This is a genomic window from Acidaminococcus hominis, from assembly GCF_022484025.1.
GTDB lineage: Bacteria > Bacillota > Negativicutes > Acidaminococcales > Acidaminococcaceae > Acidaminococcus > Acidaminococcus hominis.
Genome location: NZ_JAKVMG010000001.1, coordinates 744,661 through 860,003, shown reverse-complemented (window position 1 = coordinate 860,003; position 115,343 = coordinate 744,661). Strand labels below are relative to the sequence as shown.

The 115,343-nt window shown below is 54.1% G+C and carries 103 protein-coding genes, 1 tRNA gene and 1 riboswitch (2 of these 105 only partly in view); of the genes, 90 read left to right on the top strand and 14 right to left on the bottom strand.

Translation table 11 applies throughout. The annotated features are described in order from the left end of the window. A protein-coding gene (locus LKE88_RS03615; RefSeq protein ID WP_276802776.1) for a LysR family transcriptional regulator crosses the window boundary here: on the bottom strand, positions 1–378 show its 5' end (the start). Its footprint begins 528 nt before the window's first position; only the first 378 of its 906 coding nucleotides appear in the window; it begins with the start codon at positions 376–378; its stop codon lies beyond the left edge, outside the window. A 209-nt stretch (positions 379–587) separates the two neighbouring features. Here LKE88_RS03615 and LKE88_RS03610 point away from each other — a divergent pair, with 209 nt between their 5' ends. From LKE88_RS03610 to LKE88_RS03590, 5 genes are all read left to right on the top strand, one after another. Beyond that, positions 588–1,082, top strand: coding sequence for a flavodoxin family protein (locus LKE88_RS03610; protein WP_105325359.1), 495 nt, complete (start codon positions 588–590; stop codon positions 1,080–1,082). After that, a complete protein-coding gene (locus LKE88_RS03605) occupies positions 1,079–1,300 on the top strand; it encodes a hypothetical protein (protein ID WP_105325360.1) in 222 nt (73 codons plus the stop codon). The genes LKE88_RS03610 and LKE88_RS03605 overlap by 4 nt, the downstream gene beginning before the upstream one ends. Next, positions 1,297–1,719 carry a cupin domain-containing protein gene (locus LKE88_RS03600; RefSeq protein WP_105325361.1) on the top strand — a complete coding sequence of 141 codons (423 nt, stop codon included), beginning with the start codon at positions 1,297–1,299 and terminating at the stop codon, positions 1,717–1,719. Before LKE88_RS03605 ends, LKE88_RS03600 begins: the two co-directional genes overlap by 4 nt. Positions 1,720–1,913: 194 nt before the next feature. Continuing rightward, positions 1,914–2,747 (top strand): SDR family oxidoreductase, encoded by an 834-nt coding sequence (locus LKE88_RS03595; RefSeq protein ID WP_105325530.1) that lies wholly within the window; start codon positions 1,914–1,916, stop codon positions 2,745–2,747. A 15-nt stretch (positions 2,748–2,762) separates the two neighbouring features. Further along, complete coding sequence (locus LKE88_RS03590; RefSeq protein ID WP_105325362.1) at positions 2,763–3,923, top strand: iron-containing alcohol dehydrogenase; 1,161 nt, start codon at positions 2,763–2,765, stop codon at positions 3,921–3,923. Between the two features lie 166 nt (positions 3,924–4,089). Here LKE88_RS03590 and LKE88_RS03585 read toward each other — a convergent pair whose 3' ends face one another. After that, positions 4,090–4,980: an IS3 family transposase gene (locus tag LKE88_RS03585; RefSeq protein ID WP_276803900.1), complete on the bottom strand. Its 891-nt coding sequence runs from the start codon at positions 4,978–4,980 to the stop codon at positions 4,090–4,092. Between the two features lie 23 nt (positions 4,981–5,003). Further along, the gene (locus tag LKE88_RS03580; RefSeq protein ID WP_105325742.1) at positions 5,004–5,765 is read right to left on the bottom strand and encodes a helix-turn-helix domain-containing protein; all 762 of its coding nucleotides are present in this window, start codon (positions 5,763–5,765) and stop codon (positions 5,004–5,006) included. A gap of 1,533 nt (positions 5,766–7,298) precedes the next feature. Here LKE88_RS03580 and LKE88_RS03575 point away from each other — a divergent pair. The 6 genes from LKE88_RS03575 to LKE88_RS03550 all read left to right on the top strand — a co-directional run bounded on the left by LKE88_RS03575 (position 7,299) and on the right by LKE88_RS03550 (position 14,603). Further along, on the top strand, positions 7,299–7,652 hold the full coding sequence (locus LKE88_RS03575; RefSeq protein WP_118287252.1) for a hypothetical protein: 354 nt from the start codon (positions 7,299–7,301) through the stop codon (positions 7,650–7,652). After that, positions 7,652–10,141, top strand: coding sequence for an Hsp70 family protein (locus tag LKE88_RS03570; protein WP_276802773.1), 2,490 nt, complete (start codon positions 7,652–7,654; stop codon positions 10,139–10,141). Before LKE88_RS03575 ends, LKE88_RS03570 begins: the two co-directional genes overlap by 1 nt. A 4-nt stretch (positions 10,142–10,145) precedes the next feature. Then, entirely contained in the window at positions 10,146–11,504 is a 1,359-nt protein-coding gene (locus LKE88_RS03565) for an AAA family ATPase (RefSeq protein ID WP_118287254.1), read from the top strand. A 23-nt stretch (positions 11,505–11,527) separates the two neighbouring features. Next, positions 11,528–12,700: a hypothetical protein gene (locus LKE88_RS03560; protein WP_105325369.1), complete on the top strand. Its 1,173-nt coding sequence runs from the start codon at positions 11,528–11,530 to the stop codon at positions 12,698–12,700. A 26-nt stretch (positions 12,701–12,726) separates the two neighbouring features. Further along, a complete protein-coding gene (locus LKE88_RS03555) occupies positions 12,727–13,521 on the top strand; it encodes a hypothetical protein (RefSeq protein WP_105325370.1) in 795 nt (264 codons plus the stop codon). Between the two features lie 146 nt (positions 13,522–13,667). Beyond that, positions 13,668–14,603: a hypothetical protein gene (locus tag LKE88_RS03550; protein ID WP_105325371.1), complete on the top strand. Its 936-nt coding sequence runs from the start codon at positions 13,668–13,670 to the stop codon at positions 14,601–14,603. Positions 14,604–15,043: 440 nt separating this feature from the next. Here LKE88_RS03550 and LKE88_RS03545 read toward each other — a convergent pair whose 3' ends face one another. After that, positions 15,044–15,943 carry a radical SAM mobile pair protein B gene (locus LKE88_RS03545; RefSeq protein WP_105325372.1) on the bottom strand — a complete coding sequence of 300 codons (900 nt, stop codon included), beginning with the start codon at positions 15,941–15,943 and terminating at the stop codon, positions 15,044–15,046. A gap of 168 nt (positions 15,944–16,111) precedes the next feature. Between LKE88_RS03545 and LKE88_RS03540 the strand changes: the two genes are divergently transcribed. The 7 genes from LKE88_RS03540 (at position 16,112) to LKE88_RS03510 (ending at position 21,547) form a co-directional block, all read left to right on the top strand. Then, the gene (locus LKE88_RS03540; RefSeq protein WP_105325373.1) at positions 16,112–16,399 is read left to right on the top strand and encodes a putative quinol monooxygenase; all 288 of its coding nucleotides are present in this window, start codon (positions 16,112–16,114) and stop codon (positions 16,397–16,399) included. Positions 16,400–16,680: 281 nt separating this feature from the next. Further along, positions 16,681–17,634 carry an alpha/beta fold hydrolase gene (locus tag LKE88_RS03535; RefSeq protein WP_105325374.1) on the top strand — a complete coding sequence of 318 codons (954 nt, stop codon included), beginning with the start codon at positions 16,681–16,683 and terminating at the stop codon, positions 17,632–17,634. 58 nt (positions 17,635–17,692) lie between these two features. Next, positions 17,693–17,764, top strand: a riboswitch (Fluoride riboswitch). Between the two features lie 62 nt (positions 17,765–17,826). Continuing rightward, the gene (crcB, locus tag LKE88_RS03530; protein ID WP_105325375.1) at positions 17,827–18,222 is read left to right on the top strand and encodes a fluoride efflux transporter CrcB; all 396 of its coding nucleotides are present in this window, start codon (positions 17,827–17,829) and stop codon (positions 18,220–18,222) included. Between the two features lie 10 nt (positions 18,223–18,232). Further along, entirely contained in the window at positions 18,233–18,583 is a 351-nt protein-coding gene (crcB, locus tag LKE88_RS03525) for a fluoride efflux transporter CrcB (RefSeq protein ID WP_105325376.1), read from the top strand. Between the two features lie 14 nt (positions 18,584–18,597). Beyond that, a complete protein-coding gene (locus LKE88_RS03520; protein WP_105325377.1) occupies positions 18,598–18,942 on the top strand; it encodes a putative PII-like signaling protein in 345 nt (114 codons plus the stop codon). Positions 18,943–19,059: 117 nt separating this feature from the next. Beyond that, complete coding sequence (locus LKE88_RS03515; RefSeq protein ID WP_105325378.1) at positions 19,060–19,500, top strand: Rrf2 family transcriptional regulator; 441 nt, start codon at positions 19,060–19,062, stop codon at positions 19,498–19,500. 208 nt (positions 19,501–19,708) lie between these two features. Then, positions 19,709–21,547 carry a hypothetical protein gene (locus LKE88_RS03510; protein WP_105325379.1) on the top strand — a complete coding sequence of 613 codons (1,839 nt, stop codon included), beginning with the start codon at positions 19,709–19,711 and terminating at the stop codon, positions 21,545–21,547. Here LKE88_RS03510 and LKE88_RS03505 read toward each other — a convergent pair. Further along, on the bottom strand, positions 21,518–22,864 hold the full coding sequence (locus tag LKE88_RS03505; RefSeq protein ID WP_146109029.1) for an ISL3 family transposase: 1,347 nt from the start codon (positions 22,862–22,864) through the stop codon (positions 21,518–21,520). The genes LKE88_RS03510 and LKE88_RS03505 overlap by 30 nt on opposite strands. A 242-nt stretch (positions 22,865–23,106) precedes the next feature. Here LKE88_RS03505 and LKE88_RS03500 point away from each other — a divergent pair, with 242 nt between their 5' ends. The 24 genes from LKE88_RS03500 (at position 23,107) to LKE88_RS03385 (ending at position 54,393) form a co-directional block, all read left to right on the top strand. After that, positions 23,107–24,153 (top strand): hypothetical protein, encoded by a 1,047-nt coding sequence (locus LKE88_RS03500; RefSeq protein ID WP_276802771.1) that lies wholly within the window; start codon positions 23,107–23,109, stop codon positions 24,151–24,153. Positions 24,154–25,823: 1,670 nt separating this feature from the next. Further along, positions 25,824–27,173, top strand: a complete 1,350-nt coding sequence (locus LKE88_RS03495; RefSeq protein ID WP_105325382.1) for a Sapep family Mn(2+)-dependent dipeptidase — start codon at positions 25,824–25,826, stop codon at positions 27,171–27,173. A gap of 35 nt (positions 27,174–27,208) precedes the next feature. Continuing rightward, positions 27,209–28,762 carry a YfcC family protein gene (locus tag LKE88_RS03490; RefSeq protein WP_105325383.1) on the top strand — a complete coding sequence of 518 codons (1,554 nt, stop codon included), beginning with the start codon at positions 27,209–27,211 and terminating at the stop codon, positions 28,760–28,762. 1,050 nt (positions 28,763–29,812) lie between these two features. Then, entirely contained in the window at positions 29,813–30,010 is a 198-nt protein-coding gene (locus tag LKE88_RS03485; RefSeq protein WP_276802769.1) for a hypothetical protein, read from the top strand. 208 nt (positions 30,011–30,218) lie between these two features. After that, on the top strand, positions 30,219–31,406 hold the full coding sequence (locus tag LKE88_RS03480; protein WP_105325384.1) for a pyridoxal phosphate-dependent aminotransferase: 1,188 nt from the start codon (positions 30,219–30,221) through the stop codon (positions 31,404–31,406). A gap of 334 nt (positions 31,407–31,740) precedes the next feature. Next, entirely contained in the window at positions 31,741–34,368 is a 2,628-nt protein-coding gene (gene alaS / locus LKE88_RS03475) for an alanine--tRNA ligase (protein WP_276802768.1), read from the top strand. Between the two features lie 13 nt (positions 34,369–34,381). Then, complete coding sequence (locus LKE88_RS03470; protein WP_105325386.1) at positions 34,382–34,912, top strand: TetR-like C-terminal domain-containing protein; 531 nt, start codon at positions 34,382–34,384, stop codon at positions 34,910–34,912. A gap of 161 nt (positions 34,913–35,073) precedes the next feature. Further along, positions 35,074–35,337 (top strand): IreB family regulatory phosphoprotein, encoded by a 264-nt coding sequence (locus tag LKE88_RS03465; RefSeq protein WP_105325387.1) that lies wholly within the window; start codon positions 35,074–35,076, stop codon positions 35,335–35,337. Further along, entirely contained in the window at positions 35,334–35,753 is a 420-nt protein-coding gene (gene ruvX / locus LKE88_RS03460; protein ID WP_105325388.1) for a Holliday junction resolvase RuvX, read from the top strand. The genes LKE88_RS03465 and ruvX overlap by 4 nt, the downstream gene beginning before the upstream one ends. A gap of 1 nt (position 35,754) precedes the next feature. Beyond that, on the top strand, positions 35,755–36,069 hold the full coding sequence (locus tag LKE88_RS03455) for a DUF1292 domain-containing protein (protein ID WP_118286986.1): 315 nt from the start codon (positions 35,755–35,757) through the stop codon (positions 36,067–36,069). 16 nt (positions 36,070–36,085) lie between these two features. Beyond that, positions 36,086–37,102 (top strand): endolytic transglycosylase MltG, encoded by a 1,017-nt coding sequence (gene mltG, locus LKE88_RS03450; protein ID WP_105325390.1) that lies wholly within the window; start codon positions 36,086–36,088, stop codon positions 37,100–37,102. After that, positions 37,099–38,331 carry a peptidase U32 family protein gene (locus LKE88_RS03445; protein WP_105325391.1) on the top strand — a complete coding sequence of 411 codons (1,233 nt, stop codon included), beginning with the start codon at positions 37,099–37,101 and terminating at the stop codon, positions 38,329–38,331. Before mltG ends, LKE88_RS03445 begins: the two co-directional genes overlap by 4 nt. A 106-nt stretch (positions 38,332–38,437) precedes the next feature. Continuing rightward, positions 38,438–39,487 carry an aminopeptidase P family protein gene (locus LKE88_RS03440; RefSeq protein ID WP_270441007.1) on the top strand — a complete coding sequence of 350 codons (1,050 nt, stop codon included), beginning with the start codon at positions 38,438–38,440 and terminating at the stop codon, positions 39,485–39,487. A 35-nt stretch (positions 39,488–39,522) separates the two neighbouring features. After that, positions 39,523–40,080 carry an elongation factor P gene (gene efp / locus LKE88_RS03435; protein WP_105325393.1) on the top strand — a complete coding sequence of 186 codons (558 nt, stop codon included), beginning with the start codon at positions 39,523–39,525 and terminating at the stop codon, positions 40,078–40,080. A 58-nt stretch (positions 40,081–40,138) separates the two neighbouring features. After that, the gene (locus LKE88_RS03430) at positions 40,139–40,747 is read left to right on the top strand and encodes a histidine phosphatase family protein (protein ID WP_105325394.1); all 609 of its coding nucleotides are present in this window, start codon (positions 40,139–40,141) and stop codon (positions 40,745–40,747) included. Between the two features lie 88 nt (positions 40,748–40,835). Continuing rightward, positions 40,836–41,735, top strand: coding sequence for a DUF2156 domain-containing protein (locus LKE88_RS03425; protein ID WP_231086309.1), 900 nt, complete (start codon positions 40,836–40,838; stop codon positions 41,733–41,735). 22 nt (positions 41,736–41,757) lie between these two features. After that, positions 41,758–42,939: a GNAT family N-acetyltransferase gene (locus LKE88_RS03420; protein WP_105325395.1), complete on the top strand. Its 1,182-nt coding sequence runs from the start codon at positions 41,758–41,760 to the stop codon at positions 42,937–42,939. An 18-nt stretch (positions 42,940–42,957) separates the two neighbouring features. Continuing rightward, the gene (locus tag LKE88_RS03415) at positions 42,958–46,731 is read left to right on the top strand and encodes a phosphoribosylformylglycinamidine synthase (protein WP_105325396.1); all 3,774 of its coding nucleotides are present in this window, start codon (positions 42,958–42,960) and stop codon (positions 46,729–46,731) included. Between the two features lie 81 nt (positions 46,732–46,812). Next, positions 46,813–49,740, top strand: a complete 2,928-nt coding sequence (locus LKE88_RS03410) for an insulinase family protein (RefSeq protein WP_276802763.1) — start codon at positions 46,813–46,815, stop codon at positions 49,738–49,740. 170 nt (positions 49,741–49,910) lie between these two features. Beyond that, a complete protein-coding gene (locus LKE88_RS03405) occupies positions 49,911–50,825 on the top strand; it encodes a LysR family transcriptional regulator (RefSeq protein ID WP_199614657.1) in 915 nt (304 codons plus the stop codon). Between the two features lie 104 nt (positions 50,826–50,929). After that, positions 50,930–52,027 (top strand): alpha/beta hydrolase, encoded by a 1,098-nt coding sequence (locus LKE88_RS03400; protein ID WP_105325398.1) that lies wholly within the window; start codon positions 50,930–50,932, stop codon positions 52,025–52,027. Next, positions 52,024–52,659, top strand: coding sequence for a flavodoxin family protein (locus LKE88_RS03395; protein WP_105325399.1), 636 nt, complete (start codon positions 52,024–52,026; stop codon positions 52,657–52,659). Before LKE88_RS03400 ends, LKE88_RS03395 begins: the two co-directional genes overlap by 4 nt. 12 nt (positions 52,660–52,671) lie before the next feature. Continuing rightward, a complete protein-coding gene (locus LKE88_RS03390; RefSeq protein WP_105325400.1) occupies positions 52,672–53,292 on the top strand; it encodes a flavodoxin in 621 nt (206 codons plus the stop codon). A gap of 87 nt (positions 53,293–53,379) precedes the next feature. Continuing rightward, positions 53,380–54,393 (top strand): aldo/keto reductase, encoded by a 1,014-nt coding sequence (locus LKE88_RS03385; protein ID WP_118286984.1) that lies wholly within the window; start codon positions 53,380–53,382, stop codon positions 54,391–54,393. A gap of 83 nt (positions 54,394–54,476) precedes the next feature. Here the strand turns inward: LKE88_RS03385 and hydF are convergent, their stop codons facing one another. Continuing rightward, positions 54,477–55,694 carry a [FeFe] hydrogenase H-cluster maturation GTPase HydF gene (hydF, locus tag LKE88_RS03380; RefSeq protein WP_105325402.1) on the bottom strand — a complete coding sequence of 406 codons (1,218 nt, stop codon included), beginning with the start codon at positions 55,692–55,694 and terminating at the stop codon, positions 54,477–54,479. A gap of 571 nt (positions 55,695–56,265) precedes the next feature. Here hydF and dprA point away from each other — a divergent pair. The 34 genes from dprA to LKE88_RS03210 all read left to right on the top strand — a co-directional run bounded on the left by dprA (position 56,266) and on the right by LKE88_RS03210 (position 90,796). Next, entirely contained in the window at positions 56,266–57,372 is a 1,107-nt protein-coding gene (gene dprA / locus LKE88_RS03375; RefSeq protein WP_105325403.1) for a DNA-processing protein DprA, read from the top strand. A gap of 12 nt (positions 57,373–57,384) precedes the next feature. After that, entirely contained in the window at positions 57,385–59,724 is a 2,340-nt protein-coding gene (gene topA / locus LKE88_RS03370; RefSeq protein ID WP_105325404.1) for a type I DNA topoisomerase, read from the top strand. Between the two features lie 7 nt (positions 59,725–59,731). Then, a complete protein-coding gene (gene trmFO / locus LKE88_RS03365) occupies positions 59,732–61,045 on the top strand; it encodes a methylenetetrahydrofolate--tRNA-(uracil(54)-C(5))-methyltransferase (FADH(2)-oxidizing) TrmFO (RefSeq protein WP_105325405.1) in 1,314 nt (437 codons plus the stop codon). A 78-nt stretch (positions 61,046–61,123) separates the two neighbouring features. Beyond that, positions 61,124–62,041 (top strand): tyrosine recombinase XerC, encoded by a 918-nt coding sequence (gene xerC, locus LKE88_RS03360; protein WP_105325406.1) that lies wholly within the window; start codon positions 61,124–61,126, stop codon positions 62,039–62,041. 14 nt (positions 62,042–62,055) lie between these two features. Then, a complete protein-coding gene (gene codY / locus LKE88_RS03355) occupies positions 62,056–62,832 on the top strand; it encodes a GTP-sensing pleiotropic transcriptional regulator CodY (protein ID WP_105325407.1) in 777 nt (258 codons plus the stop codon). Positions 62,833–62,907: 75 nt separating this feature from the next. After that, complete coding sequence (locus LKE88_RS03350; protein WP_105325408.1) at positions 62,908–63,537, top strand: site-2 protease family protein; 630 nt, start codon at positions 62,908–62,910, stop codon at positions 63,535–63,537. A 30-nt stretch (positions 63,538–63,567) separates the two neighbouring features. After that, positions 63,568–64,290, top strand: coding sequence for a segregation and condensation protein A (locus tag LKE88_RS03345; RefSeq protein ID WP_105325409.1), 723 nt, complete (start codon positions 63,568–63,570; stop codon positions 64,288–64,290). Then, on the top strand, positions 64,277–64,900 hold the full coding sequence (gene scpB, locus LKE88_RS03340; RefSeq protein ID WP_105325410.1) for an SMC-Scp complex subunit ScpB: 624 nt from the start codon (positions 64,277–64,279) through the stop codon (positions 64,898–64,900). The genes LKE88_RS03345 and scpB overlap by 14 nt, the downstream gene beginning before the upstream one ends. Before the next feature lie 13 nt (positions 64,901–64,913). Next, positions 64,914–65,642 (top strand): pseudouridine synthase, encoded by a 729-nt coding sequence (locus tag LKE88_RS03335; RefSeq protein ID WP_276802755.1) that lies wholly within the window; start codon positions 64,914–64,916, stop codon positions 65,640–65,642. Then, complete coding sequence (locus LKE88_RS03330) at positions 65,642–66,901, top strand: BaiN/RdsA family NAD(P)/FAD-dependent oxidoreductase (RefSeq protein WP_105325412.1); 1,260 nt, start codon at positions 65,642–65,644, stop codon at positions 66,899–66,901. The genes LKE88_RS03335 and LKE88_RS03330 overlap by 1 nt, the downstream gene beginning before the upstream one ends. Next, on the top strand, positions 66,898–67,581 hold the full coding sequence (gene cmk / locus LKE88_RS03325; RefSeq protein ID WP_199614655.1) for a (d)CMP kinase: 684 nt from the start codon (positions 66,898–66,900) through the stop codon (positions 67,579–67,581). Before LKE88_RS03330 ends, cmk begins: the two co-directional genes overlap by 4 nt. Beyond that, positions 67,563–68,159 (top strand): lysophospholipid acyltransferase family protein, encoded by a 597-nt coding sequence (locus LKE88_RS03320; RefSeq protein WP_105325414.1) that lies wholly within the window; start codon positions 67,563–67,565, stop codon positions 68,157–68,159. Before cmk ends, LKE88_RS03320 begins: the two co-directional genes overlap by 19 nt. A 3-nt stretch (positions 68,160–68,162) precedes the next feature. Further along, positions 68,163–70,199 carry a bifunctional 4-hydroxy-3-methylbut-2-enyl diphosphate reductase/30S ribosomal protein S1 gene (locus tag LKE88_RS03315; protein WP_105325415.1) on the top strand — a complete coding sequence of 679 codons (2,037 nt, stop codon included), beginning with the start codon at positions 68,163–68,165 and terminating at the stop codon, positions 70,197–70,199. 16 nt (positions 70,200–70,215) lie between these two features. Next, on the top strand, positions 70,216–71,283 hold the full coding sequence (gene fni / locus LKE88_RS03310; protein WP_105325416.1) for a type 2 isopentenyl-diphosphate Delta-isomerase: 1,068 nt from the start codon (positions 70,216–70,218) through the stop codon (positions 71,281–71,283). Beyond that, the gene (gene der / locus LKE88_RS03305; RefSeq protein WP_105325417.1) at positions 71,284–72,615 is read left to right on the top strand and encodes a ribosome biogenesis GTPase Der; all 1,332 of its coding nucleotides are present in this window, start codon (positions 71,284–71,286) and stop codon (positions 72,613–72,615) included. Positions 72,616–72,628: 13 nt separating this feature from the next. Beyond that, entirely contained in the window at positions 72,629–73,252 is a 624-nt protein-coding gene (gene plsY / locus LKE88_RS03300; RefSeq protein ID WP_105325418.1) for a glycerol-3-phosphate 1-O-acyltransferase PlsY, read from the top strand. Positions 73,253–73,257: 5 nt separating this feature from the next. Continuing rightward, positions 73,258–74,250, top strand: coding sequence for an NAD(P)H-dependent glycerol-3-phosphate dehydrogenase (locus LKE88_RS03295; RefSeq protein WP_105325419.1), 993 nt, complete (start codon positions 73,258–73,260; stop codon positions 74,248–74,250). Positions 74,251–74,322: 72 nt separating this feature from the next. Continuing rightward, positions 74,323–74,775 carry an ACT domain-containing protein gene (locus tag LKE88_RS03290; RefSeq protein ID WP_105325420.1) on the top strand — a complete coding sequence of 151 codons (453 nt, stop codon included), beginning with the start codon at positions 74,323–74,325 and terminating at the stop codon, positions 74,773–74,775. 16 nt (positions 74,776–74,791) lie between these two features. After that, entirely contained in the window at positions 74,792–76,111 is a 1,320-nt protein-coding gene (locus LKE88_RS03285) for a homoserine dehydrogenase (RefSeq protein ID WP_105325421.1), read from the top strand. Between the two features lie 20 nt (positions 76,112–76,131). Then, a complete protein-coding gene (thrB, locus tag LKE88_RS03280; protein WP_105325422.1) occupies positions 76,132–77,046 on the top strand; it encodes a homoserine kinase in 915 nt (304 codons plus the stop codon). Between the two features lie 60 nt (positions 77,047–77,106). Further along, positions 77,107–77,183: transfer RNA gene (locus LKE88_RS03275), tRNA-Pro, on the top strand. A gap of 133 nt (positions 77,184–77,316) precedes the next feature. Then, a complete protein-coding gene (locus LKE88_RS03270; protein ID WP_158572337.1) occupies positions 77,317–78,927 on the top strand; it encodes a peptide chain release factor 3 in 1,611 nt (536 codons plus the stop codon). Positions 78,928–78,946: 19 nt separating this feature from the next. Next, positions 78,947–79,705, top strand: coding sequence for a WecB/TagA/CpsF family glycosyltransferase (locus tag LKE88_RS03265; protein WP_231086298.1), 759 nt, complete (start codon positions 78,947–78,949; stop codon positions 79,703–79,705). Between the two features lie 66 nt (positions 79,706–79,771). Next, positions 79,772–80,413, top strand: coding sequence for a phosphatidylserine decarboxylase (locus LKE88_RS03260; protein ID WP_105325425.1), 642 nt, complete (start codon positions 79,772–79,774; stop codon positions 80,411–80,413). Next, positions 80,410–81,096 (top strand): CDP-diacylglycerol--serine O-phosphatidyltransferase, encoded by a 687-nt coding sequence (gene pssA, locus LKE88_RS03255; RefSeq protein WP_105325426.1) that lies wholly within the window; start codon positions 80,410–80,412, stop codon positions 81,094–81,096. Before LKE88_RS03260 ends, pssA begins: the two co-directional genes overlap by 4 nt. Before the next feature lie 22 nt (positions 81,097–81,118). Next, positions 81,119–82,411, top strand: a complete 1,293-nt coding sequence (locus LKE88_RS03250) for a glycosyltransferase family 2 protein (RefSeq protein WP_105325533.1) — start codon at positions 81,119–81,121, stop codon at positions 82,409–82,411. A gap of 195 nt (positions 82,412–82,606) precedes the next feature. Next, positions 82,607–83,281 (top strand): HAD hydrolase-like protein, encoded by a 675-nt coding sequence (locus tag LKE88_RS03245; RefSeq protein WP_105325427.1) that lies wholly within the window; start codon positions 82,607–82,609, stop codon positions 83,279–83,281. Positions 83,282–83,286: 5 nt separating this feature from the next. After that, on the top strand, positions 83,287–84,096 hold the full coding sequence (locus tag LKE88_RS03240; protein ID WP_105325428.1) for an S-methyl-5'-thioinosine phosphorylase: 810 nt from the start codon (positions 83,287–83,289) through the stop codon (positions 84,094–84,096). Between the two features lie 14 nt (positions 84,097–84,110). Continuing rightward, positions 84,111–85,391, top strand: coding sequence for an amidohydrolase (locus LKE88_RS03235; protein ID WP_118286981.1), 1,281 nt, complete (start codon positions 84,111–84,113; stop codon positions 85,389–85,391). A gap of 16 nt (positions 85,392–85,407) precedes the next feature. Further along, entirely contained in the window at positions 85,408–86,250 is an 843-nt protein-coding gene (locus LKE88_RS03230) for a sulfide/dihydroorotate dehydrogenase-like FAD/NAD-binding protein (RefSeq protein WP_105325430.1), read from the top strand. After that, positions 86,235–87,635, top strand: a complete 1,401-nt coding sequence (gltA, locus tag LKE88_RS03225) for an NADPH-dependent glutamate synthase (protein WP_231086297.1) — start codon at positions 86,235–86,237, stop codon at positions 87,633–87,635. The genes LKE88_RS03230 and gltA overlap by 16 nt, the downstream gene beginning before the upstream one ends. Positions 87,636–87,653: 18 nt before the next feature. Beyond that, positions 87,654–88,814: a hypothetical protein gene (locus tag LKE88_RS03220; protein ID WP_105325431.1), complete on the top strand. Its 1,161-nt coding sequence runs from the start codon at positions 87,654–87,656 to the stop codon at positions 88,812–88,814. Between the two features lie 201 nt (positions 88,815–89,015). Beyond that, complete coding sequence (locus LKE88_RS03215) at positions 89,016–89,501, top strand: hypothetical protein (RefSeq protein ID WP_105325432.1); 486 nt, start codon at positions 89,016–89,018, stop codon at positions 89,499–89,501. Positions 89,502–89,599: 98 nt separating this feature from the next. Continuing rightward, positions 89,600–90,796, top strand: a complete 1,197-nt coding sequence (locus LKE88_RS03210; RefSeq protein ID WP_105325433.1) for a hypothetical protein — start codon at positions 89,600–89,602, stop codon at positions 90,794–90,796. 88 nt (positions 90,797–90,884) lie between these two features. On the opposite strand, the gene LKE88_RS03205 is transcribed toward LKE88_RS03210, so the two are convergent. The 5 genes from LKE88_RS03205 to LKE88_RS03185 all read right to left on the bottom strand — a co-directional run bounded on the left by LKE88_RS03205 (position 90,885) and on the right by LKE88_RS03185 (position 94,328). Beyond that, the gene (locus tag LKE88_RS03205) at positions 90,885–91,208 is read right to left on the bottom strand and encodes a hypothetical protein (protein WP_118286980.1); all 324 of its coding nucleotides are present in this window, start codon (positions 91,206–91,208) and stop codon (positions 90,885–90,887) included. Positions 91,209–91,249: 41 nt separating this feature from the next. Continuing rightward, a complete protein-coding gene (locus LKE88_RS03200; protein ID WP_158572336.1) occupies positions 91,250–91,675 on the bottom strand; it encodes a hypothetical protein in 426 nt (141 codons plus the stop codon). Positions 91,676–91,886: 211 nt separating this feature from the next. Continuing rightward, a complete protein-coding gene (locus LKE88_RS03195) occupies positions 91,887–93,296 on the bottom strand; it encodes an IS200/IS605 family accessory protein TnpB-related protein (protein ID WP_276802743.1) in 1,410 nt (469 codons plus the stop codon). 52 nt (positions 93,297–93,348) lie between these two features. Further along, positions 93,349–93,750 carry a hypothetical protein gene (locus tag LKE88_RS03190; protein WP_105325437.1) on the bottom strand — a complete coding sequence of 134 codons (402 nt, stop codon included), beginning with the start codon at positions 93,748–93,750 and terminating at the stop codon, positions 93,349–93,351. Positions 93,751–93,905: 155 nt separating this feature from the next. After that, positions 93,906–94,328: a hypothetical protein gene (locus LKE88_RS03185; protein WP_105325438.1), complete on the bottom strand. Its 423-nt coding sequence runs from the start codon at positions 94,326–94,328 to the stop codon at positions 93,906–93,908. A 317-nt stretch (positions 94,329–94,645) separates the two neighbouring features. On the opposite strand from LKE88_RS03185, the gene LKE88_RS03180 reads away from it, so the two are divergent. Together LKE88_RS03180 and LKE88_RS03175 are read left to right on the top strand one after the other, a co-directional pair. Beyond that, positions 94,646–95,089 carry a DUF805 domain-containing protein gene (locus tag LKE88_RS03180; protein WP_158572350.1) on the top strand — a complete coding sequence of 148 codons (444 nt, stop codon included), beginning with the start codon at positions 94,646–94,648 and terminating at the stop codon, positions 95,087–95,089. Positions 95,090–95,113: 24 nt separating this feature from the next. Continuing rightward, positions 95,114–97,531 (top strand): tetratricopeptide repeat protein, encoded by a 2,418-nt coding sequence (locus LKE88_RS03175; RefSeq protein ID WP_231086407.1) that lies wholly within the window; start codon positions 95,114–95,116, stop codon positions 97,529–97,531. A gap of 88 nt (positions 97,532–97,619) precedes the next feature. Here LKE88_RS03175 and LKE88_RS03170 read toward each other — a convergent pair whose 3' ends face one another. Beyond that, positions 97,620–98,501: a LysR family transcriptional regulator gene (locus LKE88_RS03170; RefSeq protein ID WP_231086409.1), complete on the bottom strand. Its 882-nt coding sequence runs from the start codon at positions 98,499–98,501 to the stop codon at positions 97,620–97,622. A gap of 86 nt (positions 98,502–98,587) precedes the next feature. Here LKE88_RS03170 and LKE88_RS03165 point away from each other — a divergent pair, with 86 nt between their 5' ends. The 10 genes from LKE88_RS03165 (at position 98,588) to pflB (ending at position 108,361) form a co-directional block, all read left to right on the top strand. After that, positions 98,588–98,902 carry an ArsR/SmtB family transcription factor gene (locus LKE88_RS03165; RefSeq protein ID WP_105325441.1) on the top strand — a complete coding sequence of 105 codons (315 nt, stop codon included), beginning with the start codon at positions 98,588–98,590 and terminating at the stop codon, positions 98,900–98,902. A gap of 133 nt (positions 98,903–99,035) precedes the next feature. Then, positions 99,036–99,920, top strand: a complete 885-nt coding sequence (locus LKE88_RS03160) for a radical SAM protein (protein WP_158572352.1) — start codon at positions 99,036–99,038, stop codon at positions 99,918–99,920. 87 nt (positions 99,921–100,007) lie between these two features. Then, positions 100,008–100,988 (top strand): NADH:flavin oxidoreductase, encoded by a 981-nt coding sequence (locus LKE88_RS03155; protein ID WP_231086413.1) that lies wholly within the window; start codon positions 100,008–100,010, stop codon positions 100,986–100,988. Between the two features lie 116 nt (positions 100,989–101,104). After that, positions 101,105–101,791: a hypothetical protein gene (locus tag LKE88_RS03150; protein WP_105325444.1), complete on the top strand. Its 687-nt coding sequence runs from the start codon at positions 101,105–101,107 to the stop codon at positions 101,789–101,791. Between the two features lie 107 nt (positions 101,792–101,898). Next, positions 101,899–102,708: a RibD family protein gene (locus LKE88_RS03145; protein WP_105325445.1), complete on the top strand. Its 810-nt coding sequence runs from the start codon at positions 101,899–101,901 to the stop codon at positions 102,706–102,708. A 191-nt stretch (positions 102,709–102,899) separates the two neighbouring features. Beyond that, positions 102,900–103,397 (top strand): NUDIX hydrolase, encoded by a 498-nt coding sequence (locus tag LKE88_RS03140; RefSeq protein ID WP_105325446.1) that lies wholly within the window; start codon positions 102,900–102,902, stop codon positions 103,395–103,397. A gap of 37 nt (positions 103,398–103,434) precedes the next feature. Continuing rightward, positions 103,435–104,331 carry a 3-hydroxyacyl-CoA dehydrogenase family protein gene (locus LKE88_RS03135; RefSeq protein WP_105325447.1) on the top strand — a complete coding sequence of 299 codons (897 nt, stop codon included), beginning with the start codon at positions 103,435–103,437 and terminating at the stop codon, positions 104,329–104,331. A gap of 91 nt (positions 104,332–104,422) precedes the next feature. Next, complete coding sequence (locus LKE88_RS03130) at positions 104,423–105,115, top strand: Crp/Fnr family transcriptional regulator (RefSeq protein WP_105325448.1); 693 nt, start codon at positions 104,423–104,425, stop codon at positions 105,113–105,115. A 122-nt stretch (positions 105,116–105,237) separates the two neighbouring features. Then, on the top strand, positions 105,238–105,969 hold the full coding sequence (gene pflA, locus LKE88_RS03125; protein ID WP_105325449.1) for a pyruvate formate-lyase-activating protein: 732 nt from the start codon (positions 105,238–105,240) through the stop codon (positions 105,967–105,969). Between the two features lie 112 nt (positions 105,970–106,081). After that, positions 106,082–108,361 carry a formate C-acetyltransferase gene (gene pflB, locus LKE88_RS03120; protein WP_231086415.1) on the top strand — a complete coding sequence of 760 codons (2,280 nt, stop codon included), beginning with the start codon at positions 106,082–106,084 and terminating at the stop codon, positions 108,359–108,361. A 318-nt stretch (positions 108,362–108,679) separates the two neighbouring features. Here the strand turns inward: pflB and LKE88_RS03115 are convergent, their stop codons facing one another. After that, positions 108,680–109,999, bottom strand: coding sequence for a dicarboxylate/amino acid:cation symporter (locus tag LKE88_RS03115; RefSeq protein ID WP_105325450.1), 1,320 nt, complete (start codon positions 109,997–109,999; stop codon positions 108,680–108,682). A 548-nt stretch (positions 110,000–110,547) separates the two neighbouring features. Here LKE88_RS03115 and LKE88_RS03110 point away from each other — a divergent pair. Beyond that, complete coding sequence (locus LKE88_RS03110) at positions 110,548–111,771, top strand: autotransporter outer membrane beta-barrel domain-containing protein (protein ID WP_146109024.1); 1,224 nt, start codon at positions 110,548–110,550, stop codon at positions 111,769–111,771. A 987-nt stretch (positions 111,772–112,758) separates the two neighbouring features. On the opposite strand, the gene LKE88_RS03105 is transcribed toward LKE88_RS03110, so the two are convergent. Continuing rightward, on the bottom strand, positions 112,759–113,157 hold the full coding sequence (locus LKE88_RS03105) for a pyridoxamine 5'-phosphate oxidase family protein (RefSeq protein WP_105325452.1): 399 nt from the start codon (positions 113,155–113,157) through the stop codon (positions 112,759–112,761). 829 nt (positions 113,158–113,986) lie between these two features. On the opposite strand from LKE88_RS03105, the gene LKE88_RS03100 reads away from it, so the two are divergent. Next, positions 113,987–115,343, top strand: partial view of an autotransporter outer membrane beta-barrel domain-containing protein gene (locus LKE88_RS03100; RefSeq protein WP_276802736.1) — the beginning only. 2,057 nt of this gene lie beyond the right edge of the window; only the first 1,357 of its 3,414 coding nucleotides appear in the window; the start codon lies at positions 113,987–113,989; the stop codon falls past the right edge of the window.

Genomic DNA, 115,343 nt, shown 5'->3' with positions numbered 1-115,343 from the left:
GGTGGAAAATTCACAGGTAATGGCCGGGTACTGCTGGTGGAGCTGGCTGAACAGCTGGGCAATCCAGTGCATCAGGTGGGTTTCTCCTGCTCCGATGCGGATGCAGCCGTTGATTTCTACTTCATCGTTTTTCAGTTCTTCTTCTGTCTGGGACACCAGGGACAGAATTTCTTCCGCTCGCTGGCGCAGGTGCATACCTTCCTCGGTGAGAATGGTGCTGCGGTTGCTGCGGATGAAGAGCTGTTTGCCCAGTTCCCGTTCCAGGTCGGCAATCTGCCGGGACAGGGTGGGCTGGGTTACGTGGAGCACATTGGCGGCTTCCGTTATATTTTCTTCCCGGGCAACGGCCAGGAAATAATATAGGGTACGTAGTTCCATATCTTCACCTTCTATAAAGAGTTCACTGTTTTCTTATATTGTACTTGTTTTAGGGCGGAAACACAATACGCAAATTGTATACTGAAAAGTGCAGAATAAGCATTTTACATCATTTTGCCCACTTGGTATCATGATAGGGAAGAAACGCTGCCTTTTGCAAAGCAGCAGTATCTGGCCCCCGGGGGCCAGCTTCAGGGAGAAGAAAATCTATGAAAAAGCTGTTGATTGTATATTATTCCTGGTCCTGCGGGAACACCAAGCGGATTGCAGAGCTGCTGCAAAAGGAAACGGGCGGAGCGCTGCAGCGGCTGGAAACAGTAGTGCCCTATGAGGGTTCTTATAATGACGTGGTGGCCCAGGGCCAAAGGGAAGTGAACCGGCATTACCAGCCGGCCTTGAAACCGCTGGAAAAGGATCCTAAGGACTATGATATTATTGTGCTGGGTACGCCTACCTGGTGGTATACCATGGCGCCGGCCATGAGCACGTTCCTGGCGGAGCATTCCCTGGCAGGAAAAACGGTGGTGCCCTTCAGTACCCACGGGGGCTGGCCGGGACACGCCATTAAAGACCTGGAAGGGGCGGCCAAGGGGGCCAAGTGCCTGCTGCCTAAGGAAGTGCAGTTTGACTCCACCGGCGGGGATCAATTGATCACCCCGGAGAAGGAACTGGAGGCCTGGTGCAGGGAGGTGGCGGCGCTGTGACGCAGGAATGGGATAAGGTCCGGCAGAATCTGGCGGACGCCGGGTGCCCGGACTCTTTTGTGGCCACCTATCAGGTGCTGGAAAACACGGAGGAAAAGATTTCCTCTCTGCGCCGGTACCGGCGGGAACTATTGGGAAAAATCCATGACGAACAGAAAAAACTGGACTGCCTGGATTATCTGATTTATACCTTACAGAAAGAAGGAAAAACAGAATGACAACTTTGGAAGACATCAAGAAGGAAAGCCCCTTTGCTATGGGGGGAGAGAATGTGGATTATGCCAAGTTTTTTGACGGCACCAGCTATTTGAATATGCTGTCCCTGAAGCAAGTGGTGGTGGGCAACGTGACTTTTGAACCGGGCTGCCGGAACCATTGGCACATCCATCACGCCACCAAGGGCGGCGGCCAGATTCTGCTGGTAACCGCTGGCCGGGGCTATTACCAGGAATGGGGCAAGCCGGCCCAGGAACTGAAACCGGGCGATGTGGTGAATATTCCTGCCGGGGTGAAGCATTGGCACGGGGCTGCTCCTGACTCTGCTTTCCAGCATCTGGCCATTGAAGTGCCGGGAGAAGGCACCAGCAATGAATGGTGCGAGGCTGTGGATGAAGAGGAATATAAGAAGTTGAAATAAGAATTGAATAAAATCCTGACTGGGGAAGTGGTCTCCAGTCAGGATTTTTTAAATCAGGATTTTTGGTTTAGGATTAAGCATTAGAAAAACTTATCAAATACGCCGGAAAGTCGAATTGCTCCTGGGAATTCTGCTTTATATAATTAAGGCAAGAATACAAAGGGAAGCAGGATTCCCAGAAGGAGTATAGAATGATGGATAAAGAAGTAATGCTTGTGACCGGCGCTGGACAGATTAGCATGGCCATTGCCCGGAGAGTGGGGTATGGCAAGAAAATCGTCATGGGCGACAAAAATATAGAAAATGCCAAGGCCATTGCCCAGATTATGAACGGGGCGGGGTATGACGTGGAGGTGCTGGAGATGGACCTGTCTTCCCGGGAGTCCATCCGGCGGCTGATTGCCAAGGGGCAGGAGTATGGGCCCATTACCCGGCTGGTGAATGGGGCGGGGGTATCGCCCTCCCAGGCACCTATTGAAGCCATCCTGAAAGTGGATTTGTACGGCACGGCGGTGCTTCTCGAGGAAGTGGGCAAGGTGATTGCTCCTGGGGGCTGCGGGGTGACCATTTCCAGCCAATCGGGCTGGCGGATGCCCCAGCTGACGCCGGAGGAGGACCGGGCTCTGGCCACGGCCCCCACGGAAGAACTGCTGCAGTTGGACCTGCTCCAGCCGGGCAATATCCGGGATACGCTGCACGCCTACCAGCTGGCCAAGCGCTGCAACGAAAAGCGGGTTATGGGACAGGCGGTGGAATGGGGGAAACGGGGCGCCCGGATTAACGCCATTGCTCCGGGGATTATTGTGACGCCTTTGGCCCTGGATGAATTTAACGGGCCCCGGGGAGATTTCTATAAGAATATGTTTGCCAAGTGCCCGGCAGGCCGCCCGGGGACTGCGGACGAAGTGGCCAATGTGGCCGAGCTGTTGCTGAGTGAACGGGCTGCCTTTATTACGGGGTCCACTTTTTTGATGGACGGGGGCGCTACGGCTTCCTATTATTACGGACCCTTGCAGCCGAAAGCTTAAAAAGGAGAGGATAGCATGAATGCTTTTACGTATCAATACAATACGAAAGTCCTGTTTGGAGAAGCTTCTGCGGTAAAGAACCTGCCGGCAGAACTGGCCAAGGTGGGGAAGACGGTGCTTTTGGCCTACGGCGGCGGTTCTATCAAACGGAACGGCATTTACCAGGAACTGCTGGGGCTGCTCCAGCAGGCGGGCAAGCAGGTGGTGGAATTTACGGGTATTATGTCCAACCCTACCTACGCCAAGGTGCAGGAAGGGGCGGCGCTGGCCAGAGACCGGAAGGTGGACTTTATTCTGGCCGTGGGCGGCGGCTCCGTGCTGGACTGCTGCAAGGTGGTATCGGCCCAGGCCAAGCTGGACGGGGACCTGTGGGACTACGAATACAGTGAGAAGAAGGTGCCCACGGAGTTCATTCCCATGGGGGCAGTGGTGACTTCCTTTGGCACTGGGGCAGAAATGAACAACGGGGCGGTCATCACCCACACGGACAAGAAGGTGAAGGGCGCTCTGTGGGGGGCTTTCTACAGCTTTGCAGTGCTGGATCCACTGTACACCAAGACCATGCCCTTTAGTCAGGTGGCTTCTGGGTCTTTTGATTCCCTGAGCCACTGCATGGAAACGTACATGGGTACGCCCCGGAGCACCAACCTGAGCGATGAAATCAACGAGGCCTGCCAGCGCAGCATTATCCGGAACCTGCGGGCCAGCGTGCAAAATCACGAGGATATGCAGGCCAGAAGTGAGCTGCTGTGGGCGGCGGCCATGGCGGAAAACGGTATGCTGAAACTGGGCAAAGTCACGGACTTTCAGGCTCATATGCTGGAACACCAGCTGGGAGCCTACACGGACTGCAACCACGGCCAGGGGCTGGCGGTAATCCACCCGGTGCTGTACCGGCATATGCTGGCAGAAGGGGCGGAGCAGTTTGCCCGGCTGGCGGTGAATGTGTGGGGTGTAGACCCGGCGGGGAAGACCCAGGCTGAATTGGCCCAGGCTTTTGTGGAGGCTCTAGGGGCTTTCATCAAAGAAGTGGGGCTGCCTACCAGTTTTGCCCAAATGGGCATTCCGGCGGACACCGACTGGAAGGCCATTGCGGACAGTACGGTGCTCACCGGCGGCTGCTGCAAGCGGTTTGGAAAGGAAGAGCTGCTGGCGGTGCTGGAGGAGTGTAAGTAAGGTAGTTTGTGCGGTCTGCGGACTTCCTGGCGATGGTGCGGGGAATCCCCGAGCGGTTCGCTGGCCAGAAATGATGGGGTTAAACCTCATCCGTCGCCTTGCGGCGCCACCTTCTCCACCCTGGTGTGCTCCCCGTCAAGTAGACAGTTCCTAATAATATAAACCTCTACGCCGCCATTTGGTAGCTATTATGTTTTTGCATAGGGGTCAAACGGCCCAAATTCCGCTGCAAACGGCCACTGTTGTAATACTCCATGTAGTTATTAATCATCGTTACCAAAGCTTTACGGCTGTCGAAGTCACGAGTATAGTACCGTTCTCTTTTCAGCATGCCCCAGAAGCCTTCCATCGGGCCATTATCAATGCATTTTCCTATCCGTGACATACTCTGCGTCATACCAGCATCTAGAATCATCTTGCGGAAATCCCTGCAGGTGTATTGGAATCCCCGGTCAGAGTGAAACAGGGGATGCGCGCCAGGGTTTTTCAACAATGCCTTATTGAAGGTATTGAATACCAAATTTTTATCGTTCCGGTTGCTTATCACATAGGAAACAATTCGTCTGTCATACAGGTCAATAATCGCGCTCAGATATACCTTATGCACAACTACCCCCTCATAGTAGTGAAATTCTGAGACGTCAGTACACCATTTCTGGTTAGGGGCATCGGCTTTAAATTCCCTATTCAAGATATTTTCTGCAATGTATGCAGGATCTATTGCACGCTGGGTGCAGCCCTTAGGGGCATATTTAATCGTAGACTTTATATTTATCACTCGACAAAGATGAAGAACGCGACCGTCACCAATTGCTATTGGTTTCGTGTCAGGATAGATCTTCTTATTTGGGGCTCGTAAGTCATTAGCTATTCGTCTGTACCCTTTAGCTGGGTCAGCCTTGTATATCTCTTCTATTCTTTTAGCAATTTCCTTGTCGTCAATTTCGCGTGCTGAAGGCTCTCTATGAAGCCATTTGTAGTAGCCGGCCCGGGACACTTTTCCCAATTTGCACAGGCCAAGAATAGGGTAATTCTTTTCAGCGTGCAGTTCTTTAATGGCTTCATAAATGGCTCCATATCTTATTTGTGTGAATCCCGCCTCCTTTCCACAATATCGAGTTTTTTTAGGAAATCAATCTCCATATCCTTGGCTTTGAGTTTTGCATTAGCCAGTTTGAGTTCAGCTTTCATACACTCATATTCTGTAGGGGCTTCTTCAGGGACTTCTACTGGCTTCCTGTGTCCGCGCCCATCTATGAGTCCTTCGGTATTGTACTTATTATATTTTAAGACGTAATTTCTGACTTGCTGGTAGGAAACCTTAAACTTTTCAGCGGTTTCATGGTAAGCATTCCCGTTTTCAATGCAGTATTTTACGATTTCAACGCGCTCGTCAAAGGTCGTTTGTCTAGCTTTAGTCATGATCTTGGCACCTCCAGTACCCGAACTTTTTAGTTCCTCATGACTATTATACTTCTTTAACCAGTCTCTGATTTGACGAGAACTTTTTAATCCGTATTTTTGTACCAGCTGGGACATAGTCGTTTCGCCCTTAAGATATTCCTCTACGCATTGGATCTTAAGATCAGCAGAATAACTTTTAACCTGTCTTTTGTTAAATACCTCAGGACCATTTCCTATATATTCATCTACCCAATACTGTACTGCTTTCCAGTGAACCCCTAACCTTTTTGCAGAAACCATTGGTGATTCTTCATGAGCAAGAACAGCTTTGACAGCCTTTAATTTATCCTCTGCACTGACTTTCGATATAGACATTTTACATACTCTCCTTTCAACGAATCCAGGAGGTTTAACTATATGCCAGTCTACTTTATTCATAGCATACCACCCTTGCAGAAGGCTTACTGAGCCACTACTGGTCAGCTGTCAACGAAAGGCTATTGCAGCGAATTTGGATGTGAGCGCAGCAGCTGCGTCCTACGGACTTGCTTTGCAGGCCGCTATCACAGGGGTCGTATATTCCATTTCTCAGCGGCACAGCCTTGAAAAATGGATACGATTCCCAAAGGGTTGGAGCTTTGGGCGCCCTTTGGGCGACTTGAGGTGAAAAGCGTAATGTGTGGTTTAAACTTCTATCGTCACCTTGCGGTGACACTTCCTGAGCGGTTCGCCGTACTCCAGTCAGTTTCGCCTACAGGGCTCACTTCCTGGACGGCTATCGCATGGACCTTATTAACCAAACAGCCACTTGCAGAATTTGTTGGGCTGTTTGGATGCGGCCGCAACGTTTGCAGGAAGCGTTCAGGGCCACCACTGGTCGTGTGCTTGCTAGGGCTAGTGCAGGAATGTAGGTAGTTGCCCCAACCCGGCATTGCTGGAGGCAATGCCGACCTTCCCCGCCTTGGAATGTTGTTGTGCGGAGAAGGCAGGCGGCCGGAGGCCGGAAATGATGGGGTTAAACCTCAGCCGTCGCCTGATTTCTGGAAAAACTTCTTCCGTCAGCCTATCGGCTGCCACCCCCTTCACGCTTGAAGGGGGCTTTAAAGGAAAATGCGACACCTTCTCAGTGGTTCGCTGCATTCCAATCAGCTGCGTCCTAACGGACTTGCTTCTTGGGCAGCTATCACATGGGTCGCGTATACCAAATATCTTTTGGGTAACTTGCGACGATATTTGGACGCGACCGCAACGCTTGCAGAAGGCTTACTAAGCCACTACTGGTCAGCTGCTAAAAAGGGGCTAGTGCTAAGAATTAGGTAGTGCATTAGCCCGCTGGGCATCTTGGTGGGGCCCATCCGAGGCGCTGTGCGCCCCACCTTCCCGCACTTCCGCGCCCCCTCTGCGCCTCTAATAGCTTTGGAATAGGCGCATCTCCCCCATTTCAGCCGTTTCCACGGCGAAATGGAGGAGACGAGTGTTGGTGCGGGAAGGCAGGCGGCCAGGAGGCCGCAAATGTTGGGGTGACCCGCTGGGTATGCCAATTTTGCTTTCTTGGAGGTATTTCTTCCAGCTGGCGACCATCACAAAGCTTTGGCACCCCGGTATTTTGACCTAATAGCAATTGCATATCGAATAGGAAACAAACCTGATTGAGGGTATTACCTCGGTCGGGTTTGTTTTTTTATGGGGTGGAAAGGGAAATTATATTAGGCTGGGAAAGTGGGAGTTTTATGGTACAGGGATTCTGCTATACTGAAAGTAATTGGAATTTTGCTGGGGCCAATGGAAAATTGTTGGTTTGAAGCGATTGTTGAAAGGAAATGGTGTAGGTAAGCACTGCGGGCAAGATATGCGAGTAAGAAATGCGAGTAAGAAATGCAACCAAGCAATGCAAACCAAGCGCTGCAAGCAGGGTTGTAAGTAAAAATGCAGGAAAGGTCTGCAAATTTAAAAGCAGGGGAAGGGATTTAAATGTCTGAGCTGGAAGGGGCGTTTATTCAGGTAATCTTGGAATCTTGGCGTTTTGCCAAGGGCTACTCAAAGTTGGTGGAGAAATTGGACCTGTTGGAGCGGCAGAAGTACCGGGGGCGGTATGACTGGTACCTGCGGAAGCTGCGGGAGCAGGCGGAAAGGGCGGGGTTTGTGCTGAAGGAATATGACGAGGGTACGGTCTATGACCCGGGTATGGCGGTAAAGGCGCTGAATGCGGACGAATTTCCGGAAGGAACGTCTCTTGTGGTGGAACAGATGGTGGAGCCTATTATTTTGCGAACAGATGGGCAACTTGTTAAGCTTGGAACTATTTTGGTGAGGGGGAAGGCATAATGGCTATTTATGTGGGAATTGATTTGGGGACGACCAACAGTGCAATTTGTACTTATGATGGGAAACATACGCAGGTGTGGAAGAGCCCGGAGCAAAATGATGTGACGCCGTCCGCCATTTATATTGACCGCCGGGGCAATACCCAATATGGGCAGCGGGCCTATAATGCGGCGCCGATGGCACCGGGGAACGCAGCTACGTTGTTCAAGCGATTCATGGGCACCAGCACCAAGATTGCTTTTCCTGCGGTGCATATCGAGAAGACACCGGAGGAATGCTCGGCGGAAATTCTGAAGGTGCTGTACGGGTATTTGTCCGGCAAGGTGGACGAGGCTGACATTCAGGGGATTGTGATTACGGTGCCGGCAGCGTTTAACCAGATGCAGAAAACGGCCACCATGAAGGCGGCGGAGTTGGCTGGCTTTAGCAAGGTTGCGCTGATGCAGGAACCGGTGGCGGCTGTCATGAACATCATGGAGCAGGAAAAATCCGATGGAACGTTCCTGGTCTACGACCTGGGCGGGGGAACGCTGGATATTGCCATTGCGGAAAGTGTGGCGGGGAAGGTAAACCTCATTGCCCACGGGGGCATTGCCATGTGCGGGGGACGGGATTTTGACCGGACACTGGTGGACAATGTGGTGAAGCCCTGGCTGCGGGAAAATTTCAAGCTGCCGGAGGAACTGCTGCAAAAACAGAACAACCGGCTGATGCGTATGGCGGCCTGGGCTGCGGAAAAGGCCAAGATGGAACTGTCCGCCAATGAAGAAGCCACTATTACTTTGTCGGAAATGGAGCTGAATGTCCGGGACCAGGAAGATGCGGAAGTCTATCTGGACATTCCCATTACCCGGAAGAGATATGATGCCTTGATCGATAAACGCATTAGGGAAACGGTGGAGGCGGCCCGGGAAGCCATTGGCAAGGCCGGTCTGCGGCCGGAAGATATTGCCAAAATTGTCTTTATTGGGGGCCCCACCAACTACAAGCCGCTGCGGGATAAGGTTTCCTTTGAGCTGGGCATTCCCGGCAGCACCGATGTGAACCCGATGACGGCGGTAGCGGAAGGGGCCAGCATTTTTGCGGAGTCCATTGACTGGAGCACAGCTGAGCACGCCAGAAAGGGGAACCGGGGCCAGGTGAATGTGGGTAGCGGCCTGGATTTGCAGTTTGTGTACATTGCCCGGACCTCCGATAATCGGACCAAGGTGGCGGCCAAGGTCCTGGGAGGCAATGTGCAGGGTATGCAGTTCCAGGTGGACAGCTTGGATACGGGCTGGTCCTCCGGCCGGGTGCCTCTGGAAAACGGCAAAATCGTGGAAGTGCCTCTGTCGGAAAGCGGGGACAATCATTTTAAGGTGTTCGTATTTGCTCCCAACGGGGGGCTGGTCCCCATTGAAAAAGACCAGATTACCATTACCAAGACGGCGGCTACCATTGTGGGCATTCCTGCTTCTCATTCCATTGCGGCCATTGTGCTGGACAAGGTGGGCGGGGAGCAGGTGCTGGACTTCCTGGTGAAGGCTGGGGAATCCCTGCCCAAGGAAGGGACGAAAATCTACCGGGCGGCAGAAACCCTGCGTTCCGGGGCCAATAAGTCCTTGAACTTCAACCTGGTGGAAGGGGAGATTGCCCACCCGGTAACGGACAACCGGCCCATTGGGTATTTGCAGATTACCGGGGACGATTTTGACGATGATGTGATTCCTGCTGGGGCGGAACTGGAATTTCACTATAAGGTACTGGATTCGGGGATGCTGGTGGCCTCGGTGGCGGTGCCCAGCATTGGAGCGTCCTTTGCGGCCAAGAATTTCTATACTACCGCAGGGAAGACGCCGGACTTTGGCAAGGCCTCGCCCAAGGTGGACGCAGATGCCAAGGAGCTGCTGCAGCGGATTGATACCTTGGAGCAGCAGGTGCAGGATCCCCTCTTGGAAGAAGCCCGGGAAAAGGCCGTGCAGGCCCGGGAACTGAACCACAGTACGGAAAGTGCGGAAGATGTGGGGGAAGCCTGGAACACCATTTATGAGGTGAAAAAGCTGCTGGCCCAGACCCGGGAACGGAATCTGACGAAAATCCGGGAAGGGGAACTGGCGGACAATGTCCGGGATTATGCCGACCAGATCCAGCGGTACGCCCAGCCCAGCGAACAGGCACGGTTTGAGGCGCTCAAGAAAAATGCCGAAAGCTGTCTGGAAAATCCCGATAATGAATTTGATTTGACCCTTCAGAAAATGAGCTCTCTGAAAGTGAATATCCTGTGGCGGCAGGATTGGTTCGTCGTAGGCATGTTTAATGAAATGGTAAAAAATCCGGGCCAGTTTACGGATCGGAGCAAATTCCAGGCCCTGCAAAAACAGGGTGAGCAGTTTAAGCAGCAGGACCGGATTGAACAGCTGCGCAATGTGGTGTTCGAGTTGTTCCGGCTGCTGCCCAGCCGGGGAGATAGCGGAGCTGTTTACCGGCTGGTGAATATTATTCGGGGGTGAGGAGATGCAAAACCCATGGCTTCCCAGGGGGTATCAGGTCCTGGGTACGGCTGCGGCTGAGCTCCTGATGGGCGGGCCCCAGTGGCAGCTGTACAGGACCGCTGCGGGGGACGTTCTGCTGCTGGCCCTGGAGGAGCTGGCCGGGCGCTGGCTGAAAAGCGGGCTGCTGCCCCAAAATCAGGGGGAAGCCGTTTCTCTGGGGCGCAGCAGGGCCTGGGCCTTTAGGGACAGCCGCATCGTTCCGTTGGAGAACTGTACGGAGGCCTGGGAACTGCCGGAAGTACTGGACCTATGCCGGGCCCTAAAGCGCAGCCGGCAGCTGGAAAAGGACGCTGGTTTTCAGGACGCCCTGTACCTGGAGCAGGCCGGAGTTCTGCTGCCCCTGTGGACGGGGCGCGTAGCGGTGCCCGATGCACAGGTGCTGGGGCGGGTTCTCACTGGGGGCGTGGACGTGGCGGTAACGGACTTTGCACGGCTGTCCGCCCTGTGCCCGGACCTGACCCAGGGGGCTTGGCAGGAACTGGTGCAGGCTGCGGGCCTTGCGGTGCCGCTGCCAGCCCAGCAGGCGGTGGAAGTCTCTCCGCAGGGGGCAGAAGGCTCCCCACAGGAAAGTAGAAAGTACCCGGAGGGGGACTTTGCGCTGCCTGGGCGGCCGCAGCTGGAGAAATTTTTTAACGAGCATATTATTGATCTTGTGAAGCATCCTGAAGCCTATAGAAGAATGGGCATCACGTTTCCTACGGCCGTACTTTTGTATGGCCCGCCGGGCTGTGGTAAGACCTATGCGGTGGACCGGCTGGTGGAATATCTGGGGTGGCCCCGCTATTCCATTGATTCCGCCAGTGTGGGAAGTCCCTACATCCACGAGACCAGCAAGCGGATTGGGGAGGTTTTTGCACTGGCTAAGGCCCACGCTCCTGCGGTGGTGGTCATTGACGAAATGGAAGCCTTTGTTTCCAGCCGGGACCGGGCGGGCAGCAATCTCCACCAGGTGGAAGAGGTGGACGAGTTCCTGCGGCAGCTGCCGGAAGCGGCGGCTCACCAGGTGCTGGTTCTGGCTATGACCAACCGGCTGGACCTGATTGATGCAGCGGTCCGGAGAACCGGGCGGTTTGACCATTTGGTGGAGGTGGGAATGCCCAGTGAGGCAGAGGTGGCGTCTCTGGTGCAGGCGCTCCTCAAAAAACGGCCGGTAAGCCCGGAGCTGGACACCCGGGAACTGGTACGCACGATGGCAGGGCGGCCCCTGTCGGATACGGACTATGTGATCCGGGAGGCGGCCCGCCTGGCTGCCAAAAACAAGAAGACGGAAATTGATCAGGCCTGCCTGAACGAAGCCCTGTTGGGGCGCCGGCAGGAATAAGCGATAAGAAAGCAGGGAAGAAAATGAGCTTATGGGAAAGTCCTTTTTACCTGCTCCAGGTAGCAACAGAGACCCGGAAGACGGCCATTCTCAGTGCAGCGGAGGAACGGGAGCTGCTCCAGGGGGATGGCACGGCCCGGGAACTGGCCAACCGACTGACCAATCCTGGCCTGCGGCTGGAAGAGGAAGTGGCCTGGCTGCCCGGGGTCAGTGCCCAGGAAACGGCGTCCATTTTGCAGCAGGTAAAAGCAGCCCCGCGGAAGGAGCCCCAAAGTGCAGCCCTCAGCAGAAGCAGTGACCTGTACTGCGCCAAGGCCAATGTGCTGGCGCAGCGGGTGGCAGAGGAAGGGCCGGGGGCAGAAAACCTGACGGATATGGGGCTTTTGATGCAGTATACGGAGCGTATTGTCCCGGAAAAATTAATGGAACAGATCAACCAGAACCGGCGGGCGGCGGGGCTTCCGGCCGTAGAGTCGGTGGCCAAAGTGAAGCAGGCCCTGGAAAAGCAGCAGCGGGAATGGGTGAGGCTGTGCAAACTGGCTTTGGACCGGTATCAGTCCGAACATATCGGACTGGGGCTGGGGATGCTGCTGGAGCTTTTGACCAAAAAACGGTCCCAGCGGGCACCCCAACTGGCCTACAGTCTGGTAGATGCCTACGAGGTGGAGGCCCAGGGCTTTTTTGCCGCGGCTACGCCGGCGCTGCGGGAGCTGGTGCGCTACACCAGCAAACGGGCAGGGGAAGACGTTTCCCAGGTGGAGCTGGCCTATTTGCTGGGGCATTTGCTGCGGCTGACCTATACCTGGGAAAAGCTTGCCCAGCCGTTGGAACTGGCCAAGGAAAGCCGGCTGCAGGATGACCGGCAAAGCCGGCAGGTGGCGGTGGACCTTTGCACAATCTCTGCCAAGCTGCTGATGGCGGCTGCCCGGGAACCGGGGACCAAACTGGTTTTCTGGGCGGATGCGCTGATTTTTTTGGCAGGGCTCAAGGTGATCGCCTTGGACGGGGATTTTCTCCAGAACCGGGCCCGGAATGAACTGGCGGCTTTACAGAAGCTGACGCTCTCCGGGGTCAGTTTGCCTAGCCGGAAGGCAGCGGTGGCGCAAACCCAAGGGGTAATTTTTCAATTTATGCAGCAGAAACAGCTGCAGGGGAATATGACCCAGGAAATCCAGGAAATTGTGAACACGCTCTAAAGGGCCGGCAAAGGAGAGAACGCAGTATGGCAACGGGATTTAAAGGCTTGAATGATCTGGGAAAAGTACTGGCGGCCCAGGAGAAGAGCATTATGCGTAACGCTCAAAAGCGAGCCTTGGAGGATCGGCAGACTGCCGGGAATACGCAGCAAACCCAACTGGCGGCGAGGGGGACGGCACCGGTGGCTTCCAACGCCGGAGCGGGTGCCCCAAGCAGGGGACTGGGGACCAAGCCTGCGGTGAGGGTCCAAAAGCGGGTGGATTACGATGATGATGAGCCCTTGTTGTTTCGGGTGGTGTGGAAATTTATTGCTTTCTTAGCTGGTGCACTTGTCCTACTATGTTGTTTGGGCCTGTTTTTTGGAGGTATAGCACATCATGCAACTGAGTCTCAGCAGCAGAACGTGCAGCAGCAGAAATCGGCGCCCAAAGCTGCACCAGCTCCTAAAAAAGATGAGTATGCAGCTTTCCACAAGATGGTTGGCAATATGCATTTTTATGATGCGCAGGCCGATAATTTGGCAGCAAAGGTAGATCATTATCAGGGTGACCTAGGAAGAGCAGAAAATCTTTATGATGAAGCGGTCAGAATCGCAGACTCAGTAAAGGCGTTACAGAAAGAACTGGATGGTATCAAATGCCCTTCGAAAAATGATAAGATTCGCTTGAACAATCTTTTGGTTCTTATCAATAATCGGGTTGTAGGAAGAGCCAATGCCATTGCAGCAGCCAGCAAGGGACAAAGCCCTGTTGGGGAATTTGCCAAAGGGAGACAGGCAAATGCGGATTTTCAGGCAGAATTGAAAAAATCCAAGTTTTGAAGCCGAAAGAAAATGTGCAGGAGCAAACTTATAGAAGCTGGTGGGGCTTCAGTTGTGCATAAGCAGCAGCCGACTGAGTATAGCAAACAGTAAAGCAAGGGGGTTTCAGACAAGTTCCGAAGGCCCGCAAAAGGGGGGAGAGCAGCATGGCAACGGGATTTAAAGGGTTGAACGACCTGGGAAAAGTACTGGCGGCGCAGGAAAAGAGCATTGTGCAGAGTGCCCAAAAGCGGGCCTCGGAGGAGCGGCAGGCTGACGGGAATACGCAGCAAACCCAGCTGGAGGCGAGGGGAACGGGATCTGCGGCAGTAAGCGCTGGAGCGGCTACCAGCAGGGGACTGGGGAACAAGCCTGGGGTGAGGGTCCAAAAGCGGGTGGCTTACGAGGAAGATGAGCCTTGGGCGTTTCGGCCCCTGAGGAACTTTACGATTTTTGTGGCTGCGTGTTTTGTACTGATGTATGGGGTTATCAGCTTTTATGGACCTGAGCAGGATTATGGCTCTGAACCCCAGCAGAAGACCGTGCAGCAGCAGAAACCGGCGTCAAAACCGGCTCCGGCACCAGAACCGAAACCGGAACCAGAGCCCACGCCAGAGCCGGATCCAGCGCCGCCCCCTAACCCGTTTCCGCCGCTGGAGCAAACCCTGCCCCAGAACGGGGTGGAGCTCCCACCGGCCGAGCCTGAACCGTCGTCGCCCCAAACGTATTTTGAGTTTGACGGGTATGTGGATACGCTGGAGTCGTTGAACCGGGAAGCAGAGGACCTGGCGTTTGAGATGGATTTCAACCAACCCTGGAAGTATGCCGATATAGAGCGCTGGTATGCCCAGGCAGAGGATATTGCGGACCGGGCGCTGCGCTGCCGGGATGATCTGGATTTTGTGGATTGCCCTTCCGAGGAGGCCCGGGCGGAATTGCAGAACCTGTTTGTGCTTGTGAACAATAAGGTGGTGAACCGGGCCAATGCCCTGGGCGCCTACAGCCAGCAGCAGTCGCCGAATCTGGACCTGTGGGACGCGGAAGATGCGGATAACCAGTACAGGAATCAGTATGATGATTTTAGTTTGGAGTATGAGTATTGAAGGGGTAGATAACAAGCCATTGGTGCGGTCAGCGAACTGTTGGTGTGGACGGGCCCATCCCCCTTCCTAGCGTCAGACACCTTCCCGCACTTCCGTGCCCCCTCTGCGCCTCTAGTAGCTTTGAAATAGGCGCATCTCCCCCATTTCAGCCGTTTCCACGGCGAAATGGAGGAGACGAGGGGTGCGGGAAGGCAAGCGGCCGGCGGCCGCAAAAACTGGAAAATACCTGATTAAACTTTTGCACTGCCTCTGCCAGTTCTTTTCTGAGAAAACTCTGCTATAGCTGAAAATGTTGCAATAAAAAACTTGCGAAATCTCGTTTGGGTTCGCAAGTTTTTTCGTTATGCAGGGTTAGTAAGTAGTGCATATTTGCAGGGGTTGTAAGTGGTGTTTGTATGCAATGTTTATGTGCAGTGTACGTAGGATGGTGTCTGCGGCTGTCAGGGGCGGGGTGGTTTATTGGGCTTTGGGGCGTTCTTTTTGATTTGTTCGTGGTAGAAGTAGTTGACCAAAAGGGGTGGGGCGTCAAAGGGGCGGGTGAGGCTGTCGTCATTTCTTACGTAGTCCAGGCCGGCTTTTGCGGCGTAGGCCCTGCATTCCTGGTCCAGGGCTTCCCAATAGCTTTTGACGCCTTTTTGGTAGATTTCCTGGTATAGGGGCAGGAGGTGGGGATATTGCTTCTCGATATAGCGGAGAATGGTGGTTTTGTAGCTTCCCCGGAGGTTCAGGTTTTCCAGCCAAATCAGCTGACAGTGGTCTCGGGCGCGTTCTATAATGGCTTTTACATCGGTGATGCCGGGGAAAATAGGGGAGATAAAGCAGGTGGTGCGGATGCCGGCCCGGTGGAAGGCTTCCATAGCGGCCAGACGGCGTTCTATGCTGGGGGCCCGGTCCATGGCCTTCTGGAAGGTTTCGTCCAGGGTGTTGATGGACCAGGAGACCCGAGCGTCCGGAAAGGTTTTAATCAGGTCCAGGTCCCGGAGAATCAGGTCGCTTTTGGTGGCAATGGAAAGGCGGGCGCCGCTGCCCTGGAGCTGGGTGAGCAGGGCCCGGGTACGGCCGTATTTTGCTTCTTCGGGCAGGTAGGGGTCGGTTACGGAGCCCAGGAAGATTTCTTTGCCGGCGTATTTTTCGGGGTGCTTGAGCTCAGACCAGTATTTCACGTCCAGGAAGGTGCCCCAGGGCTCGGGGTGGCCGGTGAAACGTTTCATGAAGGAGGCGTAGCAATACAGGCAGCCGTGGGTGCAGCCTACGTAGGGGTTGGCGGCGTATTCGCAGACGGGCAGGTTGGATTTGGAGAGGATGCTTTTGACGGGGATTTCCCGGAGAAGTAGGGTCATGGGGGAGGCTCCTTTCTGGAAAGCAATAAACGGTATTTCTCTCAGTATAGCATAGCTGCTGTGGGTTTCAGGGGAAAAGTCTTGACAGGAGGGAAAATTTGGAATACCATAACCCTAGAGAAGAAATGTAATAAATTACATGACAATAAAATTAAAGGAGGCAGCAGTATGCTTGCAGTATTTGCCAAATGTATTGTACAAAAAGGTCAGGAAGGGGAATTCTTGAAGCTGGCCCATGCGCTGGCGGAAAAAAGCCGGGAGGAAGCAAAGAATGTCAGCTATGATGTGCTGACGGATCCTCAAGGCACGGACAATGCCTATTATTTCCTGGAAAAATGGCAGGACAAGGCGGGGCTGGACCTGCATATGCAGCAGCAATATTTTGTGGATACCATTGCCGCTGTGGGCAAAATCTCCGAAGGGGACCTGGAAATTCACCTGTACGAAACGGTGTGAGGACCGTGACGGAAGAAAAGATCCGGAAATCACCAAGCTGCTGGGCAGCGAAACCTGGCTGCGCATTCTCCAGTGGCTGAAGGCGGCGAATCAGAATTTTCCGCCGCCCAGCTGCGAAGGGACGGGGTCTGCGGCCAGGGCTTTCAGGAGAAGGCGGACCGGGCTGTTAACCTTCCCGCGGTGGGGGAAGTGAACCTATTAGCGGCGCAATGAGGCTGGGATTCAGGCCTAGGTGGAGCATCTTGGAAAGCAACTGTAGAAATACTGAAAGAAGGCTTAGTATGGGACTTTTACGGAAAACGGCTCTTTTGCTGGGGCTGACGGTATGTTTGGCAGGGACGGGCATGGCCTCTGCGGCGCAGGCGGAAAAGGCACCTTCTGGTCTCCGGTATTTTATGCAAAAGCCGGGGGTAAAGGGCAGCAGTACGCCCTACGGCAATAATCTGAAGCAGGGCCATTATATCCAGGCCGGGGACGCCAAGCTGTACTACGAGGTGTACGGGACGCCCGAAACCGGGTCCCCAGTTTTCGTTTTTCATGGGGGCGGGGTGGGTACGCCCTACGAAATGGGCGGCCTGATTGATAAGCTGCGCCCCAACCATCAGGTGATTGTGGTTTCTACCCGGGGTCACGGCCGCTCGGAAATAGGCCACACGCCGCTTACCTATGAGCAGAAGGCCCAGGATATGCTGACGGTGATGCGCACCGTCACTAGGCGGCCGGCCACCCTGCTGGGGTTCAGCGATGGGGCCTATACGGCCTATGAAGTGGCGGTGCTGGCGCCCCAGGCGGTGGACCGGCTTGTGGCCATCGGGGCGGGGACGCTGAAAGCGGGGTACTTCAAACCGGGACTTACGGTGGAAGACCTGCGGAAAACCGACCCGGCTTTTGTGGAGCAGCAGCTGGGGCTGATGCCGGAGCCGGAGCGGTACCAGGAATTTCTCACCAACTATATGCAGTTCTGGAGCAAGCTGCACGTAGGGAAGGAGACCTTTGGGTCCATCCAGTGCCCGGTGCTGCTGATCGTAGGGGACGAGGACGACCATGCGCCGGTGGCGACGGTACTGGAAGCCCACCAGCTGCTTCCCAACTCCCGGCTGTGCGTAGTGCCCAAGGCCTGGCATACGGCCTTTTTGGACAACTTCCAGGTAACCTGGGACGCCATCCACCCCTTTGTGGAGGCGGAGCGCAGCAGTCTGGTGTCCAGCAAAAAGCTGCCTCAAAATAACCAGTAGAAGCCATAGGCCGAGGAACAGAAAGCGCTTGTCCCCCGGCCTTTTCTATGGTATGATACATCACATCGGGAATGAAGTTCTCCCACGGCAATTGCCGAAACCGCGTAAAGCTGACGACTTCTGCACAGGCAGAGGGGACGTCGGCTTATTTTTTTCTAAGGCGGGCAAGAAACGAAACTGAAGGAGGCTTTCATGCGCAAATATCTATTTGTCGGGTGCGGCGGGTTTCTGGGGGCCCTGCTGCGGTACTGGGTGAAGGGGCTTTCCCTTGGCCAGCTGCCGGAGGTGATTCCCCTGCACACCCTGGGCATCAACGTACTGGGGGCTTTTCTCATTGCCCTGATTTCCACGGTGGCCTACGAGGTCTGGGAGTTTGACGGGGATCTGCGGCTGGGGCTGACTACGGGCCTCTTGGGGGCGTTTACCACCTTTTCCACCTTGTGCAAGGAAACGGTGAACCTGTGGCGGGCCGGGCAGGAAAATCTGGCGCTGTCCTATGTAGGGCTGAGTATTTCCCTGGGGCTTCTGGCGGCTTTTGCCGGCGTGGTGCTGGCCCGGGGGCTGGGGCTCCTGCGGCAGCGGGACTAAGGAGGAAGCGATGGACTATTTATGGGTAGGAATAGGCGGCGTGCTGGGGGGACTGTGCCGGTTCCAGGCTGGGCGCTCCATTTCTCAGCGGGCGGACACGGATTTTCCCCTGGGGACGTTTTGCATCAATCTGGTGGGGGCACTGCTCCTGGGGCTGCTGTCCAGTTTGGAGGCGCCAAAAACGGCGTACCTGCTCTTGGGTGAGGGCTTCTGCGGGGCGTTTACCACTTTTTCCACGTTTATGTACGAGGGCTTTGGACTGCTGCAAAACCGGGATTCCCGGAATGCGGTGCTGTACCTGGGGGGTACGGTGGTGCTGGGGCTGGTGGGCTACTGTGCCGGCTATGCCCTGGGGAGCTAGAAGGAGGAGTAACTATGCAAACAGGCGAAGCTTGTGAAATGCTGAAAATCTACGTAGGGGACGATGCCCGCTGGGAAGGCCACAGCCTGCATACGGCCCTTTTGCGGAAGCTAAAGGAGCTGGGGGTGGCCGGGGTGACGGTTACCCGGGGCATTGCCGGCTATGGGGAGGGGAAGGCCATCCATACGGAACGGCTGCTGACCCTCAGCGACGACCTGCCCATTGTCCTGGAAGCGGTGGACCGCAAAGAGAAGATCCAGGAAGTGATTCCTGTGCTTCAGGAAATGGTCACGGAGGGGCTGATGCTGGTGACGGAGGTCACTGTGCTCCACTATGGGAAGAAGCGGGACACTTTGTAAAGCAGAAAATGTGTAAGTGCCGGAACTTCGGAAAAAATTTGCCGAAATTCCGGTACTTTTGTATAATGTAAGGAAAGAGGTTACGATAAGGTTAGAGAACAAAGTCGAGGTACAATTATGCAGATATCTACCAAATTTACCATTGCCATCCACGTGCTGACGGCGGTGGAATATTTTTCCAAGGATTATAAGGTGACCAGCGAATTCCTGGCGGGCAGCGTAGGCAGCAATCCGGTAATTATCCGGAACATCATGCTCCAGCTGAAGGACGCCGGGCTCATCGAAATCAAGCGGGGGCCGGGGGGCATCCACCTGTTAAAGCCCTTGAACGAAATTACATTCCTGGACGTGTACAAAGCCGTGGAAACCAGCAGCCACGAGGACCTGTTCCGCTTCCACGAAAATCCCAATCCCCAGTGTCCGGTAGGGCATAACATTCATGACAGCCTGGACAATATCCTGCACCAGATCCAGGCGGATTTTGAGGCGGATCTGGCCCGGCACAAGGTGGGGGAAGTGTACCGGAAGGTACTAAAGGATTTGGGTATGGAAAAGTAGAAAAGAAATGGGAAAAAGAAAAGGGAAAAAGAAAACTCTGCCGTTTGGGCCATAAGGAGGCCTGGACGGCGGAGTTTTTTTGTGGGGGTGCAATTTGTATACGTTCGTATAATTGTCAAGACGTGGTCTTGCTGTTATGCTAAAAATGGTATTTTATGCGTCTGGCAATGTGGCCAGTGATTTGCAGAAAAGAAAGTGGGGATGCAGGATGGGAAAACGGGATAAGGTTAAGGCTTTTGCGGTATTAGCGGCAGTATTGGGTACGGGGGCTGTGGCTATGCCTGTGTGTGGGGCGGCAGATATTATCGGGAAAAGGGTACTTGTTGAGGGTACGCTTCCCAGAGCGGCCTATGGGGGACAAGCGGTGGAGGCTGGGGCCAGTGCGCTGGGTAACACGCTGACCCTTTCTGAAACGGCGGAGGTGCTGGGGATTGCCTACGGGGGCTTTTCTCTCTCGGGCTCTGCCCAGCAAAATACCCTGGAAATTGCTCCCGGCAGTGTAGCGGCTGTAGAAGTCTACGGGGGGCACGTAAGCCGCGGCACGGGAACGGCCGCAGGGAATGCGGTGCGTATGAACGGCGGGCTGGTGAAGGGAGATTTATACGGTGGGTATACGGCTGCCGGAACGGCCCAGGGCAATCAGGTATTTCTCAGCGGCAGTGCCGTGGTAGGGGAGGAGTACGAAGAGGAAGGCAATGTGTACGGGGGCGTCAGTTACAGCGGAGCGGCGCTGGATAATCAGGTGACGCTGGAGGCTGGCAGCTATGTGTACAATTCTGTTTCCGGGGGTCAGGTCAATGGGGAGGAAAGCAGCGGCGCAGTTACGGGTAACCAGGTCCTGATGACCGGGGGAACGGTGGCTACCGACCTCCAAGGGGGCCTGTCCTTTGGCAGCGGCAGGGTTTCCCAGAACCGGGCAGTGCTTAGCGGCGGCACAGTAGAAGGCGGTGTGTACGGCGGTTATGCTGGGGCAGGCCAGGCGGAGGAAAACGTGGTGGAGCTCCAGCAAGCAGTGGCCGTGGGCAACGGTGTGTACGGGGCCTGGGTCAATGCCGGGGACGGTTGGGCCCGGAACAACCAGGTGCAGATGACCGGCGGCACGGTGGAAGGCAGTGCGTATGGCGCACTACTTGCGGGAACGGGGACGGCCCAGGGCAATCTGGTAAACCTTGGGGGCGGAATTGTAAAAAGCAGTGCCTACGGTGCTTACAGCCTGCAAGGGGCTGTAGTGGGCAATACCCTGACGCTGGGGGGTACGGCGGTGCTGGGAAACGCAGCTGGGCTCGAGCCCTTCGGGGTGGTGAATCCCGATGCCGGCGGCTATGGCGGCTATACCCTGAGCGGCGCAGCTGAGGGTAATGTGCTGCAGCTCCAGGACAATGCCCTGCTTTGGGGACATGGGGCAGGGGGCTTTGTTGGAGAGGACTCCTCGGAGGCAGTTACCGACAACAAGGTGCTGGTCACCGGCAGTGCAGTGGTAGGGGCCGCAGGCGGCAAAACCCTGGCCGGCGGCTGGTCCTGTGGGTCCGGCAAGGTTACGGGCAACCAGGTGGTGGTCGTGGTGGTCCAGGGCGGCACGGTGGCCGCAGCTATTTACGGGGGTCTGGCAGCCAGCGGGGACGCGCTGGACAACACGGTAGTAATCTCCGGCGGCACGCTGCAGGGGGACCTTTATGGAGGCTATTCTGTGTCGGGGTCGGCACTGAACAATCAGGTGAATATTTTCGGCGGAACTTTTGGTGCCGGCAGTGCGTTGTACGGCGGCGCCTTAGGCTCTGCCAATCAAGAAGGCACCAGCAGCGGCAATACCCTGAACTTCTTCACCAAGGGTGTCGCGGTAAAGCAGGTGGCGGGTTTTCAAAAGCTGAATTTCTACGTGCCGGCTGGCACCAAGGCCGGCGAAACGCTGCTGACGGTGACGGAGGCCGTGGATTTAAGGCTCTTCACGTTTTATTGTGGGATGGCAGATTTCTGCCATCCTTCTTTTATGTCTAGCAACATCCCACTGTCGCAATCTCTAGACAGTGCCGTTTCGTATAGATGGTAATGCTGAATATCGAATCAGAGTGAAAAAATATTCATCATTTTTGTATCCATACCCTATTCGTTTTGCAACCTTAATCTTGTTATTGAAGCCTTCAAGCTTTCCTGTGGTAATCGGATGGGCTGAGTGAGCAATCAAACCCTCTTTGCGTTTTCGCTTTAAGCGGGCAAACTTTTGCAGCTGCGGTATGTTGCTCTCCTCGGCTCCTTTAAACCATTTTTCCCATTCTACGGCAGCTAAATCGGGGTTTCTAAGCTCGAATAGATCACTTAGTTCCTCTTTCATTGTATGGCAAACTGTCAAATTTTCATGTTTTTTAAGGATTTCCTTGAGATTTTCTGCCTTTTTATCGCTTAGTGTTTCTTCCTTGCAAAGCAGCGTCCAGCGAGCTTGTTTTACTTCCTTGTAAAGCCGATTCTCCTCTTTAATTGAATCCTCTGCTTTTGTTGCCTGCTCTTCAGCAATATTCTCTGTAATCCCAAGCTTTAGGTTATCGGCTTTCTCTTTGTGCTGTCTTGCTTCCTCCAGCCTTACGGCTCCCAGCACATCTCGTCCATACTGGGCTTGCATATGGTAGCGGTCGTATACTATTGCCGCATGAGGCAGATACTTTTCTACCAGGGTGTTGAACGATGCGTTCATGTCCATTGCGACAGCTTCTACTTCAGACAAATACTCCAGGTCTGTCTCTTCAAAAAACTTTGTAAAGGCAGCTATAGAGCGTCCCGCACCAACCCAGAGGATGTCTCCCATATCAAGGTCCATAACACAGGTTGCGTAAGTATGGCCTTTGTGCATTGCAAACTCATCAACGGCAAGATGCTTAGGACGGTAGCCACTTTTGCGAAGTTCCTCGCTTCGCGTTTTGAGAGCCTCGTCCATAATTTCCTTATGGATTTTAGAAACTGTTCCCCAATGGATACCGGTCAAATCGCTGACTGCTTTAATCGTCATTTGATGCATAAGCAAAATCTTGATCCATAAAGCGGCACGAGAAGTGACTCTGGTTCCAGGATACTTAAAGGTTATGTTTTCATTGAAGGTATGCCCGCATTTTTGGCACCGGTAGCGGTGGAATCTCACACGAAGAATCCGTGGCTTTCCGGGTATCCAGGGCATGTCTTTAAGTGTAGTTACAGGGTTGTCATGGACATGGACCTTACCGCCGCAGCAAGGGCATACAACGTCGGCTGTAGGCCGGGTACTATTTACATCTATGATCTCTTCAAAAAGAGAAGCAATACTCGTAGGAATATTAAAATTGTCCTGTATGTTTTTGCATAAATTTGCTATACTTGAGGTTGAGAGCACGTGGATCATTCCTTTCGTAGTTTTGTCGCTATTACTTAGAATGGAGCATCCCGTGCTCTTTTTCAATACCTTTTTTCAGTTTTTAAATTCTGTCTTAGATTTCGTATCCCCCAATTTTCCGTGATGAGCCGGATTTAACGGGTGCCGCCATTACGGCAGGAACGGCAGAAAGCACACAGCTGCAGCCCGGGGAAACTATTACGCTGCTGTATAGCGGCAAAGGCATTACCACTGCGGGCGCTTCCCTATCTATGCTGGAGGGGAAAAATAAGGTCATTGATCCGGGCATGGTAACCCGTACAGTGGATATTAAAAAGGACGGGGAGAATGCCCTTTCCCTCTACATTCCAGAGGACAGTGTGGCCACCCTGTCTGAAGATACCAAGCTGTTGGCAGAAACCCGGGCGGCAGGGACGGCTCTATTGTGGAACGGCGGTGCTGCGGCCTCCACTACGGCCTATTCTGATGCAGTTTCCGCCTATGCCAGCGGCGGCGATGCCAGTTATGTACCCTACGTTTCCCTGGGCGGGTTTAGTCTCCGGAATGAGACAGGTTCCTACGTAGATACCAAGGGTCTTACGGCCAACCTGGGCTTTGTGAAGCGCTGGGAGGCAGAAAAGCATACGGATAACCTGATGCCCTTCTTTGAATACGGCGCCAGCAACTACACCAGCCACCTGGACGATGGCGCCCGGGCGGACGGGAAGCAGCATTACATCGGCGGCGGGGTGCTGCTGCGCCGGGATAATACCGATGGTCTGCACTACGAAGCTATGGTCCGGGCCGGCAGGCTGCACGGGGATTTTGCCGGGATTATGGAAGGCTATCATTCTTCCTACAACAGCAATGCACCGTACCTGGCGGCCCATGCTGGAATTGGAAAACTGTTTAAACAGAAAGACAACAGCGTAGATGTATACGGGAAGTTCTTCTGGACCCATCTGGGCAGCGATTCTGCCACTATCCATAACAGCCTTGGCCAGGCCCAATACGATTTTGCTGCTGTAAATTCCTACCGGACCCGGTTGGGCGTTCGGTACACCAAAAATCAGCCCTATCACTCTGCCTTCTACGCAGGGCTGGGCTGGGATTATGAGTTTGACGGAGAGGCCAAAGCAAGTTATCGGAATTTCAACACTCCTTCCCCCAGCACCAAGGGCTCCAGCGGCTTTGTGGAACTGGGCTGGCAGAGCAGGAGTACCAAGGAGAACCCCTGGGGCGCTGATGTGCACGTGACTGGTTGGGTCGGAAAGCAGAGAGGGATTGTGTATGGAGTGGGGGTGACGAGAGCTTTGTAGCGGTCAAGGGACTATTGGCGTAGGAGCCCTCCAGATAGCTTGGCTGAACCCCATCCCGGCATTGCCGCCGGCAATGCCACCCTTCCCCTTCTCCTGTTCGCACCAAGTGGCGAACAGGTAAGTGGAAGGCAGGCGGCCTGCGGCCGCAAATGCAATATCACTCCATTGATAATAATATAATAATTTTGCTATTTTATTTCGAATGATTGATGTAATATCTTTCCGTTGAAACTCTCATCGTCACCTTCCGGTGACACCTCTTTAGTGGTTCGCCGTGCTCCAATCAGCAGCGTCCTTACAATTAGAAACTTTCTCCGTCAGCCTAGCGGCTGCCACCTCCTTAGTGGTTCGCGGCTCGCTGCGCAGCTACGTCCTACGGACTTGCTTTGCAGGCCGCTATCACATGGCTCACATTAGCCAAGAGCCATTTGAAAATCTGTCTGGCTCTTGGATGTGAGCGCAACGCTTGAAGGAGGCATGCCAACCACGGCTATCACATGGCTCGCGTGTACCAAACAGCTTTAGAATATCTGTGGCGCTGTTTGGACGCGACCGCAACACTTGATGAAGGAAGCACCTTCCCACACTTGGACTACTGTTGGTGTGGGAAGGCAGGCGGCCGGGGGGCCGCAATACTTGGAAGAAAAAGACAAATATAGTTATATTGATGCTTATTTTTTGAACTCTCTTCGACGCCTACCGGCGCCACTTCCCTAGTGGTTCGCTGCTAGCCAGAGTGGTTCGCGGCTCGCTGCGCAGCTTCACCCTGCGAGTTCGCTTTGCAGGCCGCTATCACATGGCTCATATTATCCAATTCTCTGCGGCTTGCAGCCTTGATAATTGGATATGAGCGCATTATTTTCGCCCTACGGGCTCAATTCCTGGGCAGCTATCACATGGCTCGCGTGTGCCAAACGGCTTTAATAATACCTGTGGCGCCGTTTGAACGCGACCGCAACTCTTGATGGAAGTCAACAGATATGTACTACCACATTTCTAAAACAACATTCTTTCTGAGCACAACGTGGTGGTATATAAGCAGAATAAAGTATCTTATTATTGCGAATTGTATTTAGTACCTGACCTCGCGCGCAAGCGGGCGCAGGTGGCACCGGCCCTTCCCGTCGCACGTTGTGCGACACCCTCCCCGTGAACGTTGAGGGTTATAAGACGGAGAGTGTTCCTCTATCGGCACCTGTGGTGCCTCTTTCCCCGCAGGGGAAAGCTTGTCCCTAGCTGGGGCTAGTGCTGACCGTGGGGCTGCGGGACAACTTTGCTATTGGTGATGTTAAGCGACATTATAGACCTGGTGCCGGGTATCCCCGCTCAGTCAACGGGTGTAGTGCGGCTTGGCCCGCTGGGGCAGTTGGGCGGTGGTCCGGTATGCCGGGGTTAACGCAAATATCCATTTTGGGATGCTTAGGGGCATTGCTGGTGGTTTTGTGAAGGGATTGGTCTTGGAAGGGGAACTGGGGAGGTGCTGAGGGCTTTTCGGGCTGGGGGCTGTTTTTGGTCATCATATTGGCTGATTTATTTTTGCGGCGGAGGGGGGTATGGTTGTTGTTTTATGGACGGACATCCTGTAAAATAACAGGTGTAATGTACACCCGGGGTGGAAGGGCCACCGGATGGCTCCGCCGGGGATTCTGGTATTGCAAGGAGGGTAAGGTATGACGCCTGAACAAGAGAAAATCTACTATGACAAAATGGAACAGAATTTTCCGCATTTTTTGTCCGCCATGGAAAAATTGGTGGCTATTCCCAGTTATCTGGAGGAGGATACGTATCCCCAGGTAACCAGTCTGCATGAGGTGCTGGCGGCGACGCTGGAGCTGCTGCAGGAGATGGGGTACAAGACCTATGCGGATCCGGAAGGGTACTATGGCTATGCAGAAATTGGCCAGGGGGACAAGCTGATTGGGATTCTGGGTCACTTGGACGTGGTGCCGCCGGGTATGCTGGACGACTGGAAGTCGGATCCTTTTACGGTAACCTACCGGGACGGGAAGGCCTACGGCCGGGGCGTCCAGGACGACAAGGGGCCTACGCTGACGGCGATTTATGCGGTGAAGGCGCTGCTGGACTGCGGCTTTAAGCCCAACTACCGGCTGCGGTTTATTTTCGGCACGGACGAGGAAAATCTGTGGCGGGGCATCAAGCAGTATATGGCTAAGGAGGAGAAGCCGGACTTTGGGTTTACGCCGGATTCGGTTTTCCCGCTGATTTATGCGGAAAAAGGGGTACTGGAATGCTTCCTGAAGGCGCCCAATACCAGCGGGCTGACCTTTAAGGCCGGGGATGCCTTTAACGTGGTTCCTTCCTATGTGCAGGCGCCGGCTTCGGAAGCGCTCCGGGGGGCGCTGGACTGCCTGGGCTATGAGTACCGGGACGAAGGGGAAACCTTCGGCATTTTGGGCAAGAGCATCCACGCCAAGGATGCGGAGCAGGGCATCAACGCCATTCAGCGGTATCTGCTGGCCCTGGACAAGATGGGGCATCCTACCAAGGCGGGAAATTTTGTCAAGGACTGCCTGGACGGCCACAAGTTTGCGGAACCGATTTTTGGGGAAGTCAAAGATGAGGCTTCTGGGGAACTGAAATTCAACCTGGGCAAAATTGAACTGACGGACAAAGAGGAAATTCTGTCCATTGATATGCGGCTGCCGGTCACCTGCCCCAAGGAGCAGATTGTGGAGGCGCTGACCAAAAAGGCTGCGGAATTTGGCTTTGTCTATGAGGAATACGATTGGCTGAAGCCGGTGTATCTGCCCCTGGATTCGCCCATTATCCAAAAGCTCACGGCGTCCTACGTGGAAGCTACCGGGGATACGGTGAACCAGCCCATCAGCAGCGGCGGGGCTACCTACGCTCGGGCCATGGACAACTGTGTGGCCTACGGGGTGATTTTGCCCGGGGTGGAAAAGAGCGAACACCAGCCCAACGAGAACATGGTGGTGGACGAATTTAAGACGGCCATGAAAATCTATATCCACACCTTTGTGAACTTCAATAAGGACTAATCTTTTCCCAAAATGCACAGAAAGAAGGCGGTTGTATGGCTGAACCGAAGAAAGCAAGAAAAATGCTCAGTTCTTATTCCATTGTTTTTATTTTCCTGATTATCACGGCCATTTTGACCTGGTTCGTGCCCCAGTCCGTGGTGGTCAGCCATGACGGCACCAAGGAAATCATTTTTAACGCCATTATGGTCAAGGGCAAGGTGGTAACAGGGCAGGGGCTCCAGCCCATGGGCCTGTGGGATGTGATCATGGCTCCGGCCCGGGGCTTTGTGAAGGCGGCTCCGGTGGGCTTTGCCATTTTGATGGCCGGCGCCTTCCTGCATATTCTGAACTATGTGGGGGCTATGAACGCCGGGATTGGCTGGCTGCTGAAGCGGTTTACGGGCAAGGCTCTGATTGTGGTGCTGATGTTTGTTTCCGCTCTGTTTGGGGCAGTGTACGGGCTGTGGGAAGAGATTCCTGCCTACTCCATGGCGGTGGTGCCTCTGTTTGTGCTGGCAGGGTATGACGTGATTACCGGTATTGCGGTGCTGTTTGTAGGGGCTACCGCCGGGAACATGGCCAGCGTGGTGAACCCCTTCTCCCTGGGGGCTGCGGTAGGGGCCATCGGCAACGAAAGCCTGTCCCTGGGCAGTGGCATTGTGCTGCGGCTGGTGATTTTTGCGGTGCTGGATATTATTGGCACGGTGTATGTGCTGCGCTATGCGGCCCGGGTCAAGGCGGACCCCACCAAGTCCATTGTGTACGGGGTGCCGGTGCATACGCTGGTGGAGGAGGACCACAAGGAGGAAGAATTTACCAGCCAGAAGGCCTGGTCCATTGGGCTTTTGCTGGTCATTATCCTGGCTTTGGTCTGCGGGTATATTCCCTGGGATTCCATCAAATTTGCTGACGGCAGCAACATGAAGACGCTCATCAACCTGCCCTTTACTTCTCTGGCCAAGGTGCCGGTGCTGGGCAATCTGTTGGGGCTGGGCCATTATACCCATTTTGGGGATTGGTACTTTGAGGAATTTTCCTTTGTGTTCCTGTTTGGGGCGCTGCTGTTGGGCTTCATCAACAAGATTCCGGAAGAACGGTTTGTGAAGGAATTTGTGGCCGGCGCCAGCGACCTGCTGGGCGTGGTGCTGGTACTGACGGTGGCCAACGGGATTTCCGTCATCATGGGTACCAAGACGGCTGGCATGTCCGTGACCTTCGTGTACTGGATTCAGAACGCTCTGGCCGGAGTACCGTCCTGGGCGTTTGCCATTGCGGCTACTGCGGCTTATGTGGGCATCGGGTTCTTTATGCAGTCCACCAGCGGCGTGGCAGGGATTACCATGCCCATTCTGGGGGCTGTGGCCTATGCGCTGTTCCAGTCGGCGCCCATTGGGTCCATTGGCGGCCAGGTGCTGCTGATTGCCTGCTTTACCATTGGGCTGAACTTCACGTCTTCGTTCTATCCCAGTGCTACTAACATGGGGACCCTGGAACTGTACAAGATTCCCTATAACATCTGGTTGGGCTTTATTTTGAAGATTTCCCTTGTGATGCTGGTGGCCGGCGTGGCTATTGTGTCCGTGGCTCCTATGATTGGACTGCTGTAGGGGGAAGGAAATACAAAATTAAAGCACAACACACAAACTCCTGCCTGGACGGAATCTGGGCAGGAGTTTGTATGTTGTGCTGTTGGTGCGGTCAGCGGACCTGAAGTGATGTGGTGCCGGGTATCCACTCAGTGGTTCGCGGCAAACCGCTTAGTTGCGCCTTTCAGGCTTACTTCGCGGGCCGCTATCACAGGGGTCGTATATTCCATTTCTCTACGGCCAAGACCTTGAGAAATGGATACAACTCCCTCAGTCATCCTACGGTGACAGCTCTCCCAGCGGTTCGCGGCTCGCTGCGCAGCTGCGTCCTGACGGACTTGCTTTGCAGGCCGCTATCGCATGGGCCTTATTGACCAAACATCCCCTTGCAGAAGTTGTCGGGCTGTTTGGATGCGGCCGCATAGAGGCGAGGAGCCTTTAAGGGTTGGTGCGGTCGGCAGACTGTTAGTGGAGGTCAGTCCCATCCGCCTTCCTAACGTCAGGCACCTTCCCGCACTTGGATTGCTGTTGGTGCGGGAAGGCAGGCGGCCGGGAGGCCGCAAAACCGAGGATGAACTTCGGTTATACCCTTTTGTCGCCACTGCGGGCGACATTTTCCCAAGGGGAAAGTCCGTCCCCATTTGGGGCTAGTGCGGACCGTCAGGTAGTCCAACCAGGTCAAAGTTTCCAACGTAATTACTTTTAGCTGGAGAAAACTCGGTACCGGATTTTTGGTCGTGCGGTCGGCGGAGTGTAGTGCGGGGCCGAATTATAAACTTCCTCAGTCATCCCTGCGGGCTGACAGCCCCTTCACGTTTGAAGGGGCCGGTCTTAGGCCCATACTGGTCATGTGCGAAACGAGTATAGGAAAAGAAGTCATAGTACGTAGAGAAGTGCAATAACCCTCTTTGTCATTTGACCAGTAGATGAATGGAATGCTTTCTGAGTGGTTCGCCGTGCTCCATCCTCCTTCACCATGGGGGCTTGCTTCTTGGACTGCTATCACATGGCTCGCGTGTACCAAACAGCTTCTAGAATAGCTGTGACGCTGTTTGGACGCGAACGCAACGCTTGATGAAGGCAATTAAGAAAATAATTGCCGACCTTCCCCCACTTGGACTGCTGATGGTGGTGGAAGGCATGCGGCCGGGGGCCGCAAAAAAACGGGTGGCCCTCTGGGTAACTTTGATATTGGTGCGGTCAGCGAACTTCCTGGCGATGGTGCAGGGTATCCCCGCTCAGTCACCTACGGTGACAGCTCCCCCCTAAAGGTTGGAGCCTTTAAAGGGTCGTGCGGGCTGGTGGTTTTGTTTATCCATGCAAAAAATGCATCACTATATCTAGCGGGTACAATAGGATGACACAAATTTGTTAAGTCAGGGTGGGGGAGACGTGCTATAATAGAATGTAACGTGAAATTTTTGTCTAGGTAAAGTAATCTGCTTTGGGCAGGCTTTACTTTTAAGGGGGGATTATCATGGTTTCTGAGAAAATGTATGAATTGGGTACCAAAAAATCCACGATTCGCACGATTTTTGAATATGGCCGGAAACGGGCTGCGGAAGTGGGGGAAGAAAATATCTGCGACTTCAGCTTGGGCAATCCCAATGTACCGGCTCCTGAATACATCAAGCAGGCGGTGCTGGATATTATGACGGAACTGCCGCCTCAGGCCATTCACAGCTACACGGTGGCTGCCGGCAACCCGGAAGTGCGGGAAACGCTGGCCAAGGATATCAACAGACGGTTTGGCACGGATTTTACCGGGGCTAACCTGTTTATGGTAGGCGGCGCTGCGGCTGCTATTTCCATCTGTTTCAAGGCACTGGCAGAAGACGGGGACGAGTTCATTGCGCTGGCTCCTTTCTTCCCTGAATATCGCTGCTTTGTAGAGTCCACCGGTGCCAAGCTGGTGGTAGTCCCGGCACAAACCGAGGATTTCCAAATTGACTTCGACGCTTTTGAAAAGGCGGTAACGCCTCACACCAAAGGGGTCATTGTCAATTCCCCCAATAACCCCAGCGGGGTGGTGTATTCGGAAGCGACCATCAAGAAACTGGCCCAAATTCTCGCGGCCAAGGAAAAGGAATATGGCCATCCGATTTTCATCATTGCCGATGAACCGTACCGGGAAATCGTTTATGATGACGTGGTGGTTCCGTATATTCCCAACTACTACGACAACACGTTGGTGTGCTACTCCTACAGCAAATCCTTCTCCCTGCCGGGCGAACGGATTGGGTATGTGGTAGTGCCCAATAAGGTGGCGGATTTTGGCCGGGTGTACGGCGCTATTGCCGGGGCTGGCCGGGTGATGACCCACGTGAATGCGCCTTCTCTGTGGCAGCTGGTGGTGGCCCGCTGCGCTGGGAAACCGTCCAATGTGGAACCCTACAGAAGAAACGGCGAACTGCTGTACAAGGGCCTGAAAGAGGCTGGCTTTACGGTGTTAAAGCCACAGGGTGCCTTCTATCTGTTCCCCAAATGTCTGGAAAAAGACGACTATGCTTTCTGTGAACGGGCCAAGAAGTATGATCTGCTGCTGGTACCGGGCACGGACTTTGGCTGCCCTGGGTATTTCCGGGCCAGCTACTGCATTAACTACGATACCATCAAAAAGTCCCTGCCGCTGTTTAAGAAGCTGGCGGAGGAATATAAGAAGTAATCCGTTTGTTGTGAGGGGCAATAAACTATAGGCCTGGTGCCGAGTATCCCCGAGCGGTTTGCCGTATTCTGTAGTGGTTCGCAGCTGGCTGTTTAGCTGCACGTAAAGAGCTTGATTCACAGGCTGCTAACACAGGGCTCGCATTAGCCAAGAGTCCTTTGCTAAACTGTGTACTCCTGGCTGCAGCCGCATAAAAGGGAGAGCTTCAATGGTTCTGTTCGTTGACAGTATTCTGCAAATTTAATATAATTTACGAATGCTTAGCTGACATTCTCCAGCATTGTCTATTGCGGGCAAGCTGAAAAGTATTGACGATTGGGAGAGAATAAATTTCATGAAATATTTATCTGGTAACGAAATTCGACAAAAATATCTGGACTTTTTTGCGGCCCGGGGGCATCTGGTTCTGCCCAGCGCCTCTTTGATTCCTCACGATGACCCGTCCCTGCTGCTGATTGGTGCCGGCATGGCTCCGTTTAAGCCTTTCTTTACGGGCAAGCAGAAACCGCCTTCTCCGCGGATTACCACCTGCCAAAAGTGCGTGCGTACCGGGGATATTGAAAACGTGGGTCATACGGCTCGGCACCATACGTATTTTGAAATGCTGGGCAACTTCTCCTTTGGGGACTATTTCAAGAAGGAAGTGATTCCCTGGGCTTGGGAATTTCTGACCAAGGAATTGGAACTGCCGGCTGATAAGCTGTGGGTTACCATTTATCCCAAGGATGATGAAGCGTATGATATTTGGCATAATGTAGTGGGTGTGCCCGATGAACGGATTGTCCGCCTGGAAGAAAACTTCTGGGAAATCGGCACTGGCGGCCCCTGCGGTCCTGACTCCGAAATTCATATCGACCTGGGTGCGGACCGGGGCTGCGGCAGACCGGATTGTGGTCCTGACTGCGACTGCGGCCGTTTCCTGGAACTGTGGAACCTGGTATTTACCCAGTTCAACAAGAACGAGGACGGCAGCTACACGCCGCTGCAGCATAAGAATATTGATACCGGTGCTGGTCTGGAACGGCTGGCTTCCGTATTGCAGGGCAAACCGTCCAACTTTGAGACGGACCTGATTTTCCCGATTATTGAATACGCCTGCAAGGTGTCCGGCAAGACCTACAATGCAGATCCCAAGGATGATGTTTCCCTGAAGGTCATTGCCGACCATGCCAGAAGCGTTACCTTTATGGTCAGCGATGGCATCCTGCCCTCCAACGAGGGCCGGGGCTACGTGCTGCGCCGGGTACTGCGCCGGGCCATTCGTCACGGCCGTCTACTGGGCATCACCAAGAAGTTCTTGGTAGGGGCAGCCGACCTGGTTATCGATATGTACGGTGACCACTATACGGAACTGCGGGAAAAGAAGTCCTATATTGAAAAAGTCATCGACATGGAAGAAAGCTCCTTTATGCAAACCCTGGAACAGGGCACCAATCTGCTGAACGAAAAGATTGCAGAAATGAAAGCCCAGCATTCCACCGTACTGAAGGGGACAGATGCCTTTAAGCTGTACGATACCTTTGGGTTCCCCTGGGAACTGACGGCAGAAATCCTGGAAGAACAGGGCTACACCATGGACGAGGAAGGCTTTGACGCCGCCATGGCGGAACAGAAGGAAAGAGCCCGTTCTGCCCGGAACGACAAAGCCGGCCGTCCGGTGCTGTACAACACCCGGGGCCTGGACCTGGGCAAACTGACGGTACAGGAAGACAGCAAGGACGGGGTTATCAAAGCCATTTTCCCGGCTTACGATACCAATCCTATTGAAAAGGGTGAACAGGGCGATGAACTGGCCCTGATCCTGGACAACACGGCTTTCCACGCAGAAGGGGGCGGCCAGCTGGGAGATACCGGCCGGCTGGTATCCGATGCAGGCATTTTTGATGTAACCGACACCAAGAAACTGCCGGATGGCACTACGGTGCAAATTGGTACCGTGGCCGACGGCACCCTGAAGCTGGGGGACGCTGTCCGTTTTGAAGTGAACCTGAAGAGACGGGCGGACATTGCCCGGAACCATACGGCCACCCATTTGCTCCACGCAGCCCTGAAACAGGTGCTGGGCAGCCATGTAAACCAGGCTGGCAGCTATGTGGGCCCGGACCGTCTGCGTTTTGACTTCTCCCACTTCTCTCCTGTAACGGAAGAAGAACTGCTGCAGGTGGAAGATATTGTCAACGAGAAGATTCTGGATGCCGTGGATGTGGAAATCACGGAACAGGAATTGAAGAAAGCCAAGGAAATGGGTGCTATGGCCCTGTTTGGCGAAAAGTATGGCGACATTGTCCGGGTAGTCAATGTACCGGGCTACAGCATGGAACTGTGCGGCGGCGTACACGTTTCCAATACGGCCCATATCGGCCTGTTCAAGATTCTGTCCGAATCCAGCGTGGGTGCTGGGGTACGGAGAATCGAAGCTGTTACCGGCCGGGGCGCTTTGGCCTACACCCGGGAAATGGAAGAATTAATCGGTGATGCTTCTGCTGTTGTGAAGGCTAGACCCAATACCCTGGTCAGCCGGATTGAAGCCCTTCAGGATGAACTGAAGGCAGAGAAGCACAAGGGCGAAGAGCTGGAACGGAAGATGGTGGCTGCGGCTGCTGAAAACGTAACGGCTTCTGCCAAGGACGTAAAGGGTGTGCCGGTGCTGGTACAGGAAGTTAAGACCCAGGACGTGGACAGCCTGCGTCAAATGGGGGATACCCTCCGGGATAAGGTTGGCGGCGTTGTGGTCCTGGCTGCTCCGGTAGCGGCCGACAAGGTCAACGTGCTGGTTATGGCTACCAAGGATGCCGTGAAGAAGGGCGTCCATGCTGGCAAAATCGCCAAAGGGGTTGCCCAGGTTATGGGCGGCAACGGCGGCGGCCGTCCGGATATGGCCCAAGCCGGCGGCAAGGATGCTTCCAAAGTACAGGAAGCACTGGACAAGGCCTGGGGACTGGTTGAAGAACTGATTCACTAAGAAGGTGCTGGATATGGATTCAAAAGTCAAATTGGGTAATGCCATTCATGATCTTTTGGAAGAAAAGGAATTGGACAAGATTACCCGGGAGGAAATCCTCCAAAAAGCTGGTGTAAGCGAAGCGGAGTTCGAAAAGTATTTCCACTCCAACGTTGAATTGGCCCACTGGGAATATCTTCACATCCTGTCCCTGCACGGGAAGGAAATCCTGGGTGCCAGCTGCTGGTCCGAAGCTTTGTACCGGAAATTTTTGGTGTATGATCTGCATTTGAAGTTTCTCCAGAATTTGTATAAAAGCAAGGATGTGGAAGCCATCCGGGTCACCAATCGGCGCTTTGTGCGGGATGCTTACAACATGATGCTGCGCAAGGCCGGGGCAGATCTGGATAATCCCCATATCCAATTCGCCGTGGAAATGGTGGTTGTCGGCGGCGAGGAAATTACCATGCGGTGGGTTATGGAAGGCATGAAGGTGCCTATCGAAGTCATGCTGGTATTGTTCCAGGAATCCATTCCACTTTGTATCAGTCAATATTTCTATTAAGAACGGGGAGTTTTGCCCCCGCAGGTGCAGGAAGCAGCGGGCGGCCGGGGAGAATTTGTACCAGCTGCCGCTGCCTGCGGGTAAGACGGAGTGTTGCTTTTTGGTGACACTCCCGTTTTGCTACCTGCATGCTGCACGCAAAACCTGAGGAGGGATTAACAATGTCTCAAACAACGCAAGAAACTACTATGTTTAAACCGGTTCCGGAGTCCAAGTCCGTGGCGGAAACCATTCTGGAGGTGGCGGCTGCCTTAAAGGAAAAGGGCTACAATCCCATTGACCAGCTGGCCGGCTACCTGCTCAGCGGGGATCCTGCCTATGTGACCAGCTACAAGGATGCCCGGCTGAAGATTCGCCGGTTTGAACGGTATGAATTGATTGAAGCCCTGCTCCAGGCCTATTTGCAGGAACAAACCGGCAAATGAGGATCATGGGGCTGGACCTGGGAACAAAAACCATTGGCGTAGCAGTCAGTGATGAAACGGGCTTCATTGCCCGGGGGATTGAAACCATCCACCGACGGAGCCTGGAAAAAGATTTAGAACGTCTGGCCGAGCTGGTACAGGCGGAAGACGTGGGGGCGTTTGTACTGGGCTACCCCAAAAATATGAACGGTACAGTAGGAGAGCGGGCCAAAGCCAGCGAAGCTTTTGCCGAGATACTGAAAGAACGGTTTCCCAGCCTTCCCGTAACCTTATGGGATGAGCGCCTTTCTACAGTGGCAGCTGAAAAAGTATTGATTCAGGCTGATCTCCAGAGAAAAAAACGCAAGAAAATCATTGATATGATGGCCGCGGTAGTGATACTGCAAAATTATCTGGATAGCCAAAGGAGGCTGTAACATGGAAGACAAGCGGGATTTAATCGACACGGAAGACCAGGAACCCATTGTTGTCATTACCGATGAGGAAGGCAACGAAACCTATTACCTTGAGGAAATGGTGATTCCGGTAAACAACAAGAACTTTGCCATTCTGACCCAGATTCCTGAAGACGAAAACAGCGAGGACGAGGAAGAAGCGGAAGACAACTGCATCATCGCCCGCATTGAATTTGACGAAAACGGCGATCCGACCTACCTGGATCCCACCGATGAAGAGTTCGACCTGGTGGCGGAAGCCTATAACCAGATGATGGACGACCTGGAAAAAGAATAAAAAGGAACTGATCCGGATGTTTAAGAAATTTGTGCCGATTGTGGCGGCGCTTCTATTGGCTTCCCTTTTTGGCGTGTATTGGTATTTCAACTATTTCAACAATAACGCCGCCTTGGCTACGGGGCAGAAGGTGCAGTTTACCGTAACCCAGGGAATGACCACTTCGGAAATCGCCACCATGCTCCATAAGCTGCGGCTGATCAATACCCCGGAATCTTTCCGCCTGGCGGCCAAGTTCCGTGGACTGGACAGTCACTTGCAGGCCGGCAACTACGAAGTGGTGGCTGGGATGTCGGATAAGGAAATCATTGAGATCCTGTCCAAAGGGAAAGTCCGCTACAACAAATTCACCGTTCCGGAAGCAACCACCATCAACCAGATTGCCGCCAAACTCCAGGAAGAGCATCTGGGCAGTGCAGACGCCTTTAAGGCCGCTGCCAAGAATTACACCCCCTATGAATATATGGAGACCAACAACCCCGATGTAGTCTACAAGGCGGAGGGCTTTGTATGTCCGTCCACCTACTACCTGCCGGAAAACGCCAGCGAAAAGGATATCCTCACCATGATGGTCCGGGAATTCAACAAGGAGCTGACGCCGGAAGTACGGGAAGACATCAAAAACAGCAAGATGCCGCTGCGGAGCATTGTGAACCTGGCGGCCATGGTGGAGGAGGAAGCCACCTTCAAGGAAGAGATGCCCCTGATTGCCGGGGTATTCCTGAAGCGCCTCCAGATGGGGATGCCCATCCAGTCCGACACCACCATCCAATATATTCTGGGGTCCCAAAAGAAGGAAATCACCTTTGAGGACCTGAAAATCGAATCCCCTTATAACACCTATCTTCATAAGGGACTGCCGCCGGGACCCATTGCCAATCCCAGCCTGGAAGCCATTGAGGCGGTGCTCCATCCGGTGAAGACCGATTATCTGTACTTTGTGGCGGATAAGCAGGGTCACCATCATTTCACTCGGACTTATGAGGAACATTTGGAAATGATCAAGAAGATTAATGGAGAAGCAGCACAGTGAGTAAACCAGAATTATTGGCTCCTGCCGGGAGCCTGGAAAAAGGAAAAATAGCATTGCTCTACGGGGCAGATGCCATCTATCTGGGCGGTAAAGCCTTTGGCCTGCGAGCATTCGCGGCCAATTTTTCTTTGGAGGAAATCCGGGAAATGACGGCCTTCGCCCACAAGCTGGGGCGGAAGGTGTACGTCACCGTGAACATCGTGCCCCACGATGAGGACCTGCCGGGGCTGCCCCAGTACCTGAAGGACCTGGAGGACGCCCAGGTGGACGGCCTTCTGATTTCCGACCTGGGGGTCTGGGCCATTGCCCGGAAAACCGTGGACCAAAGCAAGGTGGAGCTCCACGTCAGCACCCAGGCCAACGTCACCAACTCTGCCGCCGCCAAGGCCTGGGAAGACCTGGGGGCGGATCGGGTGGTTCTGGCCCGGGAATTGTCCATTCCGGAAATTGCCCAAATCCACCAGAACGTCAAGGCGGACCTGGAAGTGTTTGTGCACGGCGCCATGTGCATTTCCCATTCCGGCCGCTGCCTGTTGAGCAACTACTTTACCGGCCGGGACAGCAACCGGGGGGCCTGTGCCCAGGTGTGCCGCTGGGAATTCAGCCTGGTGGAAAAGAACCGGCCGGGACAGGCTTTTGACATTGCGGAAGATGAGCGGGGTACCTACATTATGAATTCCAAGGACCTGTGCCTCATTGACCACCTGCCGGAGCTTATGGCGGCCGGGGTCCGGAGCCTGAAGATTGAAGGCCGGATGAAGAGCATCCACTACGTGGCCTCGGTGGTCAGCGTCTACCGGAAGGCCATTGACGCCTGCTACGCAGACCCGGAGCATTATCAGGTGCAGGAAGCCTGGCGGCAGGAACTGGAGAAAATGTCCCACCGGCCCTACACCACGGGCTTTGCCCTGGGGCAGCCGGGACCGGAGGACCAGGTATACAGCACGTCTTCCTATGAACAGACTGCAGATTTTGTGGGCCTCATTCAGGGCTATGACCCGGAAACGGGCCGGGTGACTATTGAACAGCGGAACCATGTGAAGGAAGGAGAGCGTTTGGAAATCCTGAATCCGGACGGGGAAATCTTTGCCTGGACGGTAACGGAAATGCAAAACGACCAGGGAGAACCCATTACGGCAGCTCCCCACGCCCAGATGATTTACACTGCCAAAGGGGATTCCCGGATGGAACCCTGGTCCCTGGTTCGGCGGCTCAAGGAAAAAAACTAAGAACTCTCGGAGAAATACTTGATTTTACCGGGCTTTTAAGAGTAAAATAGATTGGTCAGACTTGTCTATAACAACTACAACTATCTTTTGACAGGGAGACGATAGAATGAGCGCACTGGAAAAATTACGTTCCTTTCTGGAACAGCAGCAGGTAACGGACATTTTTATCAAGGGAGATTCCTCCATCCGGTACTTTACCGGCTTTACCGGCGGTGAAAGCCTTCTCTATGTGGACGGTAAGCGTCAGGTACTGATTACGGATTCCCGCTATACGCTGCAAGCCAGCCAGCAGGCTCCGGAATGTGAAATTATGGAGCACAAGCATGGCTTCTGGCCGGAAGCGGCCAAGCTGGTACAGAAGGGCTGCCTGGCCCTGGACGGGGATTACTTCTCCTACACCCAGCAGCAGGAGCTGGCCAAGGCACTGCCGGAGGTCACCTGGAAAAGCGTGAACCTGGTAGGCCTGCGTGCCGTAAAAACTCCGGAAGAACTGAAAATCATCCGTAAGGCCATTGCCATTTCCGATGAAGCCTTTATGCAGCTTTTGCCCCATATCAAAGTGGGTCGGGCCGAATGTGACCTGGCTGCAGAGCTGGAATACAACATGCGGAAACTGGGGGCTGCAAAAACTTCTTTTGACACCATTGTGGCTTCAGGCAAACGGAGCGCACTGCCCCATGGGGTAGCGTCCAGCAAGCTGGTGGAAACAGGAGATTTTGTCACCTTCGACTTTGGCTGCATCTATGAGGGCTACTGCTCCGATATCACCCGCACGGTGGTCATGGGCAAGGCAGCTCCCTGGCAAAAGGAAATCTATAACATCGTCCTGGAAGCCCAGCTCCTGGGTGAAAAGGTGCTGCGGCCCGGTCTTACCGGTGCCAGCGTTGACCAGACGGTGCGGGACTACATTACGGAAAAGGGCTATGGGCAGTATTTTGGCCACGGCCTGGGCCATGGTGTAGGCCTGGATATCCACGAGAAACCGGTACTGAACAAGTCCAATTTGGAACCGCTGCCGGTGAATGCCATCGTTACCGATGAGCCGGGCATCTACCTGCCGGATAAAGGCGGCGTACGCATTGAGGATACCGTACTGGTAACCGAGAACGGCTGTGAACCTCTCACTTCCGTTCGCAAAGATCTGTTAGAACTTTAAAATACTATAAACGAAAATTTTTGGAGGTTGTACTTATGATTTCTACTAACGATTTTAAAACTGGCGTAACTGTTGAAATTGACGGCGATGCATGGCAGGTCGTTGAATTCCAGCATGTAAAACCGGGTAAAGGCGCTGCTTTCGTACGGGCTAAAATGCGCAACCTGTGCACCGGCGCTGTGGTTGAGCGGACCTTCAACGCTGCTGAACGTCTGCAAAACGCCGTGGTTGAACGGAAAGAAATGCAATACCTGTACCAAGCTGATGAGAACTACGTTTTCATGGACAACGAAACCTACGAACAGCTGGAACTGAACAAGGATCAGCTGGGCAATGCCTTGAACTTCCTGAAAGAAAATATGGATGTTAAGGTTATTACTTTCAAGGATCGCGTCCTGGGCGTTGAACTGCCCAACACCGTAGAACTGACCGTAGTAGAAACCGAACCGGGCATCAAAGGCGATACCGCTACTGGCGGCAGCAAGAACGCCAAAATGGATACCGGCTATGTGGTTAAGGTTCCCCTGTTCATCAATGAAGGCGATGTGCTGAGAATTGATACCCGCAGCGGTGAATACATTGAAAGAGCATAAAAATCAGAAAACGAGCCTGCGACTTGGGCTCGTTTTTTTTACCATTTGAGGAATTCCTATGAAAACGATTTATTTGGTGCGTCATGGCGAAACCGAAGCCAACCGGCAGGGGGTGCTCCAGGGCTGGAACAACAATCCTTTGGACGCCGCCGGCCACAAGCAGGCAGAAGGCCTGGTGCTCCGGGCTTCCCGGGTGCCGTTGGAAACCATCTACGTTTCGGATCTCATCCGCACCCAGGAAACGGCGGCCCCTTTGGCCAGGGCTAGGGGAATGGAGCCGGTAATCCTGCCGGGACTACGGGAAATTTCCTTTGGCCGGTGGGAAGGGCTTACCTTCAGCCAGCTGCGCCGGGAGGAACCGGAACTTTTGGAATGCATCTTTATCACGCCCACCAAGGCCGATGTGGAGGCACCGGAAACCCTGGAGGCTTCCCAGGAGCGGGGCTGGGCGGCACTAACACAGATTACCCGGGACCTGGAGGAAGACAAGAACTGTCTGGTGGTCTGCCACGGGGCGCTGATTCGTCTGCTCCTGTGCCGGATTCTCAGTATGCCCATTGATGCCATGTGGCGGCTGTCCCTGGACAACACGGCGTCCTGCAAAGTGGTCTACACCCAGGAGTTTGGCTACCGGGTAGAAACCATGAATGCTTTAGGCTTTTTATAAGGGAATATTCGTATCTAAAATGCTTGGGTTTGCCCTTTGCCCCTTTACGGCATTTTTGCTATAATATCTTTATCTGTACAAATATAAGTTGGGAGAGATTTCTATTTTAGAATTTAAGCATATAAATATAGAGGATAAACCGATATTCGATGATTATTTTTCGGAAGAGGATTACCATGCTTCCGAATGCTGTTTCGGTTCCATCTTCATCTGGCGGGGGTGCTACGATACGTACTGGGCCATTTCCCATGGCTGCCTGCTGCTGAAGGTAACGGTAAACGGCAATACATTCATGCTGCCGCCTTTTGGCGGGGTCAGTGAAGATCTGCCCAAGGTACTGGATGCTCTGAAGGAATACTTCGGCGGCCCCTTTGAAATCCACGGGGTTTACGAACATACCCTGGAACGGTTCCAAAAGTACCTGCCAGAACTGACGGGCTTTGTGGAAGACCGGGATAACTGGGATTATGTGTATCTCCAGGAAAAACTGGCTACCCTGTCCGGCCGGAAATACCATCAAAAGAAGAACCATTACAACGCCTTTGTGAAGGAACATCCGGATTATGTCTATGAGACCATTACGGAAGCCAACAAGGACGAATGCATTGCTTTTGGCAAGGCCTGGTGCGCGGAGCGGGAGAAAACCGACCCGTCCATTGCCTGTGAATCCTGTGCCATTGAAGAAGGCCTGAACAACATGGAAAGACTGAACATTCGGGGCGGGCTGATCCGTCTGGATGGGCAGGTCAAAGCTTTCTCCTTTGGGGAAAAAGGCGGCCAGGATACGGCTGTCATCCATGTGGAAAAGGCGGACGCCGATATCCGGGGCCTGTTTACGGCCATCAACAAGGAATTTGTGGATCATGAATGGAAAGACGTGACCTACATCAACCGGGAAGAGGATATGGGCAAGGAAGGCCTGCGCAAGGCCAAAGAATCCTATAAACCGGAATTTATGGTGAAAAAGTACTCTACCAAAGTGCTGTAATCGTTGTAAAAGAGGGGCAATTATGGACTTTCGCTTGCTGAATCAGGAGACTCTGCCCCAGGCGGCGTCTCTTTGGGATTTTTGCTTTGAAAAGAAGGGAACACCTTTCTATGAATGGTACTTTTCCCAGTACTGTTTGAAGCAGAACCGGATTTTGGGCGGCTTTGACCAGGACAAACTGGTTACCATGCTCCACCTGAATCCCTACGAACTGCTGGTCCGGGACCGGGCCTGGAAGGTGCCCTACATTGTAGGGGTGGCTACAGAACCGGCCTTTCGGGGCAATCATGTGATGGGCCAGCTGATGGACACGGCCTTTACCATGCTCCGGGCCCTGAAGGTGCCCTTTGTAATCCTGATGCCCATTTACGCCGGCATCTACCAGCCCTATGGGTTCCAATACACCCATCTGCGCAAGGAATACAAGTTGCCGCTAGCAGGGCTTGAACCTGCCCGGACCTTGCTTCCCAGCTTTACGGCGGAGCGGGTGGACACCCTGGGGGCGGAACCGCTCCTGGCACCGGTGTATGCCAAGACTATGGAAAGCTACCACGGCTACGTGCTGCGGTCGTCCCAGAACTGGCAGAACTTCCTTATTACGGCGGCCCAGGAAAACGTGGAAACGGTGGTGGTCCGGGAAAACGGCACGCCCCGGGGCTACGCCCTGTACAGCCGGGAAGGGACCACGGTGAAGGTACTGGAGGCCCTGGCCATCGACCCGCCGGCCAAGCTGCGGCTTCTGCAGTATTTTAAGGGTCTTGCCGGAACGTACCAGGAGCTGGAGTATCTGGCGCCCGGTGACGACCTGACCTATCTGACGCTGCCGGACCAGAGCCTGGCCCCCAAGCTGGCACCCTTTATGATGGGGCGGGTGATTGATGCTGCCGCCATCCTGAAAAAGCTAAGCGTTCCCAAGGAACTGGAAGGCCGGGAGTTCATCCTGGGCCTGAAGGACGAACAGATTGCTCTCAATACCTTGCTGGTCAAGGTGCAGCTTACGCCCCAGGGGGTGCAGCTGCTGAATACGGTGGAGGAGCCCAACGTGCTGATGGACGTGGGAACCTTTACCCAGCTGTTCTTTGGTACCTATTCTGTCCAAACCCTGCTCCAGGCAGGTATGCTTTTTGCTGCTGATGCTTCCGCTGAGGATACACTAGCCAAATTATTCCCACAGCAGAACAATTTCATAAACGAGTACTTTTAAGGGAGACTGGAGACTGTCATGAGCGAACAAATCAGAAGAATTTTTGTAGAAAAGAAAAAAGACTACGCTGTTGAAGCAGAAGGCCTTTTGGCTGACCTGCAGCAAACCTTGGGCCTGAAGAACCTGACCGGTCTCCGGGTCATCAACCGGTACGACCTGGAAGGTCTCAGCGATGCGGACTACCAGGCTGCCAAATCCCTGGTGCTCAGCGAAGCTCCGGTGGACACGGTCTGTGACGAAACCCTGGAAATTCCGGAAGGCGTCCACAGCTTTGCCCAGGAACTGCTCCCCGGCCAATACGACCAGCGGGAAGATTTCGCTGCCCAGTGCATCCAGCTGATTACCCAAGGCACCCGTCCCATTGTGGCCGCTGCCAAAGTGTTCCTGCTGGAAGGGGACCTGACCGAAGCCGATGTGGAGAAAATCAAACATTACTGCATCAACCCGGTGGAAGCCCAGGAAGCTGCCATTGAAAAACCGGAAACCCTGGATATGACCTGGGAAAAACCGGCTTCTGTAGCCATTCTCACGGGCTTTAGGGAAATGAGCCAGGAAGCTCTGGCAGATTTTCTGAAGAAGCAGGAACTGGCCATGAGCTTTGAAGACCTGGCCTACATCCAAACCTACTTCCAAAAGGAAAACCGGGATCCCTCCATTACGGAAATCAAGGTGCTGGATACCTATTGGTCCGACCACTGCCGTCATACCACCTTCGAAACCAAGCTGGAGAATGTGGAAATCACCGACGGGGTGTACACCGAAACGGTAGCCAAAGCCTTTGAACTGTACAAAAAAGACCGTGCCTTTGTGTACGGGGAAGACACCAAGCGGCCCATTACGCTGATGGATATGGCCTGCCTGGCTGCCAAGAAGCTGAAGAAGGAAGGCAAACTGGCCGACCTGGACGCTTCGGAAGAAATCAACGCCTGCAGTATTGTGGTCCCCATTGAAGTGGACGGCAAGAAGGAAGACTGGCTGGTGATGTTCAAGAACGAAACCCACAACCATCCCACCGAAATCGAACCCTTCGGCGGTGCTGCCACCTGTCTGGGCGGCGCCATCCGCGATCCTTTGAGCGGCCGCAGCTATGTATATCAGGCCATGCGTGTCACCGGTTCCGGCGACCCCCGCACTCCTTATGAAAAGACCCTGAAAGGCAAACTGCCCCAAAGAAAGATTACCCTGGGCGCAGCTGCCGGCTACAGCTCCTACGGCAACCAGATTGGTCTGGCCACCGGTTCTGTAGAAGAATATTACCATGAAAAATTCGTGGCCAAGCGCATGGAAGTGGGCGCCGTAATTGGTGCTGCTCCCCGGGATGCGGTAGTCCGGGAAAGACCGGCTGCCGGCGACCTGATTGTCCTGCTGGGCGGCCGTACCGGCCGTGACGGCATGGGCGGCGCTACTGGCTCCTCCAAGGAACATACCACTGCTTCCCTGAGCGAATGCGGGGCAGAGGTCCAAAAGGGCAATGCGCCTAACGAACGGAAAATCCAGCGGCTGTTCCGCAATCCGGAAGTAACCCGCCTGATCAAGCGCTGCAACGACTTTGGCGCCGGCGGTGTATCCGTAGCCATTGGCGAACTGGCTCCTGGCCTGGTCATCAACCTGGACAAGGTGCCCAAGAAGTATGAAGGCCTGGACGGCACCGAACTGGCTATTTCCGAATCCCAGGAAAGAATGGCTGTGGTTATTGCTGCCAAGGACCTGGACAAATTCCTCCATGCTGCTGACGTGGAAAATCTGGAAGCCACGGTGGTAGCTGAAGTGGCTGAAGATCCCCGGTTGGTTATGTACTGGAGAGGGGAAAAGATTGTTGACCTGTCCCGGGCTTTCCTGGACACCAACGGCATTCCCCAAAAACATAATGTCATTGTAGATGGGGTGGAAGAAACTTCTCCCTTTAACAATCCGCCTGCTGTGGTAGAAGGCAAGGATATCAAGGAAGCCTGGCTGGCCAACCTGGACCGGCTGAACGTGTGCAGTCAGGAAGGCCTGGGCGAACGGTTTGACGGCTCCATCGGCCGGGGCTCCGTGCTGATGCCCTATGGCGGCAAGAACCAGCTGACTCCTACCGAAGGCATGGCAGCCCGTCTGCCGGTGCTGGGGGGCAAGACCACTGCCACCTCCGTGATGGCTGCCGGCTATAACCCCAACGTGGCCTGCTGGAGCCCGTACCATGGCGCCATGTACGCCGTGGTGGAAGCAGTCTGCCGGGCTGCAGCCCTGGGTGCTGACCCTGCCAAGCTGCGGCTTTCCATGCAGGAATACTTCCCCAAACTGCATACCGAACATACCTGGGGCCGTCCCTTCAGTGCCCTCTTGGGTGCCTACGAAGCCTGCTGCGAACTGGAACTGCCGGCTATCGGCGGCAAGGACAGCATGTCCGGTACCTTTATGGACCTGGAAGTTCCGCCTTCCCTGATCTGCTTTGCAGTAGGGGTTATGGACGGCCGGGATACTATTTCCAACGAATTTAAGAAGGCCGGCCATACGGTGGTGTTCATCCCCGTTCCCTGCGACGAACACGAAGTGGTGGATTATGCTGCCCTGCGGACCCTGCTTGCCAACGTGCATAAGGGCATCCTGGGCAAGCGCATCATCACCGCCGGCGTAGTGAAGGAAGGCGGCGTAGCAGCCGGTATTTCCTCCATGTGCCTGGGCAACGGTTTGGGCTTCGAATTCGTGAAACCCTTTGTCCATGAAGAATGCCTGTTCACCTTGCAGCCCGGCGGCTTCCTGGTAGAACTGGAAGACGGCGCTGACGCTGACAAGGTATTTGCCGGCAATGACTTCCTGGTACTGGGTACCCTGACTGATGACGGCAAGGTGGCTGTCAACGGCACGGATATCTCCCTGGAAGACATCAAGAAAGCCTACACCCACACTTTGGAAAGTGTATTCCCCTCTGTGGTGAAGGATTCCGGCAAGGAAATTGTCCGGCTGGCTCCCTATGCCAACGACCTGCCTTTGACCGCTCCCTACAATGTGGCCAAACCCCGGGTATTCATCCCTGTATTCCCGGGCCTGAACTGCGAATACGATACGGCTGCCGCTTTTGAAGCAGCTGGGGCTGAGGCAGACATTTTCGTGCTGCGTAACCTGACTCCGGAAGCCATCAAGGAATCCGTGGAAGAAATGGCGAAACGCATGGCCCAGGCCCAAATCCTGGCCCTGCCCGGCGGTTTCTCCGCCAGTGACGAACCGGACGGCTCCGGCAAGTTCATTGCCACCGTATTCCGGAACCCCATTCTGACGGAAGCTGTAAACCAGCTGCTGGAAGAACGGGATGGCCTGATTCTGGGTATCTGCAACGGCTTCCAAGCCCTGATCAAACTGGGCCTGGTTCCCTACGGCAAGATTGTGCCCATGACGGAAACTTCTCCTACCCTGACCTTTAACACCATTGGCCGCCACATTTCCCGGATGGTCCAGACCAAGGTTGTTTCCAACAAATCTCCTTGGCTGTCCCTGACGGAACCGGGGGATACCTTCACCATTGCCATTTCCCACGGGGAAGGCCGGTTTGTGGCTACCGAGGAAGAAATCAAGGCCCTGGCCAAGAACGGCCAGATTGGCACCCAGTACGTGAACCTAAAGGGCGAGCCCACCATGGAAAGCCCGTACAACCCCAACGGTTCTATGTACGCCATTGAAAGCATTACCAGCCCTGACGGCCGCATTTTGGGCAAGATGGGTCATACCGAACGCTACACTGACGGCCTGATGAAGAACATCTATGGCAATAAGGTTCAGCCGATTTTCCTGGCTGGCGTGCAATACTTTAAATAAGGAATCACTATATGAGCAAAGGGGGAGTGTAGCAGGTGCCGCACTCCCTTTTTCTTAAATTGAGAAAAGGAGGCCCTACATATGGAATTACAGCTTCATTCCCATCTGCATGGGTTTACAGTAGAAAAAATCACGGCACTGCCGGACATTGACGCTACAGGGTACCAACTGGTCCATGAGGTCAGCGGCGCCCGGGTGTTTTATGTGGCCTGCGCGGACGACAACAAGGTATTTACCATTGGTTTCCGCACCCCCAGCCAGGATGACACGGGGGTAGCCCACATTACCGAGCACTCTGTGCTCTGCGGCAGCCGGAAGTACCGGCTGAAGGAACCCTTTGTGGAACTGGTGAAAGGTTCCCTGAATACGTTCCTGAACGCCATGACCTACTCCGATAAGACGGTGTACCCGGTGGCCAGCCGGAACGACAAGGATTTCCGCAACCTGGTGGATGTGTACCTGGATGCGGTGTTCTATCCCCTGACCAGCGAAAACCCCTTCACCCTGAAGCAGGAAGGCTGGCATTACGAGCTGGGCGAAGGGGAGGACAAGCCCCTGATCTACAACGGCGTGGTGTACAACGAAATGAAAGGGGTATACTCCTCCCCGGACGCCATCGAGGAGCACGAGGTGTGCAAGGCCCTGTTCCCGGATTCCCCCTACCGGTTTGAATCCGGCGGTCTGCCGGAAGCCATTCCGGAACTGACCCAGGAAGGGTTCATTGCCTTCCACAAGAAATACTACAGCCCGGAAAACTCCTATATCTACCTGTACGGCAATATGGATATTGAGGACTACCTGGCCTACCTGGATAAAGAGTATCTGAGCCATTTCCCCAAGAGCGGGACCCTGAAGGTGGAAATTCTCTTGCAGGCACCCTTTGACCAGACCAAGGAAGTCCAGGCTACTTACCCGGTAGCGGCAGGGGACCCCACGGAACATAAGACCTACCTGTCGCTGAATATCGTAACGGGCACGGCCCTGGACCAGAAACAGGTGATGGCCCTGCGGATTTTGGAACATGTGCTGCTGGAGGGCAACAACGCTCCCCTGCGGCTGGCGCTGCTCAAGGCCGGCATTGGCACGGACGTGTCCGGTTCCCTGAACGCTTCCCAGCTGCAGCCGGTATTCTCCGTGCAGGTCAGCGGCTCCGACCCGGAAAAGGAAGACGAGTTCGTGAAGGTGGTATACCATACCTTGCAGGAACTGACCCGGACCGGGATTCCCAAGGACCTTCTGACGGCGGAACTGAATTCCGAAGAATTCAAGCTGCGGGAAGCGGACTACAACATTTATCCCAAAGGCTTAATCTACGGCCTGGGCTGCATGGAATCCTGGCTGTACGGGGGAGACCCGGCAGCGTCCCTGCAATTCACCGAAGAATTGGATTATCTGCGCTCCCAGATGGACAAGCGCTATTATGAGGGCCTGATTGAAACGGTGCTCCTGGACAACACCCACAAAGTGCTCCTGACCCTTACCCCGGAACCGGGGAAGGAAGAAAAGGATGCTGCGGCCCAGAAGGAAAAAATGGCCCAGCTGAAGGCCAGCATGGACGAAAAGACCCTGGAAGGCTACGCCCAACTGGCGGACGAACTCCATGCCCGTCAGGAAGCTCCGGACTCTCCGGAAGCCCTGGCTACCATTCCTCTCCTGAAGCGCACGGACATTGTCCGGAAGGCCGAAGCGGAAGCCTATACCACGACCCAGGACGGGAAGCACCAGCACCTGTTCCTGCCGGCCTTTACCAACAAGATTGCCTATTTTGACTGGTGCTTTGACTGCACCGGTATCCCAGAAGAGCTGCTGTGCTACGGCTACCTGCTGACAGATGTGCTGGGCAAGGTGGACACCGATGACTATACCTACGAAGAACTGACCACCCTGTCCGATATTTATTTGGGCGGCCTGAACTTTGAGCTCAAGCCCTATGCCCAGTACAACAATACCAACTCTTACCGGAACGTGTTCAAGGTATCTGCCAAGGTACTGGAAAAGAACGAGGAAATGCTCTTTAAGATTCTTTCCAGCATTGCCCTGCGCAGCCATATTGGGGACAAGAAACGGCTGAAGGAAATTGTCAGCGAAGTGAAGACCGGCTGGGACAATGCGTTCTTTGCCCGGGGCATGACGGTTGCTGCCATGCGGCTGACCTCCTACTTCTCTAAGAGCGGCCGGAGCCTGGAGCACGACCAGCTGACCTATTACCAGTTCATCCAGGACCTGTGGGCCCACTTTGATGAACGGGCGGACGCTGTGGTGGAAAAACTCCAGCAGCTGGTACCGGCCTTCTTCCATCAGGACGAGCAGCTGGATTCCCTGTCCTGTGACGAGGACATGAAGACGGAAGCGGTGCAGCGCCTGGAAGCCTTTGTGGCCAGCCTGCCCCATTCCGCCTTTGCCGGAAAGCCCATGCCTGAGCTCCCTGCTGGGGAAACCAACGAAGGGGTGGTGACCTCCGGCAAGGTGCAGTACGTACTGGCCGGCGGCAACTACCGGGATCATGGCTACGACTACACGGGAGCCATGAAGGTACTGGAAACCATTCTGCGCTACGGCTACCTGTGGACCAAGGTCCGGGTCCAGGGCGGGGCCTACGGCGCCGGTGCCCGGTTTGACCGGAGCGGCGTGCTGTACTTGTCCTCCTACCGGGATCCCAACCTGGCAGAAACCCTGAAGACCTACCGGGATCTGCCGGCGTATCTGGAAAGCTTCGACGCAGACGCTCGGGAAATGACCAAGTACGTCATTGGGACGGTGAGCCTTTTGGATACGCCGCTGACCACGGCGATGCATCTGGAAAAGGCCATTGCGGCCTATATGACCGGTTTGCCTCAGGACGTGGTGCAAAAGGGCCGGGATCAGGTGATTGACTGCCAGGTGGCCGATATCCGGGCCCTGGCACCGGTGGTCAAGGATGTGCTCAGCGACGGCTACCTGTGCGTAGTGGGCGGCCAAAGCAAGATTGAAGACCATAAGGACTTGTTCCATAAGGTGGTCAAAGCGTAACTGCATAGCTAAATCAGCAGCAGGTTTTCCCCGCGGAAAGCCTGCTGCTTTGCATAAGGCGGAAGAAAAGTGAACATGGGGCAGGGCTGCCAGGGTATAGGCTGCCATGGTATAATAGTAGGAAATGCTGGGCGGGGAAGCTCCTGTCCAGAAGAAAGGAGGAGGGGCGTATGCTGATTAGTTCAGCGCTTGTCACTTTTGCGGCGGTGGCCCGGGCCGGAAGCTTTAATAAGGCGGCGGAAGAACTGAAAATCTCGCCCCCTGCCGTCCAAAAGCAGATTAACCTGCTGGAAGGGCAGCTGGGGCTCAGGCTTTTTATCCGGACCCACAGGGGTCTTAGGCTGACGGAAGCGGGTGCGTCCCTGGAGCGGGATGCCAGCCGCCTGCTGGACTATGCCCAGGAAGCGGTGGCACGGGCCCGGCTGGCGGAGGAGCAGCGGGAATATTTGCTGCGGCTGGGGACTTCGCCCATGACCCCTTCCCAGTTCCTCCTAAAGCTCTGGCCCAAGGTTCACCAGCTAAACCCCAAGCTCCAGGTTCAGCTGGTACCTTTTGAAAATACGCCGGAAAATGCAGTGCATATCCTGGAAAATCTGGGCCAGGACATTGACCTGGTGGCCGGGTATTCGGACCAGGGCCAGCAGGCGCTGTACAGCAAAACCCGGTTTCGGCAGCTGACCTGGGAACCCCTGCGCTGCGCTGTGGCCAGTACCCATCCTTTGGCAGCCAAGAAGCGGCTGACCCTGGAAGCTTTGTACGGCCAGCGGCTCTACGTGCTGCGCAGGAACAGCACGGTCTTTGATGACCTGAGACGGGAGCTCACGGAGCACCACCCGGCCATTGAACTGGTAGATTTTCCCTTTTACGATATGAAAATCTTCAACCGCTGCGTAGCGGAGCAGGCAGTGCTGGTGACCATTGACCCCTGGAGCAGCGTCCATCCCCTTTTGAAAACCCTGCCGGTGGACTGGGACTACACCATTCCCTATGGCATTCTCTACAGCCCCAGACCTTCCAAGGGGGTACGGGAATTCCTGGAGGCTTTGGACCAAATAGAGGAGGCTGGCAATGGGTTACAGCCCTAGGATAGTAGAAACTAAAAGTTAATAGCAGTAAACCAAGCGAGACTTCTCCGGAAGCCTCGCTTTTACTATACTGGGAATATAAGAAAAGAAGGGGAGGTAAAACAATGAAAGCGAAATATTTACCTTTATTTTGTGCGGCGGCCCTGTGGGCTTCTGCCAGTACGGGTTTTGCCTTTAGCCATCCGGTACTGCTCCAGGACCAGGGCAGCTTTTTTGCCGGCGGTACGGTAAAAACGGCTCCGGGCACCTATACCGGTGAGCTCCAAAGCCGGGCTGGAAATACCCTCCACGGGGATGCAGCCTACGCCTTTTACCAGATTCCAGTGAAGGCCCAGAAAAATGCCCTGGTGTTCCTGCACGGCGCTGGGCAGTCCGGCAAAACCTGGGAAACCACGCCGGATGGCCGGGACGGCTTCCAAAATATCTTTTTGGAACGGGGCTACAAGACCTATGTGGTGGACCAGCCCCGGCGGGGCAAAGCCGGCCAGTCCACGGTGCCTATGGCCCTTTCTGCCCAGCCCCAGGACCAGCTGTGGTACAACACCTTTCGCATAGGGGTGTATCCAAAGCCCTACGCCAATGCGGCGGTTCCCCGGGACAAGGAAGCGGAGGAGCAGTTCTTTTATCAGATGACCCCCAATACGGGCGCTTTTGATGCCAAGGTAATCAGTTCTGCCCTTGCGGCAGTGGTGGCCAAGGCGGGGCCTTCGGTGCTGGTCACCCATTCCCAGGGCGGCGGCCCAGGGTGGGACACGGCTATGGAGAGCCCACTAGTGAAGGGCGTAATCTCCTTTGAGCCGGGAACCTTCCCCTTCCCGGAAGGGCAAGTGCCGGCGGTGGAAAAAACTACCAGTCCCTTCCCGGCTGCCGGGTATGCGGTGCCCAGGGCGGAATTTCTAAAACTGACAAAGCTGCCCATTGCCGTGGTCTTTGGGGACAATATCCCCAGTGGGGACAAGCCGGTGGCCAACTGGGGCATGGACAACTGGCGGGTGCGGAAGAACCTGGCCGAAAAATGGGCGACGCTGGTTAACCAAAATGGCGGCCGGGCGGAAATCATTTCCCTGCCGGAACTGGGGCTTCGGGGCAACACCCACTTTGCCTTTGCCGACCTGAATAACCAAAAGGTGGCCCAGGTCATGGTACAGTGGCTGCAAAAAAATAAGCTGGCGGAAAGCCAAAACAGGAGGAACAAAAAATGAAGGTATTATTGGTAAACGGCAGTCCCCATCAAAAGGGCTGCACCTATACGGCGCTAAAGGAAGCGGCCAAAACCCTAAACACAGAGGGCGTGGAAACGGAATTCTTCTGGATTGGCAATGGCCCCCTTCATGGCTGCATTGCTTGTCACAAATGCAACACCTTGCATAGCTGTGTATTTGACGGTGACGGAGTAAATACGTTTTTGGACAAGGCCGCAGGGGCCGATGGCTTCCTGTTTGGCACACCCGTCCATTGGGCAGCAGCTGGCGGCGCCATTACGTCCTTTCTGGACAGGGCTTTTTATGCCGGGGCACGCCGGGAAAACAAACCTTTTTATCTGAAACCAGCAGCGGCGGTGATTTCTGCCCGCAGGGCCGGTACCACTGCTACCTATGATCAATTGAACAAGTACTTTGGGCTGATGCAGATGCCCATTATTTCCAGCCAGTATTGGAATATGGTCCACGGCCAGACCCCGGAAGATGTACTCCAGGACGCCGAGGGCTTGCAGACCATGCGGACGCTGGGCCGGAATATGGCTTATTTCCTAAAATGCCGGGAAGCGGCGGACGAGGCGGGAGTGGCTCTGCCGCAGCAGGAACCCCAGGTATTTACCAATTTTGTCCGCTAAAAGGAGAATAGCATGAAAAAAATTATTGTACTGTTTACGGCGCTGCTTCTGGCTCTGGGGGCTGCTGCCTGCGGCTCAGGGGAATCGCAGAAACCGACGGCGTCTGGGGCCAAAACGGAAAGCGCTGCCCCCAGCGTGAAGAAGGGCGGCAAGGTGCTGGTAGTGTATTTCTCCGGTACCGGGCATACCCGTTCTGTGGCCAAGACCATTGCGGAAGCGGTTCACGGGGACTTGTGGGAACTCCAGCCGGTCCAGCCCTATACGGAAGCGGACCTGAACTACCGGGATAAAAGCAGCCGGGTGGTAAAGGAACACGATAATCCCAGCCTTCAGGAGCAGGTGGCGCTTACCAATGCCAAACCGGCCAATTGGGATACGTACAGCACGGTCTTTATCGGCTATCCGATTTGGTGGCATTTGGCGGCCTGGCCAGTAAAAGGCTTTGTGAAAGCCAACGCTTTTTCCGGTAAAACGGTGATTCCCTTTGCTACTTCTGTGGAATCAGGAATGGGAGAAAGCGGCACCCAATTGCAGCAGCTGGCCGGTACCGGCACCTGGCTGGAAGGGAAACGCTTCCCCTCCAATGTGGCTGCCAAAGACGTTCAGGACTGGGTCTACAGCCTGGGCCTATAACGGTTGTTTGGGTATAATAGAAAGAAAAGCCCCTGGGTCCTGGTTGGAACCGGGGGCTTTGGACAAAGTAAGAAAAGAGAAACACCTATGGAGAAACGAAAATTGGGCAATCTGGAGGTATCTCCCATTGGCATGGGGTGCATGGGCTTTTCCCATGGCTACGGCCAAATCCCGGAGCGCAGCTACAGCATTGCTGCCATCCAGAAGGCTTATGCTTTTGGCTGCACCTTTTTTGATACGGCGGAAAGCTACGGTAAGGAGCTGTACTACCCCGGCCACAACGAAGAAATCGTAGGGGAGGCGGTGGAACCGTTTCGAAAGGACATTGTCCTGGCCACCAAGTTCCACCTGGGGGAAACGGAGGAGCTCCAGGGGAGCCTTTACAATACCATTCGGCTGCATTTGGACGCTTCCCTGAAGCGGCTGCGCACGGACTATGTGGACCTGTACTATCTGCACCGGATCAACGAACGGTTCCCGGTGGAAGAAATTGCCCAGGTGCTGGGGCAGCTCATTGACCAGGGGCTGATTCGGGGCTGGGGGCTGTCCCAGGTGCCGGCGGTAACGGTGGCTGCAGCCCACCAGGTAACGCCCCTGTCCGCGGTGCAGAACCTGTACAATATTCTGGAACGGGACTGCGAGAAGGAAATCTTCCCTTATACCCTGAAGCACCATATTGGGGTGGTGCCTTTTTCGCCCATTGCCAGCGGCTTTTTGTCCGGCAAGGTGACGGCAAAGACCCAGTTTCAGGGAGATGATGTGCGGAAGTTTGTGCCCCAGCTGTCCAAGGAAAACCTTTTGGCCAACCAGCCGATTCTGGATATTCTGAACCAGTTTGCCAAGGCAAAGGACGCCACTCCCGCCCAGATTTCCCTGGCGTGGATGCTCCACAAATATCCCAATGTGGTGCCCATTCCCGGGTCCAAGAACCAGGAGAGGATTTTGGAAAACCTGGGGGCCTGGAATGTGGAGCTGACGGACAGCGAATTTGCCCAGCTGGAAGGTGCCCTGGACCAGTGCCAGGTCCACGGACACCGGGGCATTGACGAATCCGAGCAGAGAAGCTTTGGCAAGCTTTGGGCCAAAAACTTTCAAAAATAAACAGGCAGGGCTGTTGGGTGCAGGGCCTGCGGCAAATCAAAAGACGGTGCTTCAGATAGTTCTGAAACACCGTCTTTGCTGTACTATTGGATTTTTTCCAGGTACTGGGGGAAGGGGGCCAGGACCCGGGGCAGGATGCCGTTCATATAGGCAATGGCAATGCCGTAGTTGGTCATGGGCACGTGCTGCTCCCGGGCAGTTTGCTGCCGATAGGCCACTTCCTGGGGGTTCAGCATGCAGCCGCCGCAGTGGACCACCAGCTGGACTTCCTGGAGCAGGTCCGGGAAGCTTTTGCCGCTGGAGAAGATGAATTCCGGCTGGGCCCCGGAGAATTTGCGAATCCAGTTGGGCATTTTCACGGCGCCAATGTCGTTGCACTGGCGGTGGTGGGTGCAGCCTTCCGAAATCAGCACCTTGTCCCCGTCTTTCAGTTTCCCCAGCTCTACGGCGCCTTCAATGAAGGGGCCCAGCTGGCCCTTGTAGCGGGCAAACAGGATGGAGAAGGAGGTCAGGGGGATTTCTGGGGGCACCATTTTGTTGACGATATGGAAGACCTGGCTGTCGGTGACCACCAGTTTAACGGTGCTGCCCAGGGCTTTCAGGAGGCTGGGGAGTTCTTCCGGCTGGGTAACCAGGGCGGTGCAGTGGCCGTCCAAGAGTTCCCGGATGGTTTGCTGCTGGGGCAGAATCAGCCGGCCTTTGGGGGCGGAGCCGTCCACAGGCACTACCAGTACGGTCAGGTCCCCGGGCTGGAGCAGGTCAAGAATCAGGGGGCGCTTGTGTTCCGTTTTGCCGGCCAAGGCGGCCAGCCGTTCCTTCAGCTCCGTAATATGGAGCTTCTCTTGGGCGCTGACGGCCAGGGCCACGGTTTGCAGGTCCTGGGGCAGGGCAAAACTCGGGGCCAGGTCAATTTTGTTGAAGACTACGATATAGGGAATTTTCCGAGCCTGGATTTCGGTGAGCAGTTTCTGGTCAAAGGGATTCAGGCCCTGGGCGGCGTCCACCACCAAGAGGGCCACATCGGTGCTGCGCAGCACCAGCCGGGCTTTTTCAATCCGGGACTGGCCCAGGTCGCTGTCGTCGTCCATCCCCGGGGTGTCCGTGAGCAGCACGGGGCCCAGGGGCAGGATTTCCATGGCTTTGGACACCGGGTCCGTGGTGGTGCCCTTAAAGTCGGAAACAATGGCCAAGTCCTGGCCGGTCAGGGCGTTGATCAGGGAGGACTTGCCGGCGTTGCGGCAGCCGAACAGGCCAATATGGACGCGTTCCCCGGAAGGGGTTTCATTTAAAGATGCAGGCATGGGGATTCTCCTTTGGGCTGCGGCAGGAAGGGTTTCCTGGGACAGCATATTGTAATGGAAGGTGATTTACCGATTTACCATAATAAGAGCGTTATTTGACGGTATTACTAAATTATACGGGATTTGGGAAAGATTACAAGTCCCTGCCCCCTGTGCAGGCCAAAAAAGTTGTGAATTTTTTGGAGGAACCTGCATTGTGATTTTTGTAAAAACGGTAAAATACTGGATAATCGGGAAATATTTCCGGAATTGGTTATTTTTTAAAATATGCTTCAAATGTGATAATATTTCTTGTGAATTTGCCCAATCAGAACATTTTTGAAGAAGATTTTAATCTGACACTTGATTTTTTCCCCGGAGTCCATGTATACTATGCTACAGTTTCAATATTTCTGAAACTTTCAGGTAATTTTCCTGCTAAAAGTTTTCCGCAACCCCATAAAGCTGTGGTCCAGGACCTGAAACGGGGCAAGGTATGCCGGGCAGGGATTGGACATTCTTTCTGTATTGTGTTATCTTCAATTATATGTACTAATGTACTCAGCTTATTTTCAACAAGGGATGTGGGAACATGGAACGCTATTACTATGCCGCCTTGGCCGACCTTTTGGGCTACCAGGCTCCCAACCGTGTGCGGGAGCTGGTCAGTTATTTTGGCTCCGCCAAGGCCGCCTTTCGTGCAGGCAGCAGGGACCTGAAGGCCTCGGGGCTTTTGAAGGAAGGCCTGCTTTCCTACTACGAAGAAATGTATCAAGGCGACCTGCCGGAACAAATCTACGACTACTGTGAAACCCATCAGGTGGCTGTGGTGACCGAGTATTCGGAGGAGTATCCTCCGGGCCTTCGGGAGCTTTCCAGTCCTCCGGCGGTGCTCTACCGGAAGGGAACCTTTCCTTCCTGGAAACGTACCCTGGGGGTGGTGGGTTCCCGGAAAGCCACGGCCTACGGGCTGGAAAATGCCCGGAGCTTTGCCCGCTATTTGGCAGGGCAGGGGGTAACGGTGGTTTCCGGGGGTGCCTTCGGCATTGACGCCGCAGCCCACCAGGGTGCCCTGGACGGAGGCGGCTGCACGGTGGCCGTTTTGGCCGGCGGCTTTCAGCATCTGTATCCGGCGGCCCATTCCCGGCTGTTTGGGCAGATTGCCCAGCACGGGGCTCTGGTTACCGAATACGCGCCCTGGGTGGAGCCTTTGCAGAAACAGTTTCCCCTGCGCAACCGGCTTGTGGTAGGGCTGTGCAGCGGGGTGCTGGTGGTGGAGGCTGCCCTGAAAAGCGGGGCCATGATTACCGCCCGGCTGGCCGCCGAGGAAAACCGGGACGTGTATGCCATTCCCGGGCTGATCCACTCGGCCACCAGCAAGGGTACCCATCAGCTGATTCGGGACGGGGCGCTGCTGGTGGATGGGCCGGAGCAGCTGCTCCAGGAAGCGTTTCCCCAGTGTGCGGTCCCTGCCAAAAAAGAAACAGAACTTTCGCTATTTGATCAGCTGCCGTCTGCGCAAGTGCCGCAGGCCCAGCAGGTTTTTTCCTGGCTCCAGGAGGCAGGCAGCCAGTCCATGGAACAGCTGGCAGAACATTTTTCCTGGTCCCTGGCCGAACTGAGTTCCGTACTGCTCCAGCTGGAAATCAGCGGGGCTGTGCGGCAGGGCCCGGGAAATCGTTATATGCTTGTAGTTTAGGAGGAGAAGAGAGTGACAAAAAATCTGGTCATCGTAGAGTCTCCTACGAAGTCGAACATCATTCAAAAATTCTTGGGCAAGAATTACACCGTCCGGGCCTCCATGGGCCACTTGCGGGATCTGCCCAAAAGCCAGTTTGGGGTAGATGTGGAGCATGACTTCACCCCCAAGTACATCAACATCCGGGGCAAGGGTCCCCTGATCAAGGAACTGCGGACCTTGGCCAAAAAGGCCGACAAAATTTATCTGGCAACTGACCCGGACCGTGAAGGGGAAGCCATTGCCTGGCATTTGGGCTATCTTTTGGGGGTAGGACCCCAGGACAAATGCCGGATTTCTTTCCATGAAATTACCCCTCAGGCCATCAAAGATGCCCTGAAGGATCCCCAAAATATCGACATGGACAAGGTGGACGCCCAGCAGACCCGTCGGATTCTGGACCGGATCGTAGGCTACCAGCTGAGCCCTCTCTTGTGGCGGAAAATCCGCAAGGGCCTCAGCGCCGGCCGTGTCCAGTCCGTAGCCGTCAAGATTATTTGCGACCGGCAAAAGGAAATCGACGAATTTGAGCCCCAGGAATACTGGACCAGCTCCGTAACCCTGGAGCCCAACGGCAAGCCACCGAAAATCCATGCGGACGTGAAAAAGAAAAACGGCGAAAAGCTGGAAATCCATAACCAGGAAGAAGCCAACGCCATTACCGAAGAACTCCAGCAGGTTTCCTACGCAGTGAAGGACTGCGCCGTGAAAGACCGGCAGCAGCGGCCGGCGGCTCCCTTTACCACCAGCTCCCTCCAGCAGGAAGCGGTAAAACAGCTGAGCTTTACCACCAAGCGCACCATGATGGTGGCCCAGCAGCTGTACGAAGGCCTGGACGTAGGCCAAAAGGGCGGCCCAGTAGGTCTTATTACCTACATGAGAACGGACTCCGTGCATCTGGCCGATACGGCAGTGGCGGAAATCCGGGACTATGTGGGTCAGAACTATGGGGATAAATACCTGCCCAAGACGCCCAACCACTACAGCAGCAAGAAAAACGCCCAGGAAGCCCACGAGGCCATTCGGCCCACCAGCGCGGCCCGGACGCCGGAATCGGTGGCGCCCTACCTGACAAGGGACCAGCTGCGGCTGTACACCCTGATCTGGAAGCGGACCATTGCCAGCCAGATGGCCAACAGCATCAGCAAGCTGACCACCCTCACCATTACCGGCGGCCCCTACGAACTGACGGCTTCTGGTTCCGTCATTACCTTTGACGGCTTCCGGGTGCTTAGCGGCCGGAAGGACGATGAAAAGGACAAAAAGGTACCGGCCCTGGAAAAGGGTACCCCTATGGAACTGGTGCAGGTGGACCCGGCGGTCCAGCACTTTACCGAACCGCCTCCGTACTTTACAGAAGCTTCCCTGGTAAAGGAACTGGAAGAAAAGGGTATCGGCAGGCCCAGCACCTATTCGCCCATTATCCAAACCATCCAGACCCGGGGCTACGTGGTCCGGGACGGCAAACGCCTTTTGCCCACGGAACTGGGCAAGACCACCATGGAAATGCTGAACCAGTACTTCTCCTATTTCATTGATGAAAAGTTCAGCGCCCACATGGAAGAAGAACTGGATGATATCAGTGAACATAAACGGGACAAGGAATCCGTGCTCAAGGAATTCTATGACCCCTTCGAAAAAGCTCTGAAAGTAGCCGATGAAAATATTCCCGTGGTGGAACAGCCGGTGATTGTCAGTGACGTGCAATGCGAAAAATGCGGCCGGATGATGGTGGTGAAGGAAGGGCGGCACGGCAAGTTCCTGGCCTGCCCGGGCTTCCCGGACTGCCGGAATACCAAGCCCATTGTGGTAAAAACCGGAGTGAAATGCCCCAAATGCGGCGGGGAAATCATCGAACGCCACAGCAAAACCGGCAAGCTGTTCTATGGCTGCCAAAGCTATCCCAACTGCGACTTTGTTTCCTGGGATAAACCCCTGCCGGAAAACTGCCCGGTGTGCGGCAGCATGCTGGTGGAACATACGGAACGCAATGGTAAGAAAATCATCAGTTGTTCCAATGAGAACTGCACCGAATTCAAGCTGCGCAAGCGGTCCGCCGCCAAAATTGCAGCGGCAGCCGGGGTTTCCAGCCCGGTAAAGGCCACGGCCAAAACTACTGCGGCAAAGAAAACCACGGCGGCAAAGAAAACTACTGCCAAGAAGACCACGGCGGCCAAAAAGACCACCGCCAAGAAAACTACAGCCAAGCGCACCACCAAAACGGCTGCGGCAAAGAGTACAGCGGGGGTCAAAAAGACCACCCGCACCCGAAAGAGCACGGCGTCTGCCGAGGCCCTGACGGCAGAGAAATGAGGTTAAGATGAACGTACATGTAATAGGCGCCGGACTGGCAGGCAGCGAAGCCACCTGGCAGCTGACCCGCCGGGGGATTCCGGTGATCCTCCACGAAATGCGGCCGGGGAAATCCGACCCGGCCCACCATACGGCCAATTTCAGCGAGCTGGTGTGCAGCAATTCCCTGCGGGCCAACAATATTGAAAACGCCGTAGGGCTGTTAAAGGAAGAAATGCGCCGGCTGGACTCCCTGATTATCCGGGAAGCGGATATCCATCAGGTTCCCGCCGGAGGCGCCCTGGCGGTGGACCGGGACGGTTTCAGCGCAGCCATTACCAAGGCCCTTCGGGAAAATCCCCTGGTGACGGTGGTGGAAGAAGAAATCACGGATTACAATTTCCCCGAGGAAGATATTGTGATTACAGCTTCCGGCCCTCTCACCAGCGACAAGCTGTCGGAGGCAATCCAGAAGCTGGTCCAAAAGGACTACTTCCACTTCTTTGATGCGGCGGCCCCCATTGTGACGGTGGATTCCCTGAATATGGACAAGGTGTACAAGGCCTCCCGCTACGACAAGGGGGAAGCGGCCTACTACAACTGCCCCTTTACCAAGGAAGAGTACCAGCACTTCTGGAACGAGCTGTGTCATGCCGAAACGGCAGCAGTCAAGGACTTTGAACACGGCAACGTGTTCGAGGCCTGCATGCCCATTGAGGAGATGGCTCTCCGGGGCGAAGAAACCATGCGGTTTGGCCCCTTAAAGCCCGTAGGTCTGCCGGACCCCAAAACCGGCAAGGACCCCTACGCCGTGGTGCAGCTGCGCCAGGACAACGGGGCAGGGACCCTGTACAATATTGTAGGGTTCCAGACCCATCTGCGCTGGCCGGAACAAAAACGGGTGTTCCGGCTGATTCCCGGCCTGGAAAACGCAGAGTTTGTCCGCTACGGGGTCATGCACAAAAACTCCTATTTGAACTCTCCGCTGCTTTTGAACCCGGATTATTCCCTCAGGGAGCATCCCCACCTGTACTTTGCCGGCCAGATGACCGGGGTGGAGGGGTATGTGGAATCCGCTGCTTCCGGACTGGCTGCCGGCATTTACGCCGCCCGGGCCATTGAGGGCAAGGAACCCTTTGTGTTCCCCAAGGAAACGGCCATTGGCGCCCTGTCCCAGTACATCAGCAACCCGGAAGTGAAGCACTTCCAGCCTATGAACATCAATTTTGGACTGATTGCTCCTTGGGATGGACCGAAAATTCGTGGCAAAAAAGAAAAAAATGCGGCAATTTCGCAACGGAGTCTTACTATTCTGGAAAATTTGCTAAAATCTCTTGCATGATTGAATAGTTTGTGATAATATGAATTGTCAAGAAATACCTTAAATTTGTACAATTCAAGAGCTGCTTCGGAGGCTAGCATGAAGAACAGTGCGTCCAAGGATCCGCTGGTGAAAAAGTTCCTGAACTACCTGACGGTGGAGAAGGACGATTCACCCCTTACGATCATCAACTATGAAGCAGACATCTGCCAGTTCGCCCAGTATATGGCGGACAAGGGCAAGGTTCTTGAATGGTCGCAAATTTCTCTGCTTGACATTCGCGGCTATTTGGCCGCCATGCACAAGGAAGAATTGGCCAGGCGGACCATTGCCCGGCGCATTTCTGCCCTTCGCTCCTTTTACCGGTTTTTAAGGAGGGAAGGCGTCATCAAGACCAATCCTTTTGCCAAGGTACGAACGCCCAAACTGGAGAAAAAGCTGCCCGTATTTTTGGAAGAATTTGAAATCAATCTGCTTCTGAAAATGCCGGACGTGACAACTTTGTTGGGCAAACGGGACAGGGCCATCTTGGAAACGCTGTACTCTACTGGGTGCCGGGTTTCCGAACTGGTGGGACTGACCTTGGATCGGATTGACCTGGGAAACCGGTATGTGCTGTTATTAGGGAAAGGGAACAAAGAAAGGCTGGTTCCCCTAGGACACCCCTGCGTACAGGCCATCACCCATTATCTGGAAGAATGCCGCAGGCATCTGATGAAAAAATATCAGGTGCGTGAACATTCCATCCTTTTTGTCAACAGCCGGGGTACGCCGCTGACCGCCAGAAGCGTCAGACGCATCCTGGACAAATACGTTGAAATGACAGCCTTACAAAAACATGTCAGCCCGCATACTATCCGGCACACCTTTGCTACCCATTTGTTGGAGCACGGGGCGGATCTGCGGTCTGTACAGGAATTATTAGGACATGCCAGCTTGTCGACTACGCAAATCTATACTCACGTTACTGCGGAGCATTTGACAGCTGAATATGAAAAACATCATCCACGGGCCTAACAGGAGGGACTATTATGCTTGCTTTACTTGAAAAAACACGTATGATCAACAAATTGTTACAAAACACCGAGACTGTCAGCTACAAAAAAATGGCTGAAGTGCTGAAGGACGTCATCAAAGCCAACATCTACATCGTTTCCAGCAACGGGGAACTTTTGGGTTACTCCATTCTGGATGGTTTTGAATGCGAACTGATGATTAAGAAAGTACTGGATGTGGGCCGTTTCCCTGATTCTTATGTGAAATGGCTGGAAGGCATCCGGGAAACTTCCTCCAACTATCGTCTGGTGAAGAATATGTGCGCCTTCAGCGAAGACACCAAGTGCCTGTTCGAAAGCAAGTTCACCACGGTAGTTCCCATCTTCGGCAACGGCGTTCGTCTGGGTACCTTGATTCTGGGCAAGTTCAAGAAGGAATTTGTAGATTCCGACCTGCTGCTCAGTGAATATGCTGCTACGGTTATTGGTATGCAGCTGCTCCACGACAAGGCCCTGAATATTGAAGAAGCTTCCCGGAAGAAAGCCATGGTACAGATTGCCTTCTCCAACCTGTCCTACAGCGAACTGGAAGCCATTTCTGAAATTCTGAAAGCTCTGCCGGGCAACGAAGGCCTGCTGGTCGCCAGCAAGATTGCTGACCAGGCCGGCATCACCCGGAGCGTCATTGTCAACGCCCTGCGTAAATTCGAAAGTGCCGGCGTTCTGGAAACGGAATCCCTGGGCATGAAGGGCACGTACGTACGGATCCTGAATGAATACCTGCGGGATGGCTTGAAGGAACATCGCAAATAAAATATGTGCAAAAACAGGGTCAATCTGCTCTAGGGGCACTTTGGCCCTGTTTCTATAAAGAAAGGATTTGCCTCTATGTTAGGAATGGATGCCACGATACTTTTTCGGATTCCGGCCCTGCTTCTGACCATTACCGTGCATGAATACGCCCACGGCGCCATGTCGGCCAGCCTGGGAGATCCCACGCCGGAAATGGACGGCAGACTGACCATGAATCCTTTGGCCCATCTGGACCTGGTAGGGTCCCTGATGCTGCTTTTGGTGGGCTTTGGCTGGGCCAAGCCTGTGCGAATCGATCCCCGGTACTACGCCAATCCCCGTTCGGGACAGCTGAAGGTGGCCTTTGCCGGCCCCGGCAGCAACCTGTTTCTGTGCTTTGTGGCCATGGCCCTGCAATTTTTGATGGTCCGGTTCATGAATCCCGGCAGCGGGGTGATGTTGTTCTTGAATTGGCTGATGATGTACAATGTCTGGTTCGCTTTTTTCAACCTGATTCCCATTCCGCCCATGGATGGGTACCAGATTCTCCGCAACTGGCTGCCTTTTACCACGGCTATGCGCTATGAGAGCCTGCTGGGACCCTACAGCACCCTTATCTTGATTGCCCTATGCTTTACGGGTATAATTGGAGTGATTGTATCCCCTCTTGCCAGTCTGTATCTCAGTCTGTGCCACAGTATCCTGAACCTGCTCTTCTTTTTTTAAGTTTGTTCAGGCAAGACAAGGAATGACTTCATGGCAGCTTATACGGTAAAATTGGCGGATTTTCAAGGTCCTTTGGACCTGTTGGTCCACCTGATTGAAAAAGATAAAATCGATATTTACGATATTCCCATTGTTTCCATTACGGAGCAGTACATCGCCTATCTGAATACCCTTCAGGAGTATGACCTGGACGTGGCCAGCGAGTTTCTTCTGATGGCGGCTATGCTGCTGCAGATCAAGTCCCGAATGCTGCTCCCCAAGGAAAAGGACGTGGAAGAAGAGGAAGAGGATCCCCGGACCATGCTGGTGGAGATGCTGGTGGAATACCGACGCTTCAAAAAGCGGGCGGTGCTGCTGCGCCAGTGCCTGGACAAGGCCAGCCTGTGCTGGAGCCGGGAGCCTGCACCGGCACCCCGGCAGCAGCAAAAGGTGAAGCGCTACTATCTGGGGGACCTGCTGCGGGCCCTGGCCAACCTATTCCCGGAACGGGAACAGGAGCAGCCCATTATTCCCCGGCAGGAATTCCACGTGCAGGACAAGATGGATGATATTATGGGAATGCTGGAAAATCGGCAGAAAGGACTGTCATTCCAGCAGGTGCTGAAGAATAAGGCCAGCCACAGCGAGGTCATTGCCTCGTTCCTGGCCATCCTGGAACTGCTTCGGCTGCAGAAAATCTGCATCCGCCAGGATCAGCCCTTTGCGCCGATTACCCTATCGAAACGGGAGGAGGGTGCGTATGGCACTGCATAAGCTTGGCAAACTGGAAGCGCTGCTGTTTGCTTCCGGCCAGCCCCTTTCCCTGGAAAAAATGGCAGGGGCCCTGGCCCTTACCCAGGCCCAGACTGCGGACCTGCTGGAGGAGCTCCAGCATGGGTACCAGGAGGCGGACCGGGGGCTGACCCTGCGCAAGGCCGCCGGAGGCTGGCAGCTGGTGACCAAGGAAGAAGCGGCTCCGGTGCTCCAGATCCTTTACGAGCAGCAGGAACAGAAGCTGTCCACGGCGGCTATGGAAACATTGGCCATTGTGGCTTTTAAGCAGCCGGTGACCAAAAGTGAAATGGAAGCCATCCGGGGGGTGAAGGTGGACGGGGTATTAAATACCCTGACGGACTTGGGGCTGATTACCGAGGTGGGCCGGAAGGAAGTTATCGGCAAGCCCATTTTGTACGGTACCACGGATCGGTTTTTGACCACCTTCGGTTTTAATACCCTGGCCGATTTGCCGGATATTCCGGACGAAATCCTGGAGCAGAAACTGTTCCCGGAGGAGGGGGAGGAAGTCTTGGAGCTGGAGAGCTCTGAGGACGCCCCGGAAGAAAATGAACACCCGGCTGGGGAAGAACCCCAGCAGAAAGCATAGAATAGGACAACAAATGGAAGAGAAACTGGAAAGACTGCAAAAGGTAATGGCTGCGGCAGGGATTGCGTCCCGCCGGGAATGCGAAAAAATGATTCAGGCCGGACGGGTCCAGGTCAACGGGAAAACCATTACCGAACTGGGAACCAAGGTGGGGCCCAAGGCCTTCATCACCATTGACGGCAAGGGCCTGCGGCCTACGAAAAAACGGTATATTCTCCTGTACAAGCCCCGGGGCGTGGTGACCACCATGAAGGATCCCCAGGGCCGCCGGACGGTGGCTAAGATGCTGGAAGGCGTACGGGAACGGCTGTACCCGGTGGGGCGGCTGGATTACCAGACCGAGGGACTGCTGCTGATGACCAACGATGGGGAACTGGCCCAGAAAATGACCCACCCCAGCCACCATGTGAACAAGACCTACGAGGTCACGGTCAAGGGCAAGGTTCCAGAAGAAAAGCTGGACATCCTGCGCATGGGCGTACCCCTGGAAGACGGGCTGACTGCTCCGGCCCTGGTGTACGTGAAGGGCTATGACCCGGAAAAAAATTTGACGCTGTTTACCGTGACCATCCACGAAGGCCGGAACCGGCAGGTGCGCCGGATGTGCGATTTCATTGGCTTCCCGGTAAACAAGCTGAAACGGGTCCAGATTGCCAGTCTTACCCTGGAAGGGCTCAAAAAGGGTGAGTACCGGGAACTGGAACCGGAAGAAGTGGAAGCCCTGCAGAGGCTGGTGAAATAATGAACAAGGTAGTAATAGTCGGAGCCGGGGCAGCGGGCCTGATGGCCGGCATTGCAGCCGGTGCAGCAGGCGCCCAGGTGACGCTTTTGGAAAAAATGGGGCAGGCCGGCCGGAAGCTGATGATTACCGGCAAGGGCCGCTGCAACGTTACCAACGCCTGCACCATGCAGGAAATGATAGCCATGCTTCCCGGCAACGGAAAATTCCTGTTTGGGGCGTTCCATAAATTTACCAACCAGGATATGATGGACCTGTTGGAACGCAATGGGCTACCACTCAAGGTAGAGCGGGGCGGCCGGGTGTTCCCCCAAAGCGATAAGGCCATCGATGTGGTGAATACCCTGGAAAAAATCCTCCGTTCCTACGGGGGAAAGATTCTGCTCCATAAGAAAGTTTCCCAGCTGAAGCTGGTGAACGGCAAGGTGGTTGGGGTGGAGGACACGGAAGGCAAGCTTTACCGGGCGGACGCGGTGATTATTACCACCGGCGGCGCCTCCTATCCCCGGACCGGTTCTACCGGCGATGGTTATGCCCTGGCCAAAGAGGCCGGCCATACCATTATCCCTCCCACCGGCGCCCTGGTGCCGCTGGAGAGCGACGACGAGGACGTAAAGAAACTTATGGGTCTGTCCCTGCGCAACGTCCGGGCCAGCCTTTTGGAACAGGACAAGGTGCTGGCCCAGGAATTTGGGGAAATGCTCTTTACCCATTTTGGGGTATCGGGGCCCATTATCCTGTCGCTGAGTCGGACGGCGTCGGAATGCTGGAAAAAGAATCCTAAGGCGCTGCTGGACCTGTCCATCGATTTAAAGCCGGCACTAACGCCGGAACAGTTGGACAACCGGATCCAGCGGGACTTTGTGAAATACAGCAGAAAACAATTGAAGCATGGGTTGGACGATTTGCTGCCCCAGAGCCTGATTCCTGTGATTATCGACCGGGCGGTCCTGAACCCGGAGCAGCCGGTGAACCAGATTACCCGGAAGGAACGGCTGCGGCTGGTCCAGACCCTGAAGCAGTTTACGGTGCCCCTGACGGGTACCCGGCCCCTGGCGGAAGCCATTGTCACCGCCGGCGGGGTCAATACCAAGGAAGTCAGTCCCAGTACCTTCGCCTCCAAACTGGTTCCCAACCTGTATTTTGCCGGTGAAGTGCTGGACGTAGATGGATATACCGGCGGCTATAACCTGCAGGCAGCCTTTTCATCGGGCTACGTGGCAGGAACTGAGGCCGCCCAAGGAAAAGAGGAATCTCTGTGAAAAAGATCATCATTGCCATTGACGGCCCTGCCGGCGCCGGCAAAAGCACCATCGCCAAAAAGGTGGCTGCCCAACTGGGCTATGCCTACATCGATACCGGTGCCATGTACCGGACGGTAACCCTGCGGTTTTTGGCCAAACAGCTGCCTTTTTCGGAAGAAACAGTAACAGAGCTGGCCAAACAGGTAAAAATCACTTTTCGTTTCGCAGACGGGCTAAACCGGGTCTTTGAAAGCGGGGAAGAAGTGACGGAAGCCATCCGCTCCTTGGAAGTGACCCAGCACGTGTCCCAGGTGGCTGCCGTTGGCGGCGTCCGGGCGGCCATGGTGGAAGCCCAGCGGGAAATCGGGGCCCAGGGCGGCGTAGTAATGGACGGCCGGGACATTGGCACGGTGGTATTTCCCCAGGCTGAGCTGAAGGTGTTTCTTACCGCTTCCGTGGAGGAACGGGCCAACCGCCGCTACCTGGAGATGAAGGAAAAAGGCCAGGACGTGGACCTGGAAGATTTGAAACAACGGATTGCCCAGCGGGATCATCTTGATGAAACCCGGGAAATCTCGCCTCTGCGCTGCGCAGAGGATGCGGTGTACTTGGATTCCACCCAACTGTCCATTGATCAGGTAACCGATCAAATTATCGCTTTGGCAAGGAAGGTTCTAGCATGTGGTACCGTTTCGTAAAAATAATTTTCTCCGTCCTGTTTCGGATTATTCTTAGGCTCAAGATTATCGGCCGGGAAAATATTCCCATGGAAGGTCCGGTAGTGATTGCCAGCAATCATATGAGCCTGTTGGATCCGCCGGTGGTAGGGACGGCCTCGTCCCGGCCCGTGAATTTCATGGCCAAGTCCGAGCTGTTTGTACCCGTTCTGGGGGCCCTGTACAGCTCCCTGGGAGCGTTCCCTGTGCACCGGGGAGCCGCCGATTCCCACGCCATTAAGCACGCTCTGTTGCTGTTAAAGAACAAGCAGGTGCTGGGGATTTTCCCGGAAGGCCACCGGATGCCAGAAGGTCATTTGGGCAAGGCAGCTCCGGGCGCCCTGGCCATTGCCATTAAGGGTAAGGCCACGGTAGTGCCTACGGCCATTATCGGCAGTGACCTGAAGCACCGGAAAACCTTCTGGCCCAAGGTCACCGTGGTTTTTGGCAAACCGTTGTCCATGGAAAACCAGGACGGAAATAAAGTAAAAGTGGAGGAACTCAGTGAGCGGCTCATGGCCCAAATTGCGGCGATGATTGAAGCCCACCGGGAAAAATAATCTATGGAAATTTATGTAGCAGACCCCTGCGGATTTTGTTATGGTGTAAAAAGGGCGGTTGACATTGCACAAACCCCCATAAAAGGGTATAATGATAGTATTGCCACTCTGGGTGAATTGGTACATAATCCCCGCGTTGTAAAAAAACTAGAGCAACAAGGCGTTCTATGTAAGGAGAAGCTGGCTGATTTCTCGGCTGGTGATGTTGTCATATTCAGATCCCATGGGGTTGGGCCCGACGTTTATGCGGAGGCCCAACAGCGTGGATTACACGTCGTCGATGCCACTTGTCCTCATGTGCTGAAAGCACAAAAAACGGCTGCCGAACTGGCCAGTGAAGGTCGTTTTGTGATTATCATTGGGGAAAAGCGTCATCCTGAGGTGCAAAGTATTAAGGCTTGGGCAGGGCAGGATTCCCTGGTCATCGAAACTTCTGATGACCTGGTATCTCTTCCTGTAAAAGATAAGTATGGGGTAGTCAGCCAGACAACTTTTGAAGCTGAGAAGTTTAACCTTCTGCTTCGTATGGCTCAAGAGAAATGCCCGGGAGACTACAAAGTGGTGCGCACCATCTGTACTGCCACAGCAGACAGACAAGGCGCTGCACGGGAACTGGCAGGCAAGGTTGACGTATTCTTCGTGTTTGGCGGCAAGAACAGCGCCAACACCAGACATCTGTACGACATTGCTGCAAGTCTGAATCCCCGTTCTTATCACTTACAGGACGCCAGTGAGATTACTGCATCCATGCTGGCCGGAGCAGGAAAAATAGGCATTACTGCTGGTGCATCTACACCGCAGGAAATTATTGAGGAGGCTATTGGAACTATGGAAACAATGGAAAGTTTGTTGGGCGAACAGGAGAGCATGAAATTACACATTGGCATGATTGTGGAAGCTACGGTGGTAGCTGTAACTTCCGATGAAGTCGTCGTTGACTTCGGCTATCAAAGTGAAGGGTCTGTGGCCTTCGACCAATGGACTTTGGGCGGTACCAAGGAAACCGTAGCCCCCACCGTTAAAGTTGGCGACAAAGTGACCCTGAAGGTTATTGCCAGCGAAAACCAAGATGGTTTGGTTGTTCTGTCCAGAACCAAAGCTGAAGCTGATCAAGCTTGGCTGAAACTGCCGGAACAATTGGCAGAAGTAAAGACTGTTACGGTCAAAGGCCTGAGAGCAGTAAAGGGCGGTTTGACTGTTTCCTATAATGGTTTGACTGGCTTTATCCCTGCATCCCACCTGGACCTGAAACATGTGGATGATGTGAAGGAATATGAAGGCAAGGAACTGGAAGTTGCCCTGCTGGAAATCAACCCTGAAAAGAAACGTCTGGTATTCTCCCGCAAGAACGTCCTGAGAGAAGAACGGGCTGCCAAGAACCAGGCTTACAAGGAAGAACGCGCTCGTCGTGAAGAAGAACGCCATGAAGCTTTGGAAAAAGCTTTCGAAACCTTCCATGAAGGCGAAACGGTGGAAGGTACCATTAAGAGCATTGTTGACTTCGGTATGTTTGTGGAAATCGCTCCGTTCGTACAGGGCCTGGTACACATCTCCGAAATCTCCTGGGACCGCAGCGTGAAACCGGCTGACCTGTACAAAGTTGGCGACAAGGTAAACGTTTACATCAAAGGCTTGGATCAGGAAAAAGGCCGTATCAGCCTGTCCATCAAAGCTCTGCAGGAAGACCCCTGGGAAGCTGCTGCCAAAGACATCAAAGTTGGCGATGTTGTAACCGGTAAAGTGGTACGGTTCCTGCCCTTCGGCGCAATCGTTAAACTGAACGAAGAAAACGAAGGCATGATCCACATCTCCGAAATCGCTGAACAGCGCATTGAAAAACCGGAAGATGTTCTGGAACTGGGCCAGGAAGTTAAAGTAAAGGTGCTGCGTGTTGACACCGAACATAAGAAAATTGCTTTGAGCATCACCAAAGCCAAAGAAGACGCTGAAAAAGCTGAAATGCGTCAATACCTGGGCAAGAAGGGCACTCTGTCCCAAGGCCTGGGCGAAAAGCTGGCTGAAGCCGAAGCTGAAAAATAAGAGGAGTTCGTACTAGATGAAAAGCCGGGAGAGTCGTAAACTAGATCATATCAGGTATGCAGTAAGCCTCGAGGATGGTCCTTGCGCCACCGGCTTTTCTGATATACGGGTCATGCATAACTGTCTGCCCCGGGTGAATCGTGATAAGGTAAGCCTTGTCACGGCTTTGCCCGGGGTTGGGCCGTTATCCAACCCTGTGATTCTCAATGCTATAACAGGCGGAGCCGGTCCGGTGAAAGCCATCAACGAGCAACTGGCGCTGGTGGGCCGGGAGACTGGGTGTGCTATGGCTGTGGGGTCCCAATATGGGGCGGTAAGGTCCCAGCTGCATGACGATACTTTTTCTGTGGTTCGCAAGCTTTACCCCAAGGGCATCCTGTTTGCCAATATCAGTGCCCTGGCCACCGTGGACGAAGCACGGCGGGCAGTGGCTATGATTGAGGCCCAGGGGCTGCAAATCCACCTGAATCCAGCCCAGGAGCTGGCCATGGAGGAGGGGGACCGGGACTTTAGCCGGTGGAGTGAGCATATTGCCCAAATCTGCCAGAAGGTGGAAGTACCCGTCATTGCCAAGGAAACGGGCTGCGGTATGGCCCGGGAGCAGGCTCAGGAACTGCTGGACTGCGGGGTCACCCTATTAGATATTGGGGGCGCCGGCGGTACCAATTTTCCTGCCATTGAAGGCTGCCGCTATCCGGAAGGCAACCGGGAACTGGCGGAGTGGGGCATTCCCACCGCGGTTTCCCTTGCGGAAGTGGTGGGCGTGAGAGGCTGGCAGCAGGGCATCATTGCGTCGGGCGGTATCCGTTCGGCCCTGGATATCCTGAAGGCACAGCTTTTGGGCGCCAATGCGGTAGGCATGGCCGGAAATGTGCTGAAGTGGGTAGTGGAAGACGGTACAGAAGCCGCCATTACCCGGATGAAACAGTGCCTGGAGGCACTGAAGGACTTTTATGCCCTGACAGGCTGTGAGCAGATAGGCCAGCTCCGGCAGGTCCGTTACTATGTAACGGGTGAACTGGCAGAGGCCCTCCGCTGGTTATCCCAGGATGAACCGGAGAATATAAGCGAAAGAGGAATTTAAATGAGTAAACCCATAGTTGCCATTGTCGGCAGACCCAATGTCGGCAAATCAACGCTGTTTAATATATTTGCAGATAGCCGGATTTCCATTGTGGAAGATACCCCCGGGGTTACCCGGGACCGTCTGTACGCAGATGCAGAATGGCTGGACCGGAAGTTCACCATGGTGGATACGGGCGGTATCGAAATGCAGAATACCGACTCCATCGCGGTTTCCATCCGGCAGCAGGCAGAAATTGCCATTAAGGAAGCAGACGTCATCTTGTTTGTCTGCGATGCCCGTACCGGCATTACCATCGATGACGAGGAAGTGGCCAAGATGCTGCGCCAATCCCGGAAACCGGTGGTACTGGCTGTAAACAAGGCTGATACCCCCAAACAGGAAAACGATGCCTACGAATTCTATAATCTGGGCATTGGTGAACCTTACATGATTTCCGCTTCCAACCGCCTGAACCTGGGCGATTTGCTGGATGCGGTGGTAGAGAAGTTCCCCCCTGCCTCGGATGATGACGACGATAACGACGATGTAATCAAGGTTGCCATTATCGGCCGCCCTAATGTAGGCAAATCTTCCATCTTTAACGATATTATTGGCCAGACCCGGTCCATTGTCAGTGACGTGGCCGGCACCACCCGGGACGCCATTGACGTACCGGTGATGAAAGATGGCCAGACCTATCTGTTCATTGATACCGCTGGTATGCGCCGGAAGGGCAAAATCGATGAACCCATCGAAAAATACAGCATTATCCGTACCCTCCGGGCCGTGGACCGGTCCGACGTAGTGCTCATGGTGCTCAGCGCCGTGGAAGGCATTACCGAACAGGATAAGAAGATTGCAGGCTATGCCCACGAAGCCGGCAAAGGCATTGTCATCGTGGTAAACAAGTGGGACCTGTACCCCAACAAGGGCAACAATTCCACGGTGGAATTTACCGATAAGGTCTACAAGGAACTGATTTTCATGCCCTATGCCAACATTGCTTTCGTGTCGGCCCTGACCCAGCAGCGGATTTCCCGGCTGCCGGAAATGATCAAGGACGCTGCCGAAGCCAACAGCATGAGAATTTCCACTTCCGTCCTGAACCAGGTGATTACCGACGCTGTGGCGATGAACCAGCCACCCCAGGAAAAGGGCAAGCGCCTGAAGATTTTGTATACCACTCAGGTGAAGGTCAAACCGCCTACCTTCGTGATTTTCTGCAACGAACCGGAGATTATGCACTTCTCCTACCAGCGGTATCTGGAAAACAAGCTGCGGGAAGCCTTTGGCTTCAGAGGCACCCCCATCAACATCATTGTCCGGGGCAAGAATGAGGACAACCAGTAAGGCGGGATAAACCATGGATTATGTAATTGGTATTCTGATTGGTTATCTGCTGGGCTCCATTCCCTGCGGCCTGGTCCTGGTGAAAGCCGTCTGCGGGATTGATATCCGGGACTATGGCAGCCACAACATTGGCGCCACCAACGTTTTCCGTACGGTGGGGGCTCGGATGGCTTCCTTCGTGCTTTTGGGGGATTTGGGCAAGGGAGCACTGGCCCTATGCCTGACCAACCATCTGGTTTCCAGTGATCTTGGGGTGCTGTTGGCCACGGCCGTTGCGGCCCTGGCTGGCCATAGCTTTTCCCTGTTCCTTCATTTTAAGGGGGGTAAAGGGGTTGCTACCGGCCTTGGCATCCTGCTGTACTTTATGCCGGAAGTTTCTGTGTTTGCCCTGACCCTGTGGCTGGCTATTGTGTATGTGAGCCGCTACGTTTCCCTGGGCTCCATTGCGGCGGCGTTTGCCACCCCTCTGGCAGCCTATTATCTGGGCTATGACTACCGGCTGGTGGTTTTCACGGCTTTTTGTGCGGCTGTGATTATCGCCCGGCATTACGAAAATATGGTCCGTTTGGTCAACGGTACCGAAAACAAAATAAAACAAGGTCATTTTTCCAAGAAGAACAACACGCCAAAGGAGTAAGCTTTATGAAAATTGCTGTTATTGGCGCTGGCAGCTGGGGAACCGTCCTGGCTCAGATTCTGGCAGACAACGGACACGAAGTCTGCCTCTGGGCCCGGAATCCCCAAAAGGCTGACCAGATCCAACGTACTCGGAGAAACCAAGATTACCTTCCGGATTTGGAACTTTCTCCTTCCATTTTGGTAACCCATGACCTGCAGCAAACCATCGAACGAGCCTCTGTGCTCGTTTTTGTCGTTCCATCCAAAGGAATGGCTGCGGTGGCCCAGCAGGCCGCGGCCTTTACCGACTGCCGGGAGCAGATTCTCCTTTCCTGTACCAAAGGGTTTGACCTGGCTACAGGGAAGCTGATGACGGATATTCTGGAAGAAACGTTCCCCCAGGCCAAAGCGGTGGCAGCGCTCAGCGGCCCCAACCTGGCCAAGGAAATTGCCAAGCGGCAGCCCGCTGCTTCCGTCATTGCCTGCAAGGATTTGAAAATTGCCAAGGCTTTGCAGAAGATTTTTATCAATGGATATTTCCGGCCCTACACCAGCCGGGACGTTATCGGGGTAGAGCTGTGCGGCTGCAGCAAGAACTGCATTGCCCTGGTCAGCGGCATTCTGGCCGGCCTGGGCTTTGGGGAAAACAGCCAGGCAGGACTCATTACTCGTGGCCTGGCGGAAATCACCCGCCTGGGGGTGAAAATGGGCGCCAAACGGGCTACTTTCTCCGGCCTTGCCGGGGTGGGGGACCTGGTGGCTACCTGCAGCAGCCCCCTGAGCCGGAACCGTTCCGCAGGGGTGGCCCTGGCCCAGGGCAAGAGCCTGGAAGAAATTACCCAGGGAACCCATATGGTCATCGAAGGCATCAATGCGGCGCCGGTGGTGCGGCAGCTGGCCCTGGCCCATGGGGTGGAAATGCCCATTATTGAGCAGCTGTACCAGGTACTTTTTGCCAAAAAGTCCGTGGAGATAGCCATTGCAGATTTAATGAAACGGGTTGCCAAGAAAGAGTAGTATTTTTAGAAGACTTGTGTTATAATGTCTACCTAAGAAGGATAAAAATTCTTATGAAAAGGATAGAGGCCGATGAACAACGATAAAAAATCCGAATTTTACCTGGTAAGAGAAGAAATTCTGCCGGAAGCTATCAAAAAGACCATTATGGTCAAAGAAATCTTGAAACGGGGCAAAATGAGGACGGTCAATGAAGCCGTAGCCAAGGTGGGCTTGAGCCGGAGCGCCTACTACAAGTATAAGGACTACGTGTTCCCGTTCTACGATGCCAGCAAGGAAAAGGTGATCACCATTTCCCTGCTGCTGGAACATAAGCCCGGGGTACTGTCCAGCGTACTGAATACCATTGCCGGCGACGGGGGCAGCGTCATCACCATCAACCAGGGGGTTCCCCTGCAAGGTGTTGCCAACACCACCATTTCTGTAGAAACCAAGTACCTGACCATTGACATGGAAGCTTTGCTGGACAAACTGCGTCTCATTGACGGAGTAAAACGCCTGGACGTATTGGGACAGGTGGACTAAAGGGGATCGATTTGCGATGAAAAAGGAAATCAATATTGGCTTATTGGGCGCTGGCACGGTAGGCGGCGGCGTCATCCTGGTTTTGAAAAACAACTGCGCACTGATTACGGAACGGGTGGGGGTTCCTGTCCGTATTAAGACTGTTCTGGCACGTCACCCGGAAAAGGTCACCGCGCTGGACCCCACCTTGAAAACCACGGACAACATCGAAGACATTATTGGGGATCCGGATATCGACATTGTGGTAGAGCTGATTGGCCGGGAGCATCCTGCCCTGGACTATATGCTGGCTGCCCTCAGGGCCGGGAAAAATGTTGTAACAGCCAATAAGGACGTAGTAGCCGAGCACGGCAAGGAACTCTTTGACCTGGCGGCAGAAAAACACGTGGATTTCCTTTTTGAGGCTGCGGTAGCAGGAGGCATTCCCATTATCCGTCCGCTGAAGGAATCTTTGGCGGCCAACCGGATTGACCAGATTATGGGCATCATCAACGGCACCACCAACTATATGCTGACCAAAATGACCGAGGACCATATGGACTTTGCAGAAGTCCTGAAGGAAGCTCAGGATAAGGGCTACGCCGAGTCCGACCCCACCGCCGATGTAGGCGGCTGGGACGCTGCCCGGAAACTGGCTATCCTGGCCTCCATCGGCTTCAACAGCCGGGTGTCCCTGAAAGATGTCAGCGTGGAAGGCATTGAGAAGGTATCCCTGCGGGATATCGAATACGCCGACGAGCTGGGCTACGTGGTGAAGCTTTTGGGTATTGCCAAGCAGAAAGAAGGCAAGGGCATCAGCGTCCGGGTACATCCCACCATGCTGCCGAAGAACCATCCTTTGGCCACCGTTAATGATGTGTTTAACGCCGTCTTCGTTAAAGGCGAACCGGTGGGCGAAACCATGTTCTTTGGCCAGGGAGCCGGCCGGATGCCTACTGCCAGCGCTGTCTGCGGGGATATCCTGGAATCCACCCGGAATATTCTCCACGGCTGCACCGGCCGGGTAGGGTGCACCTGCTACGAGCAGAAACCCTTTATGGGCCCCAAAGACATCTACTCTCCCAGCTACGTACGTATGCTGGTGCAGGATCGGCCCGGTGTCTGGGCCGCCATTGCCACCGCTTTCGGTGACAACGAAGTCAGCTTGAAGACCGTTGTGCAAAAACGCTCCCTGGGGAACCTGGCAGAAATCGTGGTAATTACCCACGGGGTCTCCGAATATGCCCTGCGCAAGGCTGAAAAAGCCCTGTCCAACCTGAGTGTGGTCTCCCGGATCTGTAACATCATCCGGGTAGAAGACGACAGCCTGAACGAACAGCTGAAAGAGCAAAACTAAACCGAAAGGTCTTGGATACAATGGCAGCAATACGCAAGGTCACTGTACGGGTCCCTGCCACTTCCGCTAACTGCGGACCGGGCTTTGACTGCCTGGGACTGGCCTGCACCTTGTACAATACCTTTACTTACGAAATGATTCCGGAGGGAATCGTGATTGAAGCCCTGGGTCAGGACGCAGGGCTTTTGCCCCAGGGGAAAAACAACCTGGCGGCGGAATCCTTTTATATCCTGTGGGATAAATTGGGTCAGCCGGCTACGGGCATCAAAATCACCTCGGAAACCCAGGTGCCGGTTTCCCGGGGCCTGGGCAGCAGCTCCACCGCTGTGGTAGCCGGCCTGATGGCCGCCAACGCCTTGGCAGGGTCTCCCCTTGGCCAGGCAGACCTGGTGACGGAGGCTACCCTTATTGAAGGCCATCCGGACAATGTGGCGCCTGCAATTTTGGGCGGCATGACCATCAATGTCATGGAGGAGGGAAAAGTACGGAGCTTGAAACTGGCCCCGGCCAAACCTCTGAAACTGGTGGTCTTGGTGCCGGATATGCAGCTTTCCACGGCCAAAGCCCGGGCAGCCATGCCCAAGGCTATTTCCGTGCGGGATTCTGTGTACTCCACCAGCCGGGCTGCCCTCCTGATTGGCGCCCTGGCCACCGGCCGCTATGAATTCCTTTCTACGGCCTTGCAGGACAAGATTCATACGCCTTACCGGCTGCCTCTGATTCCAGGGGCCCAGGAGGCGTTAAAACGGGCTCAGGAGGCCGGAGCGTACCAGGCTGTTATCTCTGGTTCCGGCTCCACGCTCATGGCTTATGCGCCAGTTGACGCAGATCTGGAGACCATTGGCAGGGCCATGCGTGAGCCCTTTACGAAACGTAAGATTGACACCACGGTGCACCTTTTGGACCTGGATTTTGAGGGCGCAAAAATTTTTTAAAAAAGTTTTGGAAAAACGCTTGACGAATGGTTCAAAACACCGTATAATAGCTCTTGTGTTCGGGGCGTAGCGCAGTTTGGTAGCGCGCTTCCTTGGGGTGGAAGAGGTCGTGAGTTCGAATCTCGCCGCTCCGACCATTTAAATGAACTGGACGCCACAAAGGTTATCTTTGTGGCGTTTTTTCATGCAAAAATGACGAAAAATGCTATAATAAGATTGAATGTGCGGCTCCTTTTCAAAAGGACGCCAAGAAACGGAGGTTCAGCTTGCATGTCTGATCTGCAGGATAAGATTGCGAAAAGAAGAACGTTTGCTATCATTTCTCATCCGGATGCCGGTAAAACGACTCTGACTGAGAAATTATTGCTATATGGGGGCGCCATCCATTTGGCCGGCTCCGTAAAATCCAGAAAGGCCAACCGCCATGCGGTGTCCGACTGGATGGAAATCGAAAAACAGAGAGGGATTTCCGTTACCTCCAGTGTGCTGCAGTTCGACTACGACGGCTACCGGGTAAACATTCTGGATACCCCTGGGCACCAGGACTTCAGTGAAGATACCTACCGTACCCTGATTGCTGCCGACAGCGCCGTTATGCTGATCGACGCTGCCAAAGGCGTGGAACCTCAGACCAAGAAGCTGTTCTGGGTCTGCCACCGGAGAAAACTTCCTATCTTTACCTTTGTGAATAAATTGGACCGTTACGGCCGGGCCCCCATGGACTTGATGGACGAAATCGAGAAAGTGCTGCATATCAATGCTTTCCCCATCAACTGGCCCATTGGCGTGGACGGCCACTATATTGGCGTGTACGACCGGCTGAAGAAGCAGGTGGAGCTGTTTGACAACGACTCCAGTCACGGCTCCAAGATTTTGAAATCCACCACCGGTGACCTGAACGACCCGGCTATCCGGGAAGCCATCGGGGAAACCAATTACCAGAATCTCCTGGACGATATTGAGCTGCTGGATCTGGCCGGGGATGAATTTGACCTGGACAAGGTGAACGCAGGGGAACTGACCCCTATGTTCTTCGGGTCCGCCATGACCAACTTTGGCGTGCGCAGCTTCTTGGAAAAGTTCCTGGAACTGTCTCCCATGCCCCAGCCTCGCCACCTGAAGGACGGAGGCGTGGTAAAGCCTACCGACGAAACCTTCTCCGCCTTTATCTTCAAGATTCAGGCCAATATGAACCCGGCCCACCGGGACCGGATTTCCTTTATGCGCATCTGCTCCGGGGTGTTTGAAAAGGGCATGACCGTGTACCATGTCCAGGGGGGCAAGCCCGTAAAGCTGTCCCAGCCCCAGCAGTTCATGGCCCAGGAACGGACCACCGTAGAAAAAGCCTATCCTGGTGATATCATTGGGGTCTTTGACCCGGGCATCTTCACCATCGGGGATTCCCTGTGCGATGAAAAGCATCAGGTACAGTTTGAAGATTTCCCCATTTTCCCGCCGGAAATTTTCGCCAAGGTGCAGCCCAAGGACTCCATGAAGCGGAAACAGTTTGAAAAGGGCATTGTCCAACTGGCCCAGGAAGGCGCCATTCAGGTATTCCGCCAAAAGAATATCGGTATGGAAAGCTTTGTGGTGGGCGTGGTTGGCGTTTTGCAGCTGGAAGTACTGGAATACCGGCTGCTTAACGAATACGGCGCCAAACTGCTGATGGACCAGCTGCCCTACACCGTAGCCCGCTGGGTTTACGCCGACGATGCCGACGACATCCGGAACATCAAGGGCCTGGACAACGGCATGCTGGTGTACGACAAGCTGGACCGGCCGGTTATCCTGGTTTCCAACGAATGGAACCTGAACTGGATCCTGGAACGGAACCCGGGCATCAACTTTACCACCGTGCCCAGTGAAGCCAGAGCCATCTGACCCTGGGGAGGACCAGAACATGGATACAAGCAAGAAACCCGTAATTGATATCATGGGGGTTCCCGTGAGCCCCTTTTCCATGCAGGAAGCCGTAGCCTGGCTGCTGCAGCGGATTAAGGATAATAAAAAGACCCAGGTGGTGACCGCCAACGCGGAAATCATCATGATGGGCCTCCAGGATCCTCGGTATCTGGACCTGCTCCAGAAAACCGACCTGGTGCTGGCGGACGGCGCCGGCACGGTCTGGGCCGGCCGGACCCTGGGCTATACGGTGCCTGAGCGGGTGGCGGGCTTTGACCTGTTTGTCCAGCTGCTGAAACAGGCAGCGAAAACAGGGGAGACCATCTACCTGTTTGGGGCAGCACCGGGCATTGCCGAGGCCGCCAAAGCCAAGGCCGAAGAAATTGCTCCCGGGGTAAAGATTGTGGGCACCCGGAACGGCTACTTTAAGGAAGAAGAGTCCGGTGCCATTATTGACGAAATCAACCGCAGCGGGGCCCAAATCCTGTTTGCAGCCCTGGGGGCGCCTAAGCAGGAGTACTGGCTGGACAGCCATCGGGACGAACTGAAGCCCCCGGTCCGGGTGGGCCTGGGCGGCAGTTTCGACGTGCTGGCCGGCAAGATGGAACGGGCTCCCAAGTGGATGCAGGAAGCCTCCCTGGAGTGGCTGTTTCGGCTGTACAAGCAGCCCAGCCGCTTTGGCCGGATGCTGGCCCTGCCCAAGTTTGTGCTGGAAGTTTTGGGCACAAAATATGGCGTACTTCACAAAAAGAAATAACCTGGCAAGCATTAGACAAAGCTCGAATGTTGTATTATAATAAACAAAATAGGTGGAGGTGAAGTTGTGTCCAAATTTACAATCGTGAAAGAAGGGTATCCCTTTATTGGCATTTGCGCCATGGCGACTCTTCTGGTTGGGTATTTTGTAGGGGTGGACTTTGCCGTACTGCCTCTGGTCCTGACCGCGTATTTCACATATTTTTTCCGCAACCCCGATCGTCCCACCCGGATTGATCCCAGCATCCTGTATTCCCCGGCGGACGGTACCGTTATGGGGGTGGAGGGTTTCTACGATCAGGAATTTCTCAATGAACCTGCAATCAAGGTGACGATATTTCTTTCTGTCTTCAATGTGCATACCAACCGGGCTCCCATGGACGGCACCGTGACCTACCAGCGCTATACCTGCGGCGGTTACGAACCGGCCTACAAGAACTCGGCCCCCATTGTCAACGAACGGATGGCCATTGGCCTGGACAACGGGAAGAACCGTGTCCTGGTAATCCAGATTGCCGGGATTCTGGCCCGCCGGATTGTGTCCTGGACCTCCCTGGGCAGTACCCTGAAACAGGGCGAATGCTACGGGATGATCAAATTTGGCTCTTGCACGGAACTGGTAATGCCCAGATCCGTAGAAGTCATGGTAAAAAAAGGTGACAAGGTCAAGGGCGGATTAAGTATTATTGGGAGGCAGAAAGCAGAATGAATTATAGACGTATGGTTCCAAACAGCATCAGTGGCCTTAGCCTGGTGCTGGGAGTTCTGTCCATTTATCTTTCCATGGACCAGGAATTCACAAAAGCAGCAATCTTTATCATCTTGGCCATTCTGGCAGATTCCTGTGATGGCCGGGCAGCCCGGGCACTGGGCGTCAGCGGCCCCTTTGGGGTGGAAATGGATTCCCTGTGTGATGTCTGCTCCTTTGGCATGGCACCGTCTGTTTTGATTTATTGTTATTCCCTGCACCAGCTGGGTCTGGCTGGACAGATTATTTCCGCCATGGTTGCCTTCGGGGCAGCCCTGCGGCTGGCACGTTTTAACGTGAACGTATCCGCCATCCACGGTTATTTCCAAGGGATGCCTGCTCCGGCCGGCGCCTGCGTGGTGGCCACGTTCGTAGCCTCCGGTTTCCAGGTAAATCCGGTGCTGGTAGCCATCGGCACCCTGGGCGTTGCTGTGCTCATGTACAGTGAAGTCCGGTATCCTGATTTCAAGGGGAAGGGCAACCCGCTTTTCAAAGGGCCCGTGCTTGTTTCCTTCCTGATTGGTGCGTATCTGCTGTACATCAATGTGTCAGCTTGGCCCTTTGTCATCATGTTCACCTACACCCTGTGCGGTGTATTTAATGCTCTGTATGTAAAGGTGACTGGCAAGCAAGCCGGCCATTAAGAGGAGGAAGTCTGTGTTCATCATGAGCAGCTATTTTGATATTATTATGATTCCTCTGCAAGTGTTGATCGTTTTCTTTACGATTTACTACTTTACCATTTCCCTGTTCGGCATTCTGCCCCGGAAAAAGGAAAAGAAGATCCTGACCCCCAAAACCACTTTTGCGGTGGTTGTGGCTGCCCATAACGAGGAAAAGGTAGTTGGCCAGCTGGTGGATAACCTGAAGATGCTGCGTTATCCCAATGATATGTACGATATTTTCGTGGTAGCTGATAATTGCAGCGACCATACGGCGGAAGTGGCAGCTCGTGAGGGCGCCCTGGTGTACGAACGGCACAACACCAACGAAATGCAGCAAGGCAAGGGCTTTGCCCTGGAATGGATGTTCCAGAAGCTGTTTGCCCTGCCCAAGCAATACGATGCCGTGGTGATTTTCGATGCGGACAACCTGGTGCATCTGGACTTCCTGATGGAAATCAACAACCGGTACTGCAAAGGGGAACGGCTGATTCAGGGCTACCTGGACTCCAAGAACCCCAACGATACCTGGGTCAGCGGCGTGTTCGCCATTTCCTTCTGGATCATCAACCACGTTTGGCACTTGGCCAAATACAATATCGGCCTGTCCTCCGTCTTTGGCGGTACGGGCATGTGCATTTCCACCGATATTTTGAAGAAATACGGTTGGCAGGCTACCTGCCTTACCGAAGATATGGAATTTACCATGAAGTCCCTGCTGGAAGGGATTCCCACCACCTGGTGCCATGATGCCATTGTGTATGATGAAAAGGTGGTTACCTTCAAGCAGTCCTGGAACCAGAGAAAACGCTGGGCCCAGGGGCATTTCGATGTGGCTGAGCGGTATATCCCCAAGCTGCTGAAGGAAGGTATCAAGCGCCGGGATATCGTCATTCTGGACGGCATCATCGACCTGATTCAGCCTTACTTCCTGCTGATCTCCGCGTTCTTTGTTATCTGCAGCACCATCTACTCCTTTGTTCCTTTCTACACCAACGTGCTGTATGCCCTGCTGCCCTACGAAATCTGGCAGGTAATCGGGATTGGCCAGTATGTGATTCCGGCCATTATCCTCTTTAAGATCCATGCGGCTCCCAAGTCCTGGTTCTACACCCTGTTCTATCCGATTTTCGTATACAGCTGGATTCCCATTACCATGGCCGGCTTTATCCATCGCCATGAACACGCCTGGAGCCACACCCTGCATACCCGGAACATCAGCTTTAACGATGTGCTGGTGCCGGAAAGCGCAGAAGTGGGACCCAAGCAGATTATCCACACCAAAAAGAGAAACTAAAACAAAACCTGAAGCTGTGCAGCGCTGCACAGCTTCTTCTTTTTGGGCCAGGGAGGCCGCCGCTCCCTATAGGCAAGGAACTGCGGCGCACAGGGCGAAGGCGGCGGCCAGAGGGGCGCTGCAATGGTACTTGTGTTCACTTTACCTGGCAAATATGGTAAAATAAAAGGTGTATCTAACGCAAAGGAGTACCTTATGGCAATTCGAGGGATTTTATATGATTTTGACGGAACCTTGGCCAATACTACACCGTTAATTTTGGCCACCTTCCAAAAGACGCTGGAGCATTTCCTGGACCAGCCTGTGGAGCAGCAGGCCATCATCAACACCTTTGGCCTGCCTCTGCGCCAGGGCCTGTCCGTGGTAACGGGCATTACGGACCCGGACCGGATTGAGGAAATGGTCCAGTACTACCGGCACTACAATATCAAATGGCACGACCAGATGATTGAGCCCTTTCCCGGGGTGGCAGAAGGCTGTCAAAAGCTTCAGGAAAAGGGCATTGCCCAGGCCATCGTCACCAGCAAGTTCAAGGCCACCTGTCAGCGGGGTTTGGACTGCCTGGGGCTTTCCTCCTACATTGACGGAGGCATCATCGGGGCCCAGGAATGTCAGGCCCACAAGCCCGACCCGGAACCCATGGCCAGCGGCGCAGCCCTTTTGGGCCTTGCTCCGGAGGAATGCCTGTGCGTGGGGGACAGCCCCTACGACCTGTTAAGCGGACGGGCTGCCGGCTGCCGGGCTACGGTAAAAGTCGGTTGGTCGTCTTTTAAACAAGATTTTTTTGACGGCAAAATCCACCCGGATTACGTCATTGGGCAAGTCTCGGATCTCCTTTCGATTATTGATGAATTGAACCAGAAGAGGTGAGAAGATTGCGTAAAATCGGAATTATCGGAGGCACCGGCGTTGAAGATGCCTCCCGTTTTGGTACCCTGGAACCTGTAACCGTGAAAACCCCCTTTGGTGAGGCCCACTGCCTCAAGACCACCTTGAACGGCCACGAAGTGTATTTTATGGCCCGGCATGGAGCGAATCATTCCCTGCCTCCCCATAAGATCAACTATCGGGCCAATATTTTCGCCCTAAAGCAGCTGGGAGTCACAGAAATCCTGTCCTTTACGGCAGTAGGCTCCATCAACGTGGCCCTGCGGCCCGGCACCTTCGTGGTTTGCAGCCAGCTTTTGGATTTCACCAAAAACCGGGTGAACACCTTCTTTAACGGGGAGGGTGGCAAGGTGGCCCATGTGGATTTTGCTTACCCCTACTGTCCGGTGGTTCGGGAGCGGGTCATCCATGCTCTTATGCAGCTGGGGCTGCGCCACTGCAAGCAGGGTACCTACGTGGTTACCGAAGGCCCCCGCTACGAAACGGCGGCGGAGAACAAAATGTTCGCCTGTCTGGGCGGGGACGTGTGCGGCATGACCAATATGCCGGAAGCGGTCCTGGCCCGGGAAGCCGAAATCTGCTACGCCAACGTGTCCGTGGTTACCAATATGGGTTCCGGTTTTGCCCAAAGGGCTTTGTCCCACGAGGAAGTAACCGCTGCCATGGAACTCCAGGGCAGACAGATTCTTGCGGTGATGGAAGCCTATATTAAGGATACGGAAACACCCCTGCACAGCTGCAGCTGCCGCGAGGCCCTAAAGGAATACGGCGGCTTCCACTGTGAAGACTTTCAATAAAAAGGAGATTACCTATGAACTATGATGTGGTTTTGGCCAATGTGGAACTGGCTGCCGCCGGCAGCGGCAAACCCTGCTATATTGGCATTAAAGATCGGCGTATCGCCTATATCGGGCCGGATGCCATTACGGGCACCCAGACCATTGATGGACGGAACCACCTGGCGGTACCGGGCTGGGTCAACGCCCACACCCATACGGCCATGACGCTGTTCCGCAGCTATGCGGACGACATGGTGCTGATGGACTGGCTCCAGAACAAAATCTGGCCTATGGAAAACAACCTGGATGGCCGGGCAGTGTACTGGGGCAGTCTCCTGGGCATGGCGGAAATGATCCGCACGGGCACCACCTGCTTTGCGGATATGTATTTCTTCATGGACGAAACGGCCCAGGCAGCCCGGGACTGCGGCATCCGCGCGGTGTTATCCCGGGGACTTACCGGCGCCTCTGTGGCGGACGGTAAATCCCGGCTGGACGAAAACACGGAGCTGTACAAAAAGTGGCACGGCGCCTGCGATGACCGGATTCGGGTAATGTTTGGCCCCCACGCCCCCTATACCTGCAGCCCGGATTTCATCAAATCTGTGGTGGAACGGGCCGGCAGCCTGGGTGCAGAAATCCATATGCATCTGTCCGAAACCCAGGGAGAAGTGGACGACTGCCTGAAGCAGTACGGCAAGACCCCCATTGCCCTGATGGAAGACCTGGGCATGTTTGAACTGGGGACCCTGGCCGCTCACTGCGTCCATGTGACAGAAGAAGACCAGGCCATTATGGCCAAGCACCACGTCCGGGTGGCCCACAATCCTCAAAGCAACCTGAAACTGGCCAGCGGCATTGCCCCTGTGGCCAGTATGCTGGAAAAGGGCCTTACCGTAGGCCTGGGCACCGATGGGGCTTCCAGCAACAACAACCTGGATATGCTGGAAGAAGTCCGGCTGGCAGCGCTTTTGGCCAAGACCGAGTCCGGCAATCCCAAAGCCGTCCCTGCGGCCCAGGCTCTTGCTATGGGTACGGTCCAGGGCGCCAAAGCCGTGGGCTACGATGACCTGGGACAGCTTGCCGTAGGCCAGCGGGCCGATATCGTGCTCTATAATATGGATTCACCGCATTGGTACCCCCGGCATGACCGGGTTTCTCTCCTGGTGTATGCTGCTTCTGCCCAGGATGTGGACACCGTTTTGGTAGATGGCCGCGTCCTGCTCCAGAACAAGGAACTGACCACCATTGATTTGGAAAAGGTCATTTTTGAGGTCAACCGGTGCATTGAATATGTTTTGCCCAAAAATTAAAGGGGAGTGATTCATTGTGGCAAAAGTACTGAAGAAGCTGCAGCTTGCGCCTGCAGTGTGGGAATTTGAAATTGAAGCACCGCTCATTGCCCATAAATGCCAGCCGGGCCAGTTTGTTATGGTCCTGGTGGATGAAGACAGCGAACGGATTCCTCTCACCATTGGCGATTTCGACCGGGAGCGGGGCACCATTACCCTGATGGTCCAGGCCGTAGGCGCCACCACCACCCATCTGACCCACGACTTTGAGGTAGGGGACGAATTCCAGCACGTACTGGGACCCTTGGGCCAGCCCTCTGAAATGGGCAAATTCGGCACCGTGGTCATGGTCTGCGGCGGTATCGGCGTAGCCCCCGTCCATCCCATTGCCCGGGCCTATCACGAACTGGGCAACAAGGTGATTACCATTATCGGCGGCCGCAGCAAGGACCTGATCCTGTGGCGGGACCGGATGGAAAAAATCAGCGATGAAGTAATCATCACCACCGACGATGGTTCTGACGGCATCAAGGGCTTTGTTACCGATCCGCTGCGAAAAATGCTGGAAGCCGGCACCAAAGTGGACCTGGTGGTAGCCATTGGACCCATCATCATGATGAAGAACGTGGCCAAGACCACCCTGCCTTTCCACGTGAAGACCACTGCCAGCCTGAGCTGCCTGATGGTGGACGGCACCGGTATGTGCGGCGGCTGCCGGGTGAAGGTAGGGGATGAAAGCAAGTTTACCTGCTGCGATGGTCCCGAATTCGACGCCCATCAGGTGGATTTTGACAACCTGATGACCCGTTCCAAGATGTACAAGGATCAGGAAGCGGAAGAATATAGTTGTGGGGGGCATTGCAAATGCGTGGCGGAATGAGAAATCCTATGCCGGAACAACCGGCGGACGTGCGGAACAAAAACTTTAAGGAAGTAGCCCTGGGCTACTCGGAAGAAGTGGCTGTGGACGAAGCCCAGCGCTGCCTGAACTGCAAGAACCCGCGCTGCGTACAGGGCTGCCCCGTGAATGTGGACATTCCCCAATTCATCCATGCCATTACGGAAAAGGACTTTGCCGGCTCCATTCGGATTCTGAAGGGCAAAAACGCCCTGCCCGCAGTGTGCGGCCGGGTCTGCCCCCAGGAAAACCAGTGCGAAAAAGTCTGCATCTTGGGCATCAAGGGAGAACCGGTGGCCATTGGCCGGCTGGAACGGTACGTGGCTGACCGGGCCCGGGAAGAGGGCACCGACCAGATTACCGAAGGCCTTGCCCCCAAAAACGGCATCAAGGTGGCTGTGGTAGGCGGCGGCCCGTCCTGCCTGACTGCTGCTGGAGACCTGGCCAAGCTGGGCTACGATGTAACCCTGTTTGAAGCCCTCCACAAGGTGGGCGGCGTGCTGATGTACGGGATTCCGGAATTCCGGCTGCCCAAGGACATTGTCCAGCACGAGGTTCAGGCCCTGAAGGACCTGGGGGTCAATATCATGACCGACGTGGTTATCGGCCGTACCTTTACCCTCCACGAGCTGCTGAATGAGGAAGGCTTCCAGGCTGTGTACGTAGGTACCGGCGCTGGGCTGCCCCACTTTATGCATATTCCCGGCGAAGCCCTGAACGGGGTGTACGCTGCCAACGAATTCCTCACCCGGGTGAACCTGATGGGAGCCTGGCAGTTCCCCAAGAAGGCCACTCCCGTATATGTAGGCAAGAACGTAGCCGTAGTAGGGGCCGGCAACGTGGCCATGGATGCTGCCCGTACGGCCAAGCGCCTGGGCGCAGAAAATGTCTACGTGGTCTACCGCCGCAGCGAAGCGGAAATGCCCGCCAGAAAAGAAGAAATCGAACACGCCAAGGCTGAGGGGATTCAGCTCCATATGCTGAACAATCCCTGCCGGATTGTGGGCGATGACAAGGGTTGGGTCAAAGGCATCGAATGCATCCGCACCCAGCTGGGCGAACCGGATGCTTCCGGCCGCCGTTCTCCTGTAGAAATCCCCGGCTCCAACCATGTGTTTGACGTGGATATGGTGGTAATGGCCATCGGCCAGGGGCCCAACCCGCTGCTCAAGCACACCACCCCGGATCTGGTTACCAACAAAAAGGGCCTGATTACCGTGGATGAAAACGAAGAAACCTCCATTCCCGGCGTTTTTGCTGGCGGCGACATCGTTACCGGTGCTGCCACCGTTATCTCTGCCATGGGTGCAGGGAAGAAGGCTGCCGTGGAAATCGACAAGTATATCAAAGAAAAAGCCAAAAAATAAAGAGAAAAGAAGGTCCCTATGAAAAAATTACAGCTGCTACTGGCCGCTGCTTCCTTGTTTTTGCTGAGCAGTACGGGTCTGGGTTCTTCTGCCCAGGCGGCGGAGAAAAAGGACCAGGTATTCAAGCCGGCCAGCGGCGGATACACCTTGACGGTGCCCCCGGGCAGCCAGGAAATCTACCATACCACCACCGGCATCCGGTTTACGGTGGGGAAGACCTTCCTGGTTTCCGCCGATTTGTACACCCTGCCTAACTTTGTTTCTGTGCCCATGCGCCAGTATTCCTCGGAACAGCAGAAGGAATTTACCAGCTTTATCGGGAAGGTCCAGGATATGCAGGATTCCACCATTGTGGAAGACGGCGTAAAGGGCAGTACCGGCCAAAGCGCTGCCGCCGACCGGCTGCGGGCTGTGCTGCGCCGGGTGAACAACCCGGAACTGATGCGGGCCCGGGAGGACGAAAAGTCCGGCTACGACCGGGACACCTTTACCTACGAAGCCATTCCCAAGGATTCCCTGAAAACCCGGCGGCCCTTTACTGTGGGCAAGGTTTACCAGCCCCAGAAGAACATTGCCCTGGTGGTGAATGTCAGTGCGCCCCAGGACCAGGAAGCGGCAGCCAGGGAGGCCCTGAAAGCCCTGACCAAGGATTTGTCCCTGGCCAAGGTTCGCTACACGGATATCAACCTGCTGACGGTGCCTTCCATGGGTTTTGAAATGGAAATCCCCAGCGGCTGGCGGATGTACACCCTGCGGGCGGACAATATCCTGTTTGGCCGTTCCCTGAGCTCCGTCCATACCGATGACCTGATGATCCGCCGCTTCAGCGACCCGTCCTTTGCAGAACTGGGCACTGCTACACCGGCCAACCTGAAGCAGGCCGAAAGCAATTTCCTGGACAAGGTGACTCGGTATACCCCCAACGTGACCATCCTGCGCCACGAACCCATTACCGTGGGGACCCTCAACGGCAGTCTGGCGGAATCCACCGACAACGAAGACCTGAAAAAGGTGTTCATCATCAATACCTATCTGATGAATCGCCAGGGCTCCGGGTTCCAGATCCGCTACGAAACCGATGATACCATCAACTATGATTTGAAGCTCAATGCCTTTAAACAATCCATTGAGTCCTTTACCCTTCTGCCGGACGCCCAAAACCGCGCACCCCAGCAGTAAAATTGGATATGTAAAAACGGAAAGTTCCTAAACGGGGCTTTCCGTTTTCTGTTTCAAAAGTATCAGCTTCTGGCCCTTCTCTAAGGGCGGAGCGCTTCTCCTGGATTTTTGACCAAAGTTGTGGGTATAATATTATCGAATTAGTGTGAATAATAACAGGTGCACCGCTGGTGCCTATGTATACAGAAAGAAGTGGTCAGTATGAAGAAATTTGGCGCAATCCTGGTGGCGGCGGCCTGCCTTCTGGCTCCCTGCTTTACCCAGGCAGAGGCCCAGGGAGTTGACTTTAACCCCAAACGCTGCGTCAGCGTGGCTTCTTCCCTAAGGGAGCAGACCTGGGTGGATTTGGACTCGGTAAAGGTGGTGCGGGAAGAAGCCCCCTATTACCAAATCAAGGCTCGGACCTTCTATCGGAACTACGAAAAGCATCAGGTGGTGGAAACCCTTGGTTACTATTACTATAATGCGGATAAAGGGGAGCTATATTCCGAGCCCCTGACCCTGATTATCCAGGACCGGCTCACGGGTAAAACCGAAACCCGGAAGGTAGTCCAGCCCCGGCTGATACCCGCTGCCTACCTGGACAAGGACTATATTGCCGGAAACCTGGTCTTTCACAAGGTATACGGCCGTTGGTTCAGCCCGGATTATCCCCAGTACCCGGAGGCCGGTGAAGCCAAGGGATAAAAACTGGTGCCTGGGAAACCGGGCCCAGTCTTTAGCAGCAATAAGCCGCCGGTCCCTAGGGAAACTGGGCGGAAACTAAAGAACGGAGGCGTTAGTGTATGGCAAGAGATACAGAAATGGATGCATTCTTGGGGAAATTGCCCCAAAAAGTGGTGGTCATCACCCGCCCGGACGATAACAAGGACAACCGGGATATTATCTACCAGGAAGTTACCGTAACCAGCCAGGGCAAGGGCATGGGAGCCATCTGGTGGCGGCCGGGAGAAGTGGTCACCGGCAAGCGCAAAGGGGAACCCTTTGCCTTCGAGACCCATGAGGAACTGGCCCGCCGGATAATGGAACGGGCCCAGAAGGTTGTGGCCTATTACCGGCTGGCTGCCATTACCGAGGAACGGGATCCGCTGAACCCGGAGGCAGAGGACCAGCCCTTCTGGCAGGTTATCCTGTACTACGAAGGAGGCAAAACCGTGGAGGCTGCCCATCTGCTGGAAGAAGAACCGGGCCGGCTGCCAGGCCTGTCCACCCTGATCCGCATGGCCTGCAAGCGGGAAGACCTGTCGCTGCTGGACGGCAATGCGGCAGACGCCCTGTATATGGAAATCCGCCTGAAGCCCGGTACGGACAACTCTGAAGGCAGTAAGGAAAAGTTTGTGGTGGATTTGGTGAAAAATAAGGCCAAGGTCACCCTGAAAGGGGACCACGGGGAAAAGCTCAGCGTTTCCCACCAAAATGATGAAATCGAAGTGTTCCGGGAAATCCTGCCCTGGCGGCAGGAAATCAAGGATAATTTTGACTTTCCCCAGGACCCCAAACCCGAAACCTATACCCTGTACGACCTGCGGGTAACCACCGCCGCCGGCAAGGAGCACCGGACCCGGAATATCTACGATGCGCCCCATTTGGCCAAAGATTGGGCCTACTTTATGGACGTAGCCCGGACCCTGTTCCCCCTGACCATCTACGCCGTGCTGTTCCAGGAAAAATCCTACAGCCGCCGGGCTCCCCGGCAGGGGGACGTGGCCCTGTGCCAGGTAGAACTAGCGGATGGCAAAAAGGCGTACTTCTGCTCCGATACGGACAATATCTATCCAGAAGACGTGGTCCGGGTACCGGGCCCAGAAGCTGGTACGGACCAGGAAGGCCGGGTGACCCAGGTGTTCTATGCCAATCCGGCGGATTCCCCCGTGCCCCTGCCGGAAGTAAAAACCATTTTGGAAATTGTGGAAACCTCCCGGGATCCCCTGGGACCGGACCCACTGCCCGAATGGACGCCCCAGCGGGACGAAATGGAGTGAGAACACCCTCCCGTATAGATCTACCATGAAATACCCCCCAGAAAGGCAAGCTGCCTCTCTGGGGGCTATTTATTTATTGCTTTACTGCCTACCACCAGCGGATGCCGGGGGTGACCCGGCTCCGCTTCCGGGCTGCCTGAGGCAGGGTTTTCAGCCGGGCCCTGACCTGCTTTTCCATTCCCATTTCAAAGTCCAGCAGGAACTTGTAGTCAACATTGCTCAGGGCCAAAAGCAAATCGGCATAGTCTGCTGGTGAGTACGGACTGAAAAGGGAATCAATCCGCTGAAAATTCCGCATTGCCCGTCCGTAGAATTCCAGATCCGATTCCCAGCCCAGCCTGTCTCGCAGCATTTGCAGCTGTTCAACCATTTTGTCGGAGGGCCGCCGGGGATACTCGTAAAGGTAGTCCAAATAATGGTTGAGATGGATTCCCAGGTTCTTGGCAGTGGGAGTCAGGTCGTCCTGATAGGCCAGGTGAGCAAACTGGTAGGCAAAAACTGCGCACCAGTTATAAAAGGCAGCCCCCCAGCATTTTTCTGCAAGAGAAAGTCCAGCATGGTTTGCCGCCAGCCCAGAAACTCCTCCATATGCCCCAGTTCGTAGCACTCTCGGGCCTTTTGCTGATAGTACTGCCAAATCAGGTCCTGAAAGGAATCTCCCGGCTTTGCGCCAGCCAGCAGCCTGTTCATATCCCAAAGGGTAATGGTATTTCTGTCACAAATATAGGCCACGTAGGGATTTTCCGCCAGCTCGGCTTCGCCCTTGGCAGTGCGCTGATACAGATGGTAGGAGAGCTCCTGAGCCGCTTTTTCCACCAGGCCTGCTTCCTGGAGCCGCAGGAGCATGATTTCCCGATAAAAGGAAGCAGAGACGCCCACCGTAAAATAAAATCATACAAAACAGGGTAAGACAAATTCCCAATGATTTCGAGTGTTACGGCACACTCATATTTACCAACAGCTCAATTCTGTTTCTCTTATTGCTAAGTGGCACAACAAAATATAACTGTTGTTGTCTATTTTATAGTTTCCGTTAAGTACAAGGACTGCAATCTCTTGAAAGCAGTTCTTTCTTAACGGAAGTTTTTGTTTATGAGGACTTCTTTTTGCTTATATATTCATCTGCGAAGCCCTGACCTCTACGAGCAATAACATAACTTGCTCCTTGGTGAATAATGAGTTTCTTTCTGTCACAATATTTTTGCTTTGCAATCTTGCTTGTATAAGCAGGATTGACTTGAATCAAATTAACATTTCGTTTAAAACAACAATTTTCGAAAGTTTCCTTATATCTCGAATAGTCAAAGGCATGAATTATTTTATTGTATGCCTTGCCTTGGGCTGACTTTGCTTTGATGACTTCTGACTTAGATTTTCTAAAGTCTAAATCTTCAATAACAATGTCTTTACCGACAGAAATTGCATAGTTTACAATCTTAGCAGTTATCTCTCGAATTTCGGACTTTGCTCTATTTCCCATACCATGATAATGCAAATCATAGTGTTTTAGCCCGACAAGATTTCCCGTTTCATTGGTCTCGGCAAGTTCGATAAAGCCATCATTGTAATCCAAGCCAATCGTTCCATACGTTTTTCGGGTCCTGTAGCTGTCGGTATCTATATCGAACGTTACCATAGCTTGCAGATAACACTTGCTGCCACGGAATACGATACGATAGCTAACGCCATGGCTTTTCTGTACAATGGTTTTTGCTAGCAAGCTGCTCATATACTTAAAAATACAAGCTCCATAAACGTACTCCCGAGCTTTTGTGTTCTTACGCAGCTGAATAACGAAACGATTACCTTTACCCGAGTGTACCATTGGTGTTAGTTGCAGTATCTGATTACAGCGAAATTCATCCTTCGCTCCGATATACAAGGAACGATTATCTCTCTGCTCACGGAAATGTTCCAGCCAGACCTTATGACTTGTCAGATTATTGTTTTCAAGATTATGCTGTGCATAAAACAGCTTCTTTGAGCCAAAGCAGAGATGCAAATCTTTGCTCTGAAGCTCTTTCAGCAGGTTAGCCTGCTTTTGTTTGAGGCGGTTAATCTTTTGACCCGTGTAAAAGATTTTCTCTTTTTGCCTGCGATAATATCTCAAAGCAGAAGGTGACAACTGATTGTTTCGAGCTTTTTCCTTCAAAGCAAATACTTGTTTACAAAGTTTATTCCGTTTACTGTAGAGTTTCGTTATTTTTCCACTCAACTGCTTATACTCATACCATTTCAACTGATATAAGCCTCGATATAAACCCTCGACTTCAGAGATAACAGAATTAGCAAAACGCTTGTTTACTCCAAATTGTATTTGTAAAAGCGTATTGAACTGGCTTTTCTTTACAGAAAACTTGCCGCCATTGTTATAACGATGCCACGCAAAGCGTAACATTCTGCCATAGAGAGCATTATACTCCTTGACGTATTTAATTAGATCAGCATTATCATTTTGATTGAGTCGTGTTTCAATCGTAAAAGTTTTAGAGACAATCACAGCATCACCTCCATTCTGTAAATTATTAATACTATTATATTACAAAATGCAATTATATTGTTCGAATTTTGTACAAAATAATCATGTTTATATGGCTTTGTATGATTTTTAGAAACTGCTGTTTAACCCCTCTTGCGGCTTCCCGCAACTCCGGCAGGGGAAGCGCCTTCAAGCAGGTGAGGGCAGGAGCGGGCTCAAGAAAACCGCGTTTTTCCAAGGAATGCAGCACTTCCTGGGGATATTTCAGGGTATAAGCCTCCCGCCAGGCGGCGGGAAAATGGTTCAGGCTTTTTTCGCTGAAAAAGGTGGGCGCAAAATACAGGAGCAGCAGCTCGTGGGGATAGAGCCCCCGCTTCGTGGGGACCGCACGCCGTTTCCGTGCTTCCAGAGCATCGTCTTCTACAGTAATTGTGGACTCCTCCCCCCGCAGGTCTTTGCTGTAAATTGTACTCATGGGCCCAACCTCTTTCGTTAAGAATTTTTAGCAATCATAGTATACCATAATTAACCCCCAGGAAAAGGCCTGGAAAGCCCAGCCCTGGCAAGGGCCAGGCAGACAGAAAAATCCCCCGGCAGCCAGTGCTGGAAGACATTTTTCGCGTTATTTGGTCAGCCGTGGAGGAAAACGATGCCTAAGAGGCAGAAGGCCACCCCCGCCATTTCCCGTAGGGACAGGTGGTCCTTGTACACCACCAGCCCGATGACAATCAGAGCCAGGGCCACGGAAACATTCAGAAACAGCGAGGCCACGCTGATTTTCCAGCCCACCCGGTAGAGAAAAACGTAGCCGGCTTCCAGGGCCACCAGCACAAAGCCCCAGGCATAGCTGGTCCAGTTCAGCTGGCTCCAGTCCTGGTGGAAAGAATGCCCGGTAGCGGCGTAGATAACGGCGCTGATTACAAAGCTCACTAGGTAGGTGACGCACAGGGACAAAAAAGGCGGCGCTCCCGCCGGGGTGGACTTGGCCACAATATGGTAGCAGGTATTGCTGAACACCACCACGAAAAAGGGCAGCCAATAGGTCAGATTCATGGAAAATCAGCTCCTTAGGTCACAAATTGGACACATTCAATTCCTTTATTGTAGCAGAAAAGTCCGGGGTCAGGAAGTCCTTTTTCGAATTTTGTGAGACTTTTTCAGGCAGCCAGCTTGGGCGCAAAATGGCCGGCAGTCTTGCTTTACCGGGAATTTTCTCGGCTCGTTTAACGTCGCCCAAAGATTCTCTTTTCTGGGAAATATTCACCCCAGGGCTTCTGCTATACTTAAAGTAGTATAAAGAGCGGTCAAGAAAGGGGAACTTGTGCGGTTGGATTTCTTTAGCTGTAAGGATTAGAGAAAGGATGAGGAAGATGGGCGAAAGCCTGAAAAATTATTTTTCCCAAAACATGACCTTCCACGGAAGAATTGGACGGAAGCAGTATCTGCTCCAAAGCCTGGGAGCCCTGCTGGCCCTGGGGCTGGGGATTTTCCTTTTGGTTTTGGGGGTGGAGTACGGGGCTTTGCTGTACCTGGTGGGAGGACTCTTGCTCCTGCTGGGCTGGGCTTGGACCTGGTGCCTGTCCGTGCGGCGGCTTCACGACCTGGGAAAGTCCGGCTGGTATCTTTTGGGAATCGGCCTGCTGGAGGCGATTTTGAAGAATAGCGAAATTCTGGGTTCCCTGGTGAGCCTGATTTTCTTTGGGCTGATGGTGGGCGTCCGGGGCACCCGGGGTCCTAACCGGTTTGGACCGGATCCGTTAGCCGGTGAAGTGACGGACCCCTGGCACAGGAATGCGCCGAATCCTAGAAATTAAGTGCAGCGAAGGGAGCGTTGTTTTATGGTGGATAGCAGAGAAAGAAACGAGCAGCAGCGGGAAAAGCTTGCGGTGCTGACGGATTTGGAAAAGGCCGCAGCAAATCTGCGGCAGGAGACGGAGGCGATTGCCGCCCAGAAAACCCAGGAGCAGGAGCGCCTGGGCGAGGCTAGACCGTTTGAAGGCCTAAGCAGTGAAGAACTGCGCCTGGAGGGGCTGGAAGGCCCTGCTCCCGGAGAAGTCCCAGAAACTGACGAACCTTTGGCGGAGGAAGAGGACGATACCGCTGAAGGCGAGGCCGAAGAAGCTGAAGCCGAAGACGAGGAAACTGAAGACGACGAGGACACTAACGAAGACCAGGACACTGACGAAGACCAGGACACTGACGAAGACCAGGAGCAGGACGTGCCGGAGCTTTCCCCGGAAGGAAACCTGGAAGAGGGACTTTCCTGTTTTAGCCATTGTCAGTATGAGGAAGCCCTGCCCTACTTTGAGCAAGCCGCAGAGGCAGGTCTCAGCCCTGCCATGTATTTCCTGACGGAGCTGTACTGGAACCTGCTGCCCAAGGACCGGCAGGACTATGAGGCAGGTAAAGTTTGGGCACGCAGGGGTGCTGCCCTGGGAGATGTGCTCTGCCGGCTGAACGCTGCCTTTTTGCAGGAAGGCGAGGCCATTACGGAGGCTGTGCAAAAGGTGCTGCCGGAGCTTAAAGCAGCAGCTGAGCAGGGAAATTCCTATGCGGCCTGTGAATTGGCCAGACTGTACCAAAACGGCAAGCGGGTTCCCCAGGATCCTGACAAGGCCCTGTACTGGATGAAAAGGGCCGGCCAAAAAGGAGATGCCGGCATTCTTACGGCCGTAGGGGTGCTGCTGCAGCTGCAAAAGAAGTATGAACAGGCAATCTATTATTTCCGTGAGGCAGCCGACAAGGGTTCCCAAGAAGCCTGGCTTCGGTGGGGAGATGCTTATCAGGAAGGACTTGGCTTTCCTGAAGATTTGGACCTGGCCAAGGCTTTTTATCAGCGCGCCTATAACCTGCCTGGAAAGTACAAGGGAAGCGCAGCCAATAAAGTGGGAGAGCTCCTCTATAACCTGGAAGAGTACCCGGAGGCGGTGGAATGGTTCCAAAAAGCGGCGAAGCTGGGAGACACCCTGGGAATGTTCAACCTGGGCCAGTGCTGTCTGGTGGGTCTGGGAACGCCAAAAGACCTTCCCAACGCCCAAAAATACCTGCGTAAGGCCTACGAACGGGGCGGCGCTACTGCCGGGGAAGCCGCCAATGGCGTGGGCCGGGCGTATTTTGCCCAGGGCTGCCCGGTGGAAGCCAATGCCTGGTTCCAAAAGGCAGCCGAAAAGGACTACGACTGGGGCTGGTACAATCTGGCCCGGAATCTCCTGTTGGGCCGGGGCATTCCTGAGGATCAGGAGCTGGCCAGGAAGTACTTCCAAAAGGCCTATGCCCAAGGCGGCGAGGCTGCCGGGGACGCTGCCTATGAACTGGCCCAGCTGTACTGTGAGGCCGGCAAATACGTGGAAGGCAACGCCTGGTGTGAAAAGTGCGGGGAAGCGGGAAATCCCTGGGGCTGGTACCATCTGGCGGATAATGTGAAAAAGGGCTTGGGCACCGCTGTAGATTTGCCAAAAGCGGTGGAACTCTACATCAAGGCCAGCAATATCGGGGACGGAACCAAGGGCGCAGCCGCCAACCAGGTGGGGCTCTACTATGCCCAGGAGGAGAGTGCCTATGTGGAGGCCGCAGCCTGGTACAAAAAAGCCGGGGACGAGGGCTTTGGCGGCGGTTATTTCAACCTGGCCGGCTGCTATGAAGCCGGTGACGGGGTCCCCCAGGATGGGGAAAAAGCCCGGGACCTGTATGTGAAGGCCTATGAAATGGGCGGAGAACCCGCCGGTGATGCGGCCTTTAACGTGGGCCAGTGGTATTTGCACCAGGAGCAGTTTGCGGAAGCTCTCAGCTGGTTCCAAAAATCCGCAGAACTGGACTTTGAGTGTGGGTACTATGCCCTGGCGGCCTGCTATGCGGCCGGCAAAGGGGTTCCTGCAAATTTGGAGAAAACCCTGGAGTTTCTGCGGAAAACCTATGCGTGCGGTGAGGAACTGGCAGGCCTTGCTGCCCAGGAGCTGGGAAACCTGTATTTGAGCCAGGACCAGTACGAAGAAGCCAATGCCTGGAACAAAATCGCTGGGGACCTGGGCCAGGCCCAGGGCTATTACCTGCTGGCCCAGAGCTATTGGAACGGCAGCGGAGTGGAGGCGGACCCGGAAAAAGCTGTGGAACTGCTGAAAAAGACCTACTCCCTGGGCGGAACCTGCGCTGCAAAAGCCGCGCAGCGGCTGAGCACCATCTACAGCGACTGGGAAGAACCGGAGGAAGCCCAGCTGTGGCAGGAAATGGCGGAAGCTATGGACGAAGACGACGACTAAGCCCTTGGCCTAATTGATGAATGAGAAAGAGGCTGTGAAAAAATGAAAGCTCATTTTTTCACAGCCTCTTCTTTTTACATGATTAAGTTTATGCCTGGACCAGTTTCTGCACTTCCGCCAAATACAGCTTCACTGCATTGCTCAGCAGCTGTTCCTTTTTCCACACCAGATACACCCGGGCGTACAGGGGCGGGTCCAGTTTCCGGAAGCACAGCTCCGAGTCCGGCCCGGTGGGAATCAGCTGGTCCAGGCACAGGGCGCTGCCCAGGCCTGCGCTCACCATCAGGGACGCGTTGTACACCAGATTGTAGGTGCCCAGGATATTCAGCTCGTCGGGAGAGCGCTGCAGCCAGTGGTAGAGCTCGTGGGTGTCCAGGGTCTGCCGGGAAATGAACAGCGGTTCCTGCCACAGGTCCTGGGGCTTTAGGGCAGCCTTTTGGGCCAGGGGAGAGCTTTTGCGCATATAGACACCCCATTCGTCTCGAATGGGCAGCTCCAGGCTGTCGTACTGCCGAATGGAGCCGGGCTCAATCAGCAGCCCAAAATCCAGCAGTCCCTTGTCCAGCCGCTCCGTTACGTCGTCGGCCTTGGCAGAGTAGAGATGGTAGTGGATGCCGGGGTAGCTGTCGTGAAGCACCTTGGCCGCCTGGGCCAAAAGCCCCATGGCCTTGGACTCGGCGCAGCCCAGGTAGATGTCCCCTGCGGCAATCTCCCCCTGGTGGCTGAGTTCCGCCTTGGTGTGCTGGGCCAGGGAAATCAGCTGCTCCGCCCGTTTGTACAGCACCTGGCCGGCGTCCGTCAGGGTGGTTTTCCGCTTGCCCCGGACCAAAAGCGGCGTGCCCAGTTCCTCCTCCAGGTCGGACATCTGCCTGGACAGGGTGGGCTGGGTAATGTGCAGCAGCTCTGCCGCATGGGAAATATTCTCTTCTTTGGCCACCATCAAAAAGTAATGAAGAACCCGCAGCTCCATACGATCAACTCCTTTGTCCCCTTTATTGTAGCACAGTGGTGGAGTAAAAAATTGACAAATCTCGAAAATGAGATATAATAGAGTCCATGGAACCCCTAGACGTATTCAAAGCACTGGCAAACGAAAAACGTTTGCAGATCCTGCAATGGCTCAAGGAGCCGGAAAAATATTTTCCGCCCCAGGGTCTGCACATTCCCGACGGAGACAGCTTCGAGCGGGGGGTGTGCGTGGGCTCCATCTGCGACAAGGCACACATTGCCCAGTCCGCAGGTTCCCATTATTTGGATCTGCTGCAGCAGGCCGGACTTTTGGAATCCCGCCGTTTCGGCAAATGGACCTATTACCGTCGGAACGAGGAGGGCATCCAGAAGTTAGCCCAGTACATCGGAACCGAACTGTAACACCCCAATTGGCCGCTGGAGGAGGCAGGGCGGCCAGGTTCCGCTGCCAACCGCTGCATAACCTAGCCAGGGCTATTTCTAACCATACATATCTCAATTTCACGAAATGTTGATACATTATAAGGAGGCAATTATGCATTTTCATGGACCCATTGTCCGCCCCGCTACGGACGCTAATAGTTTGTTTATCGAAGTGACCGCCGGCTGTTCCCACAACAGCTGCGCCTTCTGCAATTTTTATGAGGGTACGCCCTTTTGGGTGGCACCCCTGTCCCAAATTGAGGAGGACCTCCAGGAAGCCAAGGAAAACTGGCCGGATGCCCGGGACATCTGGGCTTCTGGGGGAGACCCCTTTGTGCTCAGCACGGAAAAACAGATTGCCGTGTGGGACCTGATTCGGAAGTATTATCCTGACGCCCGACTGTCCACCTATGCCACAGTAGCGGATTTCCGGGATAAGACGGTGGAGGATATCAAGCGCATCAAGGCCCACGGGCTGGACGACCTGGTGCTGGGCATTGAAAGCGGGGATGACGCGGTGCTGACTGCCATGAACAAAGGCTACCAGGCTGCCGAAATTGTGGAAGCCTGTGGTAAAATGGATGCAGCAGGTCTGCCCTACCGGAGCATCTACCTGGGAGGTCTGGCCGGTGCTGGGAAGCTGGAAGAATCCGCCCGGAAAAGCGCTGCCATCTGGAACCAGATTCATCCCTACTATATGTATCTGACCAATGTAGCCCTGCTGCCTGGAACGGAACTGGCCCAGCGGGCTGCCCGGGGCGAATTCCAGGAAGCCAGCGAGCGGGAACGGCTTCTGGAAATCCGGACCTTGCTGGAGAATTTCCAGAACCCCATTACGGTGGATACGGTGACCTCTACCAGCAGCATTCTGATGGTGGCTCGTCTGCCCAAGGATCGGCAGCAGGCCCTTGCCAAAGTGGACCAGCTGCTGCTGCAAATGGACGACGTAACGGCAAGGCGTCTTCAGGAACGTCGGCACCGGATGCGCACCGTATAAACTGCCAAATAAATTGAAACCAACTATTTCTGCCAGCCCGGCCCGTGCCCTTGGCAGTGTGCCGCCTAGCGGCAGAAGGAGAAAAGTATGACTGCAATACAAGAGAAACTGGAATTAAAGCATATTACCCTGGCCACTCGGCTGGTGTGCCCGCCCATGGCTACCCACAGCTCCGGTGCCGAGGACGGTGCTCCCACGGAAAAGCTGCTTCGCCACTACGAGGCCATTGCTAGAAATCCCCTGGTGGGGCTGCTTGAGCTGGAACACGCCTATATTGCCAAAAGCGGCACCACCGGCGGCAATCAGCTGTCCCTGGCAGAAGACCGGCTGGTGCCCCAGCACCGGGCGCTGGTGGCACGGCTCCACGCTGCCCGGCCGGGGATTGCTGTCATTTCCCAGATTAACCACGCCGGCGCCAAGACCGCCAGCGAGCATACCGGCGGACAGATTCTTTCCGCCAGCAATGTTCCCGTGCTGAAGGAAACGCCTCGGCCTCTGACCGTTGACGAGATTCACCAGCTTACGGACCTGTACGCCCAGGCGGCCCGGAGAGCCCAGGAAGCTGGTTACGACGGGGTGGAAATCCACTGTGCCCACGGCTACCTGCTGAACCAGTTCTATTCCCCCCTGACCAACAAGCGGGAGGACGAGTACGGCCCCCAGAATCTGGAAAACCGCACCCGTTTTCTCCGGGAGGTCATCCACGCCGTTCGCAAAGCCGTCGGCTCGGACTACCCGGTTTCCGTGCGGCTGGGGGGCAGCGACTATACCCCCGGCGGCAGCACTGCCGAAGACGCAGCCCAGGCGGCCTTGCTGCTGGCCCAGGAAAATATTGATTTCCTCAGCCTTACCGGCGGCCTGTGCGGCTATGTGCTCCCGGGTATTACGGCGCCCGGCTGGTTCGGGGACCAGGCCAGGGCCATCCGTCAGGTAACGGACCTGCCGCTGCTGCTCACCGGCGGCTATACCCAGGCGGAAGACGTGAACAAGGCCCTGGCTGCAGGGACTGCGGACCTGATAGGCGTGGGCCGGAGCCTGTACAAGGACCCCAATTGGGGCCTGGAATAATAAAATTACTTGGGAATCCTGCCGCTATTGCAGGGTTCCCCTTTTTTCTCTCGAAATAGATAAAAGGAAGTTTGCACCCAAGGACGGAAACCAAGCAGCAGAAACGGGGGAGAGCTATGGGAATATTTCAATTTGTGAAGGGCAATCACTTTGCCCTTCCAGAAGCACAGGCAGAGCCTTTGCAGGAAGGGTTCCTGCTTCAGGAAAACAAGGCCGATGCCCAGGTCAGTGCCGAGCATATCCGGCCGGTGTTCGAGAACTATTTGGCCCTGCACCCCAAGGAGAGCCTCTTTTTCTTTTTGGAGGTGCCGCTAAAGAGCAATGAGGAAAAAATTCTCCAGGAACCCAAAGGGGATCAGCCCGGGATTATGGCGGGCACCCATAATGGTGTATACTATCTGGACGCCATCGATGCCAAGGAGGCCCTGGACCTTCTGGAGGTGTTCGGGGACGTACTGGTAAACGATGGGCTGTCCGCCTTTGGCTTTGGCGGACCCCATTCGGAAATCGGCAAGTACAAGTATAACGAAATGCTCCTGCGGGACGATACGGAGGGCTGCCCCCTGAAGCAAATTTTCACCCTGCTGGGCATACCCCAGCGCCAGGACCTGGCCTTTGCGGACAACCTGTTTACCCAGGATAATCCTGGGGTGGGGGAACTGTATGCCGATGCCGAAGGCCGCACCGTCTACGATGTGGTGGCAGCCCTGCAGCACGTGGGCCTCTACCAGGCGGAAATCCGGGAGGACCAGGAAGGCAAAACCGAGTTCTTGGCTGGTGACCCGGAGGAGGAGCAGCCCTAAGGACTAGTTCCATACGGTTTAGGCATAGCAAAGGCAAAACAATAAGCATTGGCTTATTGATTCCCCAACGTGTACAATAAAAGGGAAAACACAAAGGAGGTTTCAACATGAACAAAACTGATCGCCCCTTTATTTTCTGCCATATGGAAACGTCCTTGGACGGAAAGATTATGGGCAAATATTTGTGGATTCCGGAAACCAACACGGAAAACGACGTGTTCTACAAGATGATTTTTGGACCCGAGGCCCGCTTCCAGTATGAAGCCACCTTAGAAGGCAGGATTACCATTGAAGATAACTACACCTATTACAAGAAACCGGAGCTGGATGAAAACGCAGCCCCCGTACCTGCCGGAGACTACCTGGCTCCCGGCGCTGCTTTGGGAGTGTACCAGTTGGTCATGGACACCCACGGCCGGATTTGCTGGCCGAAAAATACCCTGGAAGAAAGCGGCCGGACCATGCACGTGGTGGAAGTGCTGACGGAAGCTACCCCCAACGCCTATAAGGCCTACCTGCGCAGCCTGGGCATCAGCTACCTGATCTGCGGTACGGATAAGCCCGACCTAGAACTGCTGTGCAAAAAGGCAAAGGATCTGCTCCACGTGGAATCCATGATGCTGGCCGGCGGCGGTACCATCAACTGGTCCTTTGTCCAAGCCGGTCTGGTGGACGAAATGAGCATCGTCATGGCTCCGGCAGCCGACGGCAACCCGGACACCCAGCCCCTGTTTTTGGCTAAACCCGGCCTTTCCACCGATGCGCCAGTGGTCTTTAAACTTCTGGACGTGGAAAAACTGGCGGACGATTTCCTGTGGCTCCACTATGCTGTAGGTCCCAAGAATACCTATGACTTTGACAATGATCCGGAATACAAGCAAGTGCAGGATAGAATCAAAGCTAACCGGGGAAAATAAAACGTAACCACTGCATTTTGCGAGGGTCTGTGCAAGGCGATTGCCTTTGTGCAGGCCCTCGTTTTCTGTTTTCTGGCCTCTTGCAAGGCTTGCCGTACCCTGTTTCGGATTGTTCGGCCTTTGTTCTGCCCCCTTGCCCAAAGCCTTTTCCACGCTTATAATAGAAGCATTATGAAAAGGCGGTGAATTGGATGGAATTGTGGGACATTTATGACAGCAATAAGCAGCCTACCGGCCGCACCATGAAACGGAACGACTGGCATATGCAGGACGGAGATTACCACCTGACCGTGCTGGCCCTGGTGAAGACCCCGGAGGGCCGGCTGCTGATTACCCAGCGCAAAGCCGATAAAGAATGGGCACCCCTGAAATGGGAGATTCCCGGCGGCGGCGTGCGGGCCGGCGAAACCTCGGAAGAAGCCGTTTTGCGGGAAGTACAGGAAGAAACAGGTTTAAAAGTATTAAAGGAACAAGGCAAATTAATCCATACATACCGGAACGATAGTCCGGAAGAACACAATAATTATTTCGTAGATATCTACCAGTTTATCCTGCCTTTTACCGCATCAGACGTGCATATCCAGGAAGATGAAGTCGAAACGTTCGAGATTTCAACCATCGATAATGTTCGGAAAATAGGAGAAAATGACGACTTTTTGCACTACAAACGATTAAAAAATCTATTATAACAATTCTGCATACTGAAAAGAGAAAGAAGTCTTACTCATGAAAATTGCAAGAATTACCATTGCCGGTGCCGGCACCATGGGCTACTCCATGGCCGAAATCTTTGCCCGTTTTGGCTACCAGGTGATTCTCTGGAACCATCGCCAGGCTACCCTGGATAAAGCCAAAACCAAGATTGCCCCGGAAGCAGCGGACAAAATTACCTACACGACGGACAAGGCCGCTTTTGCGGACTGCGACCTGATTGTGGAAAATATCGTGGAAGACCTGGCCATCAAGCTGGATTTCTACAAGGAAATCTCTGCCCTGGCCCGGAAGGACACCCTGATTGCTACCAATACTTCCGGCCTGTCCATCAACAAGCTGGCAGAGGCCGTGCAGGGGCCGCAACGGTTCCTGGGTATGCATTGGTTCAATCCGCCTACGCTGATTCCTCTGATTGAAATCATCAAAAATGACAAGACCAGCCCGGAAACCGCCCAGGCCATCTACGACCTGGCTCTGGCCATCCAAAAGAAGCCGGCAGTCATCGAAAAGGACGTGCCGGGCTTTGCTGCCAACCGGATTCAGCTGGCAGTGGTCCGGGAAGTCTGCCATATGGTGGAGCAGGGGGTGGTCAGTGCCGAAGCCGCCGATGCCGTCATGAAGTACGGCCTGGGCTTCCGCTGGGCCTGCCTGGGACCTTTGGAAACCATGGATTTTGGCGGCCTGGATATCTTTGCCGGGGTCAGTTCTTATCTGATGCCGGACCTGGCTGACGGCCACGAAGTGCCGACCATTCTCAAAGAAAAGGTGGACCGAGGTGACCTGGGGGTCAAGACCGGCAAAGGCTTTTACGACTACAGCAGCGGACGGGGAGAGGCGGCCAAGAAGGAGCGGGATAAAAAGCTCCAGGCCGTATTCCAGGCCCTGTACGCGGCGAATAAAGCGAACTAACGAAGTACTGCCAGACCGGCTTAGCTGGTTCAGGCAGCAGGCTGCGGGCCTATACCGCCGGCAGCCTTGGCAAGAAAGGGGGGACCAGGGATTGTCCGAACGGATACCCATCCAATGTGAGGACTGCGGAGATTCCTGTCTGGAACACGTAGATTTCCTGGCGGGCCTGCCGGAAGAGAAAGTCCGGGGGCTCATGGCGCTGGCCCTGCGCAAGAAACAGAAAAAGGGCAGTTATATTTTCCAAGAAGATACGCCGGTGGATGCCATCTATGTAATCCACAAGGGGCGTGTAAAACTCAGTACCTACGACGGGGACGGCCGGGAGCAGATTGTAGGCATTTTTGCCGACCATGACACCATCTGGGAAGGGGCCTTTATTGACGGCAGCGTATTTCCTTATGGGGCCATGTGCCTGACGGATGTGGACTACTGCAAGCTATACCTGAAAGATTTTGAACGGGAAATCCAGGAGCCGGAGATCGCGCTGAAGATTATTGGCCTCTTGAGCAAAAAACTCCACGACGCCAACCAGCGTAACCTGCTGCTGTCCATTGCTGAGCCCAAGGCCCGGATTGCCGGTTTTTTAGACTATCTCTACCGGCATCAGGCCGGGGACCTGGTGACCCTGCGCCTGGACGACATTGCCGCCAGCGTGCGCCTGCGGCCCGAGACCATCAGCCGGAAGCTCCAGGAGCTGGAACGGGAGGGTCTGATAAAGAAAGTGGGCCAAAGTGGTATGCAGCTTTTGAATGCTGCCGGGCTGAAAGCCTTGGCCAAACCCTAAGGAATGTTTGATTGTAATCAAAGATTCCGTTGACAAAATTTAGTAAAATGGCTATATAAAGGGGATGGGTTGGACCCTCACCCCCAATATATAGCCATTTTGTTTTACCAGGAGGTATAAAGATGGTAAAAGGACGGATTCACTCCATTGAATCCTTTGGGTCCGTAGATGGGCCTGGGACCCGCTTCATTATTTTCGTACAGGGGTGCAGCCTTCGCTGCCTATACTGCCACAATGCGGACACCTGGAATCTGGCAGGCGGTCAGGAAAAGACGGCCGACGAACTGCTGAATCAGGCGGAACGCTATCGTCCCTACTGGGGACCGGAAGGCGGTATAACCGTGAGCGGCGGTGAGCCCCTGCTGCAATTAGATTTTCTTTTGGAACTGTTCCAGAAAGCCAAGGCAAGAGGCATCGGCACCTGTATCGACACGGCCGGTCAGCCCTTTACCCGGGAAGAGCCGTTTTTTGGCAAATTCCAGCAGCTGATGGAACTGACGGATATCCTGCTGATGGATATCAAGCACATTGACCCGGCAGCCCACAAAAAGCTCACTGGCAAGGACAATGCCAACATTGTGGACCTGTTCCATTACCTGGCAGAAATCGGCAAACCCATCTGGGTGCGTCAGGTACTGGTGCCCGGCTATACGGACGGCGAAGCGGATCTCCGGAAGACCCGGGAATTCATCGCCAGCCTGCCCAATGTGCAGAAGGTGGAAGTGCTGCCCTACCACAGTATGGGCCAGTACAAATGGGAAACCCTGGGACTGCCTTACGTACTCAAAGACGTAAAGCCACCCACGCCGGAACAAACGGAATGGGCCCAGAAGATCCTGGATGGACGGGGTTAACATCGGTTTGAATGTAAACTTTGATTCAAATCAAGGAAACCCGGCGGCAAGAAAGTTAGAATAAACCCATCGAGAACGGAAGACAAACAAAAACATTTTAAGGAGGATTTTCATGAACAGCATTACCCAAAGCATGGCATGGAGAGGCTTCAAAGGCGAAAAATGGACCGACGATGTAGACGTTAGAGAGTTCATCCAAAAGAACTACACCCCCTACGACGGGGATGAAAGCTTCTTGGCTGGTCCTACCGAAGCCACCGATAAACTGTGGGGCAAAGTACAGGAACTGCAAAAAGAAGAACGGGCAAAAGGCGGCGTTCTGGACTGCGAAACTGAAGTGGTTTCCAGCCTGACTGCTTACGGCCCTGGCTATATTGACGAATCCCTGAAGGATCTGGAACAAGTGGTTGGCCTGCAAACCGACAAACCCCTGAAACGTGCCTTCATGCCTTACGGCGGTATCAAAATGGCGGAAGAAGCTGCAGAAACCTACGGCTATCACGTAAACCCCAAGTTCCACAAAATCTTCAACGAATACCACAAAACCCATAACCAGGCAGTATTTGATGCCTACACCCCGGAAATGAAGCGTGCCCGTCACAGCCACATCGTTACCGGCCTGCCCGACACCTACGGCCGCGGCCGTATCGTTGGCGACTACAGAAGAGTAGCCCTGTACGGTATCGATTTCCTGATTGAGAAGAAAAAAGCTGACCTGGCTATCTGCGGCTGCGGCATGATGACCGACGACATTATCCGTCAACGGGAAGAACTGGCTGAACAGATCCGTGCCCTGGGCCAAATGAAAGAAATGGCTGCAGTTTATGGCTTCGACATTTCCAAACCGGCCACCAACGCCAAAGAAGCTGTACAATGGCTGTACTTCGGCTACCTGGCTGCCATCAAAACCCAGAACGGCGCTGCCATGAGCGTAGGCCGTATCTCCACCTTCCTGGATATCTACATCACCCGTGACCTGAAGGAAGGCACCCTCACCGAACAGGAAGCCCAGGAACTGATCGACCATCTGACCCTGAAATTCCGCATGGTGAAATTCGCCCGTATTCCTTCCTACAACCAGCTGTTCTCCGGCGACCCTGTATGGGCTACCCTGGAAGTAGCCGGCATTGGTATGGACGGCCGTCACATGGTTACCAAGAACGACTACCGCTTCCTGCATACCCTGGAAGACATGGGTCCTTCTCCTGAACCCAACCTGACCGTGCTGTATTCCTCCCAGCTGCCCAGCAACTTCAAGAAATACGCTGCCCATATCTCCGTCACCACTTCCTCCATCCAATACGAAAATGATGACGTGATGAAACCCGTTTGGGGCGACGACTACAGCATCTGCTGCTGCGTATCCGCTACCCAGACCGGTAAGGAAATGCAGTTCTTCGGCGCCAGAGCCAACCTGGGCAAATGCCTGCTGTATGCCATCAATGGCGGTAAGGACGAAAAATTCCTGACCAAAGACGGCAAACATATGCAGGTAGGTCCGGAATACGCTCCCATCACCTCTGAAGTGCTGGACTACGATGAAGTTATGCATAAATACGATCTGATGATGGACTGGCTGGCTGGCCTGTATGTCAACATCCTGAACCTGATCCAATACATGCACGACAAATACTACTACGAAGCTGCCCAAATGGCCCTGATCGATACCGATGTAAGAAGAACCTTCGCTACCGGTATTGCAGGCTTCTCCCATGTAGTTGACTCCCTGTGCGCCATTAAATACGCCAAGGTTTCCACCGTGCGTGACGAATCCGGCCTGGTTGTGGACTATAAGATTGAAGGGGACTTCCCGCGCTTCGGCAACGACGATCCCCGGGCTGACGAAATTGCAGTATGGCTGCTGAAGACCTTCATGAACAAGATCCGCAAGTACCATACCTACCGCAACTCCGAACCCACCACCTCCATCCTGACCATTACCTCCAACGTAGTATATGGCAAGGCTACCGGCGCTATGCCTGACGGCAGAAAAGCCTACGCTCCGTTTGCACCTGGCGCTAACCCCGCCTACGGCGCAGAACAAAACGGCCTCTTGGCTTCCCTGAACTCCGTAGCCAAACTGCCGTACGAATACGCTCTGGATGGTATCTCCAACACCCAGACCATCAGCCCTGAAACCCTGGGCCACAGCGAACCCGAACAAAAGGAATCCCTGGTACGGGTTATGGACGGTTACTTTGACCAAGGCGCTCACCACCTGAACGTAAACGTGTTCGGCGTGGAAAAACTCATCGACTGCATGGAACATCCGGAAAAACCTGAATACGCCAACTTCACCATCCGCGTATCCGGTTACGCCGTGAAATTCATCGACCTGACCAAAGAACAACAGCTGGACGTTATCGCCCGGAGAGCCCACAAGGCCATGTAAGAAACCGCCTTCTTTTGAAGGTTGGAAATAGAATAAAAGGCAGTCCCCTGAAACCAGAACGGTTTTGGGGGACTGCTTTTTTTGTCGTTAATGTTGGGGTGGCACTGCCGGGTGCAAGGGCAGCTGTAACCTTGCTTTGCAGGACAGACCGGTCGGCAGGGGAGGGGGAATGCACCCTTTCTCGACTCCTTAGGGCCAAGAGTCTGCGGCCCGATGCTTTATTACTACTTAACTGCATGAACCAAGGTGAATATAAAAAAGAACCGTACGATCAGCTCTCGTACGGTTCTTTTAGATTTAATTTTCTAAATTTCTTTCTTACACTTCCAGCGCCGGTTCATTGTTGTCATCATCGTCATCCAGTTCGTCGGCCAGGTCGTGGTTGGTCATGGCGCAGACAGCGGAGTCGGACCATACGTTTTCAGCGGTTTCCACCATATCAATGATGGTGTAGATGGGCAGGATAATCCCCATGATGCCAATGGGCGCGCCCACCGAGGACATCAGGGACAGGGTCAGGAAGTAGCAGCCCATAGGAACGCCGGCGTTGCCTACCGCAGCCAGTACCGCCACAAAGAGCCAGCCAATCATGCCGCTGAGAGTCAGTTCCATGCCTCCATTTTGCATCAGAAACAGGGAGGTAACCAGAATAAAGGCAGCGCAGCCGTTCATATTGATAGTGGTGCAGATGGGCAGCACGAAGCGGGATACCTGCTTGTGGGCGTGCATATTTTCTTCCGCACAGGCCAGGGTTACCGGCAGGGTGCCAGCGGAACTCTTGGTGAAAAGCGCCACCGCAATGGCCGGAGCCATCTTGCGGAACACGTGCAGCGGATTCAGCCCCCGGGCTGCCAAAAACAGCGGAATCACAAGGAAGAACTGAATCAGGTTGCCAGCCAGGATAACCAGGGTGTATTTGCCGATGGCCCCTACAATGACCCCAGCTTCAATCTGGGAGGACAGCTGGGCTGCGAAAGCCAGGATGCCTACGGGCAATACCCACAGCAGGGCACGGATCAGGGTAAAAAGCAGTTCTTCCAAACCGTGAATCCCTTTTAGGAGGACTTCCCGGTTTTCCGTCTTGGGCATAAAGGCTAGCGCCAGGCCTGAAGCGGCAGCAATCAGCATGACGGAAAGCACGTTGCCGGACAGGAAAGGCTGGAGAATGTTATTGGGAATAACCGACAGGAAATGTTCGTAGTACGATACCTTTTCCAGCTTTTGCGGCACAGCCGCCGTACCCTGATTGATCAGCTCCAAAGGCAGGTTGCCGGGAGCAATCCAGAGATAGAGCAGCAGGCCGATAGCCGCGGCACAGATGGTGGTCAGCAGAGTGTAGGTGACAGCATGGGCGAAGATGCGGCCCGTTTCCTTTTTGCCGCCCAAAGCCGACAGGGTGGTAATGACCGCCAGGGCGATGGTGGGAACTGCAATAAATTGGAATAAACGTGTGAATACCGTGGCAATAAAGTTGAAAAGCTGATTCAGCGCCGGAATCCCCAGCCAGCCCAGAATAGTTCCTGCCACCAGTGCCCCAAGCCATAGGGCCAACTGACGGTTGTTCTTGTGGGCCCGGCTGCCGTGAATGATTTCACGGGCCTGCTCCCGGACCTGGTCTTTCTGTTCCGCATTAGACATAAACAATACCCCTTTTCTTCCAATAAAATGAAGTGTACCCCGAATTGGTACACTTGCCATAGCTGTTATTATATGTAGGTTATTGGCAGATGTCAACCGCCTGAGGTGGTTCTTGTCACCGCTAATCCTACTTTTGTCCGCCAATTGCGAACAGCTGTCAAGTGAAAAGGCTGTTTGTTGTTAAAAAACACTATATATTTACCATAAATTTAATAATTCATCAAATTTATAAACGTACACTTTGTAACAATATACCTGTCAAACAATTTTGCTCTGGGTTAAATACACAGAATCCCTTGGACATTATTTAATAACAATCTTATAATAAAAGTGGAAAGAGTAAAAATTATACTAACAGGAATTGCTGCTAGTAAATATGCCTGCCAAGATTCTGGGGAGAATCTATCTGCAGCCTTACGAAAGGGGGGAAAGGCCAAGGTCCTAGGGGGACGTTGGTGCATATTATGGGGAAACAGAAGGCTTTCAAGAAACTGCATAGTACGAAAAAACAACTCCTCACTGCCTTGGTGCTTAGCAGTATCCTCGGGATGGGATTTGGTGCAGCACCTGCCTGGGCAGAGAGCAAGACAGATCAGGATACGGACAGCAGAACCCCGCTGGTCAGTCAGGTTAATGGCGTAGGGACCGTTTCCAACGGCTCTGATACTGCCGTAACCGATGGCCTTACTGCAGCCCTGGCCGCCTGGCGAGAGGATCACGAAGCTGTCCAGCTGCGGCAGGATTCGCAAGGAGCGGGTGAAGTGGCCAATAGTTTCACGCCTGTATTCACTTCCAGCGTAGACGCAAGTTATTTGGGTGCAAGACAGATTCCTCTGTTGGCGTCCATTACCACGCCCATTGCCCAAACCGTGCCTGCCCTGGTAGAAGCGGATATTAATGCTCCTGCTTCTGTCCTGGCTTCGGCTCCGCCTGCAGAACGGGGCGCCTGGAGTGTGGAACACGATGTGGACGCCAAGTTCACTCCCTACGTGATGGTGGGCGGCCATAACCTGCGCTACAACACCAGTTCCACGGTGGATACCAATGGCTTTAACGGTGAACTGGGGTTTGTAAAACGGATCTTTGAGGAAAGGCACGCCGACACCATTATGCCCTTTATGGAATACGGCACCGGCAATTATACCAGCTATAAGAACGGCAGCAGAGGGGACGGCAGCCAACGCTATATTGGCGCAGGGCTTCTGGTTCGTCGAGACCAAAGCAACGGCGTGCATTACGAAGGCCTGGTTCGAGGCGGACATCTCAGCGGCGACTATAGCGGAAACGCCGGCCTTTACCACGCAAACTACGATTCCGGAGCCAATTACTTTGCAGCCCATGCTGGCATCGGCCGCATCTATCACCAGGACGACAACGACTACAACCTGTACGGCAAACTCTTCTATTCCTACCTGAGCAGTGATACCGTGCAGCTTCACAGCGATGTGGGCAGTTTCGACTACGAACTGGAACCGGTAACCTCTCTTTGGACCCGTCTGGGCTTCCGCTGGACCAAACACCTGGATCCCGATGTTACCAGTTTTTATGCCGGGGTGGGCTGGGATTACGAATTTAATGGCAAAGCCAAAGCCCGGTATCAGGACTATACCACCCCTGAAGCCAGCATGAAAGGCTCCAGCGAATTTCTGGAGCTGGGCTGGCAGAGCAAGAGCAATAAGAATAACCCCTGGGGCGCCGACGTAAGAGTTACCGGCTGGCATGGGGTAAAGCAAGGCTTCACATATGGTGTAACGATTACCCGGAGAATGTAAATGTGAACTAAGGTTAAAAAAGCATTCCTACAGAAGCACAGAGTTTCTGTAGGAATGCTTTTTTGTGTGAAATCGGGGGAATGGGTGGGGGGCTGACAGATAGTGCTGAAGAAAACGGACGACGTACTACAGTTTCTACGAAACTGTAGAGGTGTTTTTGGTAATATATATGGCGGCGCCAGCGCCGCAAAAGGAGCCTTCCCCACCCAGGACCCTTGGATTCTTGGTGTGGCCCGTCCCTCCCCTTCCTAAAGGCGGGGAGGGCACGGGGTAGTGCTGACCGGTTCTGTAGGTGTTTTTGATAGTGAATGTAGTGGTAAAGCTATCGTAACGATTAACAATTGACCGGAGACGGTTATGGACGCTTCCTTCAAGGGTTGCGGTCGCGTCCAAACAGCGCCCAGGTATTCTTGAAACTGTTTGGAATACGTGACCCATGTGATAGCTGCCCAGAAATTGAGCCTGAAAGGCGAAAATGATGCGCTCATATCCAATTTTCAATGCTGCAAGCCGCAGAGAATTGGTTAATATGAGCCATGTGATAGCGGCCTGCAAAGCAAACCCACAGGGTGAAGCTGCGCAGCGAGCCGCGAACCACTCTGGCTAGCAGCGAACCACTAAGGAAGTGTCGCCAGGGGCGACGATAGAAGTTTAATCCAAGTATCATCTTTTAATCAATTATTTGCGGCTTTTAGCCGTCGAAGGGGCACTCTCCGTCTTATAACCCTCAACATTTGGGAGGCGTATCCGATCGTCCATACCAATGTATCAATGGAGGACCGGCTAATACGACCCCTGCGATAGCTTCCCATGAAACAAGTATGCTAGGACGCAGTTGCTTGGTATATGGCCACCCGCTCGGCCTCTGGGCCCGTTTCACACCATACTGTAACTGAAACAAAGTCTTCGTCCAGAAGGCAGCAGAAACGTCCCTGGGTTCTGCTCAAACAAACCCCAAGGACGTTCCTTTCGCAATTCACCGCGCCCTTATTTCAATACCTTTTTGTTATTCTCGTTAGGGGTGGTAATGATGATTTCTTCCGGGGTGATTACCAGGGCACCTTTGGCAGTGGCCGCCCCCTTAAACATGGTCTCCACCGCTTCTTTAAAGGTTTCCACCAGTTCTCCTTCTGTAAGATAGGCAGCGGTTCCTTTGATCTGATATCCTTCCAGGGTCTTGGCATCATAAACGGAAACCGCAATGTGGCCCTGGTTCTCCTGCAAATTCTTTAGGGTGGTAGCCAGGAACACATCTCCTACAGCCAGTTTGCCGTCCTCCGTCACAGTCTTGAACGCAACAGGAACAACATTGGGTTCACCTTTTTGGCTGCAAGTAGCCAAATCCCACAGGTTTTCTTTCAATAGATTTACAACGTTGTCATTCATGGTCAGATCCTCCAATTCTGTTTTTGCTAGGCTTTCTTTCGGCTGCCTATAGAATAGCAGTATTGCTTGTGAAACGAAATATATAAACCTATTTATGAGTTACTGATTAATTTCATAGTGACTATGGCAGAGGTAACGCCTTTGCGGCCAAAAAACCGGCGTCGCATTTTCCCTTTCCCTCCAGCGGCAGTTCTTTATCCGTTCCCGGAAAGCAAGTCACTGCAGGATTTTCTGTAAATATAGCTGTAAATATGTTGTCTTCACAACGTTTAGAACAAAATATATACTTTCGTATAATTGCAATATTTTTCATAGTTGATACAATATACATAAAAGGTTTCGAAAGACGTACAAGCCCAGTGAATCCCAGTAATTTCTCCATCCACCAATTTTAGCCTCAGCATTACCAGCAAAAGTTATACCAAGTTTTTATCTTATCCCTAGAAACCTGTGCGCTTTCGTTTTCACCTTATTCCCTTCGGGGTTAATCTCCTCTCCCCAGGAGTTGACCTATAGATTTTCCCCATTCCATTTTGGAAAGGCAGACTGCACTTCACCCCCATTGAAGTGCCGCCTGCCTTTCTGCTTTTCTGTGCAGAAAGGCAAACCTGCCAAGTACTCTAAAAGCCACCGTATTTTTTGATAAGAAAGCAGTTCAAAAACAACAAGAAAGTCCCTAAACCCGCATTCAGCCTAGCTTTCCCCACTTTAAAAAGATTATACTTTCGTATAATTGAATTTAAATCCGATTTTGTTACAATAGAATTAACAAAGGGAAGTTTCATAATAATATACAGAATAATCTGAACAAAGTGGGAGGCGAGCAATCATGTCGAAACGGGATAAAGCCTTACGATTAGCCATTTTGGCGGCATTGCTGGGCAGCGGTGTGTGCGCTCAGTCGGTACAGGCACAGGACCTGACCAATCCGCCTGTCGCCTATTCTGATGGCTCTTATGATAACGTGTACGGTTTATGTGTATATGGAGCAAATGAAAATGCTGTCAATAATCAGCTGACCCTTTCTGGACCTGTTCAGGTGACGGGTCAGGCAGCAGGGGGCTGGTCCACCTATGGCAGTGCCATTGGCAATACTGTGACCATTGCCCTGGATGCCAACGGATATATAGGCACCAGCTCCGGTCTAGGTGGTACTGTGTATGGCGGCGGGGCAGAAGAGGAAGGGGCCGGCTCAGCCATGAACAATACCGTAAAGCTGGAAAGCGGAAATGTATATGGTGCGGTTTATGGCGGGGCTTCCGTTGGTGATGAAGTGAATGGTAGTGTCGGAGAAGCTTCTGGCAACCAGGTCCTGATGAGCGGCGGTTCAGCGATTCGCGTCTGCGGAGGGTCTTCAGGAGTGGGTGCCGCCAACAACAATACAGTGACCCTTAGCGGCAGTGCTGTTATCACAGGAACCTATAAACCGGTGTACGGCGCCTATACCGTCGGCGGGAATGCTTCGGGAAATACCGTAAATATCCAGGCTAGTGCCTCTGTAAAGGGAACCGTCATCGCCAGCTATTCCCGGGACGGCGAACTGATTTCCGGCAACAAAATCAACATGACTGGAGGCACAGTAAACGGCGAACTGTATGGCGCCTATACGGATACGGCTACAGGATTCTCTTCCTCTGGAAGGGCCGATGTTCTCAATAACGAAGTGAATATCAGCGGTGGCTCAGGGGTCACCCTGGCCTGGGGCGGTAATACCTTTTTCGGTTTGGCCCAAGGCAATAAAGTGAACCTCAGCGCCGGTACGGTGTCCCAAGAAATCGTTGGAGGCTTTTCAGCCCAAGGCGATGTAGTGGACAACCAGGTGACGGTGAAGGGTACGGGCGTTGTGGGCGGCAGCGGCAATGTCTACGCCGGCCTGAGCAATGGGAGCAAGGCGGCAGGAAATATCCTGTATATTCAGGAAGCAGCGGAGATTAGGGGCAAGGCCTATGGCGCCCTTCAGCAAGGCAATGAAGTCTCCAGCTCTGCAGAACGCAACCAGGTTCTCATGAGCGGCGGCTCTGTAGGCGGTGATGTGTATGGCAGCAGCACAAAAACCCAAGCCTTTAAAAATAACGTGGAAATCAGCGGCGGTACAGTTGGCGGCAGTGCTTACAGTGCTTATGCAGAAGGCCTGGAGGCCAGTGAAAATACCCTGACCCTTAGCGGGGGCAGCGTAACGGGTACCC

What these genes read in the sequence shown, in the direction of transcription:
- LKE88_RS03610 (WP_105325359.1), top strand. Translation starts at nt 588, where the DNA reads ATGAAAAAGCTGTTGATTGTATATTATTCCTGGTCCTGCGGGAACACC.
- LKE88_RS03600 (WP_105325361.1), top strand. Translation starts at nt 1,297, where the DNA reads ATGACAACTTTGGAAGACATCAAGAAGGAAAGCCCCTTTGCTATGGGG.
- LKE88_RS03595 (WP_105325530.1), top strand. Translation starts at nt 1,914, where the DNA reads ATGGATAAAGAAGTAATGCTTGTGACCGGCGCTGGACAGATTAGCATG.
- LKE88_RS03590 (WP_105325362.1), top strand. Translation starts at nt 2,763, where the DNA reads ATGAATGCTTTTACGTATCAATACAATACGAAAGTCCTGTTTGGAGAA.
- LKE88_RS03580 (WP_105325742.1), bottom strand. Translation starts at nt 5,765, where the DNA reads ATGAATAAAGTAGACTGGCATATAGTTAAACCTCCTGGATTCGTTGAA.
- LKE88_RS03575 (WP_118287252.1), top strand. Translation starts at nt 7,299, where the DNA reads ATGTCTGAGCTGGAAGGGGCGTTTATTCAGGTAATCTTGGAATCTTGG.
- LKE88_RS03570 (WP_276802773.1), top strand. Translation starts at nt 7,652, where the DNA reads ATGGCTATTTATGTGGGAATTGATTTGGGGACGACCAACAGTGCAATT.
- LKE88_RS03565 (WP_118287254.1), top strand. Translation starts at nt 10,146, where the DNA reads ATGCAAAACCCATGGCTTCCCAGGGGGTATCAGGTCCTGGGTACGGCT.
- LKE88_RS03560 (WP_105325369.1), top strand. Translation starts at nt 11,528, where the DNA reads ATGAGCTTATGGGAAAGTCCTTTTTACCTGCTCCAGGTAGCAACAGAG.
- LKE88_RS03555 (WP_105325370.1), top strand. Translation starts at nt 12,727, where the DNA reads ATGGCAACGGGATTTAAAGGCTTGAATGATCTGGGAAAAGTACTGGCG.
- LKE88_RS03550 (WP_105325371.1), top strand. Translation starts at nt 13,668, where the DNA reads ATGGCAACGGGATTTAAAGGGTTGAACGACCTGGGAAAAGTACTGGCG.
- LKE88_RS03545 (WP_105325372.1), bottom strand. Translation starts at nt 15,943, where the DNA reads ATGACCCTACTTCTCCGGGAAATCCCCGTCAAAAGCATCCTCTCCAAA.
- LKE88_RS03540 (WP_105325373.1), top strand. Translation starts at nt 16,112, where the DNA reads ATGCTTGCAGTATTTGCCAAATGTATTGTACAAAAAGGTCAGGAAGGG.
- LKE88_RS03535 (WP_105325374.1), top strand. Translation starts at nt 16,681, where the DNA reads ATGGGACTTTTACGGAAAACGGCTCTTTTGCTGGGGCTGACGGTATGT.
- crcB (WP_105325375.1), top strand. Translation starts at nt 17,827, where the DNA reads ATGCGCAAATATCTATTTGTCGGGTGCGGCGGGTTTCTGGGGGCCCTG.
- crcB (WP_105325376.1), top strand. Translation starts at nt 18,233, where the DNA reads ATGGACTATTTATGGGTAGGAATAGGCGGCGTGCTGGGGGGACTGTGC.
- LKE88_RS03520 (WP_105325377.1), top strand. Translation starts at nt 18,598, where the DNA reads ATGCAAACAGGCGAAGCTTGTGAAATGCTGAAAATCTACGTAGGGGAC.
- LKE88_RS03515 (WP_105325378.1), top strand. Translation starts at nt 19,060, where the DNA reads ATGCAGATATCTACCAAATTTACCATTGCCATCCACGTGCTGACGGCG.
- LKE88_RS03510 (WP_105325379.1), top strand. Translation starts at nt 19,709, where the DNA reads ATGGGAAAACGGGATAAGGTTAAGGCTTTTGCGGTATTAGCGGCAGTA.
- LKE88_RS03505 (WP_146109029.1), bottom strand. Translation starts at nt 22,864, where the DNA reads ATGATCCACGTGCTCTCAACCTCAAGTATAGCAAATTTATGCAAAAAC.
- LKE88_RS03500 (WP_276802771.1), top strand. Translation starts at nt 23,107, where the DNA reads ATGCTGGAGGGGAAAAATAAGGTCATTGATCCGGGCATGGTAACCCGT.
- LKE88_RS03495 (WP_105325382.1), top strand. Translation starts at nt 25,824, where the DNA reads ATGACGCCTGAACAAGAGAAAATCTACTATGACAAAATGGAACAGAAT.
- LKE88_RS03490 (WP_105325383.1), top strand. Translation starts at nt 27,209, where the DNA reads ATGGCTGAACCGAAGAAAGCAAGAAAAATGCTCAGTTCTTATTCCATT.
- LKE88_RS03480 (WP_105325384.1), top strand. Translation starts at nt 30,219, where the DNA reads ATGGTTTCTGAGAAAATGTATGAATTGGGTACCAAAAAATCCACGATT.
- alaS (WP_276802768.1), top strand. Translation starts at nt 31,741, where the DNA reads ATGAAATATTTATCTGGTAACGAAATTCGACAAAAATATCTGGACTTT.
- LKE88_RS03470 (WP_105325386.1), top strand. Translation starts at nt 34,382, where the DNA reads ATGGATTCAAAAGTCAAATTGGGTAATGCCATTCATGATCTTTTGGAA.
- LKE88_RS03465 (WP_105325387.1), top strand. Translation starts at nt 35,074, where the DNA reads ATGTCTCAAACAACGCAAGAAACTACTATGTTTAAACCGGTTCCGGAG.
- ruvX (WP_105325388.1), top strand. Translation starts at nt 35,334, where the DNA reads ATGAGGATCATGGGGCTGGACCTGGGAACAAAAACCATTGGCGTAGCA.
- LKE88_RS03455 (WP_118286986.1), top strand. Translation starts at nt 35,755, where the DNA reads ATGGAAGACAAGCGGGATTTAATCGACACGGAAGACCAGGAACCCATT.
- mltG (WP_105325390.1), top strand. Translation starts at nt 36,086, where the DNA reads ATGTTTAAGAAATTTGTGCCGATTGTGGCGGCGCTTCTATTGGCTTCC.
- LKE88_RS03440 (WP_270441007.1), top strand. Translation starts at nt 38,438, where the DNA reads ATGAGCGCACTGGAAAAATTACGTTCCTTTCTGGAACAGCAGCAGGTA.
- efp (WP_105325393.1), top strand. Translation starts at nt 39,523, where the DNA reads ATGATTTCTACTAACGATTTTAAAACTGGCGTAACTGTTGAAATTGAC.
- LKE88_RS03430 (WP_105325394.1), top strand. Translation starts at nt 40,139, where the DNA reads ATGAAAACGATTTATTTGGTGCGTCATGGCGAAACCGAAGCCAACCGG.
- LKE88_RS03420 (WP_105325395.1), top strand. Translation starts at nt 41,758, where the DNA reads ATGGACTTTCGCTTGCTGAATCAGGAGACTCTGCCCCAGGCGGCGTCT.
- LKE88_RS03415 (WP_105325396.1), top strand. Translation starts at nt 42,958, where the DNA reads ATGAGCGAACAAATCAGAAGAATTTTTGTAGAAAAGAAAAAAGACTAC.
- LKE88_RS03410 (WP_276802763.1), top strand. Translation starts at nt 46,813, where the DNA reads ATGGAATTACAGCTTCATTCCCATCTGCATGGGTTTACAGTAGAAAAA.
- LKE88_RS03405 (WP_199614657.1), top strand. Translation starts at nt 49,911, where the DNA reads ATGCTGATTAGTTCAGCGCTTGTCACTTTTGCGGCGGTGGCCCGGGCC.
- LKE88_RS03400 (WP_105325398.1), top strand. Translation starts at nt 50,930, where the DNA reads ATGAAAGCGAAATATTTACCTTTATTTTGTGCGGCGGCCCTGTGGGCT.
- LKE88_RS03395 (WP_105325399.1), top strand. Translation starts at nt 52,024, where the DNA reads ATGAAGGTATTATTGGTAAACGGCAGTCCCCATCAAAAGGGCTGCACC.
- LKE88_RS03390 (WP_105325400.1), top strand. Translation starts at nt 52,672, where the DNA reads ATGAAAAAAATTATTGTACTGTTTACGGCGCTGCTTCTGGCTCTGGGG.
- LKE88_RS03385 (WP_118286984.1), top strand. Translation starts at nt 53,380, where the DNA reads ATGGAGAAACGAAAATTGGGCAATCTGGAGGTATCTCCCATTGGCATG.
- hydF (WP_105325402.1), bottom strand. Translation starts at nt 55,694, where the DNA reads ATGCCTGCATCTTTAAATGAAACCCCTTCCGGGGAACGCGTCCATATT.
- dprA (WP_105325403.1), top strand. Translation starts at nt 56,266, where the DNA reads ATGGAACGCTATTACTATGCCGCCTTGGCCGACCTTTTGGGCTACCAG.
- trmFO (WP_105325405.1), top strand. Translation starts at nt 59,732, where the DNA reads ATGAACGTACATGTAATAGGCGCCGGACTGGCAGGCAGCGAAGCCACC.
- xerC (WP_105325406.1), top strand. Translation starts at nt 61,124, where the DNA reads ATGAAGAACAGTGCGTCCAAGGATCCGCTGGTGAAAAAGTTCCTGAAC.
- codY (WP_105325407.1), top strand. Translation starts at nt 62,056, where the DNA reads ATGCTTGCTTTACTTGAAAAAACACGTATGATCAACAAATTGTTACAA.
- LKE88_RS03350 (WP_105325408.1), top strand. Translation starts at nt 62,908, where the DNA reads ATGTTAGGAATGGATGCCACGATACTTTTTCGGATTCCGGCCCTGCTT.
- LKE88_RS03345 (WP_105325409.1), top strand. Translation starts at nt 63,568, where the DNA reads ATGGCAGCTTATACGGTAAAATTGGCGGATTTTCAAGGTCCTTTGGAC.
- scpB (WP_105325410.1), top strand. Translation starts at nt 64,277, where the DNA reads ATGGCACTGCATAAGCTTGGCAAACTGGAAGCGCTGCTGTTTGCTTCC.
- LKE88_RS03335 (WP_276802755.1), top strand. Translation starts at nt 64,914, where the DNA reads ATGGAAGAGAAACTGGAAAGACTGCAAAAGGTAATGGCTGCGGCAGGG.
- LKE88_RS03330 (WP_105325412.1), top strand. Translation starts at nt 65,642, where the DNA reads ATGAACAAGGTAGTAATAGTCGGAGCCGGGGCAGCGGGCCTGATGGCC.
- LKE88_RS03320 (WP_105325414.1), top strand. Translation starts at nt 67,563, where the DNA reads ATGTGGTACCGTTTCGTAAAAATAATTTTCTCCGTCCTGTTTCGGATT.
- LKE88_RS03315 (WP_105325415.1), top strand. Translation starts at nt 68,163, where the DNA reads ATGGAAATTTATGTAGCAGACCCCTGCGGATTTTGTTATGGTGTAAAA.
- fni (WP_105325416.1), top strand. Translation starts at nt 70,216, where the DNA reads ATGAAAAGCCGGGAGAGTCGTAAACTAGATCATATCAGGTATGCAGTA.
- der (WP_105325417.1), top strand. Translation starts at nt 71,284, where the DNA reads ATGAGTAAACCCATAGTTGCCATTGTCGGCAGACCCAATGTCGGCAAA.
- plsY (WP_105325418.1), top strand. Translation starts at nt 72,629, where the DNA reads ATGGATTATGTAATTGGTATTCTGATTGGTTATCTGCTGGGCTCCATT.
- LKE88_RS03295 (WP_105325419.1), top strand. Translation starts at nt 73,258, where the DNA reads ATGAAAATTGCTGTTATTGGCGCTGGCAGCTGGGGAACCGTCCTGGCT.
- LKE88_RS03290 (WP_105325420.1), top strand. Translation starts at nt 74,323, where the DNA reads ATGAACAACGATAAAAAATCCGAATTTTACCTGGTAAGAGAAGAAATT.
- LKE88_RS03285 (WP_105325421.1), top strand. Translation starts at nt 74,792, where the DNA reads ATGAAAAAGGAAATCAATATTGGCTTATTGGGCGCTGGCACGGTAGGC.
- thrB (WP_105325422.1), top strand. Translation starts at nt 76,132, where the DNA reads ATGGCAGCAATACGCAAGGTCACTGTACGGGTCCCTGCCACTTCCGCT.
- LKE88_RS03270 (WP_158572337.1), top strand. Translation starts at nt 77,317, where the DNA reads ATGTCTGATCTGCAGGATAAGATTGCGAAAAGAAGAACGTTTGCTATC.
- LKE88_RS03265 (WP_231086298.1), top strand. Translation starts at nt 78,947, where the DNA reads ATGGATACAAGCAAGAAACCCGTAATTGATATCATGGGGGTTCCCGTG.
- pssA (WP_105325426.1), top strand. Translation starts at nt 80,410, where the DNA reads ATGAATTATAGACGTATGGTTCCAAACAGCATCAGTGGCCTTAGCCTG.
- LKE88_RS03250 (WP_105325533.1), top strand. Translation starts at nt 81,119, where the DNA reads ATGAGCAGCTATTTTGATATTATTATGATTCCTCTGCAAGTGTTGATC.
- LKE88_RS03245 (WP_105325427.1), top strand. Translation starts at nt 82,607, where the DNA reads ATGGCAATTCGAGGGATTTTATATGATTTTGACGGAACCTTGGCCAAT.
- LKE88_RS03235 (WP_118286981.1), top strand. Translation starts at nt 84,111, where the DNA reads ATGAACTATGATGTGGTTTTGGCCAATGTGGAACTGGCTGCCGCCGGC.
- gltA (WP_231086297.1), top strand. Translation starts at nt 86,235, where the DNA reads ATGCGTGGCGGAATGAGAAATCCTATGCCGGAACAACCGGCGGACGTG.
- LKE88_RS03220 (WP_105325431.1), top strand. Translation starts at nt 87,654, where the DNA reads ATGAAAAAATTACAGCTGCTACTGGCCGCTGCTTCCTTGTTTTTGCTG.
- LKE88_RS03215 (WP_105325432.1), top strand. Translation starts at nt 89,016, where the DNA reads ATGAAGAAATTTGGCGCAATCCTGGTGGCGGCGGCCTGCCTTCTGGCT.
- LKE88_RS03210 (WP_105325433.1), top strand. Translation starts at nt 89,600, where the DNA reads ATGGCAAGAGATACAGAAATGGATGCATTCTTGGGGAAATTGCCCCAA.
- LKE88_RS03190 (WP_105325437.1), bottom strand. Translation starts at nt 93,750, where the DNA reads ATGAGTACAATTTACAGCAAAGACCTGCGGGGGGAGGAGTCCACAATT.
- LKE88_RS03185 (WP_105325438.1), bottom strand. Translation starts at nt 94,328, where the DNA reads ATGAATCTGACCTATTGGCTGCCCTTTTTCGTGGTGGTGTTCAGCAAT.
- LKE88_RS03180 (WP_158572350.1), top strand. Translation starts at nt 94,646, where the DNA reads ATGGGCGAAAGCCTGAAAAATTATTTTTCCCAAAACATGACCTTCCAC.
- LKE88_RS03175 (WP_231086407.1), top strand. Translation starts at nt 95,114, where the DNA reads ATGGTGGATAGCAGAGAAAGAAACGAGCAGCAGCGGGAAAAGCTTGCG.
- LKE88_RS03170 (WP_231086409.1), bottom strand. Translation starts at nt 98,501, where the DNA reads ATGGAGCTGCGGGTTCTTCATTACTTTTTGATGGTGGCCAAAGAAGAG.
- LKE88_RS03165 (WP_105325441.1), top strand. Translation starts at nt 98,588, where the DNA reads ATGGAACCCCTAGACGTATTCAAAGCACTGGCAAACGAAAAACGTTTG.
- LKE88_RS03160 (WP_158572352.1), top strand. Translation starts at nt 99,036, where the DNA reads ATGCATTTTCATGGACCCATTGTCCGCCCCGCTACGGACGCTAATAGT.
- LKE88_RS03155 (WP_231086413.1), top strand. Translation starts at nt 100,008, where the DNA reads ATGACTGCAATACAAGAGAAACTGGAATTAAAGCATATTACCCTGGCC.
- LKE88_RS03150 (WP_105325444.1), top strand. Translation starts at nt 101,105, where the DNA reads ATGGGAATATTTCAATTTGTGAAGGGCAATCACTTTGCCCTTCCAGAA.
- LKE88_RS03145 (WP_105325445.1), top strand. Translation starts at nt 101,899, where the DNA reads ATGAACAAAACTGATCGCCCCTTTATTTTCTGCCATATGGAAACGTCC.
- LKE88_RS03140 (WP_105325446.1), top strand. Translation starts at nt 102,900, where the DNA reads ATGGAATTGTGGGACATTTATGACAGCAATAAGCAGCCTACCGGCCGC.
- LKE88_RS03135 (WP_105325447.1), top strand. Translation starts at nt 103,435, where the DNA reads ATGAAAATTGCAAGAATTACCATTGCCGGTGCCGGCACCATGGGCTAC.
- pflA (WP_105325449.1), top strand. Translation starts at nt 105,238, where the DNA reads ATGGTAAAAGGACGGATTCACTCCATTGAATCCTTTGGGTCCGTAGAT.
- pflB (WP_231086415.1), top strand. Translation starts at nt 106,082, where the DNA reads ATGAACAGCATTACCCAAAGCATGGCATGGAGAGGCTTCAAAGGCGAA.
- LKE88_RS03115 (WP_105325450.1), bottom strand. Translation starts at nt 109,999, where the DNA reads ATGTCTAATGCGGAACAGAAAGACCAGGTCCGGGAGCAGGCCCGTGAA.
- LKE88_RS03110 (WP_146109024.1), top strand. Translation starts at nt 110,548, where the DNA reads ATGGGATTTGGTGCAGCACCTGCCTGGGCAGAGAGCAAGACAGATCAG.
- LKE88_RS03105 (WP_105325452.1), bottom strand. Translation starts at nt 113,157, where the DNA reads ATGAATGACAACGTTGTAAATCTATTGAAAGAAAACCTGTGGGATTTG.